We start from the raw sequence: 115343 nt of genomic DNA, 5'->3' as shown, positions 1-115343 counted from the left end.
GTGGACAGCGGGCAGCATGCCGCGGGCAGACAGGTCCGCCTGGATGGTCTGGGTCATCTTCGAGTCGTTGACGGACGCGTCCGTGGTGGCGACGTGTGTGATCAGGTTCGGCACGTCCGGCTCGCACGTCTCTGTCAGCTGGATCAGATAACCGGCCCACCCGGAACCGGCCTTGGCGCCACGGCGGGCATCGAGGTCATAGGGCGAACAGGGCTGAAGTCTGCCCGGCGGGAGGTCCTTCTCCTCCCGCCAGCGCACCTCGCCCTCACTGACCCGGTAGTTCTTCACCCAGACCTGCCGCAGCACCTCCACCGGCCCGAGCATCCTCACCTCGCGCGGTGCGTCAGGGGCGAAGACCGCGGTCATCAGCCGCACACCGTCCGCGCCGACCTGCGCCGTCCAGGCCCGCTGCTTGTCCTTGCTCCTAGGCAGCCGGGCCTCCTCGACCCGATGTCCGTAGCGGTCGAACCATTCCAGATCGACCCGGTCGACCAACCAGTCCGGCGCCACGGCCGCGATCGCGTTCAGAGCGGCCCGCAGGCTTTCCCCGACCAGCGCCAGCCGGTTCAGTCCTGTGATCGCTCCCAGCACCTTCGCGGAGTCGGTCCGCTGCCGTCCCGCGGTCTTCAACAGCCCGCGTTCCCTGGCCAGGCGCAGGACCAGGTCAAAGACCTCGCCGGCCTTCTCGCCTGCCAGCAGCCGGGACCGGAACTCGCTGAGTACCGAGTAGTCGAACCCGGTGTCTGTCAGCTCCAGACCGATCGCGTACTTCCAGTCGATCCGCGTGCGCACGGCATCCGCCGCCTGCCGGTCAGACAGCCCCTCGGCGAACTGCAACACCGTGACCAGGGCCAACACTCCCGGTGCGACAGCAGGGCGTCCCCGACCGGCATACAGGTCGGCGAACGCCTCCCCCGCGAAGACCTCGGCGAACTCCTCCCGCAGTCGCATCGCGAAAGCACCACGAGGACACACCACCCGCGCAACCCGCGCGGTCTCCGCCGGAATCTCCCCCAGCCCCAGCACACGCAACGACACCCCGACGCCCTCCCCAGACGCGAAATTGGTCTTCACCGCCCACAACCGGGCGGTGAAGACCAAAGTCACGTGGAGGGGCCTTGCCTTTTACCAACAGAGTCCCGAAGGCGGGGCCCCTTCCCGTACGCCGGACCGCTCAGCCGGAGCCCGAGCCGGGAGGCTGGGCGCGTGCCTCCGCCGCGGCCTCGTCCGCCGCGCTCAACAGGTCCCGCGCGCCGAGGAGTTCCGGCTCGCGCGCGACCGCGAGCCGCTGCGCGAGCGCCGCGTGCACCGCCTTGCGTATCCGCCGCCCGTCGAGTCCTGCGAGCCGCTTCGCCACCGCCCCGATCGTCTCCTCGTCCCCGGCGAGCGCCCGCAGCCCCGGCCACTGGTCCGCCAGCTCCCGCAGCGAGTCGGCGACGATGAGGGGTACCACGTCCTCGCCGGGCAGCCCGGTCCGCACCAGCAGGTCCGCGCGCGACAGGAACGCCTCGTCCACCGCCTCGGGGAAGTTCGTCGTCACGACGAGCAGCGTGCCGGGACGCGCCGCGCGCAGCGCGTCCAGTCCGCTGAGCACCGCGTCCGTCGCCCGGTGCACATCGACAGGATTGGTGTCGAACGAGGCCGACTGCCGGCGCACGGCGAGCGCCTCCACCTCGTCGAACAGCACCATCGTGTGCGGCCGCCGCGCCGCCAGCTCGGGCAGCGTCTCGCCGAACAGGCGCGCCACGGCCCGCTGGCTCTCGCCCAGCAACTCACTGGGAAACGCGTGCGGATCGGCCTCGACCAGCGTCGTCGCGCCGCGCGGCGCCAGCTCCCGCGCCACGGCCTGCGCGAGCCCCCGCGCGAGCGTCGACTTGCCCGTGCCCGGCGGCCCCGCGAGCACGATGAGCCCGTGCGGCGCCGTCGCCGAGCCCGCGAGCCGCGCCCCGTGCCGCAGCACGAGCAGCGCCGTGGCGAGCAACCGCTCCTTGACCCCGGCAGGGACGAACACGGCGTCCCACGGGCCCTCGTGATGGCCGGCGGGCAGTGCGTGCACCCCTGTCACTCCGTGCGGCAGCGCCTCGTTCACGCGCACCCCCGCCTCACGGCCAGACGGGCCGGTCGAGCGCCGGCCAGTCGATCGTCGAGGGGTCACCGGCCTGCGCGTCGCGGATGTGCTCCGGCGGCTCCTCGAAGAGGACCAGCGGATCGGCGAGCGCCCGCATCGTCTCCAGGAGACTGTCGAACATGTGGATGCGCACCACCCTCGCCGTGTGCTCCGGGTCGGTGTTGATGTGCTGGTGCCACAGGAAGTGGTCGACGACGATGAGGTCCCCCTTGCGCCAGGGGTGCCGCTCGCCGCCCTCCGGCTCGGCGCCCAGATAGCTCTCGCCCTCGCCGTCGACGACGTACAGCCACGCCTCACCGGGATGCCGGTGCATCGACTGCGCGCGCCCGGGACCGATCTCGAACATCGCCATCGTGATGCCCGAGGCCTGATAGCCGATCGCCCGGTCCAGGAGGAACGTGGTGCGGGTCCCGCGCGGCGTATTGCGCAGCTCCAGCTCGTCCCAGTCGGTGTGCAGCCTGCCCGAGCGCCGCCCGTCCTGGTCGGCGGCGAGCCGTCGCAGCCGCGCCGCGTACGGGTCGGCCCCGTCCCTGCCGGGCGAGTACGGAGGCCGGGGCGGCAGCTCGGCGTACGGCCGCCGCCCCGCGTCCTCCAGGACCGCCATGCCCATCGTCTCCAGCAGTGGCTCGCTGGAGAACGAGAGGTAACGGGCCGTCGCCGCCCCCTCGTTGCCGCTGCGGTGCCAGGCCCAGGCCGGTACGTGCACCGAGTCTCCGGCCCGCCAGTCGACCCGCCGCCCGTCGATCTCGATCCACCCCGCGCCCCCGACGCAGAAGAGCATCGCGTCCCAGGAGTGCCGGTGGACCGTGGTGACGACGCCCGGGTCGACCTCGTGGACGAGCGCGTCCATCGTGCGCGTGGGCCGGTCGCCGTCCGCGCCGACGTACACGCCGACCCGGCTGCCGCGCGCGGTCGGCCGCGGCACCGCGTCCTCGTGCCGCACCACGGTGCGGTGGTGGGCGCGCCATTCCTCGATGAACCGCGCGCGCCTGCGTTTCTGCACGTGGTAGTGGGTGGTTCCGGTGGTGGTGTGGGTGGCCATGAGTGCCTCCTGTCGGTGGGGAAGGACAGCCGCGCCGCCGGAAAGGCGCGCGCGGCTCGGTTCACGCGGAGCCTTCGGCCGGCTCCTCAGGGACCCGGTAGTCCCGTACCGTCGTACCGAGGGCGCCGCTCAGTCCCGAGGCGGCGAGCGGGACGAGACCGCCCGCCGTGAGCGCGGCGACCGGGCCGAGCGCCCCGGCGAGCGCGCCGAGCAGCGAGTCGCCGAGCGCGGGACCCCCGCGCGAGCACATCTGGTAGATCGCCGAGACCCGCCCCCGCAGCGCGTCGGGCGTCTCGACCTGTACCGCCGCGTGCCGCACGGTCGTGGCCATCGCGTCGGCGGCACCGAGCGCGAGCGCGGCGGGCAGCGCGAGCCACAGCACCCGCGCCTGGGCCAGGGCGAGCACGGCGATTCCGTACCCGGCCGTGCCCCACAGCACGAGGTGCCCCGCACGGGCCGTGCGCACCAGGCGGAAGATCCACACCGAGCCGATGAGCGCACCCGCCGAAGGGGCGGCGGAGAGCAGCCCGTACCCGGTGGGCCCCGCGTGCAGCACCTTGTCCGACAGCTCGGGCAGCAGGACCCGGTACGCACCGAAGAGCGTCGCGCTCAGGTCGAGCGCCATGAGCCGCCACACGACCGGTTCCTCACGCACGTACACGAGCCCTTCGCGCAGGCTCCGCCACACCCCGCCGCGTCCGCCGTCCCCGGCGAGCGGCGGCACCCGCAGCACCCCGAGCACGGCGATCAGCGCCGCGTACGTCACGGTGTCGAGCACGTACACGGCGCCGGGCCCGCCGAGCGCGATGAGTACCCCGGCGAGCGCGGGACCGAGCAGCACGGCGAGTTCCCGCGAGGGGTTGAGGAGGGCGAAGGCGGCGACGAGCTGGGAGCGCGGCACCATCGCGGGGATGAGCGCCTGACGGGCCGGCTGGTCGAAGGTCGCGGCAGCCGTCGCGAGCAGGGAACCCGCGAGCACGGCGGGCACGGTGGCGGCACCCGTGAGGGTGAGGAGAGCGAGGCCCAGCGAGGCGAACAGCGCGAGCGACTGGCTCCACTGGAGCAGCCGCCGCCGGTCGAGGCGGTCGGCGAGCACCCCGCCGAGCGGGGAGAGGACGAGCAGCGCCACCGCCTGCGCGAGGCCCACGAGACCGACCTGCGCGGTGGACCCGGTGAGCTGGTAGACCTGGTAGAGATTGGCGGCGACCGCGCCCCGGGTGCCGATCTGGGAGAGGACCACGCCGGACCAGTAGAGGGTGAAATCGCGGTGCCGCAGGACGTCGGGCAGGGGCATGCGGGGCAAGGTCATGCTAGGAGGTCCCCTTCGGTCGCCCGGCGCCCCGGTGGTCGCCGGGACACCGGGCACGGGTCCGCCTCGCGGGGACGGGCAGCGGCCCGCCCCCGCGGGCGGGTCAGTCGACGGGCACGAGCGTGACGTTGCGCGGATCGACGCCGAGGTGCACCTCGGTGCCCGGGGGGATCGATACGGAGGGATTGGAGCGGCTGCGCAGCCGGTTCTCGCCGACCGTGGTGATGTGGTCGATCGAGTCGCCGAGGAACGCCCGGTTGTGCACGCGGCCACGCCAGGTGTTGACGGCGGAGGCGAGCGGCCGCTCCGAGATGTCGAGGCTCTCGGGCCGGATCGAGAGCAGCACGGTGTCGCCCACCGCGGGGCGGCGCGGGCACTCCCGTGCCACGAGCGGCCCGTGCGGCGTCTCGACCGTGACCTCCTCGCCCGCGACGTCCGTGACCTTCGCCTCCAGGAAGTTGGAGCTGCCGATGAACTCGGCGACGAAGCGTGTCGCGGGCCGCGTGTAGATGTCGCGCGGCTTGCCGACCTGCTCGATACGGCCGTTGTTCATCACGGCGATGCGGTTCGACATGACCAGGGCCTCCGCCTGGTCGTGCGTGACGTAGACGGCGGTGAGGTTGAGTTCGCGCTGGAGGCGCTTGAGTTCGAAGCGCATCGACTCGCGCAGCTTCGCGTCCAGGTTCGACAGCGGCTCGTCGAGCAGCATCAGGTCGGGCTGCGTCACGAGCGCCCGGGCCAGCGCGAGTCGCTGTTGCTGCCCGCCCGAGAGGTTGGTGGCGGGCCGCCGCGCGTACTGCCCCAGCTCGATGACGTCCAGGACCTCGTGCACCCGGCGGGCTATCTCCTCCTTCGCGGGCCGCTTGACGCGCGGCATGACGTCGAGCGGGAAGGACACGTTCTTGAAGACGCTCATGTGCGGCCAGATCGCGTACGACTGGAAGACCATCCCGAGTCCGCGCTTGTTCGCCCGTACGTTGACGCCGCGCTCCGCGTCGAAGATGACCCGCTCGCCGAGCGTGACCCTGCCGTGCGTGGGCCGCTCCAGGCCCGCCACCGAGCGCAGCGTGGTCGTCTTGCCGCAGCCGGACGGCCCGAGCAGCGTGAACAACTCGCCGTCCTCGACGGTGAAGTCGATGTCGTCGACGGCGAACAGGCGTGTTCCGGCGGCGGTCGTCTCCTGCCGCTTCGGCGTGTCCGTCCCGTCCTTCTTCCTCGTCGCCCCGTCCGCGTCCTTCCGCGCGCGGCGCGAGGCGGCCGAGGACGGCTCGTAGCTCTTGGCGAGGGATTCCACAGTCAGCATCCCGGTGTCCCTTCGGGTGTTCGGGTCGGTGGTGCGTGGGTCAGTCGTTCTGGAGGCCGAAGCGGGCCCCGAAGCGGTAGGCGGCGCTGACGAGCACCACCAGGATGAGGATCATGCAGACGCCGAGCGCGGCGAGCGTCGTGAACTGCCCGTTCTCGAACTGCTCCCAGATGAGGACGGCGAGGACCTCCTTGCCGGGGCTGTAGAGCAGGATCGTGCTGGACAGCTCGCGGAAGGACACGACGAGGATGTAGATCCAGCCCGCCGTCACGCCGCTGCTCATGAGCGGCAGCAGCACCCGCCGGAAGGTCTGGAACCAGGAGGCCCCCGAGACCTGCGCCGACTCCTCCAGCTCGGGCGCCATCTGCGCCATCGCCGAGCTGGAGTAGCGCATGCCGTAGGGGAGGTAGCGGGTGCAGTAGGAGATGAGCAGGATCAGGAGCGTGCCGTAGATCGGCAGCGGCACCCGCAGGTAGACGAAGGCGAGCGCGAGCCCGAGGACGAGGCCGGGGATCACGATCGGCGTGAAGGCGAGCAGGTCGAGCAGCCCGCGTCCGGGCGCTTTGGTGCGGTGGACGACCCAGGAGACCACCGTGGTGAGCAGCATGACGATGGTCGCCGCGCCGAGCCCGAGCAGCACCGAGTTCTTGAGCGCGGTGAAGGCGAGCGGCATGTGCAGCACTTGGCTGTAGTTGTCCCAGGACATCGAGCGGAACGCCTCGCGCGAGGGCGCCGTGTAGTACTTCAGGAAGGACGCGTACACGAGTACCACGACGGGCAGCACGACGGTCACGAGGAAGTAGACGACGACGCCCGCGCCCACCCAGGGCCGCGCGCGGCCCAGTTCGACCGGGCGGGGCCGGAAGGCCTTGCCCGTCACGGTCTGGAAGTTGCGCGAGGAGCGCTGGAGCCAGCGCGAGACGAGCACGCCGGCGGCGGCGATCACCAGGAGGCCGAGGGCGAGCGCCCCGGCGGCCCCGTAGTCGATGGGGTAGGCGCGCAGGACGAAGTAGATGCGGCTGGTGAAGACGTAGATGTTGTTCTGGAGCCCGAGCAGCCCCGGCACCTCGAAGCTCTCCAGGGACTGCACGAACATCAGGAGCGCGGCGGAGACCATCGCGGGGCGCAGCAGCGGCACCGTCACCCTGCGCAGCACCGTCAGCCTGCCGGCCCCCGACATCGCGGCGGACTCCTCCAGGGAGGGGTCCATCGCGCGGAAGGCGGCGACCATCAGGAGGAAGGCGACAGGGGCGAGATGGAGGCCCTGGACCCAGATCATCCCCCACACGCTGTAGATGTTGACCGGCGACGAGCCGAACAGCGGTTTGAAGACGAGCTGGTTGACGATGCCGCTCTGCGGGTCGCCGAGGAAGATCCAGGACGTCGCGTAGAGGATGCCGGGCACGATCAGCGGCACGAGCGAGGCGGCGAAGAACAGGCCCTTGAAAGGGGTGTCGGTCCGTACCTGCACATAGGCGAGCGCGGTGCCGAGCACGAGCGCGAGTGCGGCCGAACCGACGGCGAAGGCGAGCGAGTTGAGGAGCATGTCGCCGGCCTGGGCGTTGCCGCCGTAGGCGCGGCGGAAGGAGCCGACCGAGATGCCGCTGCCGTCCTGGCTCAGGAAGGTGTCGTGGACGAGGTAGGCGAGCGGGACGATCGCGAGGTAGCCGACGATCAGGACGGCGACGCCGACGAGGAGGCCCTGCGGCGTGAAGAGCCGGCGCGCCAGCCGTTCGAGACGCCCGGGAACCGTGGGCGGGGGGCCCGGCGGGGACGGCGCGGGCGCGGCGCTCGGGGCGTCGGGGGCGTCGTGGGTGGAGGTGAGTGCCATGTTCCTACTTCCCTGACTGGGGGACACCGCGCAGCAGGGCGTCGTACTTCCTGTCCCAGCTGCCGTCGTCCTTGGAGAGACCCGCGACGTCGAAGGGGGCGAGCGTGATGCCGTCGAGACTGTGGTCGCCCGGCACCTTCGTGGACGGCGTCAGATGCTGCTCGACGATGACCCGCTGGCCGCCGTCGGGGGAGAGCAGCCAGTCGTAGAAGAGCCAGGCCGACGCCGGGTGCGGGGCCTGGCCCAGCATCCCGATGCCGTTGGGGCGGGCGAAGGCGGGGATCGAGGACTTCCCGCTCTTGGGCAGGTACGCGACCGGGGCACCCTGCTGGGCCGCCCGCCCGGTGATGTACGTGTAGTTCATCGCCTCCATCGGGGTCTGTCCCGCGGTGAGGAACTGCATCATCGTGGTGTGGCCCTTGACGGTGTGCCCGTTGGCCGCGATGCGCTTCCACAGGGAGTCCACCTCGGCCTGGCTCTTGCCGTGGTCGAGCCAGTAGCCCGTGACGTTCGCGAACCAGTCGCTGTCGCTCAGTTCGAGGGTGAACTTCCCCTTGTACTCGGGCTTGGCGAGGTCCTCCCAGCTCCTCGGCTCGTGGCCGGGCTTGATGAGCCGGGTGTTCCAGGCGGGCAGGAAGACGTTGAAGCGGCTCGCCGTCCAGTGCTTGAACCTGCCGGTCCTGCCGACGCGGGAGAGCGAGGGCCCCGCGTAGTCGGCGAGCACCCCCTTGCCCGCGAGCACCGTCATCTCCAGGAAGTTCGTCTCGACGGCGTCGGCGCCGGGCTTGCGCGCCTGGAGTTCCTGGAGGGTGCGCTGGAGGACGGTCTCGGAGTTGCCGCGGAAGGAGACGACCTTGATGCCGTACTTCTTCTCGAAGGCCTTGGCGACCGGTCCGACGATGTCGGCGGTCATGGAGGTGTACAGGCTGAGCGTTCCGCCCTCCTTCTTGGCCAGCTCCAGCGCCTTGGCGCGCTGCTGGTCCTTGGGGAGCGCCGATATCTGCTCGTACGCGGAACGGAAGTCACCCGCGCTGACGGTGATCTGCCCGCCGGGCACTCCGCCGCAGCCGGCGAGGAGGACGGTGCACATCAGTCCGGACAGGGGGAGGAGGTGGGTGCGTGGTCTCATGGGCGGGGGCTCCAGGGGCGACGGTGCCGGGGGAGGGCCGGCGGGGGCCGGCGGGGGTGGTGGGACGGGGTGTAGGCGGGTGGCGGGACGGGAGTGGGCGGGGTGGGGTGAGGGGGGACGGCGGGTCAGTCGGAGACGGGGACGCCGCGGAGCAGCGCGTCATAGGCGGCGCTCCACTTCGTCCCGTCCACGTCGGCGTTCTTGGGCAGGTTGTACACGGGTGCGTCGGCGGGCAGGGGGTCCTTGATCCCTGGCGCGGGTGCGGCGGCGGGGATGCGCGCGGAGGCCGTGACGGCCTTCTGCCCGGCGCCGAGCACCCAGTCGGTCCACAGCAGGGCCGTCGCGGGGTGGCGGGCCTGCGCCATGAGGGCGACCCCGTTGGGGCGCAGGATCACCGGGTCGGACGCGGGCTGCCAGGCGACGGGGGCGCCGTCCCTGGCGGCCTTGTCGATGGTGTGGCTGTAGACGGATGTGGCCACGCCGAACTGTCCGGCGCTCAGCAGCTCGCCCTGGACGGTGTGGCCCTTGGTGACGCGCGCGTTGGCCACGATCTGCCGGAACAGCTTCGTGGTGGCCTGCTCGCTCATGCCCTTCTCCTTCGTGAGATAGGTGTGCATGGCGTAGTACCAGTCCCAGTCGCCGATCTCCATCGAGACCTTGCCCTTCCAGCGTGGAGCGGCGAGGTCGGTGAAGCTGTGCGGCGCCTGGCCGGAGGGGACGACGTCGGTGTTCCAGCCGATGACGAAGGCGTTGAAGCGCTCGGCGGTCCAGCCGCCGTAGCCCTTCGCCTCCGGCTTGAGGTGGTCGAGTGCGGGCCCCTGGTAGGGCGTCAGGAGGCGGGCCTTGTCGAGTTCGCGCAGTTCGAGTTCGTTGGTGTCGACGACGTCGGTGTGCGGCTTGCGGGCCTGGTTCTCCTGGGTGATGCGCTGGAGCACCGTCTCGGAGTTGGCGCGGAAGGCGTTCACCTTGATCTTCGGGTACGCCTTGCGGAAGCCGTCGACGAGGTCCTGGATGTCGGTGTTGGAGGTGTACAGGTCGAGGACGCCGCCCTCCTCGCGGGCGGCGGCGAGCAGCGCGTCGGTGCGCGCCTTGCCGGTCAGGGAGGCGTACTCGGCGTACGCGTCGGTGGTGGAGCCGCTCGCCTGCTGGACGGTGGGGGCACCACCGCACGCGGTCAGGACGAGGCCGAGGCTGAGAAATCCGAGGAACAGGGCACCTTGACGCATCGCACACTCCTGGTGGGTGAACCGAGCGGGTGGCTGCATACAACACCAGCGAGGTCAAATGGACTAACCATCTGACAGTCGCGTTGCCGGATTGTTACCGGCAGGCTTCCGGGGTGGCCGCCGGGCGGGCGTCAGGAGCCCCTCAGCCCGCTTCGGGTACGGGACTCCCGGCGAACACAAGGGACTTGACGGTCACAGGGACGGTCCGCGAGGGATGCCGCACCTTGCCGAGATCGACGTAGTCGAGCGCGCCGAGCCGCAGGCCGTCCAGGACGAGCAGCGGCCCCTCCACTCCGCACTCCTCGCGCAGCAGCCGCCCCAGCGTCATCGCCACATCCCCGTCGAGCACGACGTACACGGGCAGCCCCGCCGCGATCCGCTCCGCGAGCCCCGCGCGCAGACCCTGCGCGAGGGCGGCGAGGCGCGGGTAGGCGGGCAGGCCCCGCCAGGCGAGCGCGAGCACCGCTTCGGGGCCCGTCGGCGCGAGGTCGGCCGCGCGCAGCGCCTCGCGCACCGCGTCGGCGACGCGGGCCGCTTCCACCTCCTCGCCGCCGAGGTCGATCGCGGGCCGTACCACCGGCAGATTGCGCCGGGGCAGCAGGGCGTCGGGATCGGAGAGGTGCCCCGTGTTCCCGCTGAGCTGCACGCTGTACTCGGACGCGCCGAGCGCGGTCGCCCGGATGCACTCGCCCGCGGGCAGCAGCCGCAGCGGCAGCGCCCCCGTGTCCACACGGCGGCGCAGCGCCCTGCCGAGGGGCAGGCCGAGGTCCCCGAAGGACTCCTGCTGCCTGCCGTACACGTACTCGGCGACGCCGCCGGAGAACACCACGCCGTCGAGCTGCCCGAGCGGCCCGAGCGGTGCGGTGAGGTACAGCGCGTCCACGACCGGGTCCGGCCGGCCGCTCAGCGCCGTGACCAGCGCGTCCGCCATGTGCGCGGCGACCCGTTCGCGTGCGTCCGCGCTCGCGCGCTCGCCGAGCCGCCACGTGAAACCGGCCCGGCGCGCGTGCGCGGCACCGGCCGGGTCGAGGCGCACGATCCGGTCCTCGGCGTCGGTGACCTGGAGCCGCCCGCCGATGTGCAGCGCGGCCGTCGCGGTGATCCGTCCGCGGTCGATGACCGCGAGTTTCGTGGTCCCGCCGCCGATGTCCACGCACAGCAGCCGGAGCCCCTGCTCGTACGAGGTACGGGCGGCTCCCGAGCCGTACGCGGCGAGCATCGCCTCCATGTGGTGCCCCGCGCTCGCCGTGACCAGCTCGCCGCCACGCGCGGCGAGCACGTCGCCGACGGCCCGCGCGTTGTCCCTGCGCAGCGCCTCACCGGTCAGGATCACCACACCGGTGTCGATCGCCTCGGGCGTGGTGCCCGCCTGCGCGTAGGCGGCGTCGATGATCCCGCCGAGCGCCTCCGCGTCGATGTGCGCGGCGCTCGCGTACGGGGTGAGGCTCACGGGGGAGCGGTAGTCGGTCTCGCGGCGCACCACGAGGTAGCGGCTCGTCAGCTCCTCGCCGATGCGCCGCAGGTGCAGCCGCGAGAAGACCACCTGCGTTCCCGATGAGCCGATGTCCATGCCGACGCTGCGCAGGATGACGTTGTCCTGCTGCCAGATGGGGTTGTCCTCGATCGCGCCCGGGTCGTGGTCGTGGTCGTGGTCGTGATCGGGACGCCAGGCCGAGTGCACGAGCCGGGGCCGCTCGGCTCCCGGCGCGTGAGTGTGCGGCTCCGTGTGCGGCCCGGGATGGTGGCCGGGGTGGGGCGGATCGTGCGGCGCCCGGTGGCCCGCGGTGTGCGCCTCGTCGGCTGGTACGTGCGCCGTGCTCACGTCGTGTCTCTCCGTCCGTGCCGAAGGCGCTGCCCCGCCCGCCGGGGGCGCCGGTGGAGCGCGCGGGCCGCGGGGGCGCGGGCCGCGCGGAGGCGTCCCGGTGTGCGGACACCGGGACACCCCGAGGCGGTACGGGCTCAGCCGAGCCGCGCCCCGTCGGGCGCGGGCGGCAGATCGGCCAGCTCGGCGGCGTAGGCCGCGTCCATCGCCGGGGTCAGACCCTGCCGGGCGAGCGCCTCGCGGAAGGTGTCGCGCACCACGGGGGCCTCGTCGGCGTAGTCGATCTGGTCGCCGCCGATGCGCCGGCTGATCCACGCCTTCGGCACGCCCTGCGCGTTGCGCATCGAGACCACCTCGTGCTTGAAGGCGAGGTAGCGGCTCGGCGCGGAACTGGTGTTGAAGTGCTGGTGGAACCACATGTTGGGCGGCACGATGAGCGAGCCGGGCCCCCAGTCGTAGCGGCGCGGTTCCTCGCCCTCGGGCCACATGAGGCTGTACCCCTCGCCCGAGAGGATGATGACGTGCGCGCCGGGGCCGTGCCGGTGGCCCTTCTTGTACGTCGCGGTGGGGAACTGCGAAATGTGGCTGTTCATGGAGCCCTTGGCCATCGCGAAGCGGATGTGGCCCCCGCCCGCGCCGCGTTCCTTCGCCTCGATGAGCGGCAGATTGACCGCGTCCGCCACGAAGTTGGTGTCGAGCAGGAGGCCCTTCTGCTCGCCCTGGGGCGAGAAGTAGTCGGGCTCCCCGTTGAAGCGGTTCGGGAAGTCGTACTTCGTGCCGAAGACGAAGTCCACGTCGTCGTACAGGTTCAGTGTCGGCGGCAGGTTCGTCGAGGAGACGAAGCGGGCCGGGGTGCTGCCCGAGCCGTTGAAGTGCTGGTGGTTGGCGTTGAGCGGGATCGCGAAGAGCGATCCCGGCCCCCACTCGAAGCTCACCTCGCCGCCCGCGTCGTTCCACACCCGGGTCGAGCCGTGCCCGTCGAGGACGAGGATCATCTCCTCGAAGAGCTGGCGCTGCGGGGCGAGCTTGCCGCCCGCCGGTATCTCGCACACGTAGCAGTCGTTGGAGGTGCGCGTGGCCTCGTGGTTGATGAAGACCCCGCGCCCGCCGCGCCGTTCCCAGGGCTTCAGCTCGACGGTGCGCAGATCGGGCACGTAGTGCGCCGCGATGATGTCGAGTCCCTCGGCGGCGACCCAGCGTGTGTAGGGGGAGTCCTTCTCCGTGGCGAACTTCGCCGCCAGATTCTCGTCGACGATCGCGTCCTTGGCCATACCGGTGGGGCCTTTCCTGGTCGGCTGAGAGGGCCACAGACGTGGCCTGCTGGGTTCCCGCGCGGTGGGTCGCGTGGACCGCGCCGTCCCGGGGGCGAATCCGCCGCGCCGGCAACCGCCTCGGCAGCGAGCGGCTCACTGTGTGCCGGGGGCGGGCGGCGGCGGGGGCCTCGGAGGGGTGGGAGCGCCGGGGGAACCGTCCTGGAATTGGTAGAACCATAAGTCCGCTGTAGGGGAGTGTCAACGCATTGAACGCCCCTTTCCGGGGCCTTCCGCGCGCGCCCGCGACTCCTGTTTGCGCAGGTCCAGGGCGTTCGACCGCCCACTGGCGCAAGGTTCTTGTCCGCCCGTCAGCGATCTGGTCTAATGGTCCGACCATCAGCTATCCCCCAGCAGCGACCACCCGAGAAGAGGGAGGACTGCCGTGCCCAAGGTGACCTACGTCGACGTCGACGGCACCCCGCACACCGTCGATGCCCAGGCAGGGGACTCCGTCATGTCCGCGGCGGTCAGGAACGGCGTCCCCGGCATCCTCGCCGAGTGCGGCGGCAACTGCTCCTGTGCCACCTGCCACGTCTTCGTACGCCCCGAGTTCGCCGAACGCACCGGCACCCCGGGCGAGATGGAGGACGACCTCCTCGACATGGGGGTCGGCGACCGCAGGCCCACGAGCAGGCTCGCCTGCCAGATCCCGGTGACCGCGGAACTCGACGGGCTCACCGTCGACATCCCCGCCGACCAGCCCTGAGCCCACGCCACCGCGGACCAGCCCCGCGCCCCCGCACACCGCGTACCACCAGAACACCCGCACCACCAGAACACCCGCACCACTTCGCCCCGACCGGCGCCGCGGCGGCCCGGACCAGGGACGGACTCCCGAGAGGAGACAGCCGTGCTGAGGAAAGACATCAACGAACTGCTGACCCAGACCGGACCGGGCACCCCGATGGGGGAACTCTTCCGGCAGTACTGGATGCCCGCGCTGCTCGCCGAGGAGCTGCCCGAGAACGACGCGCCCCCGGTGCGTGTCAAGCTGCTCTCCGAACGCCTCCTCGCCTTCCGCGACAGCGAGGGCCGCTACGGGCTCGTCGACGAGTTCTGCGCCCACCGCGGCGCCTCGCTGTGGTTCGGCCGCAACGAGGGCTCAGGACTGCGCTGCCCGTACCACGGCTGGAAGTACGACGTCACGGGGCAGTGCGTCGAGGTGCCCTCGGAGGCGGACAACAGCAGCTTCTGCAAGAACGTCCAGCTCACCTCGTACCCGCTCGTCAAGATCGGCGACGTGCTGTGGACCCACATGGGCGACGCCGCGACCAGGCCCCCGCTGCCCGAGTACGAGTTCGCGCAGGTCCCGCCCGAGCAGACGTACACCTCCAAGCGCTGGCAGCAGTGCAACTGGCTCCAGGCCTTCGAGGGCGGCATCGACTCCAGCCACGTCACCTTCCTGCACTCCGGCGGGCTCAAGACCGACCCGCTCTTCAAGGGCGCCAAGGGCAACGAGTACAACCTCAACGACACCAAGCCCTTCTTCGAGGTCGCCGACAGCGAGGGCGGCCTCTTCGTCGGCGCCCGCCGCAACGCCGAGGACGGCGCGTACTACTGGCGCATCACCCCCTGGGTCATGCCCAACTTCACGATGGTCCCGCCACGCGGCGACCACCCCGTGCACGGCCACTTCTGGGTGCCCATCGACGACGAGAACTGCTGGGCCTACTCCTTCGACTACCACCCCGTGCGCGCCCTCACGGCGACCGAGCGCCAGGCGATGATCGACGGCCACGGCGTGCACAGCAAGAACATCCCGGGCACCTACCGGCCCGAGGCCAATATGGACAACGACTACCTCATCGACCGCGAGGCGCAGAAGCGCGGCGAGACCTACTCGGGCGTCGCCGGCATCGCCATGCAGGACGCCTCGCTCCAGGAATCGATGGGCCCCGTCGTCGACCGCAGCCGCGAGCGCCTCGTGCCCGCGGACAGCGGCATCATCAAGGCGCGCCAGAAGCTGCGTCGCGCCGCAATCGCCCTGCGCGACCACGGCACCGTCCCGCCCGGCGTCGACCCCGCCCACCACCGGGTCCGCTCCGCCGCCGTCGTCCTCCCGCGCGCCGAGTCCTTCCTCGACGCCTGCCGCGACGACGTCAAGGTCACGCCCGGCGTCCGGCAGTCGACGGTGTGACGGGCCGCCCCATGCCCACACCGACTCCCTCCGCCACGGCAGCGCCCGCCCCGCCAGGGCCCACGCCACCCGGGCTCAGCGCCTGCGCCCGCGCCACCGCGCCGGGCGAGGAGCGCTTCCGCGTCCAGACCCCGATCCGCCCGGCCCGCCGCGCCAGGATCATCGCCCTCGACCCCCGCGCCGAAGGCGTCGCCGCACGGCTCGCCCAACGGCCCTGGGCCGCCGCCCGCTTCTACGCCCTGACCCCCGGCGGCGACGGCGCGGCACCCCCCGCGCTGCGCGAACTCGGCGGCGCTCCCGTCTCCCTCGACACCGTCCTCACCGGCACCGACGTGACCGTCGTCCTCGCCAGCGAGGACACCGGGCACCGCGCCGCCGCGCGGATCGGCCGCACCTGCTTCGCCCGCGGCATCACCACGGCGGGCGTCGTGCTCGGCGACGGCTTCGAGGCCGACGACGCGGTGGCGGCCCTGCGCCCCTACGCCCGCGTCCTGCTGCTGTCCGCCGACGAGGACGACGCACGCGAACTGCTCACCGCGCTGCGCGCCTGACGGCCCGTGGCCCGTACCCACCCGGAAGGCACATGAGCGACAGGATCACCCTCGACACCCTGCGAGAGAAGAAGAGGAGCGGCGAGAAGATCGTCGGCGTCGTCGCCTGGGACCACCAGATGGCCCGGATCGTCGACCGGGCAGGCGTCGACCTCGTCTCCGTGGGCGACACCGTCGGCGTCAACCTGTGGGGACACACCAACCCCTTCGAAGTCACGATGGACGAGATGGTCGTCGTCGCCCGCGCGGTCCGCCGCGGCGTGCGCCGCGCCCTCGTCAGCGTCGACTTCCCCTACGGCCCGCTCCAGGAAGGGAGCGCCGCGGCGGTCCGCGCGGCGATCCGCTTCGTCAAGGAGACCGGCGTCGACCTCGTCAAACTCGACGGGGCCGCCGACTTCCCCGAGGCGGTCGAGGCCGTCACCAGGGCCGGGATACCGGTCTTCGCGCAGTTCGGCATCACGCCGCAGACCGCCCTGCGGTACGGCGTCGAGTACCGCGCGAGCCCGCGCCCGGGCGACCAGGTCCCCGAGCGGATGCGCGCCGAACTCCTCGCCCAGGCCCGCCGCCTGGAGGAGGCCGGGGCCGTTCTGCTCAACTTCACGAACTCGGGCCCCGAGGTCGGCGACGCCGTCGCCCGCGCCGTCGGCGTCCCCGTACTCGGCGGCTTCGGCGGCGGGCCCTGGCTCGACGGCCGGATGCGCATGGCCGGCGCCGCCATCGGCTACGCCGCCGACACGCTCGACAACCCCCCGGACACCTACGCCCACGTGGCCCGCACCGCCTTCGAAGCGATCAGCGCCTACGCGCGCGACGTCCGCGCGGGACGGCAGATCGCCGGCGGCATCAAGCTTCCCGCCCCGGAAGGCGATGGACGTCCCGCCGCCCGAACCACCCGCTGACGAAAGGAGCGCCCCATGCCCGTCGCTGACGCGGACGGCATCCCCACCCGCTACGAGGTGACCGGTTCGGGCCCGCCGCTGCTGATGTTCTCGCCCGGCGGCTTCGACTCCTCCGGCGAGGCGTGGCGCACGGTCGGCGTCTACCGGCGGCTGCGCCTGCTCGACCACCTCAGCCGCCACTACACGTGCGTCACCTTCGACCGCCGCGAGTCCGGGGGCTCGGGCGGCCGTCTGGAGCGGCTCTCCTGGTCCGCCTACGCACGTCAGGGCCTCGGCCTCCTCGACCACCTCGGCATCGACAGCGCCCACGTCATGGGCGGCTGCGTCGGCTGCTCGACCGCCGTCCAGCTCGCCGCCGAGCACCCGGACCGCGTCCGCGGCGCTGTCCTGTACTCGCCCGCCGGGGGAGTTCACTACCGGCGCAAGCAGCACGAGCGCTTCCGCACCCACCTCGCCTTCGCCGAGAAGCACGGGCTCGACGAGGTGGCGCGTCTCGCGCGCGCGACGGACACCGGCTTCACCGAGGACCCGCGCCCCGGGCCCTGGGTACGGCTCCTGCGCGCCGACGAGGACTTCGCCTCGCGCTTCGCGGCGACACCGCTCAGCCGTTACCTCGCCCTCGCCGAGGGCAGCGCGCGACTCCTCTTCGACCGGGACACCGTGCCAGGGCCGGAGCCGGAGGACCTGCTCGCGCTCGACGTACCGGCGCTCGTCGTCCCCGGCCAGGACACCTCGCACGCCCCCTCGGCCGCGCGCTACCTCCAGGAGTGCCTGCCGCTCGCCGAGTACTGGAACGTCCCCGTCGCCGAGCAGACCGAGGCGAGCGCGCCCGCCCGCATCCTGCGCTTCCTCGCCGAGACCGACCGCGCACGCGCTCCCGGCACGGACGGCGCGGGCGGCACGGATGGCGCGGACGGCGCGGGCGGTGCCCAGCACGCGGGCGCGACGGCGGAGGTACGCTCCTGAGCCCCCGCACGCGCGAAGGGCCCGGCGCACGCGGTGCGCCGGGCCCTTGCCGCGGACCGGCCGGCCTCCGCGGCGGACGGAGCGGGCCCGCGTGCTCAGCCCGTGGGCGGCTCCCCGCGCTCCACGGCCGCGATCTGCGCGAGACGCCGCGCGTGCACGCCGCCGCGGAACGGCGTGGTCAGCCACGTGCCGGCGACTTCCAGGGCCCGCCTCGTCGGAAGGGTCTTGGCCGCGAGGACCAGGACATTGGCGTCGTTGTTGCCGCGCGAGACGCCCGCGCTCCACACGTCGTGGCACAGACCCGCGCGGATGCCGGGGACCTTGTTGCACACGACGGTCTCGCCGAGACCGCTGCCGCCGAGCACGATGCCGCGCGCGACCCGCCCCGCTGTCACCTCGCGGCACAGCGCCCAGCACAGCGGCGGGTAGTCGACGACCGCTTCGGGATCGTGCCCGTGGGCGCCGATGTCGTGCACCAGGTAGCCCCTGCCGCGCAGCCAGGCGCTCAGCTCCGCCTTGAGCACGAGGCCGTTGTGGTCGGCGGCCACGGCGATCGGGACGCCCTGCCCGCTCCCTGACACGCCCTCACCCCACGAGGTCGAGCGTGCCGGGGTCGAAGAGCGACTCCAGGGCGGGCGCGCGCTCCAGGATGTGCTGGTCGACCGCGTGCCGCAGCAACGTGTCGAGCACCTCGCGGTTGGGCGCGAGCCCGTAGGGCAGGGGGTCGGCGCCCGTGGTCGCCATCACCTCGCGCAGCGTGATGTCCTGAGCGGTGGGCTCGGGGAGCGGCCTGCGCAGCCGCTCGACGTAGGCGCGCTTGGCACGGGCGAAGGCCTGGAAGATCTCGGCCCCCGCGTCGGGGTGGGCGCGCAGGACGTCGTCGCGGACGACGACGAGGTGGTTGACGGGCCAGTGGCCGCGTTCGCGCAGTGCCCTGAGCCCGGCCTCGCGTGCGTCGGGGATGAGGGGGCGCACGTGCGGCGCGGCCGGCGGGACCCCGATCGTCGCAGCGAGTTCCCCGTCGAGCAGCCGCTCCCCGAGTGGGCGCGTGCCGCGCATGGGCTCGACGTGGTGCGGCGGCCTGAACGCGGCGACGTGCTCGTCGCCCGAGAGCACCCAGGTGATCTTGTCGAGATCGACGCCGTACTCCTCGGCGAGCACCGCGCGCGCCCACACGCCCGTCGTGACGGTGTACCCGCGGTTGACGCCGACCGCCCGCCCCTCCAGGTCCTTCGGCTCGCGGATGCCCGACGCGGGATCGACGAGGAGCGCGCCGTGGTGGAAGTCCCGTACGAGGAAAGCGGGCACGGCGGTGAAGCGCACCCCGTGCGCCTTGGCCACGAGGTACGTCGTCACCGCCATCTCGCTGACGTCGTAGGCGAGTTCGCGCACCATGCGGCGGAAGGCGTGGACGAGGACAGGCACTTCTTCGAAGTCGAGGGCGAGCCCGTGCGGGCTCACCTCGCCGTTCTTCAGGGCCACGGTGGCGCCCTGGGTGCGGGTGACGGTCCTCAATCGCGGTACGGACAACGGGCTGTTCGGCAGCGGTACGGCCATGACGCGGCTCGGCTCTCTCGTGCGGGGGCGCGGACGGGAACGCATCGGTGATGCCCCGAAAGGTAGCATGGTCAGACCATCAGTCCATAGAGTAGTGTGCCGCGCGAACAGCCCCCGTACGAGGAGAGAAGCCATGAGCGAGCAGGTGCTCGCCGCGGTGCGCACGGCACCCGGCACCACGGAACTGCGGGAATACCCCCTGCCCGACATCCCGCCCGACGGGGCGCTCCTGAAGGTCGAGGTGGCCGGGATCTGCGGCACCGACGTCAAGATGTACGGGAAGCCGCCCTTCCCCGACCCGGTGATCATGGGCCACGAGAACGTCGGCGTGATCGCCCGCGCGGGCCGCGAGTTCACCGCGCGCAAGGGCCTGCGCGAGGGCGACAGGGTCTTCGTCGAGCACTACGTCGGCTGCTTCCGCTGCGCCTGGTGCCACGCGGGCGAGTACCGTCACTGCGAGTACACCGACTGGCGCACCAACCCCGACGCGCGCCGCTACGGCTACACATCGGCCGAGCGCCCGTACCACCTGTGGGGCGGCTTCGCCCAGTACCTCTACCTGCCGTGGAACGCCGTCACGCACCGCGTCCCCGACTCGGTCACACCCGAACTCGCCGGACTGGTCACGCCCTTGTCCAACGGCATCGAATGGGCCCTGAACACCGCGGGTGTCGGCTACGCGTCGACCGTCCTCATCCAGGGCCCGGGCCAGCAGGGCCTGTCCCAGGTCGTCGCCTGCAAGCAGGCCGGTGCCTCGCTCGTCATCGTCAGCGGTACGCGCAGGGACGCCGCGCGCCTGGAACTCGCCCGCGCGCTCGGCGCCGACCACACCATCGACGTCACCGCCGACGACCCCCTGGCCCAGGTCCACGCGCTGACCGGCGGGCGCGGCGTCGACGTCGTGCTCGACTGCACGGCGGGCGCCGGCACGGCCCCCGTACTCCTCGGCATCGACGCACTCAAGCGCCGCGAGGGCACGATGGTCGTCCAGGGCGAACTCGCCGCCTTCCCCGACTTCCCGCTCAAGAAGCTCACCGAGAAGTCCATCGCGCTCAAGAGCGCCCGCGGCCACGGCTACCGCGCCTGCGAACTCGCCCTCGAACAGCTCGCGTCCGGCCGCTTCCCGCTCGAACGCCTCGCCACGCACAGCTTCCCGCTCGCCGAGACCGACCGCGCCCTGCGCACCGTCGCCGGCGAGTTCGACGACGGCGAGGGCGCCGGGGCCGTCCACGTCTCGCTGCTGCCCTGGGCGGAGGCCGCATGAGCCTCGTCGTCCGCAACCCGCCCCGCGCCCCGCTCGCCCACGCCGACGCCCTCGCCGGTCTCGGCGTCGCCACGGTCCACGAGGCCCAGGACAGGACAGGACTCCTCGACCCCGCCCTGCGCCCCGTCTACCCCGGCGCCCGCGTCTGCGGCACCGCCGTCACCGTCAGCGTGCCGCCGGGCGACAACTGGATGATCCACGTCGCCGTCGAGCAGTGCCGCCCCGGCGACCTCCTCGTCGTCGCTCCGACCTCGGCCTCCGCCGCCGGGTACGTCGGCGAACTGCTCGCCACCGCGCTCGCCGCGCGCGGGGTGCGCGGCATCGTCATCGACGCGGGCTGCCGCGACATCGCCGAACTGCGCGCGATGGGCTTCCCCGTCTGGGCCCGGCACGTCAGCGCCTACGGGACCGTCAAGGAGACGCTCGGCGACGTCAACGTGCCCCTCGTCTGCGCGGGCGGCCTCGTCACGCCGGGAGATCTCGTACTCGCCGACGACGACGGCGTCGTGGTCGTCCCGCGCACCCGCGCGAAGGACGTCATCGACGCCTCGCTGGCGAGGGAGGCGAAGGAGGAGACCTCGCGCGCCCGCTACCGCGCGGGAGCGCTCAGCCTCGACACGGGCGCCATGCGCGAACGCCTCGCGGCGAAGGGCCTCACCTACCGCGACCACCCCGAGGCGGAGGACCCCGCACGATGATCATCGACATCCACGGCCACTACACGACCGCACCGAAGCAACTTGCCGCCTACCGCCGCGCCCAGCTCGACCGCCTCACCGACACCGCGGCGCCCGCCCCCTCCTTCGCCGAGCCCTCGGACGACGAACTGCGCGAGAGCGTGACGGAGCACCAGCTCGCGGTGCTCCGCGCCCGCGGCGGCGACCTGATGCTCTTCTCGCCCAAGGCCTCCGGCATGGAGCACCACGTCGCCGACCAGGCCACAGCGAACGCCTGGGCCCGCGTCTCCAACGACCTCGTTCACCGCGTCACGACCCTCTTCCCCGCGCACTTCGCTCCCGTCTGCCAGCTCCCGCAGACCCCCGCGGGCCCCCTCGCGCCCGTCGTCGCCGAACTGCGCCGCTGCGTCACCGAACGCGGCTTCGTCGGCGCCAACCTCAACCCCGACCCCTCCGGCGGCCGCTGGGACGGGCCACCGCTCACCGACCCGTACTGGTACCCGCTCTACGAGGCGCTCTGCGAGCTGGACGTGCCCGCGATGGTCCACGTCTCCACCTCCCTGAACCCGCACTTCCACACCCTGGGCGCCCACTACCTCAACGCCGACACCTCCGTCTTCACGCAGCTCCTCACGAGCGACCTCTTCACCCGCTTCCCGCGGCTGCGCCTCGTCCTGCCGCACGGCGGCGGCGCCGTCCCGTACCACTGGGGCCGCTACCGGGGACTCGCCGCACGGCTCGGCAGGCCCGGTCCCGAGACCCTGCTCGACAACGTGTTCTTCGATACGTGTGTCTATCACCAGGCCGGTGTCGACCTGCTCACCCGGGTACTGCCGGCGCGCAACGTCCTCTTCGCCTCCGAGATGCTCGGCGCCGTACGCGGCGAGGACCCCGCGACGGGCGTCGCCTGGGACGACACCGGGCACTACCTCGCCCGCGCGGGGCTCGCCCCCGACGACCTCGCCCGCGTCCAGGAGCACAACGCGCGGCGCGTCTACCCGCGGCTCGACGCGCTCCTGCGCGCCCAGGGACGGTGAGCGCCGTGTCCCGGCTCGCGCTCAGCTTCGCCTGCGGCGACTACGACCGCACCCGCGCACTCGCCGAGGGCGAGGTGCGCCCCGACGGCATCGACCTCACCTACCTGCGGCTCCCGGTCGAGGAGACCTTCTTCCGGATGCTGCGGCACCAGGAGTTCGACGTCGCCGAGATGTCCCTGTCCACGTACGTGCACACCCTCGACGCCCCCGAACCCCCCTTCGTGGCGCTGCCCGTCTTCACCTCGCGCATGTTCCGCCACGGGGCCCTCTACCGGAACACGGGCGCGGGCATCGAGCGCCCCGAGGACCTGCGGGGCACACGTGTCGGCACCCCCGAGTACCAGCTCACGGCATGTGTGTGGATGCGGGGCATCCTCGCCGACCGCCACGGCGTCCCGCTCGACTCGGTCACCTACGTGACCGGCGGCCAGGAGACCCCGGGGCGTGTCGAGAAGGCCCGCGTGGACCTTCCGCCCGGGCTGCGCACCGAGGAGGCACCGGCCGGCCGCACCCTCGCTGCGATGCTCGCCGAGGGCGAGATCGACGCGCTGTGCACCCCGCGCGTGCCGAGCCCCTTCGCCGCGGGGGACCCGCGCGTCGCCCGGGTCTTCGACGACGTCGAGGGCGCCGAGCGCGCCTACTACGCCGACACCGGCATTTTCCCGATCATGCACGTCGTCGTCCTGCGCCGCGAACTCCACACCCGCCACCCCTGGGTCGCGCAGTCCCTGTACAAGGCCCTGCACCGCTCCCGCGACCTCGCCTACGACAGCCTCTACGACACCTCGGCGCTCCGCTTCATGCTGCCCTGGCTGACTCCCCAACTGGAGGAGGCCAGAAGCCTGTTGGGACGCGACTACTGGTCGTACGGGCTCGACGCCAACGCCGGGGTGCTCGACACCTTCCTGCGCTACCACCACGAGCAGGGCCTGTCCCGCACCCGCCGCACGCCGCGTGAACTCTTCGTCCCCGAGTCCCTGGAGTCCGCGGTGATCTGACGACGGCGAAGGCCCCGGTCCCCCTCGCGCCGGGGACCGGGGCCTTCGCCGTCGGGGTCAGGCGGCCGCCGCGGTGCGCGGGGCACCGGGGGCCGGGAGCGCGCGCTTGAGCGGGACCGAGGAGTCGGCGGCGGCCCCCGGCGGGATCGAGAGGCCCTGGCCGAGCGCCTTGCGCACCACCATGTAGTCCGCGGGACTGTTGACGCAGTCCGCGGCGAGCAGCGCACCGGCGCGGTAGTACAGCACGCTGAACCGCTCGCTGTCCGGGTCCCCGCGTACGACCGTGGCGTCGTGACCGGCGCTCAGGCCGGCGATCTGGAGCTTGAGGTCGCCCTGGAAGGACCAGAACCACGGCACCTGCGCCTTGGGCGGCGGCGCACCGCACATCGAGGCGGCGACGGCGCTCGCCTGGGCCACCGCGTTCTGCACCGACTCGATCCGCACCTGCCCCTCGCCCGTCTGCGGGTGCGGCGCCACGGTGCAGTCGCCCGCCGCCCACACCCCCGGCACGCTCGTGCGCCCTGCGGCGTCGACGACGATGCCGCCCGCGCACGCGAGCCCGAGCTGGGCGGCGAGCCCCGTGCGCGCGAGGGCTCCGGCGCCGACGAGCACGACGTCGGCGGGGAGCACCCGCCCGTCGCCGAGCCGGACCCCGGCGACCCGCCCGGGGGCGCCCTCGGTGAACCCGGTGACGGCGGCCGAGAGCAGCACGCGGGTGCCGCGCCGTTCGTGCGCGGCGCGATAGGCGGCGGAGACCGCCGGCGCCACGGCGCGGCCCATGAGCCGGGGGCCCGCCTCGACGACCGTGACGTCCTTGTCCCTGGCCCGGGCGGCCGCCGCGGTCTCCAGGCCGATGAATCCGCCGCCGACGATCACGACGCGGCGCGCGTCGGCGAGCCGCTCGCGCAGGCGCACCGCGTCGTCCCTGTCCCGCAGCGTGAGCACCCCGTCGAGCCCGGCACCCGGCACGTCCAGACGCCGGGGCGCGGCGCCGACGGTCAGGGCGAGGCGCGTGAAACCGAGCGCGCGCCCGCGGGCGGTGCGCGCGGTGCCCCGCCCGTCCGCGAGGGTCACGGAGGTCACGCGCTCGCCGGTGAGCAGTTCGATGCCCTGCTCGGCGTAGAAGGCGGGGGTGCGCAAGGCGAGTGCCTCCGGGGCGAGTTCGCCGCTCAGGTACTCCTTCGACAGGGGAGGGCGCTGGTAGGGCGCGTGCGGCTCCTCGCCCACGAGGAGGAGGGGCGAGGTGTCGCCCGCCTGGCGCAGGGCCACGGCGAGCTGGAGCCCGGCCTGGCTCGCGCCGACGATCAGGGTCCCTTCGTGGTGCGGCGGGGGGCCGAGGCGGTCCGGGGGCAGGCCGGGACCGGGGGGCTGGTGGTCGGACGGCATCGCGGGGGTCCTCTCCGGTTGACGCTCCCTCAAGGGTTAAGTGTCATACCATTCTACCATCGAAGATCGCAGGGGCCGGGGCGGTCTCGCGCCGGGGGAGTGGTTGACAAGCGGAGTGGGGGCGGCGGAGACTCCCCGCGTCGAAAGAAATGAACAAAAGTTCACCAGGCGAACACCCCCCTGGTGGGTGGATGGCGTGAAACGGACAGTGCGGACGGACAGCATGGACAAAGTGGTTCACTCGGCCGCGGAGGCCGTCGCAGGGATCGGCGACGGCGCCTCGCTCGCCGTGGGGGGATTCGGGCTCAGTGGGGTCCCGAACGTCCTGATCGACGCGGTGCACGCGAGCGGTGCGCGCCGGCTCGGGATCGTCTCCAACAACTGCGGCGTGGACGGGGGCGGGCTCGGCATCCTGCTCGCCGCCGGACGCATCGCGCGCGTCACGGGCTCGTACGTCGGTGACAACAAGGAGTTCGCCCGCCAGTACCTCTCGGGGGAACTCGAACTCGAACTCACCCCGCAGGGCACCCTCGCCGAGCGCCTGCGCGCGGGCGGCGCCGGCATCCCCGGGTTCTACACCCCCGCGGGGGTCGGCACCCTCGTCGCCGAGGGCGGACTGCCCTGGCGGTACGCGCCCGACGGCTCCGTCGCGCTCGCCTCGCCGCCCAAGGAGGTCCGCGACTTCCGGGGCCGCGACTACCTCCTCGAAGAGGCCATCACGACCGACTTCGCCCTCGTCCGCGCGGCCCGCGGCGACCGGCACGGCAACCTCGTCTTCCACAAGGCCGCCCGCAACTTCAACCCGCTCGCCGCGATGGCCGGGAAGATCACCGTCGCCGAGGTCGAGGAACTCGTCGAGCCCGGCGCCATCGACCCCGACGAGGTCCACCTCCCCGGCGTCTACGTCCGCAGGGTCCTGCCCCTCACCCCGGCACAGGCCGCCGACAAGGGCGTCGAGAAGAGGACGGTGCGTTCCTGATGGCATGGAACCGTACGGAGATGGCCGCCCGCGCGGCCCGCGAACTCCCCGACGGCGGCTACGCCAACCTCGGCATCGGGCTGCCGACCCTCATCCCCAGCCACCTGCCCGAAGACGTCCACGTCGTCCTCCAGTCCGAGAACGGCATCCTCGGCGTCGGCCCCTACCCGTACCCGCACGAGGTCGACCCCGACCTCGTCAACGCGGGCAAGGAGACCGTCACGACCGCGCCGGGCGCCTCCTTCTTCGACTCCGCCTTCTCCTTCGGCATGATCCGCGGCGGCCGCATCGACCTCGCGGTGCTCGGCGCCATGCAGGTCTCCGCGACGGGCGACCTCGCCAACTGGGCGGTGCCGGGAAAGATGATCAAGGGCATGGGGGGCGCGATGGACCTCGTCCACGGCACGGGCCGCGTCCTCGTCCTCATGGAGCACTCGACGCGCGACGGCTCCGCCAAGCTCCTCGACACCTGCACCCTCCCCCTGACGGGCAAGGGCTGCGTCGACCGCGTCATCACCGACCTCGGCGTCATCGACGTCACCCCCGCAGGCTTCCGCCTCGTCGAGACCGCCCCCGGCGTCACGCCGCAGGAGATCCAGGACCGCACGGGGACCGCGCTCCTGGTCGCCGAAGACCTCGTCACCACGACGCGATGAACCCGCCCCTCGCACCCGCCCTCGCACCCGCCCCCACCCCCGCACCCGCCCCCCAGGAGCCGCCCCGATGAGCCGCACCGTCCGCGAGGTCTACGTCGTCGACGCCGTCCGCACCCCCGTCGGCAAGTACGGAGGCGCCCTCGCGGGAACCCGCCCCGACGACCTCGCCGCCCACGTCCTGCGCGCCCTCCTCTCCCGCACGCCCGCACTCGACCCGGCCCGGATCGACGACGTCTTCCTCGGCAACGCCAACGGCGCGGGCGAGGAGAACAGGAACGTGGCCCGCATGGCCGCGCTCCTCGCCGGACTCCCCGTCACCGTCCCCGGCACCACCGTCAACCGCCTGTGCGGCTCCGGGCTCGAAGCCGTCGTCCAGGCCGGACGCGCGATCGCGCTCGGCGACGCCTCGATCGCGGTCGCGGGCGGCGTCGAATCCATGAGCCGCGCCCCCTGGGTCCTCCAGAAGCCCGCGCGCGGTTTCCCCGCCGGGCACCAGGAGCTGTGGTCCACGACCCTCGGCTGGCGCATGACCAATCCCGCGATGCCGCCCGAGTGGACCGTCCCGCTCGGCGAGAGCGCCGAACTCATCGCCGAGAAGCACGGCATCGACCGCGAGACCCAGGACGCCTACGCCCTCGCGAGCCACGAGAAGGCCGCCCGCGCCTGGAAGAACGGGCACTACGACGCCGAGGTCGTGCAGCTCGACGGCGCGGAACTGCCGCGCGACGAGTCCGTACGGGACGGGGGCACACCCGCCGTCATGGCCGCGCTCAAGCCGTCCTTCCGCCCCGCGGGGACCGTCACGGCGGGTACCTCCTCGCCCCTCAACGACGGCGCCGCCGCCCTCCTCCTCGCCGACGAGGACGGACTGCGCGCCCTCGGCCGCGAACCCCTCGCGCGCGTCCGCGCGAGCGCGGTCACCGCCATCGACCCGCGCTGGTTCGGCCTCGGGCCCGTCGCGGCGAGCCGCAAGGCCCTCGCCCGCGCGGGCATCGGCTTCGACGACCTCACGACCGTCGAACTCAACGAGGCCTTCGCCGCGCAGGTACTCGGCTGCCTCGCCGAACTCCCCGAACTGGATCCCGCCAAGGTCAACCCGTACGGCGGCGCGCTCGCCCTCGGCCACCCGCTCGGCGCGTCCGGCGCCCGCATCGCCGGAGCCGTCGCCCACCAGCTGGCCCGCGCGGGCGCGGGAACCGGCCTCGCGAGTCTCTGCATCGGCGTCGGCCAGGGCCTCGCCCTCGTCCTGGAGCGCTGACCATGACCGACACCGCCCTGCCCGCCGCCATGAACGGGCAGCCCGAACCCGACCAGGCCGCCATCGACGCGCGGATGGCCGCCTTCCCGCCCGGCCCGGGCCCCCACCCCCGCCGCGACTACGCCCCCTACCGCAGCACCCTCCTGCGCCACCCCACCCGCACCCCGGTCCCCGTCACCGGAGACCCCGAGGCCGTCGAACTCGGCGGCCCCGTCTTCGGCCTCACCGACATCACGGACCTCGACAACGACCTCACCCGCCAGCACACCGCCGAACCCCTCGGCGAACGCATCACCGTGAGCGGCCGCGTCCTGGACCGCGACGGGCGCCCCGTACGCCACCAGCTCGTCGAGATCTGGCAGGCCAACGCCTCCGGGCGCTACGCCCACCAGCGCGACCAGCACCCCGCCCCGCTCGACCCGCACTTCAGCGGCGTCGGCCGCACCCTCACCGACGCCGACGGCCGCTACCACTTCACGACCATCAAGCCGGGCCCCTACCCCTGGCGCAACCACCGCAACGCCTGGCGCCCCGCGCACATCCACTTCTCGCTCTTCGGCACCGCCTTCACGCAGCGCCTCGTCACACAGATGTACTTCCCCGGGGACCCCCTCTTCCCGTACGACCCGATCCTCCGCTCCGTCACCGACGAGGCCGCACGCGAACGGCTCGTCGCCACCTACCGCCACGACCTGTCGCAGCCCGAGTTCTCGCTCGGCTACGCGTGGGACATCGTCCTCGACGGACCCGCGGCGACCTGGACCGAAGGAGACGAACAACCGTGACGCGCCCGGGCATCACCCCCTCGCAGACCGTGGGCCCCTTCTACGGGTACGCCCTCCCCTTCCCCGGCGGCGACGACCTCGCCCCCGGCGACCCCCGCGCCCTCACCCTGCACGGCACGGTCCGCGACGGCTCCGGCGCGCCCGTCCCTGACGCGCTCCTCGAATTCTGGCAGGCCGCGCCCGACAACTCCCGCACCGGAGCACCAGGTTCACTGCGCCGCGACCCCGTGGACGGCCGCGTGATCGGCCGCGACGGCACCCGTTTCACCGGCTTCGGACGCGTCCCCACCGACGCCGAAGGGCACTACGCCCTGCGCACCCTGCCCCCGCCCCCCGAAGCCCCCTACCTCAGCGTCCTCGTCCTCGCCCGCGGCCTCCTCCACCACCTCCACACCCGCGCCTACCTCGCGGGACACCCCCAGGACACCCTCCTCGCCGCCCTCGCGCCCGCGCGCCGCGCGACCCTCCTCGCCCACGAGGAACGCACGGGCCTGTTCCGCTTCGACATCCGCCTCCAGGGGGACGACACGGAGGAGACGGTGTTCCTTGACTTCGCCTGAACACCGCGGCCCCGCGCGAACCGGAAGGAGCACGCCCGCGAGCGGCGCCCTGCCCGAGGACGCCGACGTCGGCCTGCTCACCCCGGGCCGCCCCGGCACCCCCGTCGCCGCTGCGACCGGCGACCTCGCGTTGCTCCAGGCACTCCTGGACGCCGAGACCGCGCTCACCACCGCGCTCGGCGCGCCGGACCGCGTACGGGCCGCCCTCGCCGGGGCGGCCCGCGCCGAGCGCTTCGACCCGTACGACCTCGCCACCCGCGCGCACGACGGCGGCAACCCCGTCCTCCCGCTCGTCGCCGCACTGCGCGCCGCCGTGGACGAGGAGACCGCCGCCTGGGTGCACCGCGGCGCCACGAGCCAGGACATCATCGACACCGCGCTCATGCTCCTCGCCCGCCGCGCCCGCACCCACCTCATCGCCGGCCTCGACGCCACCGCCGCGCACCTCCACGCCCTCGCCCAGGAGCACCGCGCGACCCCCATGACAGGGCGCACCCTCACCCAGCACGCCGTTCCCACGACCTTCGGCCTCAAGGCAGCGGGCTGGCGCCACCTCGTACTCGACGCACGCGACCGCCTCGCGGCCCTCCGCCTCCCGGCCCAACTCGGCGGCGCCGCAGGCACCCTGGCCGCACTCGGTGCCGATCCCGACCTGCTCGCCCGCTACGCCCGGGCCACCGGGCTCGACACCCCGCCGCTGCCCTGGCACGTCCTGCGCACCCCCGTCGCCGAACTCGGCGCCGCCCTCGCCCTCACCGGCGGAGCCCTCGGCAAGATCGCCGCCGACGTCCTCCTCCTCACCCGCACCGACACGGGCGAACTGAGCGAGGGCACGGGCGGCGGCTCCAGCGCCATGCCGCACAAGTCCAACCCCGTGCGCGCCACGCTCCTCGCCGCGGCGGCCCGCCAACTCCCCACCCACGCCGCCCAGCTGTACGGAAGCCTCGTCGCCGAGGACGAACGCCCCGCGGGGGCCTGGCACGCCGAGTGGCAGACCCTGCGCGAAGCCCTGCGCCTCGCGGGCACCGCGACCCACGAGGCGGCCGCGCTCACCGCCGGCCTGCGCGTGCACCCGGACCGCATGCGCGCGAACCTCGCCCTCACCGGCGGCCTCATCGCCTCCGAACACCTCCTCGCCGCTCTCGCCCCGCACACGGGCCCGGCCGCCGCCCGCGCCCTGCTCACGACCGCGTCCCGCACGGCGCGCGCGGAACACCGCCCTCTCGCCGACGTCCTCGCCGCACACCCGGACACACCCGCAGGGTTCACCGCCGAGCGCCTGCGAGAACTCCTCGACCCCGCCGCCCGCACAGGGGCGGCGCCCGCCCTCACCGACCGCGCCCTGCGCCGTACCGCCCTGGACACCCCATGAGCCTCCTCCACCACACCACCGAAGGCCGCCCCGAGGCCCCCGCGCTCCTCCTCGGCCCCTCGCTCGGCACCGGCCTCGGTCTGTGGGACGCGCAGACGCCCGCGCTCGCCCGCGGCCACCACGTCATCCGCTACGACCTCCCCGGCCACGGCGCATCCCCCGCCGAAGCCGACCCGCCCCGCACCGTCGCCGCGCTCGCCGCACGCGTCCTCGCCCTCGCCGACGCGCTCGGCGCCACGCGCTTCGCGTACGCCGGGGTCTCCCTCGGCGGCGCCATCGGCGCCCACCTCGCCGCCCACCACCCCGCGCGTGTCACCTCGCTCGCCCTCGTCTGCTCCTCAGCGGACTTCGGCACCCCCGAGCCCTGGCACGCGCGCGCGGCCCGCGTCCGCAGCGAAGGCGTCGGCTGGCTCGCCGAGAACGCGCCCGCCCGCTGGTTCACCCCCGGGCACACCCCCACCGATGCCACACGCGCCCTGCTCGCCGACCAGCGCGCCGCCGACCCCGAGGCGTACGCCGCGTGCTGCGAGGCGATCGCCGCGTACCACCTGGACGACAAGGCTCTCGCCCGCATCACCGCGCCCACCCTCGTCCTCGCCGGACGCCAGGACACCGCGACACCCCCCGCCCACGCCCGCCACCTCGCGGACCGCGTCCCGCACGCGACACTCACCGAGATCGACGGCGCGGCGCACCTGGCTCCCGCCGAACAGCCCGCCCGTGTCACAGCCGCACTCCTCGACCACCTCGGCTCCACCGCCCACCACGACGGGCTCACCGTGCGCCGCGAGGTACTCGGCGCCGACCACGTCGACCGCGCCGCGGCGGCGACGACGGAATTCACCGCCCCCTTCCAGGACTTCATCACCCGGTACGCCTGGGGCGAGATCTGGACCCGCCCCGGACTCGACCGCCGCACCCGCAGCTGCGTCACCCTCACCGCGCTCGTCGCACGCGGCCACCACGAGGAACTCGCCCTCCACGTCCGCGCCGCCGTCCGCAACGGGCTCACACCCGAGGAGATCGGGGAAGTACTCCTCCAGAGCGCCGTCTACTGCGGCGTCCCCGCGGCGAACGCCGCCTTCGCCGTCGCCGCCCGCGTCCTGGCCGCACTGGAGGAGGAGGACCGGCGATGACCCGCCGGGGTCAGGACGAGGGGAACTCCACAGCGAGCGCGACGCCCGGCCTGTTCGTACGCGGCACAAGGCGCCGCATGAGGTCCGTGAGCCGCACGAGCACGTACTTGCGCGCGAGCGCCCGCCGCGCCACCCGGCCCTCCGCCTCGTCCAGCACCCTGCCCGTCCCCTCGTACGTGCCCGCGCCCGCGGCGATCCGCCCCCGCACGTCGCACGCGCGCACGCTCACCCGGCTCGTGTGCCGCAGCCGCTTCACCTTCCCCGCGTGCGCGTCGCTCCACGCCACGAGCCGCTCGCCCTCCACGGCGAGCCACACCGGCGTCGCGACGGCCACACCGCTCCTGCGGTACGTGGTGAGACTGACGTACTTCGCCGCGGCCAGCTCGGCGGGAACGCCCATGCGCCACTCTCCTCGATCGGGGCTCGTAGAGGGATGACTCTACGGGCCCGCGCCCCGCACGCGGAGCGGTCAGCCCGTCCAGGCGACCGTCGCCCCCGCCGCCACGAGCAGCGCGACGTACGCCCCCGCGTGCACCGCGTCGGGTACCCGCGGCGGGCGACGGCGCAGCAGCACCACGACCACCGTCGAACCTGCCAGCAGCGACAGCGCCGCCACGACGTCCACCGCCCCGACGAGCCCGGCACCCGAGGGCGTGGCCCCGCGCACCCCGAGCGAGACGAGCAGCGCGGGCGCGACGATCGCCAGCGTGAGCGGATTGGCGAGAGCCGCGGCCACCGGCATCGGGGCCCCCGCCCTGCGCAGCAGCGGCACCGTCATCACACTGCCGCCGACGCCGAGGAACGAGGCGACGGCACCGATCGGCACTCCCAGCCAGGTGGGCAGCGCCCGCCCCCGCCCCGGCACCGCGCGGGCGGGCCGCAGGAAACCGGGTCGCGCCAGCAGGTCCACGACCGTGACACCCACGTACGCCACGAAGCCCCAGCGCAGCAGGGGGCCCGGCGCGTACCGCCCCGCGACCGCCCCCAGCGCCCCGCCCACGGCGAGCAACGCGAACAGCGCCCGCCGCCCGCGCAGCGCGCGCGGCGGGGCCGCGAGCGTGGCGACGAGCGCGTTGACCAGCATGACCAGCGCGGACGTCGCCGTCGCCACGCGCACGGCGTCACCACCGAGCCCGGCGTCCACGACCGTGAGGACAGGGACGGTCACGAAGCCACCGCCGAAACCGAACAGCGCGGTGGTCACCCCGACGCCGAGACCGATCAGAAGAAGTACGAGTACGGACACCCCCCGAGCACATCGCACCCGGCCCCTGGCGGGCAATCGCAGGCCGGGCAATATCCTTCGCGACTTCGCCATAGCCTGGCGGCGTGCACAACATCCCCCTCGACGCCCTCGACCACCTCCCGGTCGACGTCCTCCCGCTCGGTACCGACTACCCGCAGGATCACGTCCTCGCCCGGCACACCCACCGCAGGGCCCAACTGCTCCACGGCGCCTCCGGCGTCATGCGTTTGGAGACCGACGAGGGCGCCTGGACCGTCCCCGTCGACCGCGCCGTGTGCATCCCGCCGGGGACGCCGCACGAGGTCCACCTGCGCGGTGTCTCCACCTGGAGCCTGTACATCGAGCCCGACGCCGTTCCCTGGTGGCCCACGTCCTGCACGGTGATCGAGGTCGGCCCACTGCTGCGCGAACTCCTGCGCGCCGCGAACGAGATGGGCCCCGACCACGACACCAGCGGACGCGACGGCGCGCTCCTCGCACTCCTCCTGCACGAACTGCGCCGCACCGCGCCCGTCCCTTTCACCGTCTCGCTCCCGCGCGAGGAACCCTTCCGCTCCCTGTGCCGCGCCTACCTGGCCGCTCCCGACACCGCCCTGACCAACACGGACTGGGCGCGCGCCGCGGCGATGAGCCCCCGCACCTTCGACCGCAGGTTCCACGCGCTCACCGGTACGAGCCCCGCGACCTGGCGGACCAGGGCCCGCCTCCTCGCCGCCCTCCCGCTCCTGCCCGCGCACAGCGTCACCACCGTCGCCACCCGGCTCGGCTACTCCTCTCCCGCGGCCTTCACCGCCGCCTTCGGCCGCGCCTTCGGACTCCCGCCCTCGCGACTGGCCTGAGGACGGCGACCCGCGCTGGAGGTGAGGTCCCCCCGACCCCCAGCGGCTCCCACGCCCTGTACGGGTTCCGGCGCCACCCGGGCCGATCCGGGGCGGGCTCACCGCCGAGGCGGAGCACGTGGACGAGGAGCCGCGGCGCCGTCCCACCGGCCGGGGAAGAGGGACAGAGAGCGACAGGACCGGTGCGGGCCGCACAGCTGGTAACGGCCGCTCGGCAGGTTTTCGATGCGGGGGGGCGCCGCGTACCCTTGGGGCGTCGCCGCGGTGCGGTCCGCGTGAGCGGGCGGAGCCTTCCCGGCTGCCCGGCGGGGTCAGGAAGATCAGCGAGCAGTCAGTGCGAGTCCTGGAGGACCTGGGAACCGCTGCCCGCGCATGCGACTCGTTGTAGGGTGGAGAAACAGCCCTTGACCTGCAAAAACGCAGGCAGGGAGCCTACCCGTGGGAGTGTCCCGTGCTGCGAACCATGTTCAAGTCCAAGATCCACCGTGCGACCGTCACCGAGGCCGACCTGCACTACGTGGGATCGGTCACCGTGGACGCCGATCTGCTCGACGCCGCCGATCTGCTCCCCGGCGAGCTGGTGCACATCGTCGACATCACCAACGGCGCCCGCCTGGAGACGTACACGATCCCGGGGGAGCGCGGCTCCGGGGTCCTCGGGATCAACGGGGCCGCCGCGCACCTCGTCCACCCCGGGGACCTCGTCATCCTCATGTCGTACGCGCAGGTCGACGACGCCGAGGCGCGCACCCTCGTGCCGCGCGTCGTCCACGTCGACGCCGAGAACAAGATCATCGCCCTCGGCAGCGACCCCTCCGCGCCCGTCCCCGGCACCGCCTCGCGCCGCAGCCCCCGCGCCGTACCCGCCCCGCACGGCGTCTGACCCACGGCACCCCCCGCCCGAGCCACGGCACCCCCGCCGGAGACCCGGCGGGGGGCCGCCCTCACGCCGGGGTGGCACGCTCCCTGTACCGGACGGCGAGACACGCGATGTCGTCGTCCAGCTTCCCCTTGCTCTGCGCCAGCAGCGCCCGGTGCAGCAGCCGCAGCAGTTCGTTCGGCATGAGGCCCGCGGGCACCCTGCCCGCCCACCGCTCCAGCGGGAAGAACGCGCCCCCGGGGGACCGCGTCTCCGTCACTCCGTCCGTGTACAGCAGCAAGGTGTCCCCGGGCCCGAACGGCACCCGCTCCACCGTGTACGTCGGGCCGAGGATCTCCGCGAGATTGATCGGCGGGGACGCCGTGGGCGGATCGAGACTGCGCGGGACGTCCGCGTGGAAGAGCAGCGCGGGCGGATGCCCGCAGTTCAGGAACGACAGGTGCGTGCCCCCGCGCGGGATCTCCACCAGGATCGCCGTCGCGAACTCCTCCGCGCCCGATCCCGCCCGGGAGCGGCAGTAGCGGCCCATGCTCGTGTCCAGGCGCGCCGCCACCTCGGCGAGTCCGTCCGCCTCGTACGCCACTTCGTGGAACGAGCCGAGCAGCGCCGCGGCGACGCCCACCGCGGGCAAGCCCTTGCCCCGTACGTCACCCAGCAGCAGCCGCAGCCCGAAGGGCGTGTCCGCCGCCGCGTAGAAGTCCCCGCCCACCTTCGCGTGCGGCGCGGCCGCGAGGTACAGCGTCGCGATCTCCAGGTGCGCGACGTGCCGTGCCACCGGACGCAGCAGGACCTCCTGCGTCGTGTTCGCGACCGCCTCCACCTCGCTCAGCGTCCGCTCCCGCTGCGTGCGCAGATGACTCGCGTACGCGGCGGCGAGCGTCACCGCCACGATCGCACCCGCCGTGAACATCGACTCGTGATCCTTGTCGAGGAGCGCGTACGCCAGCACGGCGAGCGCGCACGCGCCGCCCAGCAGCAGCGTGCCCATCACGCGCCACAACGAGGCGGCGAGCGCGGGCGCGACCACGAGCAGCCGTGTGAAAGGGAGGTCGCGCGGCGTCAGCACCGCCACGAGGCCGATGGCCACCGTCAGCACGACCGGAGCCAGGAGTACCGGGTCCCGTCTCCACGCAGCGACCCGCTTCGCTCCCGCACCCAGAAAACGCATAAAAGGGATGGTAAGGAATCAAACGCCCGGGCCCGCGTGACGCGCGCCCCGCGCGCCGCCGCCCTCCCCGCAGCCCCGCCGCTGCCCGAGGCCGTGAAGCCACGAAACCGGCAGGCCACGAAACCGGCAGGCCACGAAGGCGCGAAGTCACGAGGTCACCAGGCTGCGAAGTCACGAGGCCGTGAGGACCCGGGGCCGCGGGGACCTTGAGACCGCCAGGCCGCCACGGCATGCCGTCCTGAACCGGATCACTCCCGCCGCGCCGCGAGCACCCGTTCCCCGGTCTCCTCCCACCGCAGCCCGCACCCGCCCAGTTCCGCCGCCAGCACCTCCAGCGGCAGCATCCGGGTCAGGAACCGCTCGCCGCGCCGCCGCACCAGGCGTTGCCCGCGCCGCACGGTGTACGTGAACGCCAGCTCGGCCCCCTCCTCGCACGCCGTCTCGCGCACCTCACCCTCGTAGGTGTCTGCGCCCACCCGCACCGGAGCGAACACCGCGACCTCCGGCGCGCGCGGCGCCTCGGCGCGCGGCCGGTCCATCAGCAGCAGCCCAGCCGGCTCAAGGACACGCGCCGCCGCGTCCCACAGCGCACGGCGCGCGGCCTCGTCCAGCGTCGGCACCACGTTGTGGCACACCACCAACGCAGCGCTCCCATCGGGGAGTTCGGCATCCGGAAGCGTCCCCGCGTGCACCGTCACGCGCGCCCGCAGGTCCGCCCGCGACCACGCGAGACGCGTCAGGAGCAGCGAGCGCATCACCGCCGACGGCTCCACGGCGTGCACCGGCGCGCCGGAACACGCGAGCGCCATGAAACTCACGGTCCCGCTCCCCGCCCCCACGTCCACCACCGGGCCGCGCGCGTCGGCGACCCGCGCCCCGTACAGCTCCGCGACGAGCCGGCTGTCCCGCTCGGCCTGGAGGATGTCGTAGAACTCCGCCGTCGTCCGGTACGCGTCCGCGCCCTCGCACTCACTCATGACGCCACGGTGCCCCGCTGGCGCCCGCGCGGACGGAAGGCGTGGCCGGATGCGGCGCCTCTTCCGCGGGGAGCGCGGCTCGTGCGTCGCCCGCTTGCCCGTCCGCGCGCTCTCCGCCCCGTCCAGCGGCTCCCGAGGCGAGGCGTTCACGGAGCGCCAGGCGGCTCCCGTGCGCGCGCCCGCCTTCCTCGTCACCTCGCCCGCGAGCGAACGGCCCCGTCCGGGCCCCGCCGGCTCGCGCCCGCCCGCCCCGTGTGATCGGCTGGCTTGCGAAGGTACGGCCCACTCCTGGAGGCCCCATGCGGCGCGGAACCCCGGACGCGGCTCCCGGCAGCGCGCCGTCCGACGCGCCCGCACCCCGCCGCGTCGCCGTCGTCACGGGCGCCGCGCGCGGAGTCGGCGCCGCCCTCGCCCGTGCCCTCGCCGCGCGCGGCCTCGCCGTGGCCCTCCTCGGCAGAGAACTCGCCACGCTGGAGGACGTCGCCCGCGAACTGCCCGTGCCGACCTGCTCGTTGGAGGTCGACGTGACCGACGAGCCCGCGTTGCGCGGCGCCGCGGACTGCGTACGCGAACGCCTCGGACCCGCCTCCGTCGTCGTCGCCAACGCGGGCATCGCCGCGGCGGGCCCCTTCGCGCGCACCGACGCCGCGCTGTGGGACCGTGTCATCGACGTCAACCTCACCGGCAGTGCCGCCACGGCCCGCGTCTTCCTCCCGCAGCTGCTCGCCACGCGCGGCCACTTCCTCCAGGTCGCCTCGACCGCCTCCTTCGGCTCCGCGCCCATGATGAGCGCCTACTGCGCGTCGAAGGCGGGCGTCGAGTCCTTCGCCCAGGCGCTGCGCAACGAACTCGCCCCCGCGGGCGTCACGGTCGGCATCGCCTACCTGCACTGGACCGGCACCGGCATGATCGAGGACATCGACGAGAACCCGGTCCTGCGCGCGCTGCGCGCCCACCAGCCGGCCTTCGCGGGCCGTGTCCACCCGCCCGAGCAGGTCGCCGCCTGGCTCACACGCGGCATCGCCCGCCGCGCCCCCACCGTCTACGCGCCACCGTGGCTGCGCCTCCTCCAGCCCCTGCGGCCCGTCTTCCCCTACGCCGTCTCGTACGTGTCGCGCCGCGCCCTCGCGCGCCTCACCCCCGCCGACCTCGCGCGCGAGGCCGGGGTGCTCGGGCCCGGCGGCCGCGCCGACTGGGGCGCCGAAGACCGCAGCCCCGCGCGCCCCGTGACGCCCCCGCACACCTGATCCCTCACGCCCCGGACCGCTCCCTCGCCCGTGCGACGGCCTCGCGCACGTCCCCCTGGTGGACGGGCCCGTGCCCCGCGAGCAGGGTCTCGGCGTGCACGGCTTCGAGCGCCGCGAGCGAGGCGAGGGTACGGGCCCGGTCGGCGTGGAACATCGAGGGCAGCAGCTGCGGGCCCGCCAGGCGCGAGGTGGGGTGCCCCGTCACGAGCGCGTCGCCGCTCACGAGCACGCCGTGCTCGGGGAGGTGGTACGCGCAGTGCCCGCGCGTGTGCCCCGGGGTGTGCACGGGCACGGGCCGCCCGGGCAGGTCGAGCGCTCCCGCGACGGGGAAGGCCCGCGGCCCGGCGACCGGCACGGCGCCCAGCCCTCCCGAGCGCACCGCGCCCACCGCCCAGGGCAGCACCCCGGGCCGCCAGGCCCGCGCGAGGATCTTCCCGACGGTCACCTGGTGCAGGAACTCCCTGCGCGCGTGCGGCACTTCCTCCTCGTGCATGAGGATGTCGGTCCCGTAGGCGGTGCGCAGGTGCTCGGCCGCGCCGATGTGGTCGCCGTGCGCGTGCGTGATCAGGACGGCCCGTACGGCCTCCGGAGCGACACCCAGCCGCGCGAGCGAGGCGAGCACGGCGTCCCGGTCCCCGGGATACCCCGAGTCGATGAGCGTCGCCGCTTCCCCGTCCTTGACGACGACCCAGTTCGTGTCGCTGCCGTGCACGAGATGCACCCCGGCCGCGACCTCGACGACGTCCTCGTCCCGCAACACTGCCGCCATTGCCCGCCCTTCCCGTCGTGGACACCCGCTCAATGACGGGTGCGCCGACCAGTATCGCCGCTCGCTCCCTGCGCCCTACCGGTTTACAGCGTTCTTCCAACGATGTAAAAAGCAAAAGGGAAGCCAAGTCGCTTTGTTTCAAGGCCCGTTGAGAAATACAGGCCGGTGGACACGAAGGAGCCGCACCATGCCCCCCACCCGGACCCCCGCACGCCCGCTCCGCACCCCCAGACCCTCCCCCCGCACCCTGGTCGCCGCTCTCCTCGCCGTCCTCGCCCTGTGCGCGGGCGCCCTCACCACCGCCGCACCCGCCCAAGCGGCCACGCACGCCTGGGCCCCCAAACCCGCACCCCTCACCACCCCCTGGACCGACCAGGTCCCCACCGGCACACCGCTCCCCGAATACCCCCGCCCCCAGCTCACCCGCCCCGACTGGGCCAACCTCAACGGCATCTGGGACTTCGCCGTGACCTCCGCGAACGCGGGAGAGCCCGCACAGTGGAACGAGCAGATCCGGGTGCCCTTCGTCGCCGAGTCCGCGCTCTCCGGCATCCAGCGCGAGGTCACCGCCGACGACAAGCTCTGGTACCGCCGCACCTTCACCGTCCCGGCCGCCTGGGACGGCAGGAACGTCGTCCTCAACTTCGGCGCGAGCGACTGGCGCACCACCGTGCGGGTCAACGGACAGCAGGCCGGAGCCGCGCACAGCGGCGGCTACGACGCCTTCTCGTACGACATCACCACGCTCATCGACAGGGGCGGCAGCAACACGATCGTCGTCTCCGTCGTCGACCCCACCCAGTCCGGCGGGCAGGCGATCGGAAAGCAGCGCGCGGGCGAGGTCGCGCCGCACGAGGGCGGCGGCATCTTCTACACCTCCGCATCCGGCATCTGGCAGACCGTCTGGCTCGAACCCGTCGCCCCCGCCCACATCACGCGCCTCGACATGACCCCCGACCTCGGCACCGACACCCTCAGGACGACCGTCCGCACCGAGGGGGCCGAAGGCCGCCAGGTCCGCGTCACCGTCTCCACCGACGGCCGCACCGTCGGCACCGCGACAGGGACCGCGGGCACCGCGCTGAGCGTCCCCGTACCCGCACCCCACCTGTGGACCCCCGAGGACCCCTTCCTCTACGACGTCCGCGCCGAACTCCTCGACGGCACCGCCGTCACCGACACGACCGGCAGCTACACCGGCATGCGGAGCATCGCCCTCGCCCGCGTCGACGGCGTCCAGCGCCCCGTGCTCAACGGGGAGTTCGTCTTCCAGACCGGCACACTCGACCAGGGTTACTGGCCCGACGGCATCTCCACCGCCCCCACCGACGACGCCCTCAAGTACGACCTCCAGAAGCACAAGGACCTCGGCTTCAACATGGTCCGCAAACACATCAAGGTCGAACCCCAGCGCTGGTTCTACTGGGCCGACAGACTCGGCCTCCTCGTATGGCAGGACATGCCGGCGATGGACCTGCGCACCCCCGACAGCGCCGCCCGCACCCAGTGGGAGGCCGAGTACCACGAGATCATCGACGAGCACCGCAGCGCACCCTCGCTCATCATGTGGGTCGACGAGAACGAGGGCTGGGGCCAGTACGACCAGGCCCGCATCGCCGACGAGGTCAAGGCGTACGACCCGAGCCGCCTCGTGGACAACATGAGCGGCGTCAACTGCTGCGGAGCCGTGGACGGCGGCAACGGGGACGTCGTCGACCATCACGTCTACGTCGGCCCCGGCGTCACGAGACCGAGCCAGAGCCGCGCCGCCGTCCTCGGCGAGTTCGGCGGCCTCGGACTGCGCGTCCAGGGCCACGAGTGGTACCCGGGCGGGGGCTTCAGCTACGAGGACCAGCCCGACGCGACCCACCTGACCAACCGCTTCACCGGCCTCATCGACGCGCTGCGCCTCCAGCAGATGCCCGCGGGGCTCTCGGCCTCCGTCTACACCGAGATCACCGACGTCGAGAACGAGGCCAACGGCCTGCTCACCTACGACCGCCAGGTCCTCAAGGTCGACCAGGACCGCGTCCGCGCCGCCAACCAGGCCCTCATCGACGCCTCCCGCGCCACCCCGCCCCGCGCCACCCTCCCCACCGGCGGCTACCAGTCCCTGCGCGTCACGACGCCGGGATTCACCGACCGCTACCTGCGCCACTACGACGGCCTCGCCCGCACCGAACCCGTCACCGCCGACAGCCCGGCACTCCTGAAGGCGGACGCCACCTGGAAGATCGTCCCCGGCCTCTCGGACCCCGCCTGCTACTCCTTCGAGTCCCGCAACTACCCCGGCGAATACCTGCGCCACCGCGACTTCCGCGTCCGCCGCGAAGCGGGCGACGGCTCCGCGCTCTTCAAGGCCGACGCCACGTGGTGCGCCGTCCCCGGCGAGGGCGGCGTCCGCCTCATGGCCTCGGGCTTCCCCGGCCAGTACCTGCGCCACTACGACTCCGAGGTATGGCTCGCGACGCCGGGCGGCACCCACGCCTACGACACCCCGGACCGCTTCACGCAGGACACCACGTGGGCGGTGGAGAACCCGTGGACCCCGTGAGCGGGGCCGGCCGGCACCGTTGACACCCGTGGGGCGCGCCGCCGCGCGCCCCACAGGGCCGCCCCCTCGCCGCTCCCCGATTGCAGCGGCCGGGGGAGCGAGGGATTCTGTGGGGGTGAGCGAAGAGCCGGAGGCGCGCGGTGAGGGAACCGGGGGCCTTCCGGGGCTGCGGCACGTCCTGACCGGCATCGCGCTGGCCGAGGGCGACACGTACACCCTCACGGACACGAACGACGCCTTCACCGAGCGCGTCGGGCCCCGCATCGCGCCGCCCGGCGACCCCGTCCCGCCGGGCCCCCTGCGCACGGCGCTGCACCGCGCCCGACGCACGGGCCGCATGGAGCGGGTCCGTCTGCCCGCAGGGACACGCGACACCGGGCACCCGCACGGCCCCCTCGTCCTCCTGTGCCTCCCCCTGCGCCGCCCGCACGGCCCCGCGCCGCTGCTCCTGCTCGCCGAACCACTCCCGGACACCGAAGCGCCCCCGGACACCGCCGCGCTCCCCGACACCGAGGCGGACGGCACCGGGCACCCCCTCGACGACGACGCGCTCCTCCTGCGCTACCAGGCACTGCTCTCCGCCGTCCCGCAAGTCGTCTGGACGCGCGGCCCCGACGGCCGCGTCACGCGACTCTCCGGGACCGAGGACCCCGCGCGGCCCGGCCTGCCGCTGCCAGGGAACGACGAGGAATGGCTCGACGCGGTCCACCCGAAGGACCGCGAGCGCTTCACGCGCGACTGGCGCGAGGCCACCGCCGCCGGCACCCACCTCACCTGCGTCGTCCGCGTCCGCGTCGGCGACGACCCCCGCGCCTACCGGCACCTGCGGATCACCGCCGTGCCCGTCGAGCGGGTGGACCGACAGCTCGAATGGGTCGGTACCGTCGCCGACGCCGAGGGCGAGTGGTTCACCAGTACACGCGAACGGCTCCTCGCCCGCATGGCCGAGGTGTCCACGGCACGCGACCTGTCCGAGGCGTTCAGGACGACCGCCGCCGTCATCGTGCCCGACCTCGCCGACTCGATCGCCGTCTTCGAGGTCCAAGGGGCCACCACACGATCCGCGCTCGCCGCACGCTCCGCCGCCCCCGCCGAGCGCGTCGCCTTCGCCCCCGGCCTGCCCCCGCTTCCCCCGCTCGGCGACGGATTCGCCCTCGGGCGCATGGCCGAGGACGTCCTGCGCGACCGCGAGCCGCGCCTGCTCACCTTCCCGGCCGGCGCACCTCCGGAAGACAAGATCTCGCCCATCTCGCTGGCATGGCTGCGCGAGGCGGAGGCGACGAGCCTCGCACTGCTCCCCGTCCTCGTGGACGGCCGCGTCGTCGCCGTCGCGAGCGTCGCCAACTGCCGGGGCAACCCGCCGCCAGGCGCACCCGAACTGCGCCTGCTCCAGGACGTCCTGCAAGGCCTCAGCCGCCCCCTGCGCCGCACCCTGGAACTGCAACGCGCCCGCGACACCGCCCTCGTCCTGCAACGCTCCTTCCTCACCGCCGTCCCCGACCTCGCGGGCGCCGAGATCCAGGCCCGCTACGTACCCGCCAACGCGGCGGCCGAGGTCGGCGGCGACTGGTACGACGCGACCCCGCTGCCCAAGGGCGCCGTGGCTCTCTCCATCGGCGACGTCGCCGGGCACGACCTCGACGCCGCGACCGCGATGGGCAGCGTCAACAGCATGCTCCGCGGCCTCGCCTGGGACGCGGGACCGCACGCCGACCCCGCCCGCACCCTGGACCGCCTCGACGGCATGGTCCAGGGCCTCGGCACCGCCTCACTCGTCACCACCGTCCACGCGCTCCTGTGCCCGGCTCCCGGGCGCGGCTGGCACGTCAGGCTCGCCAACGCGGGCCACCCGCCACCCCTGCTGCTGCGGGCCGCGGGGCCCGTCGACTGCGTCGGCACGGAGCCCGACCCGCCCCTGTGCGTGCCCTCCGGACCCGCCCGGACCAGCACGGACCTCTTCCTCGCGCAGGGCGACACGCTGCTCCTCTACACGGACGGGCTCGTGGAGATCCCGGAGACGAGCATCACCGACCGCATCGCGCACCTGCGCCGGCGCGTCGAGACACTCCACCGCGACGGCCTGCCCCTGGAAGCCCTCGTCCGGGACGTCGTCGCCCACGTACGCGCCGGCAAGGACGACATCGCCGTCGTCGCCTTCCGGGCGACCGGCCGACCCGAGCGGCCGCCACCAGACCCCCCGGACGCCGCCGACACGGCACGGCAGGCCCCCGCACCGTCCGCCACCGCGCTCAGCGGCCCACCGGCCCCACCGGCACGTCACCGCGCAACGTGATCCGGTGCATGACACGGTGCTGCTCCCCGTAGTCGCGATTGGCGTAGTGGGACGTGGCACGGTTGTCCCACAGCGCCACGTCGCCGGGCTGCCAGCGGTGCCTGATCGTGTGCTCCGGCTTCGTGAGATGCGCGTACAGGATGTCGAGGATGCCGCGGCTCTCGTACTCCGAGACCCCCGCGATGTGCGAGGTGAATCCCGGATTGACGAACAGCCCCCTGCGCCCCGACTCCGGGTGCACCCGCACCACCGGGTGCTCCACGGGCGAGAGATCCTGGAACACCTCGCCCTCCCACACATTGCCCCGCCCCCGCCGCTGCGCCAGGTAGTAGCCGAACTCCCTGCTCCCGTCGTGCACGGCGGTGAGCGGGTCGATGAGCGCGCGCAGCCCCGGCGTCAGCGACTCGTAGGCCGCCTGACTGTCCGCCCACGACGTGTCGCCCCCCGTCGGCGGCAGCACGACCGCGCGGAGCACGGAGATCGCGGGCGGCCGCGCCACGAACGTCACGTCGGTGTGCCACACGTCGGCGAACCCGTTGTCCTGGCTGTCCAGCGCGTACACCTCGTCCGGCACGCCACCCGAGTCGCGCACCGGATGACCCGCCGTCACCTCGCCGAGGCGCCGCCCGAAGGCGATCTGCGCCGCGTCGTCGATGTCCTGGCCCCGTACGAAGAGCACCTTGTACGCGACCAGCGCCGCCCGCACCGCGGCGACCTGCCCGTCGTCCAGACGGCCGAGATCGATGCCGTGCACCTCGGCACCGAAACGCGGCCCGAGCGGAGTCAGGCGCAATCCCGCGCCCGGAACCCCCGGCGCGGTGCTCACGCGGTCACTGATGACGGTCATCGTGCTTCCTCCTTGCGTTCGCGGGCGGTCCGTCTCCCCGGCACCCCGGCGACCTGTTCCAGGCCGTTCCTCACCCGCGCACGGCGACGCCCGGGGTGCCGCCGGACTCCGCGCCCCGAGGGAAGAGCCCCGAGGGAAGAGCCCTGGGGGAGCGGGCCGTGGGGGAGAGGAGCACGCCGTGCCGCGCGCACCGGCGCCGCGACGGACGGCGGCGTACGGAGCGTGCGCGCGAAGACCCGGGCGCCGCGCGGGGACGTCCTGCGGGACGTCAGGCGACAGCCGGGGCGGGAAAGATCAGCGACAACAACACGAGGCCGTGCGAGGGCGCGGTTCGAGGACCGGGCGGCGCACCGACGATTCGTGAGTCACGGGGAAGTTGTACCGCACGGTCCGCGCCCGCACCAGCACGCGTCCAGCCCCTGGGACACAGGCCGCCGCCTCCGGGGCGCCACCCGCGGCGGACGGCGCGAGGCGACGCCGGGGCCGGTACGCGGCGACCAGGCCCCCGCGTACCGGCCCCCACCTCCTACTTCCCCCTCGCCGCCACCCCTTCCCCGGCCCCCGTCACGACCCGCGCCAGCCGCTCCACCACGGCCGCCATCGCCTCGCGCCCCGCGCGCAGATACCCGCGCGCGTCCACGAGGTGCGGCTCAGCACCGAGCCGCTCGCGCACCGCCGCCGTCAGCGCCACGTTCAGCGCCGTGCCCACGTTCACCTTCGTGATCCCGCCCCGCACCGCGGCCCGCACCTCCTCGTCCGGCACCCCCGAGGACCCGTGCAGCACGAGCGGGACCCCGGCCGCGTCCCGCAACCGCCCGAGCAGCGCGTGGTCCAGGGACGCCGTCCGCGCGGTCATCGCGTGGCTGCTCCCGATCGCGACCGCGAGCCCGTCCACGCCCGAGGCCGCCACGAACGCCGCCGCCTCACCGGGATCGGTCCGCGCCCCCGGCGCGTGCGGCCCGAGCGGTGGAGCACCGTCCTTGCCGCCCACCTCGCCCAGCTCCGCCTCCGCCCACACACCATGCGCGTGCGCCCATGCCACCGCCTCGCGCGTCGCCGCGAGATTCGCCTCGTACGGGAGCTTCGCCCCGTCGTACATGACGGACCCGAACCCCGCATCGGCCGCCCCCCGCAGCAGCTCCCCGTCCGTCACATGGTCCAGGTGCAGCGCCACGGGCACCTCCGCCGCCCGGGCCGCCGAGCGCGCGGCGGCCGCGAGCGGCCCGAGCCGCCCCAGCCGGTACCGCACCACGTTCTCGCTCACCTGGACCACGACGGCGGCCCCGGCCCGCTCGGCCCCCGCGACGACCGCCTCCACGTGCTCCAGCGTGATCACGTTGAACGCGGGCAGCCCCCGCCCGCCCCCGACCGCCTCGGCGACCAGCTCCCCCGTCGGCACCAGGGCCACCGCTCACACCTCCCGCAGCACGACGGAGCGCGTCAGGTGCCGCGGCTCGTCAGGAGAGAGCCCCTGCCGCTCCGCCAGCTCCACGGCCAGCCGCTGCGCCCGCACCAGCGAGACCAGCTCGTCACCCGGCTCGGCGACCCACAGCGCCCCCGTCGCTGCGACCTGCTCGGCGAGCCCCCCGGGCGCCTCGCCGAACATCCACGTCGCCGTACCCCGCGTACTGACACTGATCGGCCCGTGCCGGTACTCCATCGCCGGATACGCCTCCGTCCATGCGAGAGCCGCCTCCCGCATCTTCAGCGCCGCCTCCCGCGCGAGCCCCACCGACCACCCCCGCCCCAGGAACGTGAACTGCCCGCATTCCAGGAGCCCCGCGGGCAACGGGGCCACGAGCGCCTCGCGCGCCCGTGCCACCACCTCCGCGGGATGCCGCCCCAGGTGCGCCCGCAGCAGCGTCAGCGCGCTCGTCGCGAACCGCGTCTGCACCACCGACTTCTCGTCGGCCCAGTCGAGGACCACGAGCCGGTCGGCAAGCTCCCGCACAGGCGTCGCGGGATCGGCCGTCACCGCGACCGTCGGCGTACGCCCCCGCAACGCGGCGAGCACGTCGAGCACCTCCGTCGTCGTCCCCGAACGCGTCAGCGCGACCACCAGGTCGTACGGGCGCGAGGCCGGGAACTCCGAGGCCGCGAACGCGTCCGTCTCCCCCTGCCCCGCGCCCTCCCGCAGCGCCGCGTACGCCTGCGCCATGAACAACGAGGTCCCGCACCCGACCACGGCGACCCGCGCCCCCGCATCAGGCAGCCCGAGCCCACCGGCCGCGCCCAGCGCCGCGGCGCGCTCCCAGCACTCCGGCTGCGAGGCCAGCTCGTCCCGTACATGACTCATGATGTGATCCCCTTGCTTTCCCGACCCGTACGACGCGGGGAGCGCGCCACCGCCCGCACCCCGCCCTGATCACCGCCCGGCCACGCGGCCCGGCGGACGTGGAGAACACCCGATGTCGCGCGACACCCGATGGAAGGCCCTGCTCGAACTCCTCGCCGCCGAGGGCGGACTCGACGTCGACGACGCCGCGCACCGCCTCGGCGTCTCGCCCGCGACCATCCGCCGCGACTTCGACACCCTCGCCGAGCGGCGCATGCTCGTCCGCACCCGTGGCGGCGCCCTCCCGCACGGCGTCGGCTACGACCTCCCCCTGCGCCACAAGAGCGCCCGCCACGCCGAGGAGAAGCAGCGCATCGCGCACGCCGTCGCCGCCCTCGTCCGCCCCGGCGAGGCACTCGGCCTCACCGGCGGGACCACCACGACGGCCGTCGCCGAAGCCCTCGCCGCCCGCCCCGATCCGGCGGACGGCGAGGAGCAGGGCCTCACGGTCGTCACCAACGCCCTGAACATCGCGTACGCGCTCACGGCCCGCCCACGGTTCAAGACGGTCCTGACCGGGGGAGTGGCCCGCCCGCACTCGTACGAACTCACCGGCCCCCTCGCCGACGGCGTCCTCGGGCAGATCACCCTCGACACCGCCGTCCTCGGCGTCGGCGCCTTCGACGCCGTCGAGGGCGCCGCGACGGCGGACGAGGCCGAAGCGGGCGTCAACCGCCTGCTGTGCGCCCGCGCGCGCCGCGTCGTGGTCGCCGCCGACTCCAGCAAGCTCGGCGCCCGCGCCTTCGCCCGCATCTGCCCCGCCGACGCCGTCGACATCCTCGTCACCGACACCGGCGCCGACCCCGAGGCCCTCGCGGCCCTGCGCGAACGCGGCATCGACATTCGCACGGTCTGAGCCCGTACGGTCCGCACGCTCCACGCCCACGCCCCCCAGGTCCCACGTCCCACGCTCCGCGACTCGGCGGCCGACGGGCGCCATCCTGCCCTCGCCGCGCACGTCATGACAAGAGATGCTCGAAACATGCCCACAATGAGCAATATCGAGCAACGCGTGAGGGGTCACGTGCGGTCGTCACGGGAGAACAACAGGTAAGGATTGTGTGAGAGCCACCCGCCGCCCGCCCCTCACGTGGGACATTCCCCGGGACCTGACGGAGCGCCACGCCGCCCACGAGGCGGCGCCCAGCGAGAGGGCCCCGCATGACCACCCCCCACCACCCCGTCCGCAGAACAGCGCTCGCCCTCGCGGCGGCGGCAGGACTCCTCCTCACCGCGCAGAGCCTGCCCGCGGCTGCCGACGCCCCCCGCCCCACAGCGGCGGCCGACTACTACGCGAGCGTCGAGGGCAAGACGGGCCCCGCACTCAAAACCGCCCTGCACACCCTCATCAGCGACCAGGACACCGTCACCTACAGCCAGGTGTGGGACGCCCTGAAGAAGACCGACGAGGACCCCGCCAACCCGGACAACGTCATCGAGCTGTACACCGGCGCGTCCATAGCCAAGTCCCGCCAGGGCGGCGCCCAGGGCGACTGGAACCGCGAACACGTCTGGGCCAAGAGCCACGGCGGCTTCGGCACCGCCACAGGCCCCGGCACCGACCTGCACCACCTGCGTCCCGAGGACGTCGCCGTCAACGGCGCCCGCGGCAACAAGGACTTCGACGACGGCGGCAGCGCGGTCAGCGGCGCCCCGGGCAACTACACCGACAGCGACAGCTTCGAACCCCGCGACGCCGTCAAGGGCGACGTCGCCCGCATGATCCTCTACATGGCCGTCCGTTACGACGGCGGCGACGGCTTCCCCGACCTCGAACCCAACGACAAGGCGGGCAACGGCTCGGCGCCCGCGATCGGCCGGATCTCCGTCCTCAAGGAGTGGAGCGCGCAGGACCCGCCCAGCGCCTTCGAGAAGCACCGCAACGACGTCATCCACGACAGCTACCAGCACAACCGCAACCCGTTCATCGACCACCCCGAGTGGGTCGAGTCGATCTGGTGACCCCCCTCTCCTCCCCGGGCTGAGCCCCGACCGCCCGCCGGTGAAACGATTCCCCGGCGGGCGGTAGCCTCCGCGCATGACCGCCACCACCCCACCCCGGGCACGTGACCTCGGCCTCGGCGCGGGCACCCTCTCCCCGGGACGCCACAACGCGCTCACCGACGTCCCCGGCGTCCGCGTCGGCCACACCACCGTGACCGACCCGCCCCGCGTGCACAGCGGCGTCACCGCGATCCTCCCCGCGGGCATCGGCCCGCGTGCCCCCTTGCCCGCCGGATTCTTCGCGGGCAACGGCTACGGAAAGTTCATCGGTACGACGCAGCTCCGCGAACTCGGCGAGCTGGAGACCCCGCTCCTGCTCACGTCCACGCTCTCCGCGTTCCGCGTGGCCGATGCCCTGGTCGGCTGGGTACTCGAACAGCCGGGAGCCGAGGACGTCCGCAGCCTCAACCCGGTCGTCGGAGAATGCAACGACGGTCTCCTCTCCGACATCCGCAGCCGCCCCGTCCGCGAGGAACACGTCCGCGCCGCCCTCGCCTCGGCGAGCGCGGGACCCGTGGCGGAAGGCTGCGTCGGCGCGGGCACGGGCATGAGCGCCCTCGGCTTCAAGGCGGGCACGGGCACCAGCTCACGCGTCCTGCCGCTCGCGGGCCGCGAAGCCACCCTCGGCGCCCTCGTCCTGGCCAATTTCGGCGGCACCCTGCGCATCGGCTCCCGCACCGTCACCCCCGCGGACCTGGGACTGCCGCTCCCGCCGCCGCTCCCCGACACCGGCTCCTGCGTCGTGGTCCTCGCCACGGACGCCCCGCTCGACGCCCGCCGCCTGACCCGCCTGGCCCGCCGCGCCGTCTTCGCCCTGGCGCGCACGGGCGCCTCCTACAGCCACGGCTCCGGCGACTACGGACTCGCCTTCACCACGGCGCGCACCACCGCGCCCCTCGTTCCCGACGCGGAACTCGACCCCCTCTTCACGGCGGCACTCGACGCGGTCGAGGAAGCGGTCCTCAACTCCCTGCTCGCGGCCACGACCACGACGGGCCCCCGCGGCGACGTCCGCCACGGCCTCCCCGCCGAACGCCTCCTGAGCTTCCTGAACAGCTGAAGGCCAGGGCGTGCGGCCGCTCGGTAGCCTCTGCCCATGACCACACAACCCCCTTCCCCGTACGAGGTGTTCCACCGCCGTACCCCTCTCCAGCTCCTGACCGGCGCGGGCTGGAGGCGACTGCCCGCCCTCCGCGTGGACGCCGCCGGAGTCCTCCTGGGCGGCGTCCCCGTACGGCACACGGCTCACACGGCGTTCGTCCCGTGGCAGGACCTCACGGGCGTGGTCCTGTGGCGCCTGCCCACGGCCGGTTACTCCCCGGTCGACCACATAGGCGTCAGCCGCCACCCCGGCGCCCCGTCCCTGCCGGGCCCGAACGCGCACCTGACACCGGAGAAGAGCCAGGCCCTGGCACCGCACGTCGCCCACGAGGTCGTCGTGACGAGCCACCCCATCGTGCTGTGGCGCCTCGACCCGGAACGCCTCCTCGCCGCGGTGAACGCCTTCGCGCCCGGGATCGAGGTCAGGACCTGCCCCTGACGCCACGTCAATCGCGGGCGAGTGCGTCCCCGAGCGTGTCGAGCCCCTCGCGGAGCAGAGCCGCGAGCGCGACCTCGCCCGCGGACGCCCCGCCCCGTGGCCGCTCGTCCCCGACCCACCGGACGAAGGCGGTCTTGAAGACGCCGCAGCCCGCCTCGGCGAGCAGGCTCGCGCGCGTCTCCTCCACCCCCCGCAGACGCAGGGCCTCCGCGAGCACGCGGGTCAAAGACGCGAGCTTGATCAGCTCCCGTTCCTGGAGTTCCTGCTGCGCGCCGATCACCGCCTGGCGGGTACGGGCCTGCTCGCGCGCCCCCTGGAAGGCGAGGCCGATCGCGTCGAGCCCGGCCGCCAGCGCGGCACGGGGCGAGGCGCCTCCCGGCGCCGCCGCCACCGCCTCGCTCAGCGTCTTCTCCAGACTGTGCGCACCGTCGAAGAGGACTTCCCGCTTGTCGCGGAAGTGCCGGAAGTACGTGCGCTCGGTGAGCCCGGCGCGGGCGGCGATCTGCGCGACCGTGGTCCGCTCGTACCCGTACTCGCTGTACAGCTCCAGGGCCGCGCGCGCCAGCCGTTCCTTCGTGTGGGGCTCCCATCTCGCCATGTGCCCGATTCTAAGCGTTCCCCGCGTCGCTATGTCAGTGACTGCCGTCAGAGTGCTAGCCTTGGCAATGACAGTCACTGACATCAAGTGTGATCACGTTGAGGAGTACCGCCATGCGCGTCTTCGTCACCGGAGCCTCCGGCTGGATCGGTTCCGCCCTCGTCCCCGAACTGCTCGCCGCCGGACACCACGTCCTCGGCCTCGCCCGCTCGCAGGCATCCGCCGCCGCCCTGGAGAAAGCGGGCGCCGAACCCGTCCACGGCTCCCTCGCCGACCTCGGCCTCCTCCAGGAGACGGCCCGCGCCAGCGACGCCGTCGCCCACCTCGCCTTCCGCCACGACATCGCCTTCACCGGTGATTTCGCGGGCGCCGCCCACTCCGACCGCGCCGCCGTGGACGCCTTCGGCGAGGCCCTGGCCGGTACGGACAAGCCCTTCACGATCGCCTCGGGCCTCCTCGGCCTCGCCCCCGGTCAGGTGGCCACCGAGACCACCTGGCCCGCCGACGAGGACAGTCCCGGCTCCCAGCGCGCCGCCACCGCCCGCGCCACCGTCGCCCTCGCGGACAAGGGCGTGCGCTCCTCGGTCGTCCGCCTGGCACCCACCGTCCACGGCGAAGGCGACCTCGGCTTCGTCCCCGCCCTCATCGGCTTCGCCCGCGACAAGGGCTTCGCCGGCTACCCCGGCGACGGCACCCAGCGCTGGCCCGCCGTCCACCGCGTCGACGCCGCCCACCTCTTCCGCCTCGCCCTGGAGAACGCCCCGGCCGGAGCCGTCCTGCACGCGGCGGCGGAGGAAGGCATCCCGCAGCGGGACATCGCCACCGTGATCGGCGAGCACCTGGACCTCCCCGTCACCTCCGTCGCCCCGGCCGACGCCCCCGCCCACTTCGGCTGGCTCGCCGGCAGCACGGCCCTGGACGCCCCGTCCTCCGCCACCCGCACCAAGACCCTCCTCGGCTGGAACCCCACCGGTCCCGGCCTCCTCGCCGACATGGCGGCTCACTACTTCACCGCCTGAGCCCCCTCCCGCACCCGGCCCCGTCGGACCCGCCCCAGGCGCGGCCACGGGGCCGAACGGCGCGAACCGCGAAGCGACGCGGGCACCGCCCCCCCGCGACCGAATCCCCCGCGACCGAATCCGCCCCCGCCGCCCCACGGCTCCCCACGTCGTTCTGTCCCGACTCGCACGTGGGAGTGGCGGCGAGATAATGAGCTGCTGGATGAAAACGCCGTAAAACGGAGGTATTGCCATGAGCGAGATCACCACCACGGACGGCACGCGCATCTTCTACAAGGACTGGGGGCCCCGCGACGCCAAGCCGATCGTCTTCCACCACGGCTGGCCGTTGAGCGCGGACGACTGGGACACTCAGATGCTGTTCTTCCTCGCCCAGGGCTACCGCGTCATCGCCCACGACCGCCGAGGCCACGGACGCTCCAGCCAGAGCGCGGGCGGCCACGACATGGACACCTACGCCGCGGACGTCGCGGCTCTCACCGACGCGCTCGACCTGCACGACGCCATCCACATAGGCCACTCCACGGGCGGCGGCGAGGTGACCCGCTACGTGGCGCGGGCGAAGCCCGGCCGGGTCGCCAAGGCGGCACTGATCTCCGCGGTGCCGCCGCTCATGCTGCGGACGGACTCCAACCCCGGCGGACTGCCGCTGGAGGTCTTCGACGGCTTCCGCGCCGCCCTCGCCGCCAGCCGCTCGAAGTTCTACGTCGACGTCGCCTCGGGGCCGTTCTACAACTTCGACCAGCCCGGCGTCGAGAAGTCGCAGGCCGTGATCGACAACTGGTGGCGGCAAGGGATGATGGGGGCCGCCAACGCCCACTACGAGTGCATCAAGGCGTTCTCCGAAACCGACTTCACCGAGGACCTCAAGCAGATCGACGTGCCCGTCCTGGTCGCGCACGGCACCGGCGACCACGTCGTCCCCTACGACGACGCGGCGCCCCTCTCCGTGAAGCTCCTGAAGAACGGCCGGCTGAAGACCTACGAGGACTACCCCCACGGCATGCTGACCACCCACGCCGACGTCCTCAACCCCGAACTCCTGGCCTTCGTCGAGGAGTGAGCACGGAGGAGTGAGCACGACCGGGGCGCGGCACCGCGACCAGCGCGACCGCGCCCGCGGTCTCGCGTCCCTCGTGGGGGCGGGGCGGACGTTCCGCCCCGCCCCCACCGCTCTGCCCCGGGCCGGTCAGCAGGTGTCCCACGGGTAGAGACGCGCCCCGTCCACCGCGGTCGCCTGCCGGTAGTCGCGCGCGAGCAGGTCCCGCAACTCCTGCTAGAGCGCCAGGCGGTACGGGGTCCCGGCAGAGGCGTCCACGGCCAGGCAGGGGGGCGAGTGGGCCCGGCTCGCGACGGAAACGGTGCCAGGCGCCGGGCACGGCGTACCGACGCCCCACCTGGCGGGGTCACCTCCGCCGCTGAACTTCGTCAGGAGACCGGCGGTCAGGTGCCTGCTCGCCGGGCATCTCCCCGAGAGCCAGTAGATCTCCGGGCGCATGCCCTGCGGCAACACCCGCTGCCCGGGGCGCCGTGCGCTCCTCGACGGCGGTGGCCACGCGCAGCACCCCGGCCCCCGCTGCCGCCGAACACGTGACACGTCGGCGGTGGCTATCCGCGCACCGACGGCACCCTGACACACGGGTCCCTGACTCCGCCCCAGCCCTGCCCCGGCAGCCCGCAGTCGGCCTGCCTGCATGCCCACGGCATGCGCGACCCGTGCACCCGGGACCTCCGCCCCGCCCAGCTCCTCCCCCTCCTGTCACCGAATCCGCCCCGGCCCGCGTCGCCGCCCGCTGACAGACGCACGACCGAAGGTACGGCCGCGTCCGGACAGCGGAGGGACCGGAAACCCTCGCAGCCCGGCGCACGCGCGCCCGGCACGAGAGGACGCCGCCGACCCGCCGCCCTCTGGGGGCCGCCCGTCCCCGCCTCCGGTTGCCGGTCGGCGGCCGGTGGGTCAGGTTGGAAGCCCGCAGGGGATCTACCTGCCCGGAGAACGTCCGCGTCCGCGCGGTCCGCGCGACCTTCAGGAGGCATCATGAGCAAGCCCGAGTACGAGCAGGAGGGTCCTGCGGACGGTGGTGCGGCGGGTACGCCTGGCGTCCATGACGGTGGTGCGGACGGGGCGGCGGAGGGCCCGGCCGATGGTGGTGCGGCGGGTACGCCTGGCGTCCATGACGGTGGTGCGGACGGGGCGGCGGAGGGTCCTGCGGACGGTGGTGCGGCGGGTACGCCTGGCGTCCATGACGGTGGCGCCGATGGGGCGGCGGAGGGTCCTGCGGACGGTGGTGCGGCGGGTAAGCCCGGCGTCCACGACGGCGGCGCCGACGGCGCGGCCGACGGCTCTTGAGCCCTGAAGGGAACGGTGTGGTCCGGGACGCCGGTGTCCGTGCGGACGCCGGCGTCCTGGAGTCGCGCCTGACCGGCCTCGGCCGCGAGGAGTTCGCGCGCGAGGTGTGGGGGCTGATGCCCTCGCTCACCCGGGGGGCGAGCGACTTCTCGGACGTCTTCTCGTCGGCCGCCGTGGACGAACTGGTCTCCCGGCGCGGGCTGCGCACCCCGTTCCTGCGTGTCGCCAAGGACGGAGCCACGCTCCCCGAGCGGTCCTTCACCGCCCCGGGCGGCGTCGGCGCCACAGTCGCCGACCAGCTCGACGACACCGCGCTGTGGCGCGCCTTCGCGGACGGCGCCACGCTCGTGCTCCAGGCGCTGCACCGCACCTGGGAGCCGGTCGGCGCGTTCACCTCGCGGCTGGCCGCCGAACTGGGCCACCCGGTGCAGGCCAACGCGTACGTCACCCCGCCCCAGAACCGGGGCTTCGACGCCCACTACGACGTGCACGACGTCTTCGTTCTCCAGATCACGGGCACCAAGCGGTGGCTGATCCACGAACCCGTCGTCACCGCGCCCACGCGCGAGCAGCCGTGGACCGGGCACCGGGCCGCTGTCGCCGATGCCGCCTCCGGCGCACCGGTCCTGGACACCGTCCTGGAACCAGGCGATGTGCTCTATCTGCCGCGCGGCTGGCTGCACTCCGCCGTGGCACAGGGGACCGTCTCCGTGCACCTGACCCTCGGAGTCCACCCCTGGACGCGACACGCGCTGGCCGCCCAGCTCGCCGAGACCGCCCTCACCGCGTTGCGCGAGGACCCCGCCATGCGCGCATCCCTCCCCCTCGGCGTGGACGGACCCGGCGCGGAACTGGACGAGGTCCGCGCGCGTCTCGTCACCGCGCTCACCGCGGCCGATCCCGCCCCGCTCTTCGCACGCACCCGCCGGGGCCAGGGCCGTCCCGCGCCGTTGGGACCGCTCGCCCAGCTCGCGGCACTCGACGCGCTCACCGACGCCACCCGGGTACGACTGCGCGCCGCGCTGGAGCCGCGCCTGAGCGGCGATCGGCTGTGGAGTCGCGTGGGCTGGCTGGACCTCGCTCCCGCCGATCTGCCCGCAGTCCGGCGGCTGCTCGACGGCGGGCCGCACTCCGCGCGGGACCTCGGGACGGCTCTCGTGCGCCGTCTGCTGCGCGCGGGCGTCCTTGTCCCCGTCGAGCCCTGATGGCCGGGGACCCGACGAGGTTCTTCTGCGCCGAGGCCGCGCGGGCGCGAGGCGACGGGCTCGCCGGGACGGCCCCGCACGGGCGCGTGTGGGTGCTGATCGAGCACCCGGGAGGCTGGCCGCCGAACGGCTTCGAAGGCCTCGGCCTCGAACCCGCCCTCGCCGCCCGGGTGTTCGCGGCGGCGCGGTCGCGCCGCGCCCGCCTGCTGCTCGTGCGGCGCCCCGGCCGCCGCCGCGCCGCGGGGCCGCGCCGCTGGGCGGTGCTGCACCACGACGCGCGCGGGCAGCACCGCCAGACCTGGGGCACATGGGAGGCCGAAGCGGACCTCGGCGGCGTCGTGGACGCGCTGCGCGGCCCGGGAACGGCGGGGCACCCACCCGTCGTGCTGGTGTGCGCGCACGGGACGCACGACGCGTGCTGCGCGGTACGAGGACGCCCGGTGGCCGCGGCCCTCGGCGCGCGCCACCCGGATCTCGTCTGGGAATGCACCCACGTGGGCGGGGACCGCTTCGCCGCCAACGTCGCCGTCCTCCCCGACGGGGTGTACTACGGCAACCTCGACGCGCCCTCGGCCCTCAGGACGCTCACGGAGCACCTCGCGGGGCGGGTGGGCGCCGCGCACCTGCGCGGCTACACAGACCTGCCGCCTCCCGCCCAGGTCGCCGTCGCCGCCCTCCTCGCGCGCCACGGCCCCGCGGCCCGGCACGCGTACGCGGTCGTCGGGACGGAGCCCACGGACGGCGGCTGGCGCGTGCGCGTGGCGGGCGCGCCGCCGCAGCCGGCGCTCAGCGAGGTCGATGTGCGTGCGCACCGCACCGCCCCCCACCGGCTGACCTGCCGGGGAGAGGCGCCGAGTACCTTCCTCGCACACGAGGCCGTCACGGTGCGCACGCTGCGCGGACCGTCGCGGTAAAAGGACTTCGTGCCAAGAACGACCGGCAGTAAACAGATACATGATGGTGTCAGAACATCAATGATGGCCTCGACTGCTATGGTGGCGTCATGGTCACGTCCCTCAGTGCCCGTCTCCGGGCCTCCGTCGCGACGCTCATGTACCTGACGGGTCAGTCGCAGCGCGACCTCGCGGGAGTCCTGGGAATTTCGCAGGGGCAGGTGAGCCGACGTCAGTCGGGAACCGCGGCATGGTCGCTGGAGCAGTGCGAGAAGCTGGCCGCGCACTGGGGTATCGACGCCCTGGACCTCCTGGCGGGCCCCGGTCGTGCCACCGAGGCGCTGCCTGAGCGGAGCGTGGCCCGGTGAGCGGCGGGTTCGACGCGATCGACGACCTCCTCGCCTCTGTCCGCCGGGAGCAGCCGCTCCCGCCCCCGGCCGAGCGGCGCCGGCTGCGCGAGGGCCTCGCGCTCTCGCGCGCCCAGCTCGCTGGCGCGCTCGGTGTGAGCACCTCCGCGGTCGCCGGGTGGGAGGGCGGCAGGGAACCTTCCGGTGAGACCCGCGAGAAGTACGCGTACTTCCTCGACGGCGCCCGCACGAAACTCACCCCCGAGCCCGCCCCCGAGCAGGCGGCAGCCTCCACCCCGAGGGCTCCCGCGCCAGCAGCCGACGCGGAAGACGACGAAGATGTTCTCGCGGTCGCCGAACCGTGCGTGCTGTGCGGCGAGCCCGCCCGGCACCGGGTCGCGGGTTTCGCACAGCACCTCGACCCCGCCGAGTGCCACCCCCTGCCCGTACCCGACGCCCCCGCGACGCCCGAGCCCCGGCACCCCGCGCCCGCCCCGGCCCGGTCCGCCTCAGGTCGGCGCCCGGCCACCCGCGACGGCGCCGGGACGGGCGCTGCCCGGCGGGCGGTACGGGTCGAGGCGGCCGGCCGCCGCGCGAGAACCGACGACGAGCCCGGCTTCATCGCCGCGAAGGTCGCCGCCGCGCTCGCCGAACACGAGGGCGACATCGAGGCCGCCAAGGACGCCCTCGTCAAGCACGCGATCCCGGACGCGATGGAACTCCTGGACCGCACCCGCCTGGGCGGCCGCTACGACGTCGTCGCGCACCCCGCGATGCCGGAGATCCTGCGCAAGCAGTCCGCGCGCGGCCCGGACCAGATCTGGGAAGCCCGCCCGAAGTGGACCCGCCCCCACCTGCCCCAGGGCCGCCACGAGGTGACAGCGCTCGACATCAACGGCGTCTACCTCTCCGCTCTCAAGACCCACCTCCCGCTCGGCCAGCCATTGCCGGTACCGCCCGCCGGGTGCGTCGGCGGCCAGGGGGACGTGCTGCTGACAGCGCCGCTGCCGGCCCAGCGGTCCCGGGCAGTCCGGTCCTCCTCCACGGCCCGGAGCCGCACCGCACCCGCGGCAGCGCGCTCAGGGTCTGTGCCGACGGGAAGACCGACGACGGCCTGACGGACCGCCCCCCTGACCAGCACCCCAGGAGCCCCGTGCCTACCCCTCCCGTCGGCACGACAACGCCGCCGTCGCCGCCAGCACCGCAGCGCCCAGGAAGAAGGGGGCTCGAAGGCCCAGGCTGTGGGCCAGGACGCCGGAGGCCGCCGTGCCGACGGCTGTGCCGGTGCCGGTGATCATTTGATAGGCCATCGTCACGCGGCCCATCAGCCCCGACGGCACCAGGGACTGGCGTCGGGACACCGCCGCCACGGTCCAGGCCAGATTCGCCGCGCCGTACCCGAGCACGCACAGCCCCGCGACCCAGCCCGACCTCGCCGCTCCCGCGCACACCGCCGCCAAGGCCGTGGCCGCCGCCGTCAGGACCAGGGTGCGCGGTACGCCGAGGCGGGCCGTCAGCCGCGGGGCTGACGCGGCGCCCGCTACGCCGCCCAGCGCGAACGCCACCACCAGCAGCGCGAAACCCGTCTCGCCCAGGCCCAGCGTCCGCCGCGCGTACAGCACCATCACGGCGATCAGACCGCCGCTCACCAGGCTCATCAGCCCCGACGCCACGCACAGCCGGCGCAGCCGCACGTCGCCCCACAGCCCGCGCAGCCCCTCAGCCATGTCCCGGCGCAGCCCTCGCCACGTCCGCGCCCCCGGCCCGGCCCCCGTACGGAACTCGCCCCGCACCGTCACCACCAAGGCCGCCGCCACCGCGAAGGACACCGCGTCCACCGCGAACGGCAGCGCCGCGCCCATCCCGAACAGCACCGCACCCGCCGGTGCCCCCATCAGGGTTTCCGTGATCACGAAACCTGACTGCAACCGCGCGTTGGCCCGCACCAGGTCCTGTCGCGCCACCAGCATCGGGACGATCCCCGACCACGCGCCGTTGTACACGGTCTGGCCGCAGCCCAGCAGAAAGCCCGCGACCAGCAACAGCGGGACCGTCACCGCGTGCGCGGCGACCGCCACCGCCAGCATCGCCACCAGGAGCGTCCGGGCCGCGTCCACCGTCCACATGAGCCGACGCCGGTCCAGCCGGTCCGCCAGCGCCCCCGCGGGCAGGCTCATCAGCAGCCACGGCAACTGCTCCGCCAACGCCACCGCCGCGACCCGGCGCGGGTCCGAGGTCAGCTCCGCCGCCAGCAGCGGCAGCGCAGCGAACCGCATCCCGTCACCCAGGCTGGACACCGTCACCGACGCCCACACCCGGCCGAACCCCGCACCCAGCCCGCCCGCGCGGGCGGTGACAACGGTCCCGGGGGCGCTCCCGGCCCCCTCAGACACCCCCGAGCACCTCCAGCAACTCCTCGTTGTAGAACTCCTCCATCCCGCACACCCCCGAGATCGTGCCGAAGTAGCGGGCGACCAGCGTCGGGTTCGGGGCGATGGCACGGAGGAAGGAGGTGCGCTCGTCCGGCAGACGCAACTCGGCGACGTTCAGGGTGCCCCGGTAGAACTCGGTGAAGCGTTCCTCTAGCCCGTCGGCGTACCGGGTGCCCGCCCGGTCCAGGGCCGCCTGGTCGCGCAGGCCGGTGCCGACGTGGTCGGCGAGCGCCTGCGCCTGGAGGAACGCGTCCGTGATACCCCGCGCCGCGATCGAGTCCTTGTGGTGCGCCGCGTCCCCGACCAGCGCCCAACCCGGTCCGTACGCCCGCCGGAAGAAGTTCAGTTGCTCCCCTGTGCCGTACAGCCGCTCGGCCTGAACGGCGTCCGCCATCCGCGCGTGCAGCGCGGGCGCCGTGGTGCGCACCGCCTCCAGGTACGCGGCCCGCGCGTCCGTGCGCACCCGCCCGAACTCTGCCTGCGGGAAGTACGCCATCACCAGCGTGCGCCCCTCGTTGGTCGGGACGACCCCGACCCAGCGGCCCGGCCGCTCGTACAGCTCGAAGTGCGCGGGCAGCCCCTCCCAGTACGTGTAGTACGTGCACGTCATCGGTGGGTTCTCCACCGTCGTCGGCGCCGCGGCGAACCGGGCCACCGCCGACCGCATCCCGTCCGCACCGACCACCAGCCGGGCCCGCGCGGTGTGTTCGGTACCGTCGTCCGCGCGGAACCGTACGCCCGTCACCCGCCCGCCCTCGCGCAGCAGTTCCGTCACGGTGCAGCCCTGACGGAACTCCGCACCCGCCGCGACCGCCCCATCCGCCAGGATCGGGTCCAGGACGTGGCGCCGGGGCGCGTACGTCACCGTGTGCCCGTCGGCGGGCAGGAACGTGCCGTCCAGCCGGACGCCCGGAGCCTCGTAGCTGACCCGCTCGATGGGCGGGCAGCCGCTCGCCCGGACCGTCTCCAGCAGGCCCCAGCGGTCCAGCAGCGCCACCGCGGGCTGGTGGAGGTAGTGCGAGGAGAGTTTGTCCTGCGGGAAGCGCGCCTTCTCCAGCAGCAGCACCCGGTACCCGGCCCGGCCTGCCAGCATCGCCACGGGCGCTCCCGCGCAGCGCGCCCCCACCACGATCATGTCGTACACAGTGTCTCTTTCCTCCAGTGTCCCGAGGGCGCCGAAGCGGCCCCACAACGCACGGAACGGTCCGGACCACGAGGGTCCGGACCGTTCACGGGTACGACGGGTACGAGAGGCGCGATCGCCCGGCGGTCACCCCGCCCGGCCGCCGAGAGCGCGCCCGAGGCCCGCCCGGTCAGCTCCCGCCGCCCTCCGACGCCGTGTCCTCGGAAGGCGCCGCCGAGGACGCCGCCGACGATTCCGCCGCCTCCGACGGCGAGGCGGGCGCCGACGACCCCGCCCCCCGTCCCTTCGTTCCGTTCAGTTCCCGCCCCGAGAAGGACAGCGCCACGACCAGCACCCCGCCGCAGACGATCGCCCAGTCCGCGAGGTTCATCACGCTGAACCCGCGCACCGAGATGAAGTCGACCACCGCACCCCTCAGACCGCCCGGCGAACGGAGCAGCCGGTCGGTGAGATTGCCGAGCGCACCGCCCAGCAACAAGCCCAGCGCCACCGCCCACGGCGCGCTGTACAGCTTCCGCGCCAGCCTGATGATCACGACGACGACGGCCACCGCGATCACCGTGAACACGAGGGTCATCGCCGTGCCCATGCTGAAGGCCGCACCCGAGTTCCGGATCACGTCCAGCTCCAGCCAGGAGCCGATCAGCTTGACGGGAGCACGGTGTTCCAGCCGCGCGACGACGAGCAGTTTGCTGCCCAGGTCGATCGCGTAGGCGATCACCGCCGCCGCCAGCAGCAGCGGGATGCGCCGCTTGCCCCGGCCCCCGGCCGATCCGCCCGTGCCCCGGCCCGCGCCGCGCGCCTGACCCACCTGCCCGGCCTCTGTCATGTCCCGCCACCTCGACGTCCGTAGTTCGCCGGCGCCCGCCCGCCGTCTCCGGTGCCGGGCCCGCGTGGGGCGGCCGGCGCCGGTACCGGCGCGCGACCGCGCCGCGCCCGTCCGGCAGCGGACGGACCCGGATCTCCCTCGTACCACACGGCCGGCCCCCGTTCCGGGCCTCCGCGAGCTTGTGCCCCCGGATCATACTGACGATTTCGGTACGAACGGTCAGTCGCTCTCCATCGCCACCACCAGCGAGCGCGGACGCATGTCGACCCAGTTCTCCTCCACGAAGTCGACGCACGCCTGCCGGGAGTCCTTGCCGAACGCGATGGTCCACCCCGCCGGTACCTCGGCGAACGCGGGCCACAGCGAGTGCTGGTTCTCGTCGTTCACCAGGACGAGGAACTCGGCGGACTCGTCGTCGAACGGGTTGCTGCTCATGGTGTTCTCCTTCTTGCTCTCGTGCTCGCTCTTGTCCCAGCACTTCTTCCGCCCGCGCCGGGTACGGCGCGGGACGCTTCCACGGGTGCTCAGGCACGGCGCCGTCAGCCCCCGATCCGACGCGCGACCACGGGACCGATCTCCCCGGCCGGGCCGCGCTTCAGCATGTCGTCGTGCGTGCAGTCCACGAGGCGCGTGTCGACCGGGCCGTCCACGTACCGCGCCCACTGAGCCTCCCGTTCCGGGCCGGTGGCCGTGCCCCCCTTCGCCACGAAGAGAGTCAGCTCACCCCGGTACGGTTCCAGCGCGACCTCGGCCGACAGGCGCCCGAAGTTCCGCACCACCGCGGCCAGCCGCCCGGTCTCCAGGCCGTCCAGCACGGCAGCGATCTCGAAATCGGATGCCCCGGCAGCGCCGGGGGCGCGTTCTCCGGGGTGCTCCGCGTGCCACTGCTCCTCAGTCCCGAAGTACTCGGCAAGCAGCCGTACGACCTCCGAACCCTCCGGCACGTCCTCGTCGTCATCCTCGGCGGCCACCGGTTCCGGTGAGGCGTCCAGGACCGCGAGGAAGCCGACCTCCTCGCCCGCCCGCTGAAGCGCCGTCGCCATCATGTGCGCGACGACACCGCCGAACGACCAGCCCAGCAGGTGGTACGGGCCGTGCGGCTGGACGGTGCGGATCTGCTCGACGTAGTCGCGCACCAACTCCTCCAGACTGCCCGGCAGTTCCTCCACGGCCCCGGTGAGGTCATGGCCCCGGAGGCCACGGGCCTGGAGCGCGTACACCGGGTGGCGCGGGCCGATGTGCCGCAGCAGAGTGGCGTAGACCCAGCCGACACCGGACACCGGATGCACGCAGAACAGCGTGGCGGCGTCCCCGGTCGCCCGCAGCGGCAGCAGCACGTCGAACGAGCCACCCCCGGCGTCCTCCCGCACGAGGGCGGCGAGCGCGGCGACCGTGGGCGCGGCGAACAGGTCCCGGATGGCCGGCTCGAACCCCAGCGTCTCCCTGATCCGGCCGATCAGCCGGGTGGCGAGCAGGGAGTGCCCGCCGAGAGCGAAGAAGTCGTCCTCCACCCCTACTGAGGGCAGCCCCAGCACCTCGGCGAACAGGCCGCAGAGCACCTCCTCGCGTGGGGTCCGCGGCCGCTGCTCCGGGCTCACGGTACGAGCCTCCGGCGCGGGTAGCGCCCTCCGGTCGAGCTTGCCGTTCGCGGTGACCGGGAGGGTGCCGAGCACGACGAACGCCGACGGCACCATGTGGTCGGGCAGGTTGCGGGCCGCCAATGTTCGCAGTGCGGCGGGGAGTTCGGGGTCGGTTGTCCCTGGTGCGGTGACGTAGGCGACGAGTCGGGTGTCGCCGGGTACGTCTTGGCGGGGGATGACGGCTGCCTGCCGGACGGTGGGGTGGGTGAGGAGGACGGTTTCGATCTCGGCGGGTTCGACGCGGAAGCCGCGCAGTTTCACTTGTTCGTCGGTGCGGCCCTCGTAGAGCAGGTCGCCGTTGGTGTTCCAGTGGGCGAGGTCTCCGGTGCGGTACATGCGTGTCCCCGGTGCCCCGTAGGGGTCGGGCAGGAAGCGGGTGGCGGTGAGTGCGGGCCTGTTCAGGTAGCCGCGTGCCAACTGGGCCCCGGCTATGTACAGTTCGCCGGTCACGCCGGGTGGTACGGGACGTAGCGCGTCGTCGAGGACGTACGCCCGCGTGTTCCAGACGGGGTGCCCGATGGGGACCGGCCGGGTGTCCGCCGGGGTGAGTGCGTGGGTGGCGGTGACATCGATGGTGGCCTCGGTCGGCCCGTACAGGTTGTGCAGCCGGACGCCGGGGAGCCGGGTGAGGCACCGCTCCGCCAGGTCGGGCGACAGGGCTTCGCCGCTGGTGATCAGGAGCCGCAGTGGGGTGTCGTCGGTGGTTTGTGGGTGGTCGAGGAAGGCCTGGAGCATGGAGGGTACGAAGTGGACGACGGTGGTGCCGGTCGTGGTGATCAGGCGGCTGAGGTAGGCGGGGTCTTTGTGTCCTTCGGGGCGGGCGATGGTCAGGGTGGCTCCGGTGATCAGTGGCCAGAAGAGTTCCCAGACGGACACGTCGAACGTGACGGGCGTCTTCTGGAGCACCCGGTCCGACGCCGTCAGGACGTACGTCTCCTGCATCCACCGGAGCCGGTTCACAAGCGAATGGTGAGCTATCAGGGTGCCCTTGGGGGTGCCGGTGGATCCGGAGGTGTAGATGGCGTAGGCGGGGTGCTGGGGGAGCAGTGGGGTGAGCCGGTCCGCGTCGGTGACCGGGGTTGTCGGGTAGGCGCTGAGGTCTGCGGTGTCCGGCGTGTGCACAGGTATGCCGGTCGTTGGGAGGTCCGCTTGGATCTCTGGGCTGGTCAGCAGGAGCGTGGGGGTCGCGTCTTCCAGCACGTACGTGGTCCGTGCGGGTGGGTTGGTGGGGTCGATGGGGAGGTAGGCGGCGCCGGTTTTGAGGATGGCGAGGAGTGTGGTGAGGAGTTGTGGTCCGCGTGGGAGGGCTACGGCGATGCGGGTTTCGGGGGCGGCGCCGTGGGTGATGAGGTGGCGGGCGAGTTGGTTGGAGCGGGCGTCGAGTTCGCTGTAGGAGGTGTTCTTGTTGTCGAAGGTGAGGGCGGGGTGGTGGGGGGTGTGGGTGGCTTGGTTGGTGAAGAGGTCGGGGACGAGTGGGGGTGGGACCGGGTGGGTGGTGTTGTTGTGGGTGTGGAGGAGGCGGGTGCGGTCTTCGGGGGTGAGGGCGTCGATCTGTGACAGGGGTGTTCCGGGGTCGGTGGTCACCGTCTCCAGGACGCGGAGGAAGCCTTGCGCCATCCGCTCGGCCGTCTCCGCGTCGAACAGATCCGTCGCATAGGTCAGACCCCCGGTGAGTTCACCGGCGCCCTGGGCGAAGGAGAATTGCAGGTCGAACTTGGCGTTGATCAGGTCGGTCCGGCCAACGCTCACATCGAGGCCGTCGAGGCCCAGTTCAGGTGCGGTGTTGTTCTGGAGGTCGACCATGACCTGGAAGAGCGGGTGGTGGTGGGTGGAGCGGGCGGGGTTGAGGGCTTCGACGACGGCTTCGAAGGGGATGTCCTGGTTTTCGTAGGCGGCGAGGTTGGTGTCGCGGACGCGGACCAGGGTTTCCTGGAAGGTGGGGTTGTCGCTGAGGTCGGTGCGGAGCACGAGGGTGTTGACGAAGAAGCCGACGAGGTCTTTCAACGTCTCGTCGGTGCGTCCGGCGACGGGTGTGCCGAGGGGGATGTCGGTGCCGGCGCCGAAGGCGTTGAGGGTGATGGCGGTGGCGGCCTGGAGGACCATGAAGGTCGTGACGCCGGTTCGGGAGGCCAGCTCGGTGGTCCTGGCGCTCAGTTCGGTGCCGATCTGGAAGTTCACCACCGCGCCCTCGTACGTCCGGCGGGTGGGGCGTGGCCGGTCGAGGGGGAGTGGGAGTTCGGCGGGTGCTCCTGCCAGTGTGGTGCGCCAGTGGTTGGTCTGGGCGGTGAGGAGGCTGTCGGGGTTGTCGGTGGTGCCGAGGTGGTCGCGTTGCCAGAGGGTGTAGTCGGCGTACTGGACGGGGAGTTCGTCCCAGGTGGGTGGGTTGCCGGAGCGGCGCTGGTGGTAGGCGTGGGAGAGGTCGTGGGCGAGGGGGGCGAGGGACCAGCCGTCGCCCGCGATGTGGTGGAGGACGACGACGAGTACGGATTCGGTGTCGTTGAGGATGCCGTGCACGATCCTGACGGGGAGGTCCTTGGTCAGGTCGAAGCCGCGGGTGGTGATCTCCTGGGTCCAGGCTTCGGCGTCCGTGCCGGGGGTGAGGTGTTCCTCGGTGAGTGCGCGTGCGGTGGCGGTCTCCGCGTCGTGGATGGTTTGTACGGGGTTGCCGTCGTGCTCCGTGAATACGGTGCGCAGTGTTTCGTGCCGGGTGATCACGTCCGTCCAGGCGGCGCGCAGGGCCTTGCCGTCGACCTCGCCGTGCAGGCGCAGCGCGAGCGGCATGTTGTAGGTCGCGGACCCGCCTTCCAGCCGGTTGAGGAACCACAGACGCTGCTGCGCGTACGACAGCGGAAGGTGCGCGGGGCGGTCGCGGCGTTCGATCGCGGGCCGGGCCGTCGTGGATGCCTTCTCGATCCGCTCGGCCAGTCCGGCGACGGTGGGAGCGGTGAACAGGTCCCGAATGGTCGGTTCGGCGTTCAGCGTCCGGCGGATGCGGCTGATCAGCCGGGTGGCGAGCAGGGAATGGCCGCCCAGGGCGAAGAAGTCGTCGTCCACGCCGACCGACGGCACCCCGAGGACCTCGGCGAACAGCCCGGCAAGCAACTCCTCCCGCAATGAACGCGGTCCGCGGCCCGCTTCGCCCGTGGGCGTCTCCGGGGCGGGCAGAGCGCGGCGGTCGAGCTTGCCGTTCGTGGTGACGGGCAGCGCGTCCAGCACGACCACGGCCGAAGGCACCATGTAGTCGGGCAGGTGCCGGGCGGCCATCTCGCGCAGGTCCCCTGCGAGCGTGGGCCGCGGGCCGCTGCCGGTCATGGTGACGTAGGCGGTGAGACGCTTGTCGTCCGGCGTGTCCTCGCGGACCACGACGGCCGCCTGAGCCACCTGCGCGTGGCGGAGCAACAGAGCCTCGATCTCGGCGGGCTCGATGCGGAAGCCCCGGATCTTGACCTGGTCGTCGGTGCGGCCGACGTAGAGGAGTTCGCCGTCCCGGTTCCAGCGGGCGAGGTCCCCGGTGCGGTACATCCGCGTTCCCGGCTGCCCGTAGGGGTCGGCGACGAAACGGCCGGAGGTCAGCGCGGGCCGGCCGAAGTAGCCGCGCGCCAGCTGGGCGCCCGCCACGTACAGCTCGCCGGTCACGCCGGGCGGCACAGGACGCAGCGCGGCGTCCAGGACGTAGGCGCGGGTGTTCCACATGGGGCGGCCGATGGGAACGGTGCCGGTGGCGGTCGTGTCGTCCGGGCCCAGCGGGTGGTCGGTGCAGCCGACGGTGACCTCGGTCGGCCCGTAGTGGTTGACCACGGCCGTGCCGGGACGGCGGCGGCGCCACTCCTGGAGCTGCGCGTACTGCACGGCCTCCCCGCCCACCATCAGTTGTCCGGTGGGTGCGCAGTCACCGCCGAGGGCATCCATGTACGCCAGATGGCTGGGGGTCGCCTTGAGGAAGGCGTACGGCTCGCGCGCGGCCAGCGCGGGCAGCTCCTCGTTCATGGTGGCGACACGGACGCAGCCGCCGCTGATCAGCGCGCCGTAGAGGCCGGTGACACCCGCGTCGAACGAGATCGAAGCGTGGTAGAGCGTGCTGCGTGTGACATCCGGGTACGCCTCAGCGCACCGCGTCACATAGTTCACGAGGTTCCGGTGCTCGATCACCACGCCCTTCGGGCGGCCCGTCGACCCGGATGTGTAGATCACGTAGGCGGGGTGGCGCGGGTCGGCGGGAGCGAGGCGCTCGGCGTCGATCACGTCGGCCGCGGCGTCACCGGCAGCCCGCGCGCCCGCGGACTCCGTTCCTGTACCGGTGACCTCCGCCACCGTCGCCGGGTCGTCGAGCACGATCACGGGCACGCCCGCCTCAGCCACCGCCCCCTGCGCGACGGATACGCACGCCTGGTCGGTGAGGACCAGGGCCGGGGCGGAGTCGCCGACCATGTACGCGATGCGGTCGGCCGGATAGCCGGGATCCACCGGGACATAGGCGGCACCCGCCTTGAGCACGGCGAGGAAGGCCGTCAGGAGATCGGCCGAGCGGTTCGCGACGACGGCGACCAGTACCTCGGGGCCCGCGCCGCGGGCGATCAGGTACCGGGCGAGCCGGTTGGCGCGCGCGTTCAGCTCGGCGTACGACAGCCGGACAGCACCGTGGGTGACGGCGGGCGCGTCCGGTGCGCGCGCGGCCTGCGCCTCGAAGAGGTCGGTGAGCGTGCCGGACGGCACCGCGTGCCCGGTGTCGTTCCACTCGGTCAGCAGCCGGCGCCGTTCCTCCGGGGCCAGCACATCGGCGCGGGAGATCCGAGCGCCGGGGTCGGCGGTGAGGGTATCGAGGACGCGGGTGAGCCGCCCGGCGATCTCCCGTGCCGTGTCCGTGTCGAAGAGGTCGAGCGCGAAGGTGAGCACCCCGCCCAGGCCGCCCGGCGCGCCGTCGGCTGCGAAGGTTTCCTCCAGCGAGAACGCCAGGTCGAACTTGGCAGGGACCGCCCCGGTGTCCACTGGTTCCGTCGTGACCCCGGGCAGCTCGAAGAACGCGGGCGGGGTGTTCTGGAGTGTCAGCATCACCTGGAACAACGGGTGCCGGGCCATGGACCGGGCCGGGGCCAGCTCCTCCACCAGCCGCTCGAAGGGCACGTCCTGGTGGGCGAAGGCGTCCAGCGACGCCTCCTTGATCCGGTCGAGCAGCTCGGTGAACGGCGGATCGCCGCCCAGGTCGGTGCGGAGCACCAGCGTGTTCACGAAGAAACCGACCAACTCGTCCAGCGCCTCGTCGGTGCGCCCGGCGACGGCCGTGCCGACGGGGATGTCGTCGCCCGCACCGAGCCGGGACAACAACACCGCCAGCGCGGCCTGCACCACCATGAACACCGTGACGCCCCGCTCGCGCGCCAGCCGCGCCGTCCGGGCGTGCACGGCTGCCGGGACGGCGACCGGCACGGTGCCGCCCTCGTGACCCGCGACCGTCGCACGCGGCCGGTCGGCCGGGAGGGACAGCTCTTCCGGCAGACCCTCCAACGCGCTGCGCCAATAGCCGAGTTGTTCGGTGAGCAGGCTCTCCGGGTCGTCCTCGGCGCCGAGCAGCTCGCGCTGCCACAGCGTGTAGTCGGCGTACTGCACGGGCAGCGGCTGCCAGACGGGCGCGCACCCGGCGCGGCGCGCGGCATAGGCGACCGACAGATCACGGGCCAGCGGCCCCGTCGACCATCCGTCGGTGGCGATGTGGTGGACCACGAGCACGAGCAGGTGCTCACCCGGACCGCACGCGAACAGCCGTGCCCACAAGGGGACTTCCGTCGCCAGGTCGAACACGTGGGCGACCGCTTCGGCCACCTCCGGAGCGGTCCCGAGGCTCGTCGACGAGGCCGGGGTGTGCTTCTGGGCCGTTCCGGCGTCCCCCGGCACGGACAGCGCCGTCACCGGCATCCGCACCGCGGCCGCCGCCTCCTCGGGTTCCAGTACGCGCTGCACGGGACGCCCGTCCACGACCGGGTACACGGTACGCAGCACCTCGTGCCGTGTCACCACGTCGACAAGGGCGGCACCCAGCGCGGCCGGGTCCAGATCGCCGGAGAGCCGGACCACGACCGGCATCGTGTACAGCGCGCTCGGCCCCTCCAACTGGTCCAGGAACCAAAGGCGCTGCTGCGCCAGCGACAGCGGGATCATCGGTTGTCCTCCTGCCGGTTCCGGGGACGCAGCGCGGGCCGGGGCCTGCGCTGCGGCTGGGCGTCGAGCCGGGCGGCGAGCGTCGCCGGCGTCGGGCTCTCGAAGAGCGTGCGCAGGGGCAGCTCGACCCCCAGGGTGGTGCGGACCCGGCTGATCAGCCGGGTCGCGAGCAGCGAGTGGCCGCCCAGATCGAAGAACGAGTCGTCGACTCCGATCCTGGCCGCGCCCAGCACCTCGGCGAACAGCCCGCACAGCACGTCCTCGCGCGGGGTGCGCGGTGCCCGGTACGGCCGGACCGGTTCCGGGGCCGGGACCGGCAGTGCGGCGGTGTCCAGTTTGCCGTTGGCCGTCACCGGCAGCCCGTCCACGACGACGACGGCCGACGGAACCATGTACGGCGGCAGCAGTCGCGTCGCCAACGCGCTGAGCGCGGTCGCGAGTTCGGTGGAGCGAAGCTCGGCGGCAGAGTGCCCCGCGTCCTCACCGCTGCCCTGGAGGGGGGCGGGTCCTGCGGGTGCCGGGCCGGTGGGCTCGGTGGGGGCCGGATCGCTGGGCACGGGCTCCGTGGGCGCGGGCTGGCGGCGGGTGACGTACGCGAGAAGCCGGGTGCCGCCGTCGGGGCCGTCCGCGCGGGCCACCACGGCGGCCTGCCCGACCGCCGGGTGCGTGAGCAGCGCGGTCTCGATCTCGGCGGGTTCGACGCGGAAGCCCCGGATCTTGACCTGGTCGTCGGTGCGGCCCATGAACACGAGGTCGCCGTCGGCGTTCCAGCGGGCCAGGTCCCCGGTGCGGTACATCCGGGTCCCCGGTGCCCCGTAGGGGTCGGCCACGAAGCGGGACCCGGTCAGGGCGGGCCTGTTCAGGTAGCCGCGCGCCAGCTGGGCGCCCGCCACGTACAGCTCGCCGGTCACGCCGGGCGGCACGGGACGCAGGGCCGCGTCCAGGACGTACGCCCTGGTGTGCGCCGTCGGACGGCCGATGGGCGGTGTACGGTCCCCGGCGGGAGGGGCGCACCGCATGAGGGTCACGGCCACCGTGGTCTCCGTGGGGCCGTAGCCGTTCCAGAACTCCCGGTCCGCCGTCGCCCAGGCATCGACCAGGCGACCGGCGGGGGCCTCACCGCCTACGGACACCAGGCGCAGCTCGGGGAGCGTGGCCGGGTCCAGCAGGGGCAGCACGGCGGGCGGCAGCTCGGCCACCGTCACCCGCGCCTCCCGCAGCAGCCGTTGCAGCAGATCGGCGTCGGTGCGCTGCTCCTCGCCGGCCAGCACCAGTGTGGCGCCCGTGGCCAGAGCCGTGAAGATCTCGAAGACCGACACGTCGAAGGTGACGGCGGCGAATCCGAGCAGCCGGGTGCCCGCGTCCACAGCGTAGGCGCTTGCGATGTCCGCGACGAAGGTACCGACCGCGCCGCGCGGGACGACGGTGCCCTTGGGCGTACCCGTCGACCCCGACGTGTACAGGACGTACGCCGGGTGCTCCGGGCGCGGCGGCGCGATCCGGTCGGTGTCGGTGACCGGGGTCGCCGGGTACCCGGCCAGAGCGGCCGGGTCCGGCGCGTGCACCGGTACGTCCGTGCCGGGCAGCCCCTCCCGGACGGCGGATGCGGCGGCGGGGTCCGTGAGGAGCAGTGCCGGGACCGCGTCGGACAGCGTGTACGCGAGGCGCGCGGGCGGGCTCGTCGGGTCGAGGGGCAGGTAGGCGGCCCCCGCCTTGAGGACCGCGAGCAGTGCCGTGACCAGCTCGGGTCCGCGCGGCAGGGCCACGGCCACCAGGGTCTCCGGGCCGGCGCCGTGGGCGATCAGATACCGGGCGAGCCGGTTCGCGCGGGCGTCCAGTTCGCCGTACGAGACCTCGGAGCCCTCGAACAGCAGCGCGGCACGGTCCGGGTCGCGTAGCGCACGCTCGGCGAACAGCTCGGCCGGGAACGGGGCCGCCGACGGCCGCACGGCCGTGTTGTACTCCTCCAGCAACAACCCCCGGTCGGCAGCGGACAGGACGCCGATGCCTGTCAGGGGTGTGTCAGGGTCGGCGGTGACCGTGCGCAGCACGCACAGGAGGCCGTCCGTCATCCGTCGGGCAGTGGCCGCGTCGAACAGGTCCGTCGCGTAGGTCAGCGCACCCGCGAACCCACCGGTCCCGCCTGCCTCGCTCATGCCTTCCGCGTCCTCGGTGAAGGAGAACTGGAGGTCGAACTTGGCGGCGTCCACCCCGGTCCCGTCCACGGTGATGTCCAGCCCGGCCAGGTGCAGCTCGGGGGTGGTGTTGTTCTGGAGGTCGACCATGACCTGGAAGAGCGGGTGGTGGTGGGTGGAGCGGGCGGGGTTGAGGGCTTCGACGACGGCTTCGAAGGGGATGTCCTGGTTTTCGTAGGCGGCGAGGTTGGTGTCGCGGACGCGGACCAGGGTTTCCTGGAAGGTGGGGTTGTCGCTGAGGTCGGTGCGGAGCACGAGGGTGTTGACGAAGAAGCCGACGAGGTCTTTCAACGTCTCGTCGGTGCGTCCGGCGACGGGTGTGCCGAGGGGGATGTCGGTGCCGGCGCCGAAGGCGTTGAGGGTGATGGCGGTCGCGGCCTGGAGGACCATGAACACCGTGACGCCGTGGGCGGCGGCCAGTGCGGACACGGCGCCGCCGAGGTCCCCGTCCAGCCGGAACCCCACCGTCGCCCCCTGATGCGTCGGCTGCGCCGGGCGTGGCCGGTCGTGGGGGAGTGGGAGTTCGGCGGGTGCTCCTGCCAGTGTGGTGCGCCAGTGGTTGGTCTGGGCGGTGAGGAGGCTGTCGGGGTCGTTGGTGGTGCCGAGGTGGTCGCGTTGCCAGAGGGTGTAGTCGGCGTACTGGACGGGGAGTTCGTCCCAGGTGGGGGTGCGGCCCGCGAGACGCTCGCCGTACGCGGCGGACAGGTCGTGGGCGAGGGGGGCGAGGGACCAGCCGTCGCCCGCGATGTGATGGAGGACGACGACGAGTACGGATTCGGTGTCGTTGAGGATGCCGTGCACGACCCTGACGGGGACGTCTTCGGTCAGGTCGAAGCCGCGGGTGGTGATTTCCTGGGTCCAGGCTTGGGTGTCCGTGCCGGGGGTGAGGTGCTCCGTGCTCAGGATGCGGTCGGCGGCGGTCTGCGGGTCGAGGATGACCTGTACCGGGTTGCCCTCGTGCTCCCCGAACATGGTCCGCAGCGTCTCGTGCCGGGTCAGCACGTCCGCCCAGGCGTCCCGCAGGGCTCTGGCGTCCACGGTGCCGGTGAGGCGCAGCGCGAGCGGCATGTTGTAGGTCCCGGACCCGCCCTCCAGCCGGTTCAGGAACCACAGACGCTGCTGCGCGTACGACACGGGCAGACGCTCGGGGCGCTCCCGCCGCGTGAGGACCGGACGCGCCGGTCCCGTCGCCGTGTCCAGCAGTACGGCCAGGGCCGAGACGGTCGGCGCGGTGAACAGATCGCGGATGGCCGGTTCGACCCCGAGGGCTTCCCTGATCCGCCCGATCAAACGGATCACCAGGAGGGAATGGCCGCCGAGGGCGAAGAAGTCGTCGTCCACGCCCACGGCGGGCAGGCCCAGCACGTCCGCGAAGAGGTCGCACAGCACCTCCTCGCGTGCGGTCCGGGGCTCCCGGCCGGGGTTTCCCGCGGGAGACCCGGGGGCGGGCAGGGCACGCCGGTCGAGCTTGCCGTTGGCCGTGACCGGGAGGACGTCCAGCGGGACGAAGGCTGAGGGGACCATGTGGTCGGGCAGGCTGCGGGCCGCCAACATGCGCAGCTCAGAGGGCAGGTGTGCGTCTGTCGTGTCTTGCGTGGTGACGTAGGCGACGAGTCGGGTGTCGCCGGGTACGTCTTGGCGGGGGATGACGGCTGCCTGCCGGACGGTGGGGTGGGTGAGGAGGACGGTTTCGATCTCGGCGGGTTCGACGCGGAAGCCCCGGATCTTGACTTGGTCGTCGCTGCGGCCGACGTAGACGAGATCGCCGTTGGTGTTCCAGTGGGCGAGGTCTCCGGTGCGGTACATGCGTGTCCCCGGTGCCCCGTAGGGGTCGGGCAGGAAGCGGGTGGCGGTGAGTGCGGGCCTGTTCAGGTAGCCGCGTGCCAACTGGGCCCCGGCTATGTACAGTTCGCCGGTCACGCCGGGTGGTACGGGACGTAGCGCGTCGTCGAGGACGTACGCCCGCGTGTTCCAGACGGGGTGCCCGATGGGGACCGGCCGGGTGTCCGCCGGGGTGAGTGCGTGGGTGGCGGTGACATCGATGGTGGCCTCGGTCGGCCCGTACAGGTTGTGCAGCCGGACGCCGGGGAGCCGGGTGAGGCACCGCTCCGCCAGGTCGGGCGACAGGGCTTCGCCGCTGGTGATCAGGAGCCGCAGTGGGGTGTCGTCGGTGGTTTGTGGGTGGTCGAGGAAGGCCTGGAGCATGGAGGGTACGAAGTGGACGACGGTGGTGCCGGTCGTGGTGATCAGGCGGCTGAGGTAGGCGGGGTCTTTGTGTCCTTCGGGGCGGGCGATGGTCAGGGTGGCTCCGGTGATCAGTGGCCAGAAGAGTTCCCAGACGGACACGTCGAAGGTGACCGGTGTCTTCTGGAGGACGCGGTCCCGCACGCTCAGGCCGTACGTGTCCTGCATCCAGCACAGCCGGTTGACCAGGGCGGCGTGCGTGATGAGTGTGCCCTTGGGGGTGCCGGTGGATCCGGAGGTGTAGATGGCGTAGGCGGGGTGCTGGGGGAGCAGTGGGGTGAGCCGGTCCGCGTCGGTGACCGGGGTTGTCGGGTAGGCGCTGAGGTCTGCGGTGTCCGTCGTGTGCACCGGTACCGTCGTGACGGGCAGGACGGCCCGAGTGGCCGTGTCGGTGAGGAGCAGGCCCGGAGTGGCGTCTTCCAGCACGTACGTGGTCCGTGCGGGTGGGTTGGTGGGGTCGATGGGGAGGTAGGCGGCGCCGGTTTTGAGGATGGCGAGGAGTGTGGTGAGGAGTTGTGGTCCGCGTGGGAGGGCTACGGCGATGCGGGTTTCGGGGGCGGCGCCGTGGGTGATGAGGTGGCGGGCGAGTTGGTTGGAGCGGGCGTCGAGTTCGCCGTAGGAGGTGTTCTTGTTGTCGAAGGTGAGGGCGGGGTGGTGGGGGGTGTGGGTGGCTTGGTTGGTGAAGAGGTCGGGGACGAGTGGGGGTGGGACCGGGTGGGTGGTGTTGTTGTGGGTGTGGAGGAGGCGGGTGCGGTCTTCGGGGGTGAGGGCGTCGATCTGTGACAGGGGTGTTCCGGGGTCGGTGGTTACCGTCTCCAGGATGCGCAGGAAGCCTTGCGCCATCCGCTCGGCCGTCTCCGCGTCGAACAGATCCGTCGCATAGTGGAGGCCGACGGCCAGTCCGTACCTGTCGCGCCCGGTGTCCGTGGACGTGAATCGCTCGGCGAAGGAGAACTGGAGGTCGAACCTGGCGATCTCCGTGCGCAGCGGCACCGTCTCGATCTCCAGCTTCGGCAGGTCGAGGTCCAGCTCCCCGTCGTTGCGGAGGTCGACCATGACCTGGAAGAGCGGGTGGTGGTGGGTGGAGCGGGCGGGGTTGAGGGCTTCGACGACGGCTTCGAAGGGGATGTCCTGGTTTTCGTAGGCGGCGAGGTTGGTGTCGCGGACGCGGGTGAGGGTTTCCTGGAAGGTGGGGTTGTCGCTGAGGTCGGTGCGGAGCACGAGGGTGTTGACGAAGAAGCCGACGAGGTCTTTCAACGTCTCGTCGGTGCGTCCGGCGACGGGTGTGCCGAGGGGGATGTCGGTGCCGGCGCCGAAGGCGTTGAGGGTGATGGCGGTGGCGGCCTGGAGGACCATGAAGGTCGTGACGCCGGTTCGGGAGGCCAGCTCGGTGGTCTTGGCGCTCAGTTCGGTGCCGATCTGGAAGTTCACCACGGCGCCCTCGTACGTCCGGCGGGTGGGGCGTGGCCGGTCGAGGGGGAGTGGGAGTTCGGCGGGTGCTCCTGCCAGTGTGGTGCGCCAGTGGTTGGTCTGGGCGGTGAGGAGGCTGTCGGGGTTGTCGGTGGTGCCGAGGTGGTCGCGTTGCCAGAGGGTGTAGTCGGCGTACTGGACGGGGAGTTCGTCCCAGGTGGGGGTGCGGCCCGCGAGACGCTCGCCGTACGCGGCGGACAGGTCGTGGGCGAGGGGGGCGAGGGACCAGCCGTCGCCCGCGATGTGATGGAGGACGACGACGAGCATGGATTCGGTGTCGCTCAGTACTCCGTGCACGACCCTGACGGGGAGGTCCTTGGTCAGGTCGAAGCCGCGGGTGGTGATTTCCTGGGTCCAGGCTTGGGTGTCCGTGCCGGGGGTGAGGTGCTCCGTGCTCAGGATGCGGTCGGCGGCCACCTCCGGGTCGAGGATCACCTGTACCGGGTTGCCCTCGTGCTCCCCGAACACGGTGCGCAGCGTCTCGTGCCGGGTCAGCACGTCCGTCCACGCGGCTCGCAGAGCCTCGCCGTCGACCTCGCCGCGCAGGCGCAGCGCGAGCGGCAGGTTGTAGGTCCCGGAGCCGCCTTCCAGCCGGTTGAGGAACCACAGACGCTGCTGCGCGTACGACAGCGGAAGGTGCGCGGGGCGGTCGTGCCGTGCGAGGGCCGGGCGGACCACGCCCGTGGCGCCGTCCATCCGGTCCGCCAGCGCGGCGACGGTGGGAGCGGTGAACAGGTCCCGAATGGCCACCTCGGAGCCGAGCGTCCGGCGGATGCGGCTGATCAGCCGGGTGGCGAGCAGGGAATGGCCGCCCAGGGCGAAGAAGTCGTCGTCCACACCGACCGACGGCACCCCGAGGACCTCGGCGAACAGCCCGGCAAGCAACTCCTCCCGCAACGAACGCGGCGCACGGCCGGACGTGCCGGTCACGGCGTCGGGGGCGGGCAGAGCGCGGCGGTCAAGCTTGCCGTTGACGGTCACGGGCAGGACGTCCAGCACGACCACGGCCGAAGGCACCATGTAGTCCGGCAGCAGTCCGCCCGCCAGCGCACGCAGTTCGGCCGCCAGACCGCCGGGCGCGGAGTCCGACACGGTGACGTACGCGATGAGGCGGGTGTCGCCGGGTACGTCCTCGCGGGGGACGACGGCCGCCTGTCCGACGGCGGGGTGGGTGAGGAGGACCGCTTCGATCTCGGCGGGTTCGACGCGGAAGCCCCGGATCTTGACCTGGTCGTCGCTGCGGCCGACGTAGACGAGATCACCGTCGGCGTTCCAGTGGGCGAGGTCTCCGGTGCGGTACATGCGTGTCCCCGGTGCCCCGTAGGGGTCGGGCAGGAAGCGGGTGGCGGTGAGTGCGGGCCTGTTCAGGTAGCCGCGTGCCAACTGGGCCCCGGCTATGTACAGTTCGCCGGTCACGCCGGGCGGTGCGGGACGCAGCGCGTCGTCCAGGACATAGGCACGGGTGTTCCACACGGGGCGCCCGACGGGCGCCTCTGCGGGCCAGTCCGACTCGGCGGGCGGCAGGGAACGAGCGGTGACGACGTGCGTCTCCGCCGGGCCGTAATGGTTGTGCAGCCGCGCATTCGTCTCCCGGCGGAAGAACTCCCGCACTGGAAGGCTGAGGTGCAGGCGTTCACCGGCCTGCATGATGTGCCGCAGGGACGACAGGTCGTGGCCGTGCTCGACAGCGGCGGCGCTCAGCGCGTCCACCATCAGGTTGGGTACGAACAGATCGGTGACGCGGTGTTCGGCCAGCCAGGCGGCGAACGCCTCCGGGTCCCGGCGGATGTCCTCGCCGGGGATGTGCAGGGTGGCACCCGTGACCAGCGTCGTCAGGATCTCCTGCACCGACACGTCGAAGCTGATTCCCGTGAACTGCGCGGTACGCCGTCCGTCATGGGCGCCCTGGACCCCGCCCTCCTGGCCACCGAACTCCGCCGCGTGCCAGCGCAGCAGGTTCACGACGGCCGCGCCGGGCATGGTGATGCCCTTCGGGGTGCCGGTGGAGCCGGACGTGTGAATGACGTAGGCCGGATGCTGAGGGCGCAGCGGCGCCACCCGGTCAGCGTCGCTGACCGCGGTGGCGGGGAACGCGGCCAGGTCGGCGGGGCCCGGGGTGTGCACCGGCACACCGGCGACTGGCAGCCCGGTGCGGGTGCCCGGGTCGGTGAGCAGCAGCGCCGGAGCAGCGTCCGCCAGCAGCCGGGCGATGCCGGCCGAGGGGCGACCCGGGTCGACGGGCAGGTAGGCGGCCCCCGCCTTGAGGACCGCGAGCAGTGCCGTGACCAGCTCGGGTCCGCGCGGCAGGGCCACGGCGACCAGCGTCTCGGGGCCGGCGCCCTGGGCGATCAGATAACGCGCGAGGCGGTCGGAGCGGGCGTCCAGTTCCCCGTACGAGACCTCCGCTCCCTCGCACACCAGCGCAGGACGCTCCGGCGTGCGGGCGGCCCGCGCGGTCAGCAGCTCGGGCAGCAGCGCGTCACTGGTGGCGTGGCCGGTCGCGTTGTACGCGTCCAGCAGTCGGCTCCGTTCGGCCGACGTGAGGACATCGATCGCCGTGAGGGATGTGTCCGGGGCGACAGTCACTGTGTCCAGAACGCGCAGGAAACCGTCGGCCAGCCGCTCGGCGGTCGCCGCGTCGAACAGGTCCGTCGCGTAGTACAGCAGCGCCGACAGGCCCTCGGGGCCGGCCGTGTCCCCGCTGCGGACCAGCTCCTCCGCGAAGGAGAACTGGAGGTCGAACTTGGCGGCGTCCACCCCGGTCCCGTCCACGGTGATGTCCAGCCCGGCCAGGTGCAGCTCGGGGGTGGTGTTGTTCTGGAGGTCGACCATGACCTGGAAGAGCGGGTGGTGGTGGGTGGAGCGGGCGGGGTTGAGGGCTTCGACGACGGCTTCGAAGGGGATGTCCTGGTTTTCGTAGGCAGCGAGGTTGGTGTCGCGGACGCGGGTGAGGGTGTCGTGGAAGGTGGGGTTGTCGCTGAGGTCGGTGCGGAGCACGAGGGTGTTGACGAAGAAGCCGACGAGGTCTTTCAACGTCTCGTCGGTGCGTCCGGCGACGGGGGTGCCGAGGGGGATGTCGGTGCCGGCGCCGAAGGCGTTGAGGGTGATGGCGGTGGCGGCCTGGAGGACCATGAACACCGTGACGCCATGCTGCTTCGCCAGCCGTGAGACAGCGTCGTAGCGCTCCTGAGGGATGCGGAAAGCGACCGTGGCGCCCGCGTGCGTCGGGTGTGCGGGGCGTGGCCGGTCGAACGGGAGCGGCAGCTCTGCGGGTGCTCCTGCCAGTGTGGTGCGCCAGTGGTTGGTCTGGGCGGTGAGGAGGCTGTCGGGGTTGTCGGTGGTGCCGAGGTGGTCGCGTTGCCAGAGGGTGTAGTCGGCGTACTGGACGGGGAGTTCGTCCCAGGTGGGGGTGCGGCCCGCGAGACGCTCGCCGTACGCGGCGGACAGGTCGTGGGCGAGGGGGGCGAGGGACCAGCCGTCGCCCGCGATGTGGTGGAGGACGACGACGAGCATGGATTCGGTGTCGCTCAGTACTCCGTGCACGACCCTGACCGGGAGGTCCTTGGTCAGGTCGAAGCCGCGGGTGGTGATCTCCTGGGTCCAGGCTTCGGCGTCCGTGCCGGGGGTGAGGTGCTCCGTGCTCAGGATGCGGTCGGCGGCCACCTCCGGGTCGAGGATCACCTGTACCGGGTTGCCCTCGTGCTCCCCGAACATGGTCCGCAGTGTCTCGTGCCGGGTCAGCACGTCCGTCCACGCGGCTCGCAGAGCCTCGCCGTCGACCTCGCCGCGCAGGCGCAGCGCGAGCGGCATGTTGTAGGTCGCGGACCCGCCCTCCAGCCGGTTGAGGAACCACAGACGCTGCTGCGCGTACGACAGCGGAAGGTGCGCGGGGCGGTCGCGGCGCTCGATCGCGGGCCGGGCCGTCGCGGATGCCTTCTCGATCCGCTCGGCCAGTCCGGCGACGGTCGGCGCGGCGAACAGGTCCCGAATGGCCACCTCGGAGCCGAGCGTCCGGCGGATGCGGCTGATCAGCCGGGTGGCGAGCAGGGAATGGCCGCCCAGGGCGAAGAAGTCGTCGTCCACACCGACCGACGGCAGACCGAGGACATCAGCGAACAGCCCGGCCAGCAGCTCCTCCCGCACGGTGCGCGGCCCGCGGCCGGCCACGCCCGTTACCGTCTCGGGCGCGGGGAGCGCCGCCCGGTCGAGCTTGCCGTTGGCCGTCACGGGCAGCGCGTCCAGTACGACCACCGCCGACGGCACCATGTACGCGGGCAGCCGGTCCCGCAGCGCCTCCCGCAGCAGCTCGGGCAACGCCTCTCGCGACGGCCCGCTCTCCTCCCCGGGGGCCTGCGGGCTGTCGTCCTGCACCACGTACCCGGTGAGGCGGACGTCTCCGGGGCGGTCCTCGCGGACGATCACCACGGCCTGGCCGACCCCGGGCCGGTCCAGCAGAGCCGTCTCGACCTCCCCCGCCTCGATACGGAAGCCGCGCAGCTTCAACTGACCGTCCGCACGGCCCTCGTAGACCAGATCGCCGTCCGGGTCCACCCGGGCCAGGTCCCCGGTGCGGTACATCCGAGCCCCCGGCTCCCCGTAGGGGTCGGCGACGAAACGGGACGACGTGAGCGCGGGGCGGCCCAGGTAGCCGCGGGCCAGACCCGGCCCCGCGAGGTACAGCTCGCCCACCACACCGTGCGGGACGGTGCGCAGCGCCGCGTCCAGGACGTAGGCACGGGTGCCCGCCACCGGCGTACCGATCGGGGGCGTGCCGGCGCCGGTGAGGTCGCCGCTGGTGGTGGCACAGATGGTGGCCTCCGTCGGCCCGTACGCGTTGAGCATGCGGCGGCCCTGCCGCCAGCGGGCCACCCGCTCGGCCGGGCATGCCTCGCCGCCGACCAGCAGAGTGCGGAGGCCGGGTACGGCTTCGGGACGGACGCCCGCGAGCACCGTCGGCGGGATCAGCGCGAGCGACACGTCCTGCTCCGCGAGGAACGCGGCCAGGGTGTCGCCCGCCAGGACGGTGCCTTCGGGCGGGACGACCAGGGTGGCGCCGTTCGGGAGCGCCATCAGCAGCTCCATCACCGAGGCGTCGAAACTGGGCGAGGCGAATTGCAGCACACGGGCCGACGCGTCGATCCCGAACCGTGCGGCCATGTCGGCGGTCAGTCCCGCCAGCCCGGTGTGCGTCACGACCACACCCTTGGGGGCGCCCGTGGAGCCCGAGGTATAGATGACGTAGGCGGGATGCTCCGGCAACAGCGGGCGGACCCGGTCGGTGTCGACGGGGTCGCGATCGGTGCCTCCCGGGACACCCGTCCCCGCTTCCCCGGAGCCCTCCGCGTCCAGCACCAGCACCGGACCGTGCCCAGCCACCGGGCCCTCGGCGTGCGCGGAGGCGGTGACGGTGAGCGCGGGAGAGGCGTCGCCCAGCATGTACGCGATGCGCTCCGCCGGGTACGACGGGTCGAGGGGCAGGAACGCGGCGCCCGCCTTCGCCACGGCCAGCGCGACCGTCACCAGCTCGGCGGAGCGGGGCAGCGCGATCGCCACCGTGTCCTCCGGACCGATACCGAGGCCGATCAGCCGGTGCGACAGCCGGTTGGCGCGGGCGTTCAGCTCCCGGTAGACGATCCGCTCCGCCCCGGCCGACAGCGCCACCGCGTCCGGGGAAGCGGCAGCCCGCCGCTCGAACAGCTCGGGCAGCGTCCGCGCCCCGCCCAGGACCGCCGGACCGGCGGGCGTGTCCCCGGCCGCCGGCCGCCGGGCGGTGCCCGCGTCCAGCACGGCCCCGCCCACGCCCAGCCGGGGGTCGGCGGTGAACTGCTCCAGCAATCGCGCCCACCGCGCCACCAGCGCCTCGACGGTCGCCCGGTCGTACAGGTCGGTGGCGTACTCGGCGACGCCGGACAGACCCGCCGGGGCACCGTCGTCGGCGAAATGCTCGACGAGGCTCAGCGACAGGTCGAACCGGGACACCCCGATGTACAGGGGCCTCCCGGAGGCTTCCAGGCCGGGCAGCGCGGTGCGCGGGTACGCCATGTTCTGGAGTGCCAACGACACCTGGAACAGTGGATGATGGCCCGCCGAGCGGTGCGGGCGCAGCGCCTCCACGACCCGTTCGAACGGCACGTCCTGATGGGCGTACGCGGCCAGGCTGTCCTGCCGCACCCGGTCCAGCAGGTCACCGAAGGCGGGATCGCCCGAGGTGTCCACGCGCAGCACGAGCGGGTTGACGAAGCAGCCGATCAGCCGGTCGACGGCCGTGTCCGTGCGCCCCGCGACCGGTGAGCCGAGCGGGATGTCGGTGCCCGCACCCAGCCGGGTCAGCAGCGCGGCCAGGCTCGCCTGGAGCACCATGAACACGGTCGCGCCGTGCGCCTCCGCGAGCGCCGCGATGCGCCCTGCGAGGTCCGCGTCGAACGCGAAGTCCACAGTCGCGCCCCGGTACGAGGAGACCGCGGGGCGCGGCCGGTCGGCGGGCAGCGTGACGACATCGGGAAGACCGGCCAAACGCTCCTTCCAATAGGTGAGTTGACGGTTGCCCGGGGCGTCAGCGGCGTCCCGGTCACCGAGCAGCGCCCGCTGCCACAGGGTGTGGTCGGCGTACTGCACCGGCAGCGGTTCCCACTCCGGTGCGGCGCCCTCCGCACGGGCGGTGTACGCGCGGAAGAGATCGTCGGCGAGCGGACTGAACGACCAGCCGTCGGCGGCGATGTGATGCAGCAGGATCAGCACCGTGCACGCGTCCGGACCGGTCTCGAAGAGGGTGACGCGCAGCGGCGGCGCGGCGGACAGGTCGAAGCGGTGGTGTGCGGCCGTCTCCAGCTCGCCCGCAAGTGCCCCGGCCTCCACCCGGCACTCACGCCACTCCACCGGCACCTGCCCCGGCGGCAGAACCCGCTGATGGGGCAAGCCCGACGAATCGACGCCGACGACCGTGCGCAACGTTTCGTGCCGGTCGGCGATGTCCTGGAACGCCCTCCGCAGCGCCACCCGGTCCACGGAGCCGGACAGAGTGAGCAGCAGCGGGATGTTGTAGGTCGGGGAGGGACCCTCCAACTGGTAGAGGAACCACAAGCTGCTCTGCGCCGGGGACAGCGGCATCGGGTCGGGGCGCTCGGCACGGGTCAGCGCGGGCCGTGCGGTGCGCCCGTGCTCGTCCAGCCAGACGGCCAGCGCGGCCGGGGTGGGCGCGTCGAACACCGCGCGCACCGGGACCTCCAGACCGAGCGAGGCACGGACCCGGCTTCCCAGCCGGGTGGCGCTCAGCGAGTGCCCGCCCAGGTCGAAGAAGGACGCGTCGACACCGACCGACTCCACGCCCAGCACCTCGGCGAACAGCGCGCACAGCAGCCGTTCCCGGTCATCGCGCGGCTCCCGCGAGGGACCGTCCGGGGCGGACGCGGGAGCAGGAAGGGCGTGGGTGTCCAGCTTGCCGCTGGGAGTGAGGGGCAACGCGTCCACACACACCACGCGGGACGGGACCAGCGGGCCCGGAAGCAGGCGCGCGGTATCCGCACGCAACTCCGCCTCGGTGACCTCGTGGCCGGCGGCGGGCACCACGTAGGCGATCAGCCGGTGCGTGCCGTCGTTGTCCGGACGGGCCACGACGGCGGCCGAACCGATTCCCGGGTGCGCGAGCAGCGCGGCGCGCACCTCGCCGGGCTCGACCCGCACCCCCCGGATCTTCACCTGGTCGTCGGCACGGCCCACGTACAGCAGGGTGCCGTCCTCCCGGCGGCGCACCAGGTCACCGGTGCGGTACATGCGCGTCCCTGCCGGGCCGAACGGGTCCGCGACGAACCGCTCGGCGGTCAGCGCGGCCCTGCGGTGATACCCGCGCGCCAGCTGGTCACCGGCGAGGTACAGCTCCCCCGCCACACCTTCCGGCACCGGGCTCAACGCCTCGTCCAGCACGTACAGGCGGGTGTTCCACACCGGGCGGCCGATGGGCACCGGGTCCGCAGAGCCGGTACGGCGCAGCCGCCCGGAGGCGGTCACATCGACCGTGGCCTCGGTCGGGCCGTACAGGTTGCGCAGGTCCACGTCGAGCTGGTCGAGCAGCGCGTCCCGCAGTACGGGCGTCAGCGCCTCGCCGCTGCACATCACCAGCCGCAGACTGCCGCAGGAGCGGGCCAGGCCCTCCCGGACGAACTCCTCCAGCATGGATGGCACGAAATGCACGACGGTGACCCGTTCCGCGCCGATCACCGAGGCCAGGTAGGCCGGATCGCGGTGCCCGCCGGGCGCGGCCAGCACCAGTGTCGCGCCGGTCACCAGTGGCCAGAACAGCTCCCACACGGATACGTCGAAGCTGGCCGGGGTCTTCTGGAGGACTCGGTCGACTCCGGTCAGACCGTACGCGGACTGCATCCACAGCAGCCGGTTGACCAGCGCGGAGTGGGTGACGACAACACCTTTGGGCCGGCCCGTGGACCCCGAGGTGTAGATCATGTACGCCGGGTGGGCGGGGCCGGCCACCCGGTGCGGCGTGCCCTGCGTGCCCACCGGGCCCTGCGCCTCCACCGTGCCCTGCGTGCCCTGCCCGCCCGTACCGTCCGCGAGCACACCGTCCTCGCCCAGCACCAGCACCCGGGTCCCGGCGGCGACCGCCGACTCCACCAGCGGGCGCAGCCCTTCGGTGGTCAGCACCACGAGAGGCGCCGCGTCGGTGAGCGTGTGGGCGACCCGCTCCCGCGGGTACTCGGGGTCGACGGGCACATAGGCCCCGCCCGCGCGGGTCACCGCCAGCGCGCCCGCCACCAGGGCGGGGGACCGGGGCAGGCACAGCGCGACGAACCGCTCGGGGCCCACGCCCTCCGCGCGCAGCCGTCCGGCGAGCGTCCCGGTCAGCGCGTCCAGTGCCGCGTACGTCGTCCCCCGTCCGTCCGCGACCACGGCGACGGCGTCGGGGCGGGCCCGAGCCTGCTCGGCGAACAGCTCCGGCAGCGTCGTCGCGGCCACCGGGTGCGCGGTCCCGCCGTACTCCGCCGCCAGCCCCTCGCGTTCGGCGTCGGACAGCACCGACAGGTCGGCGGCGCGCACGGTCGGCCCGGCCTCGCGAACCTGCCGCAACAGCGAGGCGAGCCGATCGGCCAGCCCTTCCAGATCGGCCGCCGAGTGCCGCTCCGCGTCGGCCTCGATCTCCACGCCGAGGCTCGGGCGCTGCGCGTCGATCCGCAGGTTCAGGGTGACGTCGTGCACCGGGCCGGTGCTGATGGTGCGGAACTCGGCGGCCATGTCCCCGAGCCGGAGGTCCGCGTTGAAGTTCATGATGTTGACCTCGACACCGAACAGCGGGTCGGGGCGCCCGTGCAGATGGCGGCTGTCGCGGATCAGCCACTCGTAGCGGTACCGCTGGTGCTTCATCGACGCGCGGACGGTGGCCGACATGCCGGCGGCGAGCGAGGCGAAGTCCTCACCAGGCCGCCCGGCCAGCCGCACCGGCAGGATGTTCGACATCATGCCGGGGATCAGCTTCAGCGCCGGGTCGACCCGCGCGCCCACCGGCAGCCCGATCGGCAGGTCGTAGCGGCCCGTGGTCTTCCACAGCAGCAGCGCCACATGCGTCAGCAGCACCGTCGACGTGGACACCCCGAGCTGCTCGGACAGCGCGACGATCCCGGCCGCGTCCTCCTCGGCGAACTCCCGGCGCAGCACCCGGCCGCGCGGCGCGACCCGCACCGGATGCCCGGACAAGGTCACCGCCTCGGGTCGCTCCGCCAGCCGCTCGTGCCAGAACGCGGCATCCCGCTCCCGGTCGTCGGACTCCCGGTACCCGGTGTCGGCGGCCACCAGATCCGCGACCCGGCCGAACCACCCCGCGGACACCTCGGCGCCCCACGCCAGTTCGGTGTACACCTGGCTGATCCGCACCGCGACCAGCGCGGCACCGAACGCGTCGATCACCAGATGGCTGCCGTGCAGGAAGAACAGGGCGTGCTCCGGACCGACCCGGATCAGCACGAAGCCCTTCAGGCTGCGGGCGCCCTGGTGCTCCGGCGCCCAGATGCGGTGCCGCATCCACTCCTCGGCGGCCTCCACCGGGGCGGCCTCGCCCGACAGGTCGACAAGCTCCAACTCGACCTCACCGTCGGGCGCGACGACCTGCTCGGGCTCCTCGCCCCTGACACGGACGGTGGTACGCAGTACGTCGCACTCCGCGACGGCGGTACGGATCGCGCGGCGCAGCAGTTCCACGTCGACGGTGCCGCGCAGTTCGAGGTACTCACCGATGTTGTAGACGCCGGTCGACGGCTCCACCTGCTGGGCGAGCCACACCCCGCGCTGCGCCTCGGTCAGTGGCAGCCCGTTCCCGGTCCCGGCCGGGATGACGGCCGCCGGACGGGCGGTGGTGGTGTGCGCTTCGACTGCGTCCACGTTCTTCCCACTCCTGTGTTTCACGAGCACGGTGTTTGCTGGGGTGCGGGCACGACGGCCTCGGGGGATGGCGTTCCGGCGGCTCAGCCCGAAGGGACGGCCTGGTCAGAAACCGGCATCGGCGAGCGTCATCAGGCCGTCTTCCTCCGCTTCGACGACCCCTCGGTGGACGGCCAGCTCCGGCAGGACCGTCGACGCGAAGAACCGGGCGGCGGTGATCTTGCCCTCGTAGAAGGCCGAGTCGGCCGGGGCGGACCCGGCGGCCAGCGCGGCGGCGGCCGTCTCGGCGTGCACCACCAGCCGCCAGCCGGTGACCAGTTCCCCGACCGCGTGCAGGAAGCGCACGCTGTGCCGGCCGACCCCGTACAAGGCTGCCGGGTCCTCCGCGGCGGCGCCGAGCCGCGTCCACAGCGCATCCAGCACCCCGCGCACATCGGCCACCGCCCGGCCCAGCGCGGCCCGCGCCTCCACCAGCCGGGCATCACCCTCGGCTTCGGCCGTCGCCTCGATCCGTCCGGTCAGCGCCCCGAACGCCTGCCCGCCGTCCCGGACGATCTTGCGGAACAGGAAGTCCATCGACTGGATGGCCGTGGTCCCCTCGTACAGGGTGTCCACCTTGGCGTCCCGGATGTACTGCTCCAGCGGGAAATCCTGGAGGTAGCCCGAACCGCCGAACACCTGAAGGGCGTCGGCCAGGAGATGCCAGGACCGCTCGGACCCGAACCCCTTGACCACCGGCAGCAGCAGCTCGTGCACGGCCGCCGCGTCCCCCGCCTCCGCCGACCCGTCCGGCGCGGCCATCAGGTCCTGGAGCGAGGCGGTGTACAAGTACACACCGCGCATCCCCTCCGCGTACGCCTTCAACGTCAGCAGGACGCGACGCACGTCCGGGTGGCGCAGGATCGGCACCCGCACCGCGTTCCGGTCCAGGGACTCGGCGAGATCCGGGCCCTGCACCCGCTCCGAGGCGTAGGCGAGGGCGTTGCGGTACGCCGTGGACAGCGTGGCGATGGCCTTGGTGCCGACCATCATCCGGGCATAGCTGATCGCCTCGAACATCTGGGCCATGCCGTTGACCCGGTCACCGAGCAGCCGGCCCACCGCGGGCACTCCGTCGCGACCGAAGCTCAGCTCACAGGTCGTGGACGCCTTCAGCCCCATCTTGTGCTCGACGCCCGTGACGAACACCCCGTTGCGGGCGCCCGGTTCACCGGTCTCCGGGTCGAAGTGGCGGGCCGGGACGAGGAACAGCCCGAGCCCCTTGGTGCCCGGCCGGGTTTCCACACCGGGGCCCTCAGGGCGGGCCAGCACCAGATGCACGATGTTCTCGGTCATCCCGCCCTGCGCGGCGGCGGTGATGAACCGCTTCACGCCCTCGACGTGCCAGCTTCCGTCCGGCTGAAGGACCGCGCGGGTGCGGGTCGCGCCCACGTCGGAACCGACCTCCGGCTCGGTCAGGACCATCGTCGAACCCCAGTCGCGCTCCGCGAACATCTGCGCCCACACACGTTGTTCGGGGGTGCCGTGCCGGTGCACGAGCTGCGCGGAGATCTTCCCGCCGACGTAGAAGTACAGCACCGGGTTGGCACCCAGAATCAGTTCGGCGCACGCCCACGACAGGGTCGGTGGCAGACCCGGGCCGCCCAGCTCGGGGCCGACCGCGATCCGGTCCCAACCGCCCTTCACCAGCGCGGACACCGCATGTGTCACGGAATCCGGCAGCGTCACCTCGTGCCGCTCCGGATGGAACACGGGCGGATTGCGGTCGCCGTCGGCCAGCGAATCGGCCAGTACCGTGCGGGCCAGGTCGTCGAGTCCGGCGAGGAGATGGTCCGCCGTCGCCCTGTCCACCTCCTCGAACGGCGCGCTGCCCAGCCGGTCCTGCACCCGCAGCACCTCGAACAGCGCGAAGGTCAGGTCGCGGACGTCGCTCCTGTAGTGGCTCACTGTTTCCCCCGGTTGGATCTCTCGGTACGGCGACGGGCGTGCGTCAGCCGGTGGCGCCGGTGATGGCGAGCGAACGGCACGCGGAGACGAAGGAGACCAGCTCCTCCAGCTTGTCCGAGCGGGCGTCCACCGCCCGGTCGACCACCTTGATCAGGTACTCGTACGCCTCGGTGTGGTCGTAGCGGGCCACGTCCGCGATGCGCAGTGCCCACCGCCAGTAGCCCCGGATGGTGTCCGCGAGCGGCATCCGGAACTCCGCGATCACCTCGCGGACCGGCTCGACGACCGCGTCGCCGCCAGTACGCAGATAGCGCTCCACCACGTCGGCGAAGAAGGTGAAGTGCCGGGCCTCGTCCTGGCTCAGCCGGCGCAGGATCTCCTGGAGCAACGGATCGCCCACCGTCTGCCGCAGCCGCTGGTAGTACAGCTGCGTGGCCTTCTCCTGGATCAGCGGGTACGTGAAGAACTGCACCGCGTGCGTGTAGTCCAGGTCGAACTTCTTGCGGCCCTCCACCGCCAGCCGCTCCCGCAGCGGCGCCGGTTCCGCCATGCCCGAGGCGAGCTGGTATTCCTTCAGCACCCGTGCGTGGGTGTCCTCCTCCTGCGCCCAGCGCACCGAGAAGTGGTACAGCTCCCGGTTGTGGACGAACGTCGGCACGTCCACCCGGTCGTCCAGCGGGAAGTACCGGTCGTACATGTCGAAGTAGCCCGGCAGGTGGTCCTCGATGGTGGTGACGAACTCGACCGCCGAACGCTCGCCCTCGCTCAGCCGGTTCGCGTCCGCCGTCGTCCAGTCGAAGCTGTGCTCCACGTCCCAGCGGCGCTGCGGCGCCGAGGCCGTCAGGAAGGTGCGGACCGCACCCTCCATCTCGTCCACGGGCAGCAGCGTCCCCGCGACCCGCTTGTACGCGGGTGTCTCCTCGCTCATGATTCCCCTCAACGGGCCTTGCGGCAGATCAGCGCGTAATGCTTGGTGGTGAAGCCCCAGCCCGCGTTGGCGATCTCGAAGTAGCGCAGCAGCTTGGCGGACAGACCCGGTTCGATGGCGTCCAGCCGGTCGGCGCGGTCCTCGACGTTGCGCATCCACGCGTCGATGGTCAGGGCGTAGTCCTCGGTGAGGTCGCGGACTCCCTCGACACTGAAACCGGCGTCCTCGGCCGCCGCGACCAGCACCGACAGCGGGCGCATCTCCCCGCCGCCGAAGATGGAGTCCCGCACGAACACCGAGCCCTCGCGTTCGGCGAACTCCGTGTGCCGGGCGGTGTTCCGGTAGCAGCTGTCGGAGAGGTAGAGGTACCCGCCCCGCCGCAGAGCCGACCAGCACAGGCGCATCACCTGGCCGATGTCCTTCATGTGGGCGCTGGAGCCGACCAGGGCGACGGCGTCGTGGGCGCGATCCGGCACGGTGAGCCGCTCGACCCGCTCGGTGACGACCTCGACCCTGTCGGCCACGCCCTGCCGGGTGGCGCGGTCCATGATGTAGCCGCGCTGATGCGGGGCAGGGCTCACCGCGGTGACACGGCAGCCGCGCTCGGCGGCCGCGTACAGGCTGAGCGAACCCCAGCCGCAGCCGATGTCCAGCAGCCGGGCGCCGGGGCGGAGCCCGAGAGTGTCCGCGATCCAGCGGAGCTTGGTCTCCTGCGCGGTCGCCAGGTCGTCGGTGTCGGACTCGTACAGGCCGCAGGTGTACTTCATCCGGGGGTCGAGGAACTGCTCGAAGACCGCCGGGTCCTGGTCGTAGTGCTGGTTGGTCTCGGCGACCTCGGGCAGCCGCGATGCGGCCGGGGCGGTCATCGGGGGGCCCGCTCGGCGCTCAGCTCGCCGGCCACGGCCTCGGCGAGGCCGCGCACGGTACGCAGCGCGAAGACCTGCTCGTCCTCCAGCTCGACGTCGTACTCCTTCTCGACCGCGGCGATCAGCCGCATGACCTTCACCGAGTCCAGGCCCGCGACCGAGGCGAGGTCGTCGTCCGCGCCGATCCCCGCCGCGTCCTGGCCCAGCAGGCCGGCCAGCAGCTCGGTGATCCGGTCCGTGATGTTCTGCGGCATGGTGCCGTCCCCCATCGGTAGTGTCTCCTGCTCGTTCCGCTCGGTCTTCCGCCGCCCGTTCGACGCTGCCCGGTCACCGGGCGCGCTGCCGGCGCGGGTCAGCGGGGTTCAGCCGTCGTGGCGAAGGCGGTGCCGACCCGGTGGGCCTCCGCCTCTGTGAGCCCGGCCCGCACCCGGTGTTCGTCCAGAGGGATCGGCCGGTAGTCGGCGACCGCGGAGGCCACCGCCGCACCGGAGGCGTCCAGCACCTCGGCGCGCATCCGGGTGCCCGGTCCGTCACCGGTGGGGCGGGCACTCTCGGCGACGCACCAGTACGTGCCGCCGACGGCGAGCGAGTCCATGTACCGCACCCGTAGCGTGGTGGTGAGCACGCACGAGCCGCTCGCCACACTCAGCGCGTTGCCCATCACTTCGTCGCACACCGCGCTGACCACCCCGCCGTGCACCACACCGGGGTAGGACTCGAAGCGCCGGTCCAGTTCCAGCCGCGCGGCGAACCCCCGTGAGGTCCGCCGGAACTCCAGGGCCAGCCCGGTGGCGTTCTGTGGGGAGCAGCCGAAGCACTGGTAGTCCGACAGGGTCCGCCAGGGCACCTCGACCGGCGTGCCTCGCTCCCATTCCCGTTCCAGCACTGACCGTTCGTCCACCGGTTCCCCCCTAGTGCTCGTACGTGCTCGTTGCCGTGGTGCGACCGGGCGCGTCCGCGCACGGTCGGCCGGCCCGTGTCGGCGGGCCGGAGGATGCTGGTCGGTGGTCGTGGTCGTGGTCGTGGTCGTGGTCGGGCCCGTGCGGCGGCCTACGGCCGCGAGGACACGGGCCCGCTGGGTCAGCCGGGGGTGGAGGCGAGCGCCAGGCGGCGCAGCTTGCCGCTGCTGGTACGGGGAATCGCGTCGGGTGCGACCACCCGTACGTCCACCTCGTCGAGCCCGGCGTCCGAACGCACCAGGCCGCGCAACTCGGCGATGAAGGCGTCCCTTTCGGTGCCCTCGCGGGCGGTGGATTCCACCACGAGGACGATGCTGCCGCCGTCTTCGCCCGGTTCGCTGTAGGCGGCGCAGCGGCGCCGGTGGACCAGGGGGTGCTCGCGCACCGCCTGTTCGACGTCCTCCGGGTAGTGGTTCTCGCCGCGCAGCGTCATCATCTCCTTGCGGCGCCCGGTGACGTACAGCTCGCCGTCCGCGAGGTAGCCGAGGTCCCCGGTGCGCAGCCAGCCGTCCGCGGTGAACGGCTGTGCCACGTCACCGACGTACCCGCCCGTCACGGAGGCGCCGCGGACCTCGATCTCGCCGACCCGCCGTTCAGGCAGGGTGCCGGTCTTTCCGGTGACCCGGATCTCCAGGCCGGCGACGGCGGTCCCCACCGAGACGAGCGGACGCGCGTCCTCGGCGCCCGCCGGCACCGGCCGGGCCAGGCCGTCCCCTGCGAGAGCGCGCCGGTCCGCCCAGTCGGTACGGGGTTCCCTGCCCAGCGGCGGGAACGTCACGGCGAGCGTGGCCTCGGCCATGCCGTAGACCGGCATCATCGCCGCCGGCCGGAAGCCGGCGGGCGCGAAGTGCCGGGCGAAGCGGCGAAGCGCGGCGTCCGCGACCGGCTCGGCGCCGTTGAACGCCACCCGCCAGTGGCCGAGATCGTGGCCGGGTACGTCCTCGGCGGCGACCCCGTCGCACAGGTAGTCGTAGGCGAAGTTGGGCATCGCGCAGGCCGTGCAGCCGTCGGCGGTCATCTCGCGCAGCCAGCGTTCCGGGTGCTTCACGAACGCCGACGGTGTCCACACGGTCGCGTCCGCGCCGGTCAGCACTGCCGAGAGCAGGCCGAACAGGCCCATGTCGTGGAAGAGGGGGAGCCACACGGCGGCCCGATCGCTCTCCGCGCGCAGGGCGATCCCGCCGGAGATGGCCCGCAGGCCGGCCAGCACGTTCGCCTGGGTCAGCCGTACGCCCTTGGGGCGGGCGGTGCTGCCGGAGGTGAACTGCACCACGGCTTCCGCGGATTCGGGCACACTCAGCCCGTCGACCGTCGCGGTGTGCGCCTCCAGCTCGGCGGTGCCGAGGGCGCGAGCGCCCTCCAGCGCCCGGCCGGTGAGCGCGCCGAGCCGCGCCAGCCGGGCGGAGACCAGGACGTCCCGGACACCGGCGGTGCGCAGAATGCCCTGAACCCGGGCGACGTAGGCGTCGCGTCCGCCGGTGGGCAGCGGCAGCGGGCATGCGGCGGCGCCGAGCCTGCTCAGGGCGAAAAGCCCGCGGAGAAAGTCCGGCTCGTTACCCATCAGGAGGCCGACCCGGTCACCTGGGCGTACTCCTGCGGCACGCAAGCCGGAGGCCAGGGAGACGGACTGCTCGCTCAGCGTCTTGAGGCCGAGAGCGGAGTCCTCCGCGGCGAATCGCACAGCAGCCGAGGGCCGTATTTTCACGGCCTTTTCCAGTGCGGTGTGAAGCTGTAATGCGTCTAGCGATGAAAAGCCATTGCGCGGCCCCGTGTTTTCCCCCGTCAACGGCCACCCCCGTGGTGTGTCGGCACGTCGTAACGCTACGGACTGAAGATGACTATCCGACGGGCGAGGATCATGTCAAGGGTGGCTTATGGGGCTCATGTGACGGCTTGCGCAGGAAATGCACCAGCCGCCTCGGTGGCCGCCTCCTGGCGGGCTCCTGACGTTTCCGCAGTTCAAGGGGTGCGTTTTTGGGATCTTGAACGGACGGCCGATGCCGGGGTCGCGACGCGGGGATCGTCCGGCGCGCGCGGGCTCGGATCGCCGGAACTTCACCGGGTGGTACGCGCACGGATGTCCGCCGGACGCCGCCATTTCCGTTTTTCTGCGGGTGTCCGGAGCGGGTTTCCGTGCCTGCCTGACGCAATACGGAGCAGCGATTCCGGACGCTCCGGGAACGAACGCGAGCGGGCCCGCGGGGGGTATCTCCCCGCGGGCCCGCTCGTGAGGGCGTCACGCTCCGAGCCGTAACGCGGCGCGGTGGTCCTGCTAGTGGAAGCTCGACCAGATGCCGGAGGTCATGGTGGTGAGCTTCTCCTGGTCGGACCACTTGTCCGACTTGCGCTTGCGCCCCTTGCTCTTGTCGGCGCCCCGCTGCTGGGCGGCTTTTGCCTTGGAGGCTCCGTCTTCGCCCTTGTTCTTCCTCTTCCCAAACATGACAACGTCCTCAGCATCGTCGGATACCGTCACGTCAACTGTACCCGCGAAAGCGGACTTCACTACCGGAACAGGACTGCGTGACCCTTCTCGGGCGCGCGTTCGCCTGGAATCGGAATGCGGAATTCCGACGCGTGAAAGCGCCGATCCCGGCCCGCCCCTGTTGGATGCACGGACCGAAGCCGAGAGTGGTCACCGTCTGTCGACCGGCTCGGGAAGCATATTTCCGGAACCTTGACCTCCGTGTCCGGGTGACCCGGCAATTCCCTGCGAAAGCCCCTGTCCGCCTGCGGCGCAGCGCGCTGCGGGGCCTTCTTGGGTGCGCCGGGCGAAGCGCCGGAACCGCGACTCTCCATCCTCGTGATCATGCCGATGACCGGTGCGAACGCGAGAGCGGCCGCCCTCGCGGGTGGCGAGACCACCGTTCGCCGAAGCGGCCCACATAAGCGCCACATAGGGAATGGTTTATTCCGTTCCTTTCCGATACTCCCGGCCCGCCTGCCGGGAGAATCCCTTTATGGTGTCCATTTTTTACCGCTCTCGAAGGAATGCCGAATAATGCGGTGTGACCTGGGTCACATTGTAATCGAGTTGTGAACTGCGGATGTGTTCGGGTAACTTCCTCGGCGTTGCCTCAACAGCAACGCGAATGCCGCAGGGAATTGTGAAAGTGGATTACCTGATCCTGTGCGGTGTTCAATTAACGGGGAAGGGGGTGAATTATATGCCCTTCGAAGGTGATGTCTCTCTCGTGGAGGAGATCGCCGAGCAGGACTTCGACGGTGTGGCGTACGGCGCCTGCACCACGAACACGTTCTCGCTCAGCGACGCCCTTGGAAACCACGGCGGTTGGTGCACTCTGACCAAGGAGTGCCAGCCCAACTGCAACTGACACCCACGTGTCCAGTTGCCCGGGCCCGACTGCGGAAGGGGGTGAACCACATGGAGAACCAGGACCTTCTGGGTGCCTACGACGAGCTCGAACTCATTGAGCTCGGCGACGAGGACGCGCACGGCGGTACGACCACGCCGGCGTGCGTCGCAGTGTCGATCGCGGCGTCGGCCGCGTTCTGCCCGACCACCAAGTGCACCAGCAAGTGCTGATGTGCTGCTGACGGGCCAGTGCGTCAAAAGTCATGGGGTGGGAATCGGTGCATGATTCCCACCCCATGCCGTGGGCGCAGTCTACCGTATCCGCGCGTATCTTCCAGAGCGAAAAGAACCCGTGGCCTCCTCACAGAACCTGTACCCAGAATTCGACGATGCGGAAATACGGGAAACGATCGATCCGTTGTCCGCACACGACAGCGATGTTCTCGCGACGCTCCTGGCACCGGCCCCGGCCGTACCGGTGCTTTCGTCTCCCGTCGTCAACCGCTGGGCGGACGAGGAGGAGGGGTACCCCTTCCAGCGCGTCGTGCGCCGGCTGGCCGCGCAGGCGGCACCGCCCGAGCTGATCGCCCGGCATACGTCGCTGTTCGCCGACCCCGACACCATCACGCTGCAACTCCTGACCCGCGCCGAGAGCCGACTGCGTCACACCTGCACCCGTTCATTGGTCGCCGCCCTCAACACGGCGTCCAAACGAGGGGAGTTGAGCGGCGAAACCGGCAACGCCCGGTACCTCGACTTCGTCACGCACCGCACCGACGAACAGCGCTTCGCGGATTTCCCCGTGCTGCGCTCCGCCATCGGCCACCTCGTGCGCAACACCGCGGCCGGCTTCGACGAGCTGTGCGAACGCCTCGCCGCCGACCGCCCGTCGATCGCCGCCGCCTTCGGGATCGACGCGGACGACCCGCTCACCTCGATCGGCCAGGCCGACGGCGACGCCCACGCGCACGGCCGCAGCGTCTCCGTGCTCGCCTTCGCCTCCGGCGCGCGACTCGTCCACAAGCCGCGCGACATCTCCTGCGAGGCGGCGTACGAGCAGATCACCGCATACGTCAACGCACACGCTGGTACCGGTCTGCCCGCTGCCCGCACCCTGGCCCGTACCGGCTACGGGTACGTGGAGTTCGTCGAGGCCGAGGACGTCACCGACATCTCGCCGCGCTTCATGCGCCAGTGCGGGCAGCTCGCGGCGGTCCTCTACCTGCTCGACGCCCGCGACATGCACTTCGAGAACATCCTCGCCACCCGGCGCGGCCCGGTCCCGGTCGACCTGGAAACGCTCCTGCACCCGGCCCGCGTCCACGTCGGACCGCGCCCCGAGGCGGAGGGCAACGCCTACGACGTCATCGCCCGCTCGCTGTACGGGATCGGCATCCTGCCGCTCGTCATGGCAGGCAAGGCCGAAGGCTCCGGCCACGTCGACCTCGGCTTCCTCGGCGGCGCCAACCAGGGCACCTCGCCCTTCCGCGGACTCGCCTTCGAGAACCCGTTCACCGACACCATGAAGGTAGTACTCCGCGCCGAACAGGCCGAGCAGCGCAACACCGTGGTACGCAGCGGCGGCGAGACCGAGATGCAGAACCTCGCCGACGAGATGGCCGAGGGCTTCGCCGACACCGCCCGCGCCCTGGTCAGCGACCGGGACGCCTGGACCGAGCTGCTGACCCGGCTGGCAGCGGGGATGCGGGTCCGCTACGTCCACAACCCCACCGCGCTGTACGCCCAGACGCTGCGGATGACCGCCTCGGCCGCCGCGATGGCCGCCCCGGACACCGCGCTCGGCCTGCTCAAACGCATCGCCATCGCCTCCAAGACCTCCGACCGCGGCATCATCGCCGCCGAACTGCGGCAGATGGCTGAGCGGGACGTGCCGTACTTCGCTGCCGAGGCCGCCGGAACCGTGCTGTACGACGCCGACGGCAAGGACACCGGCGCCCGGCTGCCCGAGTCCCCGCTGAACCGGGCACTGCACAAGGCCCGCGCCCTGGACGAGACGGTGATCACCCGGCAACTGACCCTGCTGTACTCAGCGTTCTGCTCCCGGTTCCCGGACAATCACCTCACCGGCGCGGACACCTGGCAGAGCGTGCCCTCCGGCACCGCCGGACCCGCCGTCCCCGGCGCCGGGGGCATCCGGGACCTGGCCAGGCACCTCGCCGACGGCCTGGTGGCGAGCGCCCTGCCGGACAAGTTCGCGCACCTCCCGCGCACCTGGATCGGCCCGCTCGCCTCCGCGCAGGCGGAACGCGTCTGGCCGTGCGGCGTCCTCGGCTACGACCTGTACACCGGCCGTACCGGCCCGGCACTCGCCCTGGCCGCCGCCGCGAAGGTGCTCGGCGACAACACGTACGCCGATGCCGCCCGGCAGGTCTTCGCGCCCAGCGCGGACATCCTCGCGGGCCGCCGCTACGAACAGCGCAGCGTGCAGCAGACCGGCCCCGGCGCCTACACCGGACTGACCGGGCTCCTGTTCGCCCTGGACACCGCGGGCCTGCTGCTGGACGAACCCGACTGGCGGCAGGCGGCACGGGACGCGGTCCCGCTCGCCCTCGGCCAGATCGGTACGGACACCGTCGGCGCCGACGTGATCAGCGGCCTGGCCGGCACCGCCACCCAGCTCGCCGCCATCGGCGGACCCCACGCCCTGGCCGCGCTGCCCCAGCTCACGGAACTGCTCTGCGACCGGGCCGAGGCGGCCGACGGCACCTGGGCCGGACAGTCGGGCTTCGCGCACGGCGTCGCCGGAGTGCTGCACGCCCTGAGCGTGCTGCGCCCGCACCTGACCGACCCGGAACAACAGCGCCGTACCGACACGTGCGCCGCGGCGGTCACGGACCGGCTCGGCACCTTCCACGACACCGTCGAGGACAACTGGTTCTCCAACCTGAACGAACCCGGACGCTTCTCCACCGGCTGGTGCCACGGCGCTGCCGGGATCACCCTGGCCCTGCTCGCCCGGACCGGGCACACCGGCGACGAGCGGGCCCGCGCCTGGCTGGACCTGGCGGTCGCCAACACCCTGAAGGACGGCTTCGGGCGCAATCTCACCTGGTGCCACGGAGACCTCGGCAACCACGACGTACTCACCGAAGCCGCCACCCGGCTCGGCGACGACCACCTCGCCGAACAGGTGGCCGAACTGGAGGAGACCCGGCTTCGGCCGGAGGTGTTCATGAGCAAGCTCACCGACCACCGTAGCCGCTACGCCCACACAACCAGCCTCATGGTCGGCACCTCGGGCGTGCTGCTGCACCTGCTGAACCGCCTCGCCCCCGAGGTACGCGTCTCGCCCCTGTCCCTGACCCGCGGGGAGCGGTGATGGGGCGGCGCGTACCTACGGTCACCCAGGTGACCCAGACGGAGTGCGGACTGTGCTGCTGCATCGCCGTCATGCGCTTCTGGGGCCGGACCGAGGACTTCTTCACAGTGCGGCAGAGCCTTGAGGCGGGCCGCGACGGGCTCGGCGCCAAACAACTCTCCGACTTCCTGCGTTCACGCGGGATGCGGACGAAGGCGTTCCGGGTGCGGGACGTGGCCGGGCTGACCCAGTTCACCACGCCGGTCATCCTCTACTGGGAGGACTACCACTTCGTCGTCCTGGAGAAGTTCGACGGCCGCACCGCCACCGTGATGGACCCGGCCGTCGGCCGGCGCCGACTGACCCGGGACGAACTGGCCGCCGGGTTCAGCGACATCGTCATCTCCGCCGAACCCGGCGAGGGATTCACCCGCCAGAAGCAGCCCGCCACCAAGGACTGGCGATCGGTACCGCTCTTCGCGGACCGCTCCGCCTCCCGGATCGCCCTCGTCACCCTGCTCTCGCTCAGCGGCTACCTCGCCGTCCTCGGCATCCCGGCGCTGACGAAATGGGCCGTGGACCGGCAGTCCGACTGGACCGACCCCGGCGACCTCGGCCTCGTGCTCGGCGCGATCGGCGCGGCGGCCCTCGGATACCTCGTGCTGTGGCTGCTGAGGGTCACCGTGCTGGCCTCGCTGATCGGGGTCATGGGCGCCCACCTCATGTCACACACCTTCCGACGGCTGCTGAGCCTGCCGTACAAGTTCTTCACCACCCGTCAGCCCGGCGAACTGCTCTTCCGGCTGAACACCGTGAACGCGGTACGCGACCTGCTGTCGTCACGGATCGCCCAGGGCGTCCTGGACATCGGCACCCTGGCCTGCATCGGCGTCTACCTCTACATCACGGAGTGGCGGATCGGACTGATCGCCACCGGACTGTTCGCCTGCAACGCGCTCTACCTGTGGCTGACCCGCACCCGCGTCAAGGAGGTCACCGACGCCGAGATCAGCCAACTCGGCCGCAGCCAGTCCACCCAGCTCGACGCCATCGTGTCGATCCCCACCATCAAGATGGGCGGCTACGCGAACCAGTTCGCCGACGAGTGGGCCAAGGTCTACACAGCGTCGCTGGACGCGATGAAGCGCCGGATGCGGCTCCAGCAGGGCTGGATCGCCGGGGTCGCGACCACCACGCAGATGTTCGGCCCGATGGTGCTGCTGCTGTCCAGCCTGTACTTCGTGGCGCACGGCATGGTGTCGCTCGGCTCGGCCATCGCGGTGCAGTCGGTGTCGGTCACCTTCTTCTCCATGACGACCTCGGTGTTCCAGATGTTCACCGAGTTCACCGAGGCCTCCAGGTACATGGCCCGGCTCAGCGACATCACCGCGCACGACAGTGAGGCCCCCGGCGGCGACCTCCGGGAACTCGCCGACGCCTCCATCACGCTACGGGACGTCGGCTTCCGCTACACCCGGCACGCGGCCCCAGTGATCGACGGGGTGTCCCTCGACGTCCCGGCCGGGTCACGGGTGGCGCTCGTCGGCACCTCCGGCTCCGGGAAGTCCACGCTCGGCCGACTGCTGTGCGGGCTGCACGAACCGACCTCAGGCGCCATCGAGTTCGGCGGACGGCCGATGACCGACTACGACAAGGACTTCCTGCGCCGCCAGATCGGCTACATCCCGCAAGAGGTGCACCTGCACAATCGCACCATCCTGGAGAACCTCACCCTCGGCCAGGACATCGACGCCGAGCAGGTACGGGAATTCTGCGCGCAGGTCGGCATCCTCGACTTCGTCGACGCCCTGCCGATGGGCCTGAAAACCCTGGTGTCCGAGCTGGGCGCGAACTTCTCCGGCGGGCAACGGCAGCGCCTCGCGATCGTACGGACCCTGCTCCAGCGCCCGAAGATCGTGGTGATGGACGAGGCCACCGCCTCGCTGGACACCATCAACGAGCGCCGCGTCACCAAGATCATGAAAGAAATCGGCGCCACCCAGGTCATCATCGCCCACCGGCTGGCCACCATCCGAAACGCCGACCGCATCTACGTGCTCGGCGACGGACGCATCATCGAACACGGCACCCACCAGCAGCTCTTGGACAACCAGGCGACCTACGCGGTCCTCTACGCGGAAACCGGCGCCTCGACCCTCATAGGCGAGACAGCATGACTGAGAACGCACCCTCCGTCCCCGCGACCACCGCTCCCGCGCTCTCCGCTCCCGCCACCCCGGAACCCGCGCCCTCCGTGTCCGTGGCCGCCTTCCTGCCCTTCTATCTCGACCTGGCACCCCGCGACGGCCTCGCAGCCGCGCTCACCCCACTGCTGGACGAGGTGGTGGCCCCCGAGGCCCGCGACGACACCCTGCACGCCCTGTGGGACGTACTGGTCTGCACCGTCGAGGGGCACAGCTACCGCACACTGATCGGCGAATTCCACGCCCACAGGGAGGCCCTCGGCCTGCCCGTGGACGCGGACAGCCGCACCGCACTGGACTCCTTCACCGCGCTGCTGGCAGACCCGGAGCGGCGGGCCGCTCTGCTCGGCCGCTATCCCGTGCTCGCCGAACGCCTCAAGACCGTCACCGGCAACATCCACGCCGCCTGCCGGGAGATGCTCCAGGCATGGCGGGACGACGCACAGGTCCTCGCCGACTCCTTCGGTCTGGACCCGGCGGGCGAGACCCTCACCCGGATCGCCCCGTCCCCCTCCGACCCGCACAACGGCAACCGCCGCGTCTTCTTCGTTTCCAGCTCGGGCGGTCATCATCTCGTCTACAAGCCGCGCCCGCTCACCGGGGACGACCTGCTGCGCGACCTGTACCGAGCGGCAGGCGACGGGCTGACGTACTCACTGGACCACTGCGTCCCCGAGTCGGTGACGGTCAGCCACCACGGCTGGCAGCGTTTCACCGAGGCGTCACCCATGACGAACCGGGCCGAACCCGCCCGCTACTTCTACCGGTTCGGCGCGCTGACCTGCCTGCTCAGCGCGATCGGCGCGACCGACCTGCACGACGAGAACCTCCTCGCGCACGGCGAGCACCCCTGCGTCATCGACTCCGAGACCGTACTGCGCGGTGACGGGGGAGTACCGGACGACAAGCTGCAACACCGGCTGATCAACCACATGAAGTCCTCGGTGACCTCCACCATGCTGCTGCCCGTGGAGAACCCGGACTCCGCCATCGACGTGCTGATGTCCGGCGCCGGCCTCGTCGGCGAGCAGGAGTCGCGGATGCGCACCCCGTCCGTCACGGACAAGGACAGTGACGCGATCCGGGTGGTCTGGGACACCGTCACCTACCACCACACCACCAACGTGCCCCGGCTCGGGGACGACGCGCTCCTGATCACCGACCACTTCCCGCACGTCATGGCCGGGTACCGGGACGCCCTGGCGTTCCTGGCCGGGCCGGAGACGGAAGAGGTCCTGCGCGGGCGACCGGACACGCACGTCCGGTCGGTGCTGCGCTCCACCGAGGTCTACAGCCGCTACCTGGACGCCTCCACCCACCCCCGCTACCTGGGCTCGCGCACCGAGGCCGACCGACTGCTCGGGCTGCTCAACAGCAAGCCCCGGCCACTGCCCGAGGACCAGCTCACCTACCTGCGGGACGCCGAGTCCCAGGCCCTGGACGCCGGCGACATCCCCTACTTCTCGGTACGCGCCGACGCCACCACGCTGCGCGCCCACGACCGGGACCTGCCCGACTTCTTCACCGTCTCGCCGGTCGACAACGCGCTGCGCGGAGTCCGCTCCGCCCGCGAACGGCACGAGCGCTACCACCAGTTCCTCGTCGAGGAGTGCATCGGCGGGATCGCCTCCGCACCCGGCGGCCTGTCCGCGCACAGCGTGTTCGGAGGCGACGCCCTGACCCGGTCCGCCCCCGGCACCTGGGGCTTCGCCATCGCCGACGTGGTACGGGACCTCGCGGTCACCGCCCGGGCAGCCGACGGACTCCAGGCGGGCTGGCTGGGCAGCATCGGCCCGGACCGCAATGCCGCCACCATCACCCCGGGCAACTACATCGCCTTCCACGACATGGGAGGCATCACCCGGCTCATGCGCCGCACCGCCGCGCTCAACGGCCGGCACACGGAGTTCGCCCGCGCCGCCGACGCCGGGCTCGCCACACTCACCACCGAGTACCGCAACGTTCTGGACACCATGCCCGAGTCGGTCTTCTCCGGACTGGCGTCGCTCCTGCTCTCCCGCCCGGACGCCGTGGACGACGCCTGGACCGCCGAACTGGTCGCCCTGATGGAGCGACGGGGCGAGGACCGCGAACCAGACGTCGCCAACGGCCCCGCCGGAGTCCTGATGGCCCTGCTCGCCCGGCTGGAGAGCGGCCGCACCGCGGGCACCGGCGCCGTCGACGACGTACTGCGGCTGGCATTCGCGGACGCCCGGCGGGCACCCGGCGGCGCCGAGATGGAACTCGCCCACGGCGACCTCGGCCTGTACTGGGCCAAAGCCCGCGCCGGCCGCGTCCTCGGCCACCAGGCGATGGCCGAGGAGGCATTCGGCTGGCTCGCCGCCCGGCTGGACGGACACCGCCCCGCCGTGCCCGGCTGGTGCAAGGGCGCCGCCGGGGTGCTACTGGCCGCCGCCGAAATCTGCCACTCCGCCGACCGGTACGACTGGCTCGCGGGGCAACGGCTGGACACGCTGGTGACAGCGGCGACCGCGCTGGACGACGGCCCGGTCGAGGTCTCCGTGTGCCACGGCAGCAGCGGCACCGTGCAGGCGCTGCTCTCCGTCGCCGCCCTCACCGGCGACACCACCCTCGCCGACCGGGCCCGAGCCCACCAGACGGCGGTGCTGGACCGGGCCCGCCGACACGGCTTCTACACCGGCGTCGCGGGCCGTACCTCGCTGATCGGCTACATGCTCGGCTGGTCCGGCGTCGCAGACACCGACCTGATGCTCGCTTCCGCGACCCCGGTCCCGGCACCGGTCGCCCTCACCGGCGAGGAGGTGTGACAGTGCGGTACTCCCTGGTCCTGCCCATCGTCGCGGTCCGCCCCGAACAAGCCGTGCCGTTCGCCAATCTCGTCCGCTGGACGCGGGCGGAACGACTCTGGCAAGGACAGAGCCAGGTCGTCGACAACCACCACCTGGCCGCCTGGCTGGCCGGAATCGGCATCCGCGTCCCCACCGGCTTCGGCGTCGACCTCACCCCCCTGCGCACCCCGTACCACGCGGCGAGCGAGGCCCGCTCCACCGCGCTGGTCACCGGCTGCCCCGTCCTCGCCGCGTACGGCCCCGGCTGGCCGGACTACCAGCGGGCAGTGCTCGGCGAGCCCTACCGCAGCCCGCTCGCGGCGACCCGCGACTACGTGAGCGCCGTCCGCGCCCTGCTCCGCGGCGAACTGGCCGAGAACGAGAGCGGCGCCCACCCGATGCGGGCCGGGCTGCTCGCCGTGCCCGCTCCTGAGATACGGGTCGGCGTCGGCGTGCTCCGCCCGCGGATGGCCGAACTCGCCGGTCGGATCGCCGACGCCGCCGTCACCTGGCTGTCCCCGCCGGACCACCTCCGCGACGTCCTGGTCCCGCACGTCGCCAAGGCCAGCACAGCGGCCGGACGCGACCAGGTGCCCACCACCGCGATCGTGCCGATGGCGCTCGCCGAGGACGGCCGCGAACGCGACGAGACCGCCCTGGCCGCCTTCGGCGCCCACCTGCGCGCCCCCCACTACCAGGCCGCGCTCCGCGAGGCCGGGCTCGACGTCACCGGCGAACCCGCCGACGCGGCGAAGCTCACGGAGGCGGGCGGCTTCCTGTGGGGCACCCCCTCGGACATCCGCGACGGGCTGCGCCGGTACGAGGAGGCAGGCGTCGACGAGGTGGTACTGAACGTGACGGGCGTCGCCGCCACCAAGGGCGCCCGCGCCGCCGCCTCCGACCTGGAACGCGTGCTCGACGCCCTGTGACCCCCGCCTCCACCGCATCCCCCCACCCGCACGGCGGGCGGCCCTCGCGACGCCGCCCGGCACGACCGGAAGCCACCGGACACCCATGATCGAAGTAGAGAACCTCAGCAAGCGCTACGGCGACACCCTCGCGGTCGACGACCTGTCGTTCACCGTCACGCCCGGCAAGGTGACCGGATTCCTCGGACCCAACGGCGCCGGCAAGTCCACCACCATGCGCATGATCCTCGGCCTGGACCGCCCCACCACCGGACGCGCCCTGATCACGGGACGCCCGTACGAGGAACTGGACCGGCCGCTCACCGTGGTCGGCGCGCTGCTGGACGCCAAGGGCGTGCACGGCGCCCGGAGCGCCTACCACCACCTGCTCGCGCTCGCCGTGAGCAACGGCCTGCCGGAGAGCCGGGTCGGCGAGGTGCTGGAGATGGTCGGGCTGACCGCCGTGGCCCACAAACGCGCCAAGGGCTTCTCCCTCGGCATGGGCCAGCGCCTCGGCGTCGCGGCCGCACTGCTCGGCCGCCCCGGCGTCGTCGTCCTGGACGAGCCCGTCAACGGCCTCGACCCCGAAGGAGTGCTGTGGGCCCGCGAGTTGATGAAACAACTGGCGTCCGAGGGGCGCACGGTACTCGTGTCGTCCCACCTGATGAACGAGATGGCGGTCACCGCCGACCACCTCGTCATCATTGCCCGCGGCCGCCTACTGGTGGACTCACCGATGAATGAGTTCATCGTCCAGCACTCCCGCGCGTCCGTCACCGCCCGTGTCTCCGACCCGGAGGCGCTGAAGAACGCGCTGGACACCGAGGGCATCCGCAGCGAACGGTTGCCCGACGGCCGGATCGAGGCCCTGGACGTCACCCCCGAGCGGGTCGGTGAACTCGCCAGCGACCGCCGGATCGCCGTCTACGAGATGGCCCGGCGCACCGCGTCCCTGGAGGAGGCGTTCATGGAACTGACCGCTGGGCAGACCGAGTACCGTGCCGTTCTGGAGGTGGGCCGGTGAAGCACGCCCTCCACGCCGAGTGGATCAAGCTGTACAGCCTGCGCACGCACCTCGCGTGCCTGCCGGTCTACGTCCTGGTCTGCCTCGGCATCAGCCTCCTGATGGGCTGGACCAGTCGGCACAGCAACGACATCGATCCGGTCGCCCTCGGCTTCTCGGGGATGCAGAGCGGCATGGTGCTGCTCGTTGTCGTCGGCGTACTGGCCGTCACCAGCGAGTACGCCTCCGGGTCCGTGCGCGGCTCACTGCTCGCGGTGCCCCGCCGTGGACGTTTCCAAGCAGCGAAGCTCGGCGCACTCGCCCTGGTGGCGGCCGTGGTGTCGGCAGTCACCGCACCACTGTCGTACCTGCTGGTGCAGGGACTGCTCGGGGACCGGGGGACCGGTGTGGACGGCGAAACCGTGGCCAGGATGGGCGGCGCGGTCCTCTACACCGTGCTGCTGGTGCTGTTCTCGATGGGGCTGGCCCTGGTGCTGCGCTCCACCGCGCTGACCCTCGGCGTGCTGGTCCCGCTGTTCTTCATGATCTCCACGATGCTGGCCAACATCCCGGCCACTCGCGCCGTCGCCCAGTTCCTGCCCGACATGGCCGGCTCCCTGGTACTGCGCCACGACCTCCCCACGCACAGCACCCTCGGCCCGATAAGCGGCCTGGCGGTGCTGGCGGCCTGGGCGGCGGCAGCCACAGCGGCGGGCCGCTTCGCGCTGGCCCACCGCGACGCCTAGCGGAACGGCGGACGCGCGCCTTCTGCGAAGACGTGCTGCACGCCACCACCGACACCGTCGCCCGCCACGCCGCGGCGCTGCTGCACCAGGCCTACGGGACCACGCCCCCCACCGGCGACCTCCTCACCACCGTCGCGTGCCTGCAGCGCGCGCTGACCGTCGTGGAGGGCGCCACCGTCGCACGGGCCCGCGCTCTGCACGAAACCCACGCCACCGTCGCCGCCCACCTCTCCGTCTCGGCGGACCACGTCCGCAAGAAGTACGACAAGAAGCACCTCGACCGCGTCCTCGCCCCCTACACGGACCCGTGGAACCCGACCCCCGTCTTCGCCGCGACGGACTCCGAAGGCCCGCCGGGCCAGGAGCCATCCCTGCCCCGCGCCCAGGAGTGCTCCGAACGCCGGGCCGCCGACCGCCTGCGCGCCGCGCTCTCCCACACGATGCGCCGCTCCGCGGCCTCGCAGCGCGCCGTCGCCGAGGCGATCAGAAGGCACCCCTCCTACGTCTCCCGGCTCCTGTCAGGGGAAAAGCCCCTGCACTGGCCTCATCTGCGGGACTTCGCCCGCGTCCTCGGCATCGCCGAGTGCCTCCTCCTGCCCCTCTACAACGTCGCCGCCGGCATCGAACCGCCCCCGGAGACCGATCCCGTCGCCTGCCTGCGCGACTACCTCGCCGGCCTCCTCCTCTCCTGCGGCCACACCCCCCACCCCCTCGGTGACGCCCTCGCCCCCACCGCCGTCCGCGAGGCCCTGCACGGCCCGGGCGTCCCCGACTGGGCCGTGCACAGCAACTCGCCGCCGCCCTGTTCAGCCTGCCCAGCGACATGCGCCCCCTCTGGCAGGCCGCCCACCACCACGCCGTCGCCCAGGCACGCACCTCGACGCCCTCGCGGTTGCACGCCGAGCACTTCGGCTGAGACGGCGATGACCTCCCGCACCCTGGCCGCGACCGCCGCCGCCTTCCACGCCTTCTACGACCACAACCACTTCGCCCACCGCGACTACGCCGGCGCCCTCCTCCCCACCGATGAAGCCCACATCCTCGTCACCCACGTCTTCACCCTCCTTGCCACCGACTGGCCCCGCGTCATCGGCCGCCCCAACCCCGCCGCCTTCGCCTGGGACCTCTTCACCCACCACATCGCCCTGCGCACCGGCACCCCACGCACCCCCGCACAGGACCCCGCACTCCTCTACGACACCCTCCACCACAGCATCAACACCATCGCCACCCTCACCGGAACCGAACCCACCCTCGTCGGCACCCTCATCACCGCCACCCGCCGCTAAAAACCGGCGTCGCCCAGCACCGAGGCCACCCGATCAGAGACAAGAGCACGCCACCGGCAGCGCCGGAGTACCGCGCTCACCATGTTCTTGAGCCGCCGCGTCGGCGAAGCCGCGCGCTGGCGGTGCGGGCTCGGGGCGGCCGCCGCCGTCTGCGGAGAGGCACCGGCCTCGGGCCCGGCCCCGGTCCCGGCCCCGGCCCCGGTCCCGGCCCCGGCTGGCGAGCGCAGCCGAGAACCGCACAGGAGCACGTGAGTCCTCAAGGAGCCGAGGAGGAGACAAAGGGGAGGGACAGGGGGAGCCGGGCACGCCCGGGCCCCGCCTCCCCGTGACGGGGCAGAGCCTGCAGGGCAGGTGATCGTACGGTCACACCTGGTCAGCTGCTGGTGCTTTCATGGACCGGTGCGCGTCCTCGGAGCGTGCGCTGTCGAGGAGGGGGATTCGGCGTGGTCAAGGTGAGGGAGTACTGGCGCGGCGGCACGAAGGTACGGGCGCATACCCGCCTGCCTCCCGGCGCGCGCAAGCAGCTGACCATCGCTCTCGTCGCCGTGGCGGCCGTCTTCGTCTTCAGCCACACCGGCCCCGCCACCGAGGCATCAGAGCCGCGCCGGCCATCGACGAACCGCTCCACACCGCCACCTGCGCCCGCAAGGGGGAAGGAGGAGCCGAGGCCGGGGCCGAGCTGGACCGTCACCTACCCCATCCCCTGGGACCGCGACGGCTCCTGAACTGAGGGACTCCCACTGGCCACCGGTGGCACATCACGTGCTGAGCACGACAACCCTCCCTGTCCAGACGGCTATTGGTGACTTTCAGCCCCGCTGTCGGCCTCAAGGGTCTATGGCGAGCGAACGTTCTTCGTAAGTCGAACACGCATCCGGCAATCGGATGCCGAACGGGGAAAATCCAATGCTTTCATCACCTATGCGACGCGCGGCCATCGCTACCGGAGCCAGCATCGCCAGCACCATCCAGCTTCTCATCGCTGGCACAGTCCCCGCACATGCGGCGGGTGAGAACTGGGCCGTCTACTCCACCCACTTCTCGCCCAAGGGACACGACATCCCGCTGCGGTACGGGCGGCACGACAACACGGCCGGGCACACGACGGGCTTCGGGAAATACCATATTGAGGACCGCGGACACCTGCTCGGTGTCTCCTTGAGCACGTTCAAGAAGGACATCGACGAGACTCTCGACAGTCCGACCATCAAGCGCAGCAAAAAGAACACCAGGTGGACGTGCGACTCCAACAAGATCAACGGGGTGAACCCGACGTGGGGCAACATGAAGGTGTCGTACACCCACAGCACCTCGGGCACCCCCGACGGCCGCGCCCGTGGGATCATCACGGCCTGCTACCTCAACGACTGCGGTTGCTTCGCCGCTGAGGAGAAGACCTCAAAGTGACCTTGCGAGACCAGTACGCCGACCACCTCAGCGCCTTCGGCGCCGCGGCAACTGAAGGAATCCAAGGTGTTCTGGACGAGAGCAACTACGGGCAGCTGAGCTCCCTCGACTTCGACGAGAACGAGCAGGGCGTCTTCGTCTCTTTCACGATCGACCTGAGCGGCGAGGTCGCGGAGCGCTGGGGGTCCGACGTCTACACCCGCCGCTACCTGATCATCAGGACGCAGGACGGACCTGTTGACCCGGTGGATTTCGGCGCCTCTCTCCTGCACACGAGTGTGATGGAAGACCTGGACACCGCTGGCAGACGCTCCGCGCGGTAGCCACCCCCGCCCAAGGCGCAGTCGCCTCCGGCCCGGGCCGGTGTCTCACAGGCGAGGCAGCGGCCCGGGCACTGAGGCCGCGCTTGCCCACGAGGTCTCCCAGCGAATCCTGATCGCCATCTCCAACGGCACCAACGCCGTCGCGGCGAAACAGTCATCCGCCGACGCGGTCATCGCCTCTGGTGCGCTCGCCCGCTTCCTCGAGGGCGGCGTGCGGGTGCGGGCTCGGAGCGGGCGGCGACTTTCTGGTTTTGGGGCGGCGGCGGCTGGGAGGGGGGGCATTATCGGAGCACCGTATCTGCAGCGCGGGTGGCGAGCAGCGGGTGGAGGAAGTCGTGGTGGAGCGGGAGACGTGGACGGACCCGGAGTTCGGCTCCGAGCACGAGGGATGGGTCGGTGTTCTGCTTGAGGACGGCACGGTCCCACCACCTGTTTTCTTCGGCTCGGAGAGCAGCGCTCATCACAGCGAGGTGGCTCAGTGGAGCGTGTACATCGGCAGGTACCCCTACGGGCCGCGCGCCGCTGCGCTGCGGGGAGCCTGCGCGTGCGGCTGGACCGGGCCCGCGCACGTGCTGGACTGGGATCGGATCGGCGACCGGGAACTGCAACTCGCCGGAGCCGACGCAGCGGACAACTGCGTAGTGGATTGGGACGCTCACACCGAAGAGGTGCGCCTCGCGACCATCGCGCTGCCCACGGTGGTCTCCGATCTCCTCGGGCGCCTCACGAGATCGAGAAGCTGACCAGGTCGTCACCACTCGCTGCGGCACGCGCCGCGCACCTCATGCAGGTCGCTGCGAAGCAGGCCGGCCGGTGGCCCGCGCAGTAGCCCCTGAACGACGCCGACCGACACGATGCGGCCGATGCGCTGGGCGTCAGCGAGAACGGCGCGCTCGTTGCTGGCGCATCTCGGTGACGTCAGCCTGTACGGCTGACCGCCCAGGAGAACTGGCCCGCTCCTGTTCCGCGGGCTAACAGCCTCAAGCCGCCGCGCCGGCGAAGCCGCGTGGCGGCGGTGCGGGCTCGCGCGGGGTGGCGGCGGTGCGGGCTCGCGCGGGGTGGCGGCGGTGCGGGCTCGCGCGGGGTGGCGGCGGTGCGGGCTCGCGCGGGGTGGCGGCGGTGCGGGCTCGCGCGGGGTGGCGGCGGTGCGGGCTCGCGCGGGGTGGCGGCGGTGCGGGCTCGCGCGGGGTGGCGGCGGTGCGGGCTCGCGCGGGGTGGCGGCGGTGCGGGCTCGCGCGGGGTGGCGGCGGTGCGGGCTCGCGCGGGGTGGCGGCGGTGCGGGCTCGCGCGGGGTGGCGGCGGTGCGGGCTCGCGCGGGGTGGCGGCGGTGCGGGCTCGCGCGGGGTGGCGGTATGGGCGCGGCCTTGGGTCCCGCCACTGTCTTCTCGTGGCGGGACCGGCAGGTGCTGGCTGGGTGGTCAGGCGCGGAATTGCGCTGGGCGCTCCGGGGTGGCGGCGGCCAGTGCGGCGACGACCTCGTCGGCGCCTGCGGGGCGCGGCTTGTCCAGGAGGTCCTGGGCGTAGGTGGCGTTGAAGACCTTCACCACCGGTTGCCCGAGCTGACGCTCGGTCCATCGGCTCTCGGTGAGGCGCCCTCGTCCTCGATCTGCGCGATCCGGCCGTCGCGCTGCGGGTAGTCGTTGCCGGTGTCGATGAGGACGAAGCCCTCCGTCGCGCCGTCGCGGAGCCGTGCGTGCTGTGTGGGGAGCCCGCCCGCCACCGGGTCGTGGGTTACGTGCAGCACCTCGACCCCGCCGAGTGCCACCCCCTCCCCGCCGACCCCGACCCCGACCCCGACCCGACCCGACCCGACCCCGCCCCTGTCCCCGCTTCTGCGGAGCGCGAGCCGTCGCCTGCTGGCCGCCCGGCTCCCGCACGCGGCCGCGCCCCGGGGCCTCCTCTCGCCCGGCCCGGCAGGCTCCCGGCGGCGGCAAGCCCGCCGTACGGGTAGAGAGCGCGGGCCGCCGCGCGAAGACCGTGGACGAGCGGGGGTTCGTCGCGGTGAAGGTCGCCGCCGCGCTCGCGAAGTACGAGGGTGATATCGAGTCGGCGACGGCCGCGCTGGTCAGGCAGGCGATCCCGGACGCGATGGAGCTGCTGGACCGCACCCGGACCGGCGGGCGGTACGACGTCGTCGCGCACCCGGCCCTCCCGGAGATCCTGCACAAGCAGTCCGCGCACGGCCCCGACAGATCTGGGAGGCCCGCCCGAAGTGGACGCGCCCCCACCTCTCGCAGGGGCGGTGGGAAGTGACGGCGCTCGACATCAACGGCGCCTATCTCTCCGCCCTCAAAACCCACCTCCCCCTCGGCCAGCTCGAACACTCCACCGGCTTCGCGCACGACCGCTGCCGCGCGGGCGTGCACCTGATCACCCCGCCCGCATGGGACCACGACACGCACCTGCCCAACCCGCTCGGCGCGCGCGATGAGCCCGGCCCCCTGTGGGTGACCAAGCCGACCCTGCGCCTGCTTCTGCGCCTCGCGGGCCCGAAGTACGGGCTGTGCGAGGCCCCGGAGATCCACGAGTCCTACACCAGCGGCAGTACCGAGAACCTCCTGGAGAAGTTCCGCACCGAGCTGAAAGACGCCCGTGACCGCGCGATCGCCCAGGACGACGAGGTGACGCTGGAGTACGTCAAGGCGATGTACTCGAAGTTCGTCTCCACAATGGGCGCTAGCAACTTCAACCGTGAGCTCTACCGTCCCGACTGGATGCACCTCATCCGCTCCCAGGCGTTCGCGAACCTGTGGATGAAGGCGTTCAAGGCGCACGAGAACGGGCTGATGGTGCTCCGCGCGATGGGCACCGACGAACTGCACGTCATCGGGGACTGGCGGAGCGTCTTCCCCCAGGGCCGCGCCGTCACCGAGGTCAAGACCAAGCACACCTACACTCTCGCGACCACCACCGAGGACGATGCGGGGGAGCCTGATGCCTGAGCGGAACATCGAGTTCGGCCAGTTCGGCGCCCAGGGCGTCAAGGGCCACCAGCTCGTCGCCCGCCGCCTGGACAGCCTCGCCGGGTTCATCACCTCCCCGCTCACCACCCGCCGCCCCTCCGCCCGTACGCTCTGCGAGATCGACACCGCCTACCAGCGGGTACGCCGCCACAACGTCGCCCGCCGCCTCCAGGCCCGCCTGGAGCGCGGCGGCCGCGGCACCCGCGTCGAGTTCCACCCCGTCAACCAGTCCGCGGTCGACCGCCCCCCCGCCAGCGCGTCGTGGAGTACCGCACCCTCAACGTCCGCAAATGGGAACGCATCGTCGCCGCCTGGCAGTCCGGGAACGACACGGGCCTCGATGACGCGTGGGTCAACGAAGTCGTCGTCGACCTCGGCTCGCAGTGGGGCCAGTACGGGTACGTCACCAACATCGGCTTCGCCGCCTGGCAAGGGAGAGCCCGGCCGCCCGGACCCGTAGCGGCTGAGCCGAAGCACGACAGTTGTCACCAGGGCAGGTGTCTGTCACCAGGGCCACCGCGGCGAGGAACCGAGCGCAGTTCTGGTCTCAGCTGTTCACCCCGGCTTCCCACTTGAGCCGGTGCAGCATGTAGTCGCTGAAGAGGTGGCGGCACTGGCCGAGCAGTTTCCCTACCTCCTCGTCTCCGCGCCGCTCGTCCGGGGACGGATGCCAGCGCTGCACTGATTGCGCGGCCCAGGTGCGCAGCTTCACATCAGGGTCCTCAAACAGACCGACCGCCGCCCGTAGCGCCACGATGCCGCCGCGCGCGTCGAGCAGCCGGAACGCGCCGACACGGACGTGCCGCAGCCGCTGGGAGCTGGTGCGCTCCAGCAACCAGTCGGCGGGTAGCTCCTTGGCCGAGGGCAGCAGGGCAGTGGTGGTCTCGCGGACGACCCCCGGCGCAGGGTCGTCGAGGAGCGGCCGTATCTGCGGCGCCCCTACGCAGTCCAGCGTCCGCAACCCTGCTACCGCTCGCGCCCGCACCCCGGCCGACGGGTGCGCGAGCAACGGCCGCAGCAGCCCCGCGTCCGCGCGGTTTCCGCACTCGGCCAGCCCGATGACCACACCGGGCGGCAACTCGGGGCCGATAGGTGCCGTGCACCGCTCCCGGTACCAGGCGGCCGGGTCACCACCCCGTTGTCGTACGACATAGCGGGCACAAGCGCGCACGATCGCGGAACGGTCGCTGAGAAACGACTCCGCTCGCTCCGACCACCCCGCCCGTCTCAGCGCGGTGACGCCGGTCGAACGGACACGCGGGTTGCGTGCGGACAGCAGTAGCGGCAGCACACCCTCGTAACCCTCCTCATCCCTCAGAGCCGTAAGCGCCGCTGTGGCACACAAGTCCTGGACCACGGTGTCCTGGTCCCCGGCGGCCGCGCGGGCCAGCTCAGCGGGACGCAGCAGTCGGCCCTCGACGGCCAGCCGGTATGCGAACCGCCGGACGGTGCGGTCGGGGTCGGCGAAGAGAACAGAGAGTTGCCCGTGAGATGCCTGGCGCAGAACCTGGCCGAGCACATCGACGCCGAAGGCGCCTCTGTTCCGGCGGCCGACGCGGAGGATGAGCGGCGCAAGGTACAGGGCAGAGCCCACGTTCAGGGCTTCGCGCAGCAGCCGCCGCGCGTGCTCGCGCACCGGACCGACCCAGTCGGCGCAACGGATCACGACCAACGGCAACAGAACGGGGTACCGAACCGACTGACGCACCGCCTTCTGCCGGATCCGCCCGTCGCGGTGACAGAGGGCGAGGGCGAGCAGGGACTCGTCGGCCTGAGTCAGGTCGGCCTGCAGTGAGGCGGAGTGCTCCCACCCCGGCAGGAACCGAGAGAGATGCCAGGCCACCTTACGAACCCCTGCGTCCAGCGCGAGCCAGTCATCGGGATCGGCGACATCCAGTGTGCGCCGAAGCGGCGCACCTCCCGCGAGCCGTATTGCCGCCGCTGCCCCATCCTCGACATCCTCAAGCATTCCCACCCCTCCAGCAGCCGTACCAGGTGATCGTAAAAGGCCGGGTCCGCGTAGGGCGCGGGAAATATGGCTCGCGATCGCCGAAGGCCGCTCGGCACCCTGCCCACCAGAAGCGGACGCGGTGACATCGCCTCTGCTTCGTCTACCGCCGATGACAGGTAGCGCGCCGCAACAGTGACAACCACCATGCTTTGCCCCACTGAAGTCACAGGCCAGCGGATGCCGATGGTGACAGCTACCGTGCTTCGGCACAGCGGCCGGGCGGCCCGCCCATACCTCACAGCCCGTCTTCGTCCTCGTGCGGGTCGAAGTTGCGGAGGATCGGTCAAGCTCGGCGGCGGCGCCGCACAAGGCGCAGGCCCGGGTAGCGGGGTGCTCGGCAGAGGTGAGCGCCTGATCCACCCCCAGCACCGGGAGACCGGGCGGCGCCTCCTCGCAGTCCACGGCGTGCAGCACCGCACGCGAGGGCCCACGCCGCCCGCCGCCGCTCTTCGCCAGCACCCACCCGGCGTGCCTGCGCGGACCGAGCGCCACATCCACGAGCGAGGGCGCCGGGAGCGCCGTGGTCGGCCCGCCCGCGTAATCGACGCCCTCCACGGGCCGCACGTGCTCGGGGGCCCGCACCCACACCCCGTACGGCGCCGCCCCGACCTCCAGGCCCTCCCCGTCGAGGTTGCGGTACAGCGCGAGCGCGACCCGGTAGCGCCACCCGTCCGCGAGTTGCCGCCGCGCGAGGAGCCGCCCCCGCACCTCCTGGTCGTCCCGAAGGGCCACCCACACCGGCGGCGCCCCGCTCCCGCTCGCGTCCTCGTGGTCCGGCACGCTCAGCCCCGCGCCCCGGCCGCCTCGGCGGCCGGGGCCTCGTGGTCGTGCTTGAGCGCGTCGCGGACCCGCGTCCGCTCCTCCGCCGGCAGGCTCGCCCCCACCTCGTGCGTCACGATCACCGCAGCGAGCACCCGTTCACGCGCGCGGAGCGCGGCGACCTCCTCGCGCTCCTCCACGCTCCACCCGGGGGAGGCCGGGTGCGTACGGGCACCCGCCCAGTAGCCCTCCGGCCGCTCCCATGCGAGCATCGGTTCCACCGAGGGCGGCAGCGCCGCGAGGCGAGCGGAAAGGGCGGCCCGCCCGGTAGTGAGGTCGCGCTGAGCTGTGAGGAGAGCTGGGGAAAGAATCGGTCACACATGCGAGGGTGCGACCGCCCGGTTCAGACGGCACCAAGCCAGCGGGCCGGACTTCGGCTATCGCTCCAAGCGCGGGAAGGGAGTGATGATCGTCGATGTCTCCGGCTCCACACTCGTGCCGAACGCGACGTTGGACGCGGCGGCCTCGTTGAAGACGAGAAGTTCCGGCTGGGCGAACGTCCTGGTTGCGTCAAGGACGTCCGGCACGGGGAACTCCCGACGCTCGATATAGACGCGGGCGACCTCACGGTGCGCCGGGTTCGGGAGGTCCACTGGCCTCGGCGAGGTGAAGTTGTTTTCGAGGAGAACCTGCACGATCCGCCAGCCCTCATAAAAGACCTGCATGAAGCTGCCGTCGTGCGGCATCGGGCAGACGATCAGGTTCTTCTGCTCGTCTTTCTTGATCGTGTCCGATACCCCGGGCTTGCTCGGAACAATGGCAACCCGCAGCCCCTTGGCCGCTTCGAGGTGCGATGGGTTGATCTTGACCGTGGTGCCCACCCAATGGTCCGGCTCCGTCGATCCGAGGAAGAGGTCGGCCTTCCACAGCCCCCGGATGCTCTGCGGCAGCCGCTTCCGGGTGTTCGGTCGACGGAACGCGGCGGCCAGCTGGTTGAGGTATCCCTTCAGCTTGACAGGCTGTCCGCGTTCCCCGGATAGCACCCGCGAGTCGGACGTGATCAGGTCGATCTCGGTGGAGATCAACTGCTGAGAGCCACTCTTCTCGATGGCGAAGAGGATCGACGACGGGTCGCCTCGGTTGATCCTGCACCGCCCCAGGGCATCCGCCACGCGTTCCACAACAACTGGAACCCCGGCTGCTACTGCGTCATGCACCGCGTATTCGAACGCGATCCCGGTGTCGCCGTCTCCCTTGCTCCTGATCTTGCCAAGGACCTTGAGCTGTATGTTCTCCCGCGGCCCGATGGCGCTGAGCATGTCCTGACTGATCGAGTGGTAGACCCCGGCGATGATCGGCCGGGTGACAGCGATCAAGGCGCTGACCTCGTCAGCCACCGGGTTGTTCTGCTTCTCAGCACGGATCCGCACTGCACCACCAGCTTCCTCGCCGGGCACATCCGGACCGAAGACGGAACCGTTCCGGCATGCCTCGCCTATCGAACGATCCACCCTAGTGCGCGAGTCTGACATCTCGGCCCGAGTGAACACTGCTTCGCCGAGACCTCGCGCTCCGGGATCCGCATCCAATGCCAACCAGCAAGTTGACGATCAAGTCCCTCTAACGGGTGGGAGTGAACGTCATCCCCTTGCCGTTTGCCATCTCCCTAAGTCGTTCAAGTAAGGCCCGCGCGTCGCCGAGGGCGCGGTGGTTTCCTGCGAGGCAGAGCCAGCGAGGGGAGCCGAGCCACTCGGCGTACGCCTCCGTGAGGCAGTACCAGCCGGCCGTCGTACCCGTCCACCGGTCACGTGGCCCAGGGATGCCGAGTGCGACGAGCTGCGCGCGTTCGTCGTCGCTCAGTCCGTCGAAGCGGTTCTTGGTGTTCGAGATCCATACGCCGAGGCGTACGTCGACGTCCTCGCCGTCCACGCTGACGGTCTCGACATGCTTGCGGGGTACGGGCCGCTCCGTGCCTTCCAGTTCGACCCATTGCGCGAGCGGCGCCGCGAGACCGCGCCGGAAGGCCGCTCGCGCCGTCGCTGTCCGCTTCCCGCTCCCCGCCGTCCCCGTGCCCTGCACGCCCCGCCCCGGGGCCGTCTCGGCGGGCCGGAGTCCGAGCGCTTCGAGTCGTGTCCGCTGCTCGGGGCTGAGCTTCGCCCACACCCGCGGCTCTTGCTGCCGCGCGACCCATGAGCCGAGGTCGTCGCCGTCGATGCGGACCCCGGGCGCGATCTGGGGCGCGCGTCCGTCGGGTTCGTCGGCGGCCAGGAGCACGAGCTGTCGATAGCAGCGCTGCCAGTCCAGCGGCCAGGGGCAAGCCCCGTCCGCGTCGACGGCCCTCAGCTGCGCCGCGCGCGCGGCGGCCCGCTCCTCGTCCTTCCCGAGCCCGCCCGCGCGGCGCAGGTTCGCCATCAGGTCCCCGACGCGTACGACGTCCTCGCCCTCGCCTTCGCCCCAGGTCTCGCGCCGTCGCGAGGGCGAGGTGCCCGTACGCCGTCCGATAGGAGCGAAGCCCGCGCGAGGGTGCGTTCCCACTCCTCCTCGCGCGGCTCCCACACCATGCCCTCCGCATCGAGCAGTTCGACGCGGTGCGCGCTGAGAGTGCCCTCACGGCGCGTGCGGCGCTGCGCGGCGATCCACCGCCCGACCGGGCACCGCCGTGACGC

Annotated in this window: 83 protein-coding genes and 5 pseudogenes (1 of these 88 running past the window's edge); 46 read left to right on the top strand and 42 right to left on the bottom strand. The window is 72.6% G+C overall.

What is annotated here, in order from left to right:
- From ACQYWQ_RS00440 to ACQYWQ_RS00395, 10 genes are all read right to left on the bottom strand, one after another.
- Positions 1-1038, bottom strand: partial view of an IS1182 family transposase gene (locus tag ACQYWQ_RS00440; protein WP_431039021.1) — the 5' portion only. 606 nt of this gene lie to the left of the window's left edge; the window shows 1038 of its 1644 coding nt (coding positions 1-1038); the start codon lies at positions 1036-1038; its stop codon lies off the left edge, out of view.
- 136 nt (positions 1039-1174) lie between these two features.
- A complete protein-coding gene (locus ACQYWQ_RS00435) occupies positions 1175-2089 on the bottom strand; it encodes an AAA family ATPase (protein ID WP_431031828.1) in 915 nt (304 codons plus the stop codon).
- Positions 2090-2102: 13 nt separating this feature from the next.
- The gene (locus ACQYWQ_RS00430; protein WP_431031827.1) at positions 2103-3170 is read right to left on the bottom strand and encodes a cupin domain-containing protein; all 1068 of its coding nucleotides are present in this window, start codon (positions 3168-3170) and stop codon (positions 2103-2105) included.
- Positions 3171-3231: 61 nt separating this feature from the next.
- Positions 3232-4479: an MFS transporter gene (locus ACQYWQ_RS00425; protein ID WP_431031826.1), complete on the bottom strand. Its 1248-nt coding sequence runs from the start codon at positions 4477-4479 to the stop codon at positions 3232-3234.
- 103 nt (positions 4480-4582) lie between these two features.
- On the bottom strand, positions 4583-5782 hold the full coding sequence (locus ACQYWQ_RS00420) for an ABC transporter ATP-binding protein (RefSeq protein ID WP_431031825.1): 1200 nt from the start codon (positions 5780-5782) through the stop codon (positions 4583-4585).
- A 40-nt stretch (positions 5783-5822) separates the two neighbouring features.
- Positions 5823-7613 (bottom strand): ABC transporter permease, encoded by a 1791-nt coding sequence (locus ACQYWQ_RS00415; RefSeq protein WP_431031824.1) that lies wholly within the window; start codon positions 7611-7613, stop codon positions 5823-5825.
- Positions 7614-7617: 4 nt separating this feature from the next.
- On the bottom strand, positions 7618-8742 hold the full coding sequence (locus ACQYWQ_RS00410; protein ID WP_431031823.1) for an ABC transporter substrate-binding protein: 1125 nt from the start codon (positions 8740-8742) through the stop codon (positions 7618-7620).
- 125 nt (positions 8743-8867) lie between these two features.
- Positions 8868-9968 (bottom strand): ABC transporter substrate-binding protein, encoded by a 1101-nt coding sequence (locus ACQYWQ_RS00405; RefSeq protein WP_431031822.1) that lies wholly within the window; start codon positions 9966-9968, stop codon positions 8868-8870.
- Positions 9969-10110: 142 nt separating this feature from the next.
- Positions 10111-11790 (bottom strand): ethanolamine ammonia-lyase reactivating factor EutA, encoded by a 1680-nt coding sequence (locus ACQYWQ_RS00400; RefSeq protein WP_431031821.1) that lies wholly within the window; start codon positions 11788-11790, stop codon positions 10111-10113.
- 137 nt (positions 11791-11927) lie between these two features.
- Positions 11928-13061, bottom strand: coding sequence for an ethanolamine ammonia lyase-activating protein (locus ACQYWQ_RS00395; RefSeq protein ID WP_431031820.1), 1134 nt, complete (start codon positions 13059-13061; stop codon positions 11928-11930).
- Between the two features lie 424 nt (positions 13062-13485).
- Here ACQYWQ_RS00395 and ACQYWQ_RS00390 point away from each other — a divergent pair, with 424 nt between their 5' ends.
- The 5 genes from ACQYWQ_RS00390 to ACQYWQ_RS00370 all read left to right on the top strand — a co-directional run bounded on the left by ACQYWQ_RS00390 (position 13486) and on the right by ACQYWQ_RS00370 (position 17656).
- On the top strand, positions 13486-13809 hold the full coding sequence (locus ACQYWQ_RS00390) for a 2Fe-2S iron-sulfur cluster-binding protein (protein ID WP_431031819.1): 324 nt from the start codon (positions 13486-13488) through the stop codon (positions 13807-13809).
- Between the two features lie 144 nt (positions 13810-13953).
- Complete coding sequence (locus tag ACQYWQ_RS00385; protein WP_431031818.1) at positions 13954-15240, top strand: Rieske 2Fe-2S domain-containing protein; 1287 nt, start codon at positions 13954-13956, stop codon at positions 15238-15240.
- 11 nt (positions 15241-15251) lie between these two features.
- Positions 15252-15791 (top strand): 3-methyl-2-oxobutanoate hydroxymethyltransferase, encoded by a 540-nt coding sequence (locus tag ACQYWQ_RS00380; protein ID WP_431031817.1) that lies wholly within the window; start codon positions 15252-15254, stop codon positions 15789-15791.
- A gap of 32 nt (positions 15792-15823) precedes the next feature.
- Positions 15824-16690, top strand: coding sequence for a 3-methyl-2-oxobutanoate hydroxymethyltransferase (locus tag ACQYWQ_RS00375; RefSeq protein ID WP_431031816.1), 867 nt, complete (start codon positions 15824-15826; stop codon positions 16688-16690).
- Positions 16691-16705: 15 nt separating this feature from the next.
- Positions 16706-17656 carry an alpha/beta fold hydrolase gene (locus ACQYWQ_RS00370; protein WP_431031815.1) on the top strand — a complete coding sequence of 317 codons (951 nt, stop codon included), beginning with the start codon at positions 16706-16708 and terminating at the stop codon, positions 17654-17656.
- Positions 17657-17751: 95 nt separating this feature from the next.
- Here ACQYWQ_RS00370 and ACQYWQ_RS00365 read toward each other — a convergent pair whose 3' ends face one another.
- Both ACQYWQ_RS00365 and ACQYWQ_RS00360 read right to left on the bottom strand, forming a co-directional pair.
- On the bottom strand, positions 17752-18237 hold the full coding sequence (locus tag ACQYWQ_RS00365; RefSeq protein ID WP_431031814.1) for an RpiB/LacA/LacB family sugar-phosphate isomerase: 486 nt from the start codon (positions 18235-18237) through the stop codon (positions 17752-17754).
- Positions 18238-18241: 4 nt separating this feature from the next.
- On the bottom strand, positions 18242-19213 hold the full coding sequence (locus tag ACQYWQ_RS00360) for an ABC transporter substrate-binding protein (protein WP_431031813.1): 972 nt from the start codon (positions 19211-19213) through the stop codon (positions 18242-18244).
- Between the two features lie 133 nt (positions 19214-19346).
- On the opposite strand from ACQYWQ_RS00360, the gene ACQYWQ_RS00355 reads away from it, so the two are divergent.
- The 4 genes from ACQYWQ_RS00355 to ACQYWQ_RS00340 are packed head-to-tail and all read left to right on the top strand — an operon-like array spanning position 19347 to position 23189.
- Positions 19347-20477, top strand: a complete 1131-nt coding sequence (locus ACQYWQ_RS00355) for a zinc-dependent alcohol dehydrogenase (protein WP_431031812.1) — start codon at positions 19347-19349, stop codon at positions 20475-20477.
- Entirely contained in the window at positions 20474-21175 is a 702-nt protein-coding gene (locus ACQYWQ_RS00350; protein WP_431031811.1) for a 4-carboxy-4-hydroxy-2-oxoadipate aldolase/oxaloacetate decarboxylase, read from the top strand. The genes ACQYWQ_RS00355 and ACQYWQ_RS00350 overlap by 4 nt, the downstream gene beginning before the upstream one ends.
- Complete coding sequence (locus ACQYWQ_RS00345; protein WP_431031810.1) at positions 21172-22191, top strand: amidohydrolase family protein; 1020 nt, start codon at positions 21172-21174, stop codon at positions 22189-22191. Before ACQYWQ_RS00350 ends, ACQYWQ_RS00345 begins: the two co-directional genes overlap by 4 nt.
- A complete protein-coding gene (locus ACQYWQ_RS00340; RefSeq protein WP_431031809.1) occupies positions 22188-23189 on the top strand; it encodes an ABC transporter substrate-binding protein in 1002 nt (333 codons plus the stop codon). The genes ACQYWQ_RS00345 and ACQYWQ_RS00340 overlap by 4 nt, the downstream gene beginning before the upstream one ends.
- 57 nt (positions 23190-23246) lie before the next feature.
- Here ACQYWQ_RS00340 and ACQYWQ_RS00335 read toward each other — a convergent pair whose 3' ends face one another.
- Positions 23247-24575: an NAD(P)/FAD-dependent oxidoreductase gene (locus tag ACQYWQ_RS00335; RefSeq protein ID WP_431031808.1), complete on the bottom strand. Its 1329-nt coding sequence runs from the start codon at positions 24573-24575 to the stop codon at positions 23247-23249.
- A gap of 223 nt (positions 24576-24798) precedes the next feature.
- Here ACQYWQ_RS00335 and ACQYWQ_RS00330 point away from each other — a divergent pair, with 223 nt between their 5' ends.
- The 7 genes from ACQYWQ_RS00330 (at position 24799) to pcaC (ending at position 31321) form a co-directional block, all read left to right on the top strand.
- Entirely contained in the window at positions 24799-25554 is a 756-nt protein-coding gene (locus ACQYWQ_RS00330; protein WP_431031807.1) for a CoA transferase subunit A, read from the top strand.
- The gene (locus ACQYWQ_RS00325; protein WP_431031806.1) at positions 25554-26210 is read left to right on the top strand and encodes a 3-oxoacid CoA-transferase subunit B; all 657 of its coding nucleotides are present in this window, start codon (positions 25554-25556) and stop codon (positions 26208-26210) included. Before ACQYWQ_RS00330 ends, ACQYWQ_RS00325 begins: the two co-directional genes overlap by 1 nt.
- A 67-nt stretch (positions 26211-26277) precedes the next feature.
- Positions 26278-27468: a thiolase family protein gene (locus tag ACQYWQ_RS00320; RefSeq protein WP_431031805.1), complete on the top strand. Its 1191-nt coding sequence runs from the start codon at positions 26278-26280 to the stop codon at positions 27466-27468.
- A 74-nt stretch (positions 27469-27542) separates the two neighbouring features.
- On the top strand, positions 27543-28253 hold the full coding sequence (gene pcaH, locus ACQYWQ_RS00315; RefSeq protein WP_431039020.1) for a protocatechuate 3,4-dioxygenase subunit beta: 711 nt from the start codon (positions 27543-27545) through the stop codon (positions 28251-28253).
- Positions 28250-28813 (top strand): protocatechuate 3,4-dioxygenase subunit alpha, encoded by a 564-nt coding sequence (gene pcaG, locus ACQYWQ_RS00310; protein ID WP_431031804.1) that lies wholly within the window; start codon positions 28250-28252, stop codon positions 28811-28813. Before pcaH ends, pcaG begins: the two co-directional genes overlap by 4 nt.
- A 49-nt stretch (positions 28814-28862) precedes the next feature.
- Positions 28863-30185 (top strand): 3-carboxy-cis,cis-muconate cycloisomerase, encoded by a 1323-nt coding sequence (gene pcaB / locus ACQYWQ_RS00305; RefSeq protein ID WP_431039019.1) that lies wholly within the window; start codon positions 28863-28865, stop codon positions 30183-30185.
- Positions 30182-31321: a 4-carboxymuconolactone decarboxylase gene (gene pcaC / locus ACQYWQ_RS00300; RefSeq protein ID WP_431031803.1), complete on the top strand. Its 1140-nt coding sequence runs from the start codon at positions 30182-30184 to the stop codon at positions 31319-31321. Before pcaB ends, pcaC begins: the two co-directional genes overlap by 4 nt.
- A gap of 10 nt (positions 31322-31331) precedes the next feature.
- Here the strand turns inward: pcaC and ACQYWQ_RS00295 are convergent, their stop codons facing one another.
- Positions 31332-31721, bottom strand: coding sequence for a PPOX class F420-dependent oxidoreductase (locus ACQYWQ_RS00295; protein ID WP_431031802.1), 390 nt, complete (start codon positions 31719-31721; stop codon positions 31332-31334).
- Between the two features lie 69 nt (positions 31722-31790).
- Positions 31791-32567, bottom strand: a complete 777-nt coding sequence (locus tag ACQYWQ_RS00290) for a sulfite exporter TauE/SafE family protein (RefSeq protein WP_431031801.1) — start codon at positions 32565-32567, stop codon at positions 31791-31793.
- Between the two features lie 83 nt (positions 32568-32650).
- Here ACQYWQ_RS00290 and ACQYWQ_RS00285 point away from each other — a divergent pair, with 83 nt between their 5' ends.
- Entirely contained in the window at positions 32651-33406 is a 756-nt protein-coding gene (locus tag ACQYWQ_RS00285) for an AraC family transcriptional regulator (RefSeq protein WP_431031800.1), read from the top strand.
- Between the two features lie 451 nt (positions 33407-33857).
- A complete protein-coding gene (panD, locus tag ACQYWQ_RS00280) occupies positions 33858-34289 on the top strand; it encodes an aspartate 1-decarboxylase (protein ID WP_431031799.1) in 432 nt (143 codons plus the stop codon).
- A gap of 61 nt (positions 34290-34350) precedes the next feature.
- Here the strand turns inward: panD and ACQYWQ_RS00275 are convergent, their stop codons facing one another.
- Both ACQYWQ_RS00275 and ACQYWQ_RS00270 read right to left on the bottom strand, forming a co-directional pair.
- Positions 34351-35454 carry a PP2C family protein-serine/threonine phosphatase gene (locus tag ACQYWQ_RS00275; RefSeq protein WP_431031798.1) on the bottom strand — a complete coding sequence of 368 codons (1104 nt, stop codon included), beginning with the start codon at positions 35452-35454 and terminating at the stop codon, positions 34351-34353.
- A gap of 248 nt (positions 35455-35702) precedes the next feature.
- Entirely contained in the window at positions 35703-36431 is a 729-nt protein-coding gene (locus tag ACQYWQ_RS00270) for a methyltransferase domain-containing protein (RefSeq protein WP_431031797.1), read from the bottom strand.
- Positions 36432-36730: 299 nt separating this feature from the next.
- Between ACQYWQ_RS00270 and ACQYWQ_RS00265 the strand changes: the two genes are divergently transcribed.
- On the top strand, positions 36731-37678 hold the full coding sequence (locus tag ACQYWQ_RS00265; RefSeq protein WP_431031796.1) for an SDR family oxidoreductase: 948 nt from the start codon (positions 36731-36733) through the stop codon (positions 37676-37678).
- Between the two features lie 4 nt (positions 37679-37682).
- On the opposite strand, the gene ACQYWQ_RS00260 is transcribed toward ACQYWQ_RS00265, so the two are convergent.
- The gene (locus tag ACQYWQ_RS00260; RefSeq protein WP_431031795.1) at positions 37683-38447 is read right to left on the bottom strand and encodes an MBL fold metallo-hydrolase; all 765 of its coding nucleotides are present in this window, start codon (positions 38445-38447) and stop codon (positions 37683-37685) included.
- A gap of 187 nt (positions 38448-38634) precedes the next feature.
- On the opposite strand from ACQYWQ_RS00260, the gene ACQYWQ_RS00255 reads away from it, so the two are divergent.
- Both ACQYWQ_RS00255 and ACQYWQ_RS00250 read left to right on the top strand, forming a co-directional pair.
- A complete protein-coding gene (locus tag ACQYWQ_RS00255; RefSeq protein WP_431031794.1) occupies positions 38635-41001 on the top strand; it encodes an AbfB domain-containing protein in 2367 nt (788 codons plus the stop codon).
- A gap of 115 nt (positions 41002-41116) precedes the next feature.
- Positions 41117-43294: a SpoIIE family protein phosphatase gene (locus ACQYWQ_RS00250; protein ID WP_431031793.1), complete on the top strand. Its 2178-nt coding sequence runs from the start codon at positions 41117-41119 to the stop codon at positions 43292-43294.
- On the opposite strand, the gene ACQYWQ_RS00245 is transcribed toward ACQYWQ_RS00250, so the two are convergent.
- The 3 genes from ACQYWQ_RS00245 to ACQYWQ_RS00235 form a co-directional block, all read right to left on the bottom strand.
- Entirely contained in the window at positions 43251-44141 is an 891-nt protein-coding gene (locus ACQYWQ_RS00245; protein ID WP_431031792.1) for a TauD/TfdA dioxygenase family protein, read from the bottom strand. The two genes, ACQYWQ_RS00250 and ACQYWQ_RS00245, sit on opposite strands and share 44 nt — an antisense overlap.
- A 526-nt stretch (positions 44142-44667) precedes the next feature.
- Positions 44668-45549, bottom strand: coding sequence for a class II fructose-bisphosphate aldolase (locus tag ACQYWQ_RS00240; RefSeq protein ID WP_431031791.1), 882 nt, complete (start codon positions 45547-45549; stop codon positions 44668-44670).
- A 3-nt stretch (positions 45550-45552) separates the two neighbouring features.
- Positions 45553-46437 (bottom strand): SIS domain-containing protein, encoded by an 885-nt coding sequence (locus tag ACQYWQ_RS00235; RefSeq protein WP_431031790.1) that lies wholly within the window; start codon positions 46435-46437, stop codon positions 45553-45555.
- Positions 46438-46549: 112 nt separating this feature from the next.
- Here ACQYWQ_RS00235 and ACQYWQ_RS00230 point away from each other — a divergent pair, with 112 nt between their 5' ends.
- The 4 genes from ACQYWQ_RS00230 to ACQYWQ_RS00215 all read left to right on the top strand — a co-directional run bounded on the left by ACQYWQ_RS00230 (position 46550) and on the right by ACQYWQ_RS00215 (position 50020).
- Positions 46550-47332: a DeoR/GlpR family DNA-binding transcription regulator gene (locus ACQYWQ_RS00230; RefSeq protein ID WP_431031789.1), complete on the top strand. Its 783-nt coding sequence runs from the start codon at positions 46550-46552 to the stop codon at positions 47330-47332.
- 305 nt (positions 47333-47637) lie between these two features.
- Positions 47638-48438, top strand: coding sequence for an endonuclease I family protein (locus tag ACQYWQ_RS00225; RefSeq protein ID WP_431031788.1), 801 nt, complete (start codon positions 47638-47640; stop codon positions 48436-48438).
- A 76-nt stretch (positions 48439-48514) separates the two neighbouring features.
- On the top strand, positions 48515-49540 hold the full coding sequence (locus tag ACQYWQ_RS00220) for a P1 family peptidase (protein WP_431031787.1): 1026 nt from the start codon (positions 48515-48517) through the stop codon (positions 49538-49540).
- A gap of 36 nt (positions 49541-49576) precedes the next feature.
- A complete protein-coding gene (locus ACQYWQ_RS00215) occupies positions 49577-50020 on the top strand; it encodes a hypothetical protein (protein ID WP_431031786.1) in 444 nt (147 codons plus the stop codon).
- Positions 50021-50027: 7 nt separating this feature from the next.
- Here the strand turns inward: ACQYWQ_RS00215 and ACQYWQ_RS00210 are convergent, their stop codons facing one another.
- Positions 50028-50618: a TetR/AcrR family transcriptional regulator gene (locus tag ACQYWQ_RS00210; protein WP_431031785.1), complete on the bottom strand. Its 591-nt coding sequence runs from the start codon at positions 50616-50618 to the stop codon at positions 50028-50030.
- Positions 50619-50731: 113 nt separating this feature from the next.
- On the opposite strand from ACQYWQ_RS00210, the gene ACQYWQ_RS00205 reads away from it, so the two are divergent.
- Together ACQYWQ_RS00205 and ACQYWQ_RS00200 are read left to right on the top strand one after the other, a co-directional pair.
- A complete protein-coding gene (locus ACQYWQ_RS00205) occupies positions 50732-51637 on the top strand; it encodes an SDR family oxidoreductase (RefSeq protein WP_431031784.1) in 906 nt (301 codons plus the stop codon).
- Between the two features lie 232 nt (positions 51638-51869).
- Entirely contained in the window at positions 51870-52700 is an 831-nt protein-coding gene (locus tag ACQYWQ_RS00200) for an alpha/beta fold hydrolase (RefSeq protein ID WP_431031783.1), read from the top strand.
- Between the two features lie 963 nt (positions 52701-53663).
- On the opposite strand, the gene ACQYWQ_RS00195 is transcribed toward ACQYWQ_RS00200, so the two are convergent.
- The gene (locus ACQYWQ_RS00195) at positions 53664-53951 is read right to left on the bottom strand and encodes a hypothetical protein (RefSeq protein WP_431031782.1); all 288 of its coding nucleotides are present in this window, start codon (positions 53949-53951) and stop codon (positions 53664-53666) included.
- A 53-nt stretch (positions 53952-54004) separates the two neighbouring features.
- Between ACQYWQ_RS00195 and ACQYWQ_RS00190 the strand changes: the two genes are divergently transcribed.
- From ACQYWQ_RS00190 to ACQYWQ_RS00175, 4 genes and pseudogenes are all read left to right on the top strand, one after another.
- The gene (locus tag ACQYWQ_RS00190; RefSeq protein WP_431031781.1) at positions 54005-55192 is read left to right on the top strand and encodes a cupin domain-containing protein; all 1188 of its coding nucleotides are present in this window, start codon (positions 54005-54007) and stop codon (positions 55190-55192) included.
- Positions 55192-56106, top strand: a complete 915-nt coding sequence (locus tag ACQYWQ_RS00185; RefSeq protein WP_431031780.1) for a sucrase ferredoxin — start codon at positions 55192-55194, stop codon at positions 56104-56106. The genes ACQYWQ_RS00190 and ACQYWQ_RS00185 overlap by 1 nt, the downstream gene beginning before the upstream one ends.
- Before the next feature lie 89 nt (positions 56107-56195).
- On the top strand, positions 56196-56453 hold the full coding sequence (locus ACQYWQ_RS00180; RefSeq protein ID WP_431031779.1) for a helix-turn-helix domain-containing protein: 258 nt from the start codon (positions 56196-56198) through the stop codon (positions 56451-56453).
- A pseudogene (locus ACQYWQ_RS00175) lies at positions 56450-57373 on the top strand (helix-turn-helix domain-containing protein); the annotation flags it as partial. The gene ACQYWQ_RS00180 and the pseudogene ACQYWQ_RS00175, both read left to right, overlap by 4 nt.
- A gap of 216 nt (positions 57374-57589) precedes the next feature.
- Here the strand turns inward: ACQYWQ_RS00175 and ACQYWQ_RS00170 are convergent.
- The 13 genes from ACQYWQ_RS00170 to ACQYWQ_RS00110 all read right to left on the bottom strand — a co-directional run bounded on the left by ACQYWQ_RS00170 (position 57590) and on the right by ACQYWQ_RS00110 (position 92062).
- Positions 57590-58747, bottom strand: a complete 1158-nt coding sequence (locus ACQYWQ_RS00170; RefSeq protein WP_431039018.1) for an MFS transporter — start codon at positions 58745-58747, stop codon at positions 57590-57592.
- Between the two features lie 70 nt (positions 58748-58817).
- Positions 58818-59999: an NAD(P)/FAD-dependent oxidoreductase gene (locus ACQYWQ_RS00165; RefSeq protein ID WP_431039017.1), complete on the bottom strand. Its 1182-nt coding sequence runs from the start codon at positions 59997-59999 to the stop codon at positions 58818-58820.
- Positions 60000-60177: 178 nt separating this feature from the next.
- Entirely contained in the window at positions 60178-60837 is a 660-nt protein-coding gene (gene lspA / locus ACQYWQ_RS00160; RefSeq protein WP_431031778.1) for a signal peptidase II, read from the bottom strand.
- Positions 60838-61056: 219 nt separating this feature from the next.
- Positions 61057-61272: an MbtH family protein gene (locus tag ACQYWQ_RS00155; protein ID WP_431031777.1), complete on the bottom strand. Its 216-nt coding sequence runs from the start codon at positions 61270-61272 to the stop codon at positions 61057-61059.
- Between the two features lie 104 nt (positions 61273-61376).
- Positions 61377-68630 (bottom strand): amino acid adenylation domain-containing protein, encoded by a 7254-nt coding sequence (locus ACQYWQ_RS00150; protein WP_431031776.1) that lies wholly within the window; start codon positions 68628-68630, stop codon positions 61377-61379.
- Complete coding sequence (locus ACQYWQ_RS00145; protein WP_431031775.1) at positions 68627-84922, bottom strand: non-ribosomal peptide synthase/polyketide synthase; 16296 nt, start codon at positions 84920-84922, stop codon at positions 68627-68629. Before ACQYWQ_RS00145 ends, ACQYWQ_RS00150 begins: the two co-directional genes overlap by 4 nt.
- A gap of 105 nt (positions 84923-85027) precedes the next feature.
- Positions 85028-86869: an acyl-CoA dehydrogenase gene (locus tag ACQYWQ_RS00140; protein WP_431031774.1), complete on the bottom strand. Its 1842-nt coding sequence runs from the start codon at positions 86867-86869 to the stop codon at positions 85028-85030.
- Between the two features lie 43 nt (positions 86870-86912).
- A complete protein-coding gene (locus ACQYWQ_RS00135; protein ID WP_431031773.1) occupies positions 86913-87797 on the bottom strand; it encodes an acyl-ACP desaturase in 885 nt (294 codons plus the stop codon).
- Between the two features lie 8 nt (positions 87798-87805).
- Positions 87806-88663 carry an SAM-dependent methyltransferase gene (locus ACQYWQ_RS00130; RefSeq protein ID WP_431031772.1) on the bottom strand — a complete coding sequence of 286 codons (858 nt, stop codon included), beginning with the start codon at positions 88661-88663 and terminating at the stop codon, positions 87806-87808.
- Positions 88660-88932 (bottom strand): acyl carrier protein, encoded by a 273-nt coding sequence (locus ACQYWQ_RS00125; protein ID WP_431031771.1) that lies wholly within the window; start codon positions 88930-88932, stop codon positions 88660-88662. Before ACQYWQ_RS00125 ends, ACQYWQ_RS00130 begins: the two co-directional genes overlap by 4 nt.
- An 83-nt stretch (positions 88933-89015) precedes the next feature.
- Entirely contained in the window at positions 89016-89564 is a 549-nt protein-coding gene (locus ACQYWQ_RS00120; RefSeq protein WP_431031770.1) for a PaaI family thioesterase, read from the bottom strand.
- Between the two features lie 179 nt (positions 89565-89743).
- Positions 89744-91303, bottom strand: a complete 1560-nt coding sequence (locus tag ACQYWQ_RS00115; RefSeq protein WP_431031769.1) for an AMP-binding protein — start codon at positions 91301-91303, stop codon at positions 89744-89746.
- A 591-nt stretch (positions 91304-91894) separates the two neighbouring features.
- Positions 91895-92062 (bottom strand): hypothetical protein, encoded by a 168-nt coding sequence (locus ACQYWQ_RS00110; protein ID WP_431031768.1) that lies wholly within the window; start codon positions 92060-92062, stop codon positions 91895-91897.
- Positions 92063-92786: 724 nt separating this feature from the next.
- Here ACQYWQ_RS00110 and ACQYWQ_RS00105 point away from each other — a divergent pair.
- The 13 genes from ACQYWQ_RS00105 (at position 92787) to ACQYWQ_RS00045 (ending at position 107687) form a co-directional block, all read left to right on the top strand.
- Positions 92787-92954, top strand: a complete 168-nt coding sequence (locus tag ACQYWQ_RS00105) for a plantaricin C family lantibiotic (RefSeq protein ID WP_030998976.1) — start codon at positions 92787-92789, stop codon at positions 92952-92954.
- A gap of 50 nt (positions 92955-93004) precedes the next feature.
- The gene (locus ACQYWQ_RS00100) at positions 93005-93166 is read left to right on the top strand and encodes a class II lanthipeptide, LchA2/BrtA2 family (protein ID WP_199806543.1); all 162 of its coding nucleotides are present in this window, start codon (positions 93005-93007) and stop codon (positions 93164-93166) included.
- A 187-nt stretch (positions 93167-93353) separates the two neighbouring features.
- Positions 93354-96275: a type 2 lanthipeptide synthetase LanM family protein gene (locus tag ACQYWQ_RS00095; protein WP_431031767.1), complete on the top strand. Its 2922-nt coding sequence runs from the start codon at positions 93354-93356 to the stop codon at positions 96273-96275.
- Positions 96275-98431, top strand: coding sequence for a peptidase domain-containing ABC transporter (locus ACQYWQ_RS00090; RefSeq protein WP_431031766.1), 2157 nt, complete (start codon positions 96275-96277; stop codon positions 98429-98431). The genes ACQYWQ_RS00095 and ACQYWQ_RS00090 overlap by 1 nt, the downstream gene beginning before the upstream one ends.
- Complete coding sequence (gene lanM, locus ACQYWQ_RS00085) at positions 98428-101247, top strand: type 2 lanthipeptide synthetase LanM (protein WP_431031765.1); 2820 nt, start codon at positions 98428-98430, stop codon at positions 101245-101247. Before ACQYWQ_RS00090 ends, lanM begins: the two co-directional genes overlap by 4 nt.
- A gap of 2 nt (positions 101248-101249) precedes the next feature.
- On the top strand, positions 101250-102197 hold the full coding sequence (locus ACQYWQ_RS00080) for an LLM class flavin-dependent oxidoreductase (protein ID WP_431031764.1): 948 nt from the start codon (positions 101250-101252) through the stop codon (positions 102195-102197).
- 85 nt (positions 102198-102282) lie between these two features.
- Positions 102283-103200, top strand: a complete 918-nt coding sequence (locus ACQYWQ_RS00075; RefSeq protein ID WP_431031763.1) for an ATP-binding cassette domain-containing protein — start codon at positions 102283-102285, stop codon at positions 103198-103200.
- Positions 103197-103925 (top strand): ABC transporter permease, encoded by a 729-nt coding sequence (locus ACQYWQ_RS00070; protein ID WP_431031762.1) that lies wholly within the window; start codon positions 103197-103199, stop codon positions 103923-103925. Before ACQYWQ_RS00075 ends, ACQYWQ_RS00070 begins: the two co-directional genes overlap by 4 nt.
- A 32-nt stretch (positions 103926-103957) precedes the next feature.
- Positions 103958-105214, top strand: a complete 1257-nt coding sequence (locus ACQYWQ_RS00065) for a helix-turn-helix domain-containing protein (protein ID WP_431031761.1) — start codon at positions 103958-103960, stop codon at positions 105212-105214.
- Between the two features lie 443 nt (positions 105215-105657).
- Complete coding sequence (locus tag ACQYWQ_RS00060; RefSeq protein WP_431031760.1) at positions 105658-105939, top strand: hypothetical protein; 282 nt, start codon at positions 105658-105660, stop codon at positions 105937-105939.
- Between the two features lie 433 nt (positions 105940-106372).
- The gene (locus tag ACQYWQ_RS00055; protein ID WP_431031759.1) at positions 106373-106621 is read left to right on the top strand and encodes a hypothetical protein; all 249 of its coding nucleotides are present in this window, start codon (positions 106373-106375) and stop codon (positions 106619-106621) included.
- Positions 106618-106944, top strand: coding sequence for a hypothetical protein (locus ACQYWQ_RS00050; protein WP_431031758.1), 327 nt, complete (start codon positions 106618-106620; stop codon positions 106942-106944). The genes ACQYWQ_RS00055 and ACQYWQ_RS00050 overlap by 4 nt, the downstream gene beginning before the upstream one ends.
- A 323-nt stretch (positions 106945-107267) precedes the next feature.
- On the top strand, positions 107268-107687 hold the full coding sequence (locus tag ACQYWQ_RS00045) for a hypothetical protein (protein WP_431031757.1): 420 nt from the start codon (positions 107268-107270) through the stop codon (positions 107685-107687).
- Between the two features lie 675 nt (positions 107688-108362).
- Here the strand turns inward: ACQYWQ_RS00045 and ACQYWQ_RS00040 are convergent.
- Positions 108363-108706: pseudogene (locus tag ACQYWQ_RS00040) on the bottom strand (NADP oxidoreductase); the annotation flags it as partial.
- On the opposite strand from ACQYWQ_RS00040, the pseudogene ACQYWQ_RS00035 reads away from it, so the two are divergent.
- Both ACQYWQ_RS00035 and ACQYWQ_RS00030 read left to right on the top strand, forming a co-directional pair.
- Positions 108596-109886, top strand: a pseudogene (locus ACQYWQ_RS00035) (transcriptional regulator); the annotation flags it as partial. The pseudogenes ACQYWQ_RS00040 and ACQYWQ_RS00035 overlap by 111 nt on opposite strands.
- A pseudogene (locus tag ACQYWQ_RS00030) lies at positions 109879-110333 on the top strand (transcriptional regulator); the annotation flags it as partial. The pseudogenes ACQYWQ_RS00035 and ACQYWQ_RS00030, both read left to right, overlap by 8 nt.
- A 121-nt stretch (positions 110334-110454) precedes the next feature.
- On the opposite strand, the gene ACQYWQ_RS00025 reads toward ACQYWQ_RS00030, so the two are convergent.
- From ACQYWQ_RS00025 to ACQYWQ_RS00005, 5 genes and pseudogenes are all read right to left on the bottom strand, one after another.
- A complete protein-coding gene (locus tag ACQYWQ_RS00025; RefSeq protein ID WP_431039016.1) occupies positions 110455-111876 on the bottom strand; it encodes a hypothetical protein in 1422 nt (473 codons plus the stop codon).
- A gap of 384 nt (positions 111877-112260) precedes the next feature.
- A pseudogene (locus tag ACQYWQ_RS00020) lies at positions 112261-112320 on the bottom strand (DUF6233 domain-containing protein); the annotation flags it as partial.
- A 380-nt stretch (positions 112321-112700) separates the two neighbouring features.
- Positions 112701-112949 carry a nucleic acid-binding protein gene (locus ACQYWQ_RS00015; protein WP_431031756.1) on the bottom strand — a complete coding sequence of 83 codons (249 nt, stop codon included), beginning with the start codon at positions 112947-112949 and terminating at the stop codon, positions 112701-112703.
- Positions 112950-113114: 165 nt separating this feature from the next.
- The gene (locus ACQYWQ_RS00010) at positions 113115-114134 is read right to left on the bottom strand and encodes a hypothetical protein (RefSeq protein ID WP_431031755.1); all 1020 of its coding nucleotides are present in this window, start codon (positions 114132-114134) and stop codon (positions 113115-113117) included.
- Positions 114135-114297: 163 nt separating this feature from the next.
- A complete protein-coding gene (locus ACQYWQ_RS00005; protein WP_431031754.1) occupies positions 114298-115212 on the bottom strand; it encodes a Helicase associated domain protein in 915 nt (304 codons plus the stop codon).
- Between the last annotated feature and the right edge of the window lie 131 nt (positions 115213-115343).

Origin of the sequence: Streptomyces sp. P6-2-1 (assembly GCF_050613165.1) — a bacterium.
Taxonomy (GTDB): Bacteria; Actinomycetota; Actinomycetes; order Streptomycetales; family Streptomycetaceae; genus Streptomyces.
This window is presented reverse-complemented; position numbering and strand designations above follow the sequence as displayed.

Coding starts and splice junctions, on each gene's coding strand:
- ACQYWQ_RS00255 (WP_431031794.1), top strand. CDS start 38,635: ATGCCCCCCACCCGGACCCCCGCACGCCCGCTCCGCACCCCCAGACCC.
- ACQYWQ_RS00155 (WP_431031777.1), bottom strand. CDS start 61,272: ATGAGCAGCAACCCGTTCGACGACGAGTCCGCCGAGTTCCTCGTCCTG.
- ACQYWQ_RS00275 (WP_431031798.1), bottom strand. CDS start 35,454: ATGCGTTTTCTGGGTGCGGGAGCGAAGCGGGTCGCTGCGTGGAGACGG.
- ACQYWQ_RS00110 (WP_431031768.1), bottom strand. CDS start 92,062: ATGTTTGGGAAGAGGAAGAACAAGGGCGAAGACGGAGCCTCCAAGGCA.
- ACQYWQ_RS00090 (WP_431031766.1), top strand. CDS start 96,275: ATGGGGCGGCGCGTACCTACGGTCACCCAGGTGACCCAGACGGAGTGC.
- pcaH (WP_431039020.1), top strand. CDS start 27,543: ATGGCCGCCTTCCCGCCCGGCCCGGGCCCCCACCCCCGCCGCGACTAC.
- ACQYWQ_RS00025 (WP_431039016.1), bottom strand. CDS start 111,876: ATGCTTGAGGATGTCGAGGATGGGGCAGCGGCGGCAATACGGCTCGCG.
- ACQYWQ_RS00125 (WP_431031771.1), bottom strand. CDS start 88,932: ATGGGGGACGGCACCATGCCGCAGAACATCACGGACCGGATCACCGAG.
- ACQYWQ_RS00150 (WP_431031776.1), bottom strand. CDS start 68,630: ATGATCCCGCTGTCGCTGGCGCAGCAGCGCCTTTGGTTCCTGGACCAG.
- ACQYWQ_RS00100 (WP_199806543.1), top strand. CDS start 93,005: ATGGAGAACCAGGACCTTCTGGGTGCCTACGACGAGCTCGAACTCATT.
- ACQYWQ_RS00410 (WP_431031823.1), bottom strand. CDS start 8,742: ATGAGACCACGCACCCACCTCCTCCCCCTGTCCGGACTGATGTGCACC.
- ACQYWQ_RS00215 (WP_431031786.1), top strand. CDS start 49,577: ATGACCACACAACCCCCTTCCCCGTACGAGGTGTTCCACCGCCGTACC.
- ACQYWQ_RS00395 (WP_431031820.1), bottom strand. CDS start 13,061: ATGGCCAAGGACGCGATCGTCGACGAGAATCTGGCGGCGAAGTTCGCC.
- ACQYWQ_RS00345 (WP_431031810.1), top strand. CDS start 21,172: ATGATCATCGACATCCACGGCCACTACACGACCGCACCGAAGCAACTT.
- ACQYWQ_RS00135 (WP_431031773.1), bottom strand. CDS start 87,797: ATGAGCGAGGAGACACCCGCGTACAAGCGGGTCGCGGGGACGCTGCTG.
- ACQYWQ_RS00330 (WP_431031807.1), top strand. CDS start 24,799: ATGGACAAAGTGGTTCACTCGGCCGCGGAGGCCGTCGCAGGGATCGGC.
- ACQYWQ_RS00185 (WP_431031780.1), top strand. CDS start 55,192: ATGGCCGGGGACCCGACGAGGTTCTTCTGCGCCGAGGCCGCGCGGGCG.
- ACQYWQ_RS00430 (WP_431031827.1), bottom strand. CDS start 3,170: ATGGCCACCCACACCACCACCGGAACCACCCACTACCACGTGCAGAAA.
- ACQYWQ_RS00405 (WP_431031822.1), bottom strand. CDS start 9,968: ATGCGTCAAGGTGCCCTGTTCCTCGGATTTCTCAGCCTCGGCCTCGTC.
- ACQYWQ_RS00380 (WP_431031817.1), top strand. CDS start 15,252: ATGCCCACACCGACTCCCTCCGCCACGGCAGCGCCCGCCCCGCCAGGG.
- ACQYWQ_RS00075 (WP_431031763.1), top strand. CDS start 102,283: ATGATCGAAGTAGAGAACCTCAGCAAGCGCTACGGCGACACCCTCGCG.
- ACQYWQ_RS00360 (WP_431031813.1), bottom strand. CDS start 19,213: ATGGCCGTACCGCTGCCGAACAGCCCGTTGTCCGTACCGCGATTGAGG.
- ACQYWQ_RS00270 (WP_431031797.1), bottom strand. CDS start 36,431: ATGAGTGAGTGCGAGGGCGCGGACGCGTACCGGACGACGGCGGAGTTC.
- lanM (WP_431031765.1), top strand. CDS start 98,428: ATGACTGAGAACGCACCCTCCGTCCCCGCGACCACCGCTCCCGCGCTC.
- ACQYWQ_RS00230 (WP_431031789.1), top strand. CDS start 46,550: ATGTCGCGCGACACCCGATGGAAGGCCCTGCTCGAACTCCTCGCCGCC.
- pcaC (WP_431031803.1), top strand. CDS start 30,182: ATGAGCCTCCTCCACCACACCACCGAAGGCCGCCCCGAGGCCCCCGCG.
- ACQYWQ_RS00295 (WP_431031802.1), bottom strand. CDS start 31,721: ATGGGCGTTCCCGCCGAGCTGGCCGCGGCGAAGTACGTCAGTCTCACC.
- ACQYWQ_RS00355 (WP_431031812.1), top strand. CDS start 19,347: ATGAGCGAGCAGGTGCTCGCCGCGGTGCGCACGGCACCCGGCACCACG.
- ACQYWQ_RS00105 (WP_030998976.1), top strand. CDS start 92,787: ATGCCCTTCGAAGGTGATGTCTCTCTCGTGGAGGAGATCGCCGAGCAG.
- ACQYWQ_RS00335 (WP_431031808.1), bottom strand. CDS start 24,575: ATGCCGTCCGACCACCAGCCCCCCGGTCCCGGCCTGCCCCCGGACCGC.
- ACQYWQ_RS00180 (WP_431031779.1), top strand. CDS start 56,196: ATGGTCACGTCCCTCAGTGCCCGTCTCCGGGCCTCCGTCGCGACGCTC.
- ACQYWQ_RS00325 (WP_431031806.1), top strand. CDS start 25,554: ATGGCATGGAACCGTACGGAGATGGCCGCCCGCGCGGCCCGCGAACTC.
- ACQYWQ_RS00370 (WP_431031815.1), top strand. CDS start 16,706: ATGCCCGTCGCTGACGCGGACGGCATCCCCACCCGCTACGAGGTGACC.
- ACQYWQ_RS00165 (WP_431039017.1), bottom strand. CDS start 59,999: ATGATCGTGGTGGGGGCGCGCTGCGCGGGAGCGCCCGTGGCGATGCTG.
- ACQYWQ_RS00235 (WP_431031790.1), bottom strand. CDS start 46,437: ATGAGTCATGTACGGGACGAGCTGGCCTCGCAGCCGGAGTGCTGGGAG.
- ACQYWQ_RS00260 (WP_431031795.1), bottom strand. CDS start 38,447: ATGGCGGCAGTGTTGCGGGACGAGGACGTCGTCGAGGTCGCGGCCGGG.
- ACQYWQ_RS00200 (WP_431031783.1), top strand. CDS start 51,870: ATGAGCGAGATCACCACCACGGACGGCACGCGCATCTTCTACAAGGAC.
- ACQYWQ_RS00220 (WP_431031787.1), top strand. CDS start 48,515: ATGACCGCCACCACCCCACCCCGGGCACGTGACCTCGGCCTCGGCGCG.
- ACQYWQ_RS00205 (WP_431031784.1), top strand. CDS start 50,732: ATGCGCGTCTTCGTCACCGGAGCCTCCGGCTGGATCGGTTCCGCCCTC.
- ACQYWQ_RS00415 (WP_431031824.1), bottom strand. CDS start 7,613: ATGGCACTCACCTCCACCCACGACGCCCCCGACGCCCCGAGCGCCGCG.
- ACQYWQ_RS00225 (WP_431031788.1), top strand. CDS start 47,638: ATGACCACCCCCCACCACCCCGTCCGCAGAACAGCGCTCGCCCTCGCG.
- lspA (WP_431031778.1), bottom strand. CDS start 60,837: ATGACAGAGGCCGGGCAGGTGGGTCAGGCGCGCGGCGCGGGCCGGGGC.
- ACQYWQ_RS00245 (WP_431031792.1), bottom strand. CDS start 44,141: ATGACCGTCATCAGTGACCGCGTGAGCACCGCGCCGGGGGTTCCGGGC.
- ACQYWQ_RS00130 (WP_431031772.1), bottom strand. CDS start 88,663: ATGACCGCCCCGGCCGCATCGCGGCTGCCCGAGGTCGCCGAGACCAAC.
- ACQYWQ_RS00375 (WP_431031816.1), top strand. CDS start 15,824: ATGAGCGACAGGATCACCCTCGACACCCTGCGAGAGAAGAAGAGGAGC.
- ACQYWQ_RS00015 (WP_431031756.1), bottom strand. CDS start 112,949: ATGCTCGCATGGGAGCGGCCGGAGGGCTACTGGGCGGGTGCCCGTACG.
- ACQYWQ_RS00420 (WP_431031825.1), bottom strand. CDS start 5,782: ATGCTGACTGTGGAATCCCTCGCCAAGAGCTACGAGCCGTCCTCGGCC.
- ACQYWQ_RS00320 (WP_431031805.1), top strand. CDS start 26,278: ATGAGCCGCACCGTCCGCGAGGTCTACGTCGTCGACGCCGTCCGCACC.
- ACQYWQ_RS00350 (WP_431031811.1), top strand. CDS start 20,474: ATGAGCCTCGTCGTCCGCAACCCGCCCCGCGCCCCGCTCGCCCACGCC.
- ACQYWQ_RS00425 (WP_431031826.1), bottom strand. CDS start 4,479: ATGACCTTGCCCCGCATGCCCCTGCCCGACGTCCTGCGGCACCGCGAT.
- ACQYWQ_RS00265 (WP_431031796.1), top strand. CDS start 36,731: ATGCGGCGCGGAACCCCGGACGCGGCTCCCGGCAGCGCGCCGTCCGAC.
- ACQYWQ_RS00210 (WP_431031785.1), bottom strand. CDS start 50,618: ATGGCGAGATGGGAGCCCCACACGAAGGAACGGCTGGCGCGCGCGGCC.